General features: G+C 33.0%; 104 protein-coding genes (1 of these 104 only partly in view). 84 read left to right on the top strand and 20 right to left on the bottom strand.

Features of this window, described 5'->3' with window-relative positions; all coding sequences use genetic code 11:
- Nucleotides 1-109: 109 nt before the first annotated feature.
- The 6 genes from rimP to JVU85_RS02970 all read left to right on the top strand — a co-directional run bounded on the left by rimP (nucleotide 110) and on the right by JVU85_RS02970 (nucleotide 5,603).
- Nucleotides 110-577, top strand: a complete 468-nt coding sequence (rimP, locus tag JVU85_RS02995; RefSeq protein WP_204172075.1) for a ribosome maturation factor RimP — start codon at nucleotides 110-112, stop codon at nucleotides 575-577.
- Between the two features lie 19 nt (nucleotides 578-596).
- Nucleotides 597-1,775 (top strand): transcription termination factor NusA, encoded by a 1,179-nt coding sequence (nusA, locus tag JVU85_RS02990; protein ID WP_021458852.1) that lies wholly within the window; start codon nucleotides 597-599, stop codon nucleotides 1,773-1,775.
- Nucleotides 1,776-1,791: 16 nt separating this feature from the next.
- On the top strand, nucleotides 1,792-2,076 hold the full coding sequence (rnpM, locus tag JVU85_RS02985; protein WP_002510991.1) for an RNase P modulator RnpM: 285 nt from the start codon (nucleotides 1,792-1,794) through the stop codon (nucleotides 2,074-2,076).
- Entirely contained in the window at nucleotides 2,073-2,390 is a 318-nt protein-coding gene (locus tag JVU85_RS02980) for a L7Ae/L30e/S12e/Gadd45 family ribosomal protein (protein ID WP_002510992.1), read from the top strand. Before rnpM ends, JVU85_RS02980 begins: the two co-directional genes overlap by 4 nt.
- A 4-nt stretch (nucleotides 2,391-2,394) precedes the next feature.
- Nucleotides 2,395-4,485, top strand: coding sequence for a translation initiation factor IF-2 (gene infB / locus JVU85_RS02975; protein ID WP_002510993.1), 2,091 nt, complete (start codon nucleotides 2,395-2,397; stop codon nucleotides 4,483-4,485).
- Between the two features lie 140 nt (nucleotides 4,486-4,625).
- Nucleotides 4,626-5,603, top strand: coding sequence for a hypothetical protein (locus tag JVU85_RS02970; RefSeq protein WP_107380327.1), 978 nt, complete (start codon nucleotides 4,626-4,628; stop codon nucleotides 5,601-5,603).
- Between the two features lie 45 nt (nucleotides 5,604-5,648).
- Here JVU85_RS02970 and JVU85_RS02965 read toward each other — a convergent pair whose 3' ends face one another.
- Nucleotides 5,649-6,518 (bottom strand): hypothetical protein, encoded by an 870-nt coding sequence (locus JVU85_RS02965; RefSeq protein WP_204172074.1) that lies wholly within the window; start codon nucleotides 6,516-6,518, stop codon nucleotides 5,649-5,651.
- A gap of 414 nt (nucleotides 6,519-6,932) precedes the next feature.
- Here JVU85_RS02965 and rbfA point away from each other — a divergent pair, with 414 nt between their 5' ends.
- The 17 genes from rbfA to rny all read left to right on the top strand — a co-directional run bounded on the left by rbfA (nucleotide 6,933) and on the right by rny (nucleotide 26,969).
- Nucleotides 6,933-7,301, top strand: a complete 369-nt coding sequence (gene rbfA, locus JVU85_RS02960; protein WP_172604821.1) for a 30S ribosome-binding factor RbfA — start codon at nucleotides 6,933-6,935, stop codon at nucleotides 7,299-7,301.
- Nucleotides 7,302-7,395: 94 nt separating this feature from the next.
- Complete coding sequence (gene truB, locus JVU85_RS02955) at nucleotides 7,396-8,313, top strand: tRNA pseudouridine(55) synthase TruB (RefSeq protein ID WP_021458848.1); 918 nt, start codon at nucleotides 7,396-7,398, stop codon at nucleotides 8,311-8,313.
- 13 nt (nucleotides 8,314-8,326) lie between these two features.
- On the top strand, nucleotides 8,327-9,298 hold the full coding sequence (locus JVU85_RS02950) for a bifunctional riboflavin kinase/FAD synthetase (RefSeq protein WP_002510998.1): 972 nt from the start codon (nucleotides 8,327-8,329) through the stop codon (nucleotides 9,296-9,298).
- 106 nt (nucleotides 9,299-9,404) lie between these two features.
- Nucleotides 9,405-9,674: a 30S ribosomal protein S15 gene (gene rpsO / locus JVU85_RS02945; protein ID WP_002510999.1), complete on the top strand. Its 270-nt coding sequence runs from the start codon at nucleotides 9,405-9,407 to the stop codon at nucleotides 9,672-9,674.
- A 184-nt stretch (nucleotides 9,675-9,858) separates the two neighbouring features.
- Nucleotides 9,859-11,958, top strand: coding sequence for a polyribonucleotide nucleotidyltransferase (gene pnp, locus JVU85_RS02940; protein ID WP_002511000.1), 2,100 nt, complete (start codon nucleotides 9,859-9,861; stop codon nucleotides 11,956-11,958).
- A 225-nt stretch (nucleotides 11,959-12,183) separates the two neighbouring features.
- A complete protein-coding gene (rnjB, locus tag JVU85_RS02935) occupies nucleotides 12,184-13,857 on the top strand; it encodes a ribonuclease J2 (protein ID WP_002511001.1) in 1,674 nt (557 codons plus the stop codon).
- Nucleotides 13,858-14,086: 229 nt separating this feature from the next.
- Complete coding sequence (locus tag JVU85_RS02930) at nucleotides 14,087-16,498, top strand: DNA translocase FtsK (RefSeq protein ID WP_204172073.1); 2,412 nt, start codon at nucleotides 14,087-14,089, stop codon at nucleotides 16,496-16,498.
- A gap of 2 nt (nucleotides 16,499-16,500) precedes the next feature.
- Nucleotides 16,501-17,214 carry a GntR family transcriptional regulator gene (locus tag JVU85_RS02925; RefSeq protein WP_002511003.1) on the top strand — a complete coding sequence of 238 codons (714 nt, stop codon included), beginning with the start codon at nucleotides 16,501-16,503 and terminating at the stop codon, nucleotides 17,212-17,214.
- Between the two features lie 26 nt (nucleotides 17,215-17,240).
- Nucleotides 17,241-18,506: an EF-P 5-aminopentanol modification-associated protein YfmF gene (gene yfmF / locus JVU85_RS02920; protein WP_151508021.1), complete on the top strand. Its 1,266-nt coding sequence runs from the start codon at nucleotides 17,241-17,243 to the stop codon at nucleotides 18,504-18,506.
- Complete coding sequence (yfmH, locus tag JVU85_RS02915; RefSeq protein ID WP_021458845.1) at nucleotides 18,506-19,792, top strand: EF-P 5-aminopentanol modification-associated protein YfmH; 1,287 nt, start codon at nucleotides 18,506-18,508, stop codon at nucleotides 19,790-19,792. The genes yfmF and yfmH overlap by 1 nt, the downstream gene beginning before the upstream one ends.
- A gap of 3 nt (nucleotides 19,793-19,795) precedes the next feature.
- A complete protein-coding gene (gene ymfI / locus JVU85_RS02910; RefSeq protein ID WP_002511006.1) occupies nucleotides 19,796-20,500 on the top strand; it encodes an elongation factor P 5-aminopentanone reductase in 705 nt (234 codons plus the stop codon).
- Nucleotides 20,501-20,637: 137 nt separating this feature from the next.
- Nucleotides 20,638-21,468 carry a DUF3388 domain-containing protein gene (locus JVU85_RS02905; protein ID WP_002511007.1) on the top strand — a complete coding sequence of 277 codons (831 nt, stop codon included), beginning with the start codon at nucleotides 20,638-20,640 and terminating at the stop codon, nucleotides 21,466-21,468.
- Between the two features lie 33 nt (nucleotides 21,469-21,501).
- Nucleotides 21,502-21,894 (top strand): helix-turn-helix domain-containing protein, encoded by a 393-nt coding sequence (locus JVU85_RS02900; protein ID WP_002511008.1) that lies wholly within the window; start codon nucleotides 21,502-21,504, stop codon nucleotides 21,892-21,894.
- Between the two features lie 44 nt (nucleotides 21,895-21,938).
- Complete coding sequence (gene pgsA, locus JVU85_RS02895; protein ID WP_002511009.1) at nucleotides 21,939-22,517, top strand: CDP-diacylglycerol--glycerol-3-phosphate 3-phosphatidyltransferase; 579 nt, start codon at nucleotides 21,939-21,941, stop codon at nucleotides 22,515-22,517.
- Nucleotides 22,518-22,656: 139 nt separating this feature from the next.
- Nucleotides 22,657-23,805 carry a CinA family nicotinamide mononucleotide deamidase-related protein gene (locus JVU85_RS02890; RefSeq protein ID WP_002511010.1) on the top strand — a complete coding sequence of 383 codons (1,149 nt, stop codon included), beginning with the start codon at nucleotides 22,657-22,659 and terminating at the stop codon, nucleotides 23,803-23,805.
- 153 nt (nucleotides 23,806-23,958) lie between these two features.
- A complete protein-coding gene (gene recA / locus JVU85_RS02885; protein ID WP_002511011.1) occupies nucleotides 23,959-25,011 on the top strand; it encodes a recombinase RecA in 1,053 nt (350 codons plus the stop codon).
- Nucleotides 25,012-25,409: 398 nt separating this feature from the next.
- Entirely contained in the window at nucleotides 25,410-26,969 is a 1,560-nt protein-coding gene (gene rny, locus JVU85_RS02880; protein WP_002511012.1) for a ribonuclease Y, read from the top strand.
- 77 nt (nucleotides 26,970-27,046) lie between these two features.
- Here rny and JVU85_RS02875 read toward each other — a convergent pair whose 3' ends face one another.
- Complete coding sequence (locus tag JVU85_RS02875; protein ID WP_002511013.1) at nucleotides 27,047-27,262, bottom strand: hypothetical protein; 216 nt, start codon at nucleotides 27,260-27,262, stop codon at nucleotides 27,047-27,049.
- 161 nt (nucleotides 27,263-27,423) lie between these two features.
- Between JVU85_RS02875 and JVU85_RS02870 the strand changes: the two genes are divergently transcribed.
- The 18 genes from JVU85_RS02870 to hfq all read left to right on the top strand — a co-directional run bounded on the left by JVU85_RS02870 (nucleotide 27,424) and on the right by hfq (nucleotide 48,687).
- Entirely contained in the window at nucleotides 27,424-28,215 is a 792-nt protein-coding gene (locus tag JVU85_RS02870; protein ID WP_002511014.1) for a TIGR00282 family metallophosphoesterase, read from the top strand.
- Between the two features lie 112 nt (nucleotides 28,216-28,327).
- On the top strand, nucleotides 28,328-30,088 hold the full coding sequence (locus JVU85_RS02865; RefSeq protein WP_021458844.1) for a 2-oxoacid:acceptor oxidoreductase subunit alpha: 1,761 nt from the start codon (nucleotides 28,328-28,330) through the stop codon (nucleotides 30,086-30,088).
- On the top strand, nucleotides 30,089-30,955 hold the full coding sequence (locus tag JVU85_RS02860; protein ID WP_204172072.1) for a thiamine pyrophosphate-dependent enzyme: 867 nt from the start codon (nucleotides 30,089-30,091) through the stop codon (nucleotides 30,953-30,955).
- 228 nt (nucleotides 30,956-31,183) lie between these two features.
- On the top strand, nucleotides 31,184-31,804 hold the full coding sequence (locus JVU85_RS02855) for a poly-gamma-glutamate hydrolase family protein (RefSeq protein ID WP_002511016.1): 621 nt from the start codon (nucleotides 31,184-31,186) through the stop codon (nucleotides 31,802-31,804).
- A gap of 54 nt (nucleotides 31,805-31,858) precedes the next feature.
- Nucleotides 31,859-32,482, top strand: a complete 624-nt coding sequence (locus JVU85_RS02850) for a poly-gamma-glutamate hydrolase family protein (RefSeq protein WP_021458843.1) — start codon at nucleotides 31,859-31,861, stop codon at nucleotides 32,480-32,482.
- A 150-nt stretch (nucleotides 32,483-32,632) separates the two neighbouring features.
- Nucleotides 32,633-32,929, top strand: coding sequence for a thiamine-binding protein (locus tag JVU85_RS02845; RefSeq protein ID WP_002511018.1), 297 nt, complete (start codon nucleotides 32,633-32,635; stop codon nucleotides 32,927-32,929).
- Between the two features lie 349 nt (nucleotides 32,930-33,278).
- Nucleotides 33,279-34,832, top strand: coding sequence for a tRNA (N6-isopentenyl adenosine(37)-C2)-methylthiotransferase MiaB (gene miaB, locus JVU85_RS02840; RefSeq protein ID WP_021458842.1), 1,554 nt, complete (start codon nucleotides 33,279-33,281; stop codon nucleotides 34,830-34,832).
- Nucleotides 34,832-35,200, top strand: coding sequence for a YlbF family regulator (locus JVU85_RS02835; protein ID WP_021458841.1), 369 nt, complete (start codon nucleotides 34,832-34,834; stop codon nucleotides 35,198-35,200). Before miaB ends, JVU85_RS02835 begins: the two co-directional genes overlap by 1 nt.
- Before the next feature lie 30 nt (nucleotides 35,201-35,230).
- Entirely contained in the window at nucleotides 35,231-35,719 is a 489-nt protein-coding gene (gene thiW / locus JVU85_RS02830) for an energy coupling factor transporter S component ThiW (protein ID WP_002511022.1), read from the top strand.
- Between the two features lie 281 nt (nucleotides 35,720-36,000).
- Nucleotides 36,001-38,610: a DNA mismatch repair protein MutS gene (mutS, locus tag JVU85_RS02825; RefSeq protein ID WP_021458840.1), complete on the top strand. Its 2,610-nt coding sequence runs from the start codon at nucleotides 36,001-36,003 to the stop codon at nucleotides 38,608-38,610.
- Nucleotides 38,611-38,620: 10 nt separating this feature from the next.
- The gene (gene mutL, locus JVU85_RS02820) at nucleotides 38,621-40,570 is read left to right on the top strand and encodes a DNA mismatch repair endonuclease MutL (RefSeq protein ID WP_021458839.1); all 1,950 of its coding nucleotides are present in this window, start codon (nucleotides 38,621-38,623) and stop codon (nucleotides 40,568-40,570) included.
- Between the two features lie 12 nt (nucleotides 40,571-40,582).
- The gene (locus JVU85_RS02815) at nucleotides 40,583-41,116 is read left to right on the top strand and encodes a glycerol-3-phosphate responsive antiterminator (RefSeq protein ID WP_002511025.1); all 534 of its coding nucleotides are present in this window, start codon (nucleotides 40,583-40,585) and stop codon (nucleotides 41,114-41,116) included.
- A gap of 913 nt (nucleotides 41,117-42,029) precedes the next feature.
- Nucleotides 42,030-42,848 (top strand): MIP/aquaporin family protein, encoded by an 819-nt coding sequence (locus JVU85_RS02810; RefSeq protein ID WP_002511026.1) that lies wholly within the window; start codon nucleotides 42,030-42,032, stop codon nucleotides 42,846-42,848.
- Between the two features lie 133 nt (nucleotides 42,849-42,981).
- Nucleotides 42,982-44,484 (top strand): glycerol kinase GlpK, encoded by a 1,503-nt coding sequence (gene glpK, locus JVU85_RS02805; protein ID WP_021458838.1) that lies wholly within the window; start codon nucleotides 42,982-42,984, stop codon nucleotides 44,482-44,484.
- A 143-nt stretch (nucleotides 44,485-44,627) separates the two neighbouring features.
- Nucleotides 44,628-46,301: a glycerol-3-phosphate dehydrogenase/oxidase gene (locus JVU85_RS02800; RefSeq protein ID WP_151508022.1), complete on the top strand. Its 1,674-nt coding sequence runs from the start codon at nucleotides 44,628-44,630 to the stop codon at nucleotides 46,299-46,301.
- 280 nt (nucleotides 46,302-46,581) lie between these two features.
- Nucleotides 46,582-47,556, top strand: coding sequence for an alpha/beta hydrolase (locus JVU85_RS02795; protein WP_193325140.1), 975 nt, complete (start codon nucleotides 46,582-46,584; stop codon nucleotides 47,554-47,556).
- Nucleotides 47,529-48,476: a tRNA (adenosine(37)-N6)-dimethylallyltransferase MiaA gene (gene miaA, locus JVU85_RS02790; RefSeq protein ID WP_002511029.1), complete on the top strand. Its 948-nt coding sequence runs from the start codon at nucleotides 47,529-47,531 to the stop codon at nucleotides 48,474-48,476. The genes JVU85_RS02795 and miaA overlap by 28 nt, the downstream gene beginning before the upstream one ends.
- Nucleotide 48,477: 1 nt before the next feature.
- A complete protein-coding gene (gene hfq / locus JVU85_RS02785; RefSeq protein ID WP_002511030.1) occupies nucleotides 48,478-48,687 on the top strand; it encodes an RNA chaperone Hfq in 210 nt (69 codons plus the stop codon).
- Between the two features lie 98 nt (nucleotides 48,688-48,785).
- Here the strand turns inward: hfq and JVU85_RS02780 are convergent, their stop codons facing one another.
- Nucleotides 48,786-49,262 carry a glutathione peroxidase gene (locus JVU85_RS02780; protein WP_031266487.1) on the bottom strand — a complete coding sequence of 159 codons (477 nt, stop codon included), beginning with the start codon at nucleotides 49,260-49,262 and terminating at the stop codon, nucleotides 48,786-48,788.
- Nucleotides 49,263-49,368: 106 nt separating this feature from the next.
- On the opposite strand from JVU85_RS02780, the gene hflX reads away from it, so the two are divergent.
- The 5 genes from hflX to JVU85_RS02755 all read left to right on the top strand — a co-directional run bounded on the left by hflX (nucleotide 49,369) and on the right by JVU85_RS02755 (nucleotide 54,573).
- Nucleotides 49,369-50,604 (top strand): GTPase HflX, encoded by a 1,236-nt coding sequence (gene hflX / locus JVU85_RS02775; protein WP_002511032.1) that lies wholly within the window; start codon nucleotides 49,369-49,371, stop codon nucleotides 50,602-50,604.
- An 18-nt stretch (nucleotides 50,605-50,622) separates the two neighbouring features.
- Nucleotides 50,623-51,861 carry a methionine gamma-lyase family protein gene (locus JVU85_RS02770; protein WP_002511033.1) on the top strand — a complete coding sequence of 413 codons (1,239 nt, stop codon included), beginning with the start codon at nucleotides 50,623-50,625 and terminating at the stop codon, nucleotides 51,859-51,861.
- Between the two features lie 237 nt (nucleotides 51,862-52,098).
- Entirely contained in the window at nucleotides 52,099-52,467 is a 369-nt protein-coding gene (locus JVU85_RS02765) for a MerR family transcriptional regulator (protein WP_002511034.1), read from the top strand.
- A gap of 19 nt (nucleotides 52,468-52,486) precedes the next feature.
- Nucleotides 52,487-53,827 carry a type I glutamate--ammonia ligase gene (gene glnA, locus JVU85_RS02760; RefSeq protein ID WP_002511035.1) on the top strand — a complete coding sequence of 447 codons (1,341 nt, stop codon included), beginning with the start codon at nucleotides 52,487-52,489 and terminating at the stop codon, nucleotides 53,825-53,827.
- A gap of 428 nt (nucleotides 53,828-54,255) precedes the next feature.
- A complete protein-coding gene (locus JVU85_RS02755; protein ID WP_107373442.1) occupies nucleotides 54,256-54,573 on the top strand; it encodes a hypothetical protein in 318 nt (105 codons plus the stop codon).
- Between the two features lie 211 nt (nucleotides 54,574-54,784).
- On the opposite strand, the gene JVU85_RS02750 is transcribed toward JVU85_RS02755, so the two are convergent.
- Nucleotides 54,785-55,210: a hypothetical protein gene (locus JVU85_RS02750; RefSeq protein WP_151508026.1), complete on the bottom strand. Its 426-nt coding sequence runs from the start codon at nucleotides 55,208-55,210 to the stop codon at nucleotides 54,785-54,787.
- Between the two features lie 235 nt (nucleotides 55,211-55,445).
- Between JVU85_RS02750 and JVU85_RS14085 the strand changes: the two genes are divergently transcribed.
- From JVU85_RS14085 to JVU85_RS02740, 3 genes are all read left to right on the top strand, one after another.
- Entirely contained in the window at nucleotides 55,446-55,706 is a 261-nt protein-coding gene (locus tag JVU85_RS14085; protein WP_325167952.1) for a GNAT family N-acetyltransferase, read from the top strand.
- A complete protein-coding gene (locus JVU85_RS14080) occupies nucleotides 55,699-56,007 on the top strand; it encodes a GNAT family N-acetyltransferase (RefSeq protein WP_325167953.1) in 309 nt (102 codons plus the stop codon). Before JVU85_RS14085 ends, JVU85_RS14080 begins: the two co-directional genes overlap by 8 nt.
- A gap of 627 nt (nucleotides 56,008-56,634) precedes the next feature.
- Nucleotides 56,635-56,832 carry a hypothetical protein gene (locus JVU85_RS02740; protein WP_103387935.1) on the top strand — a complete coding sequence of 66 codons (198 nt, stop codon included), beginning with the start codon at nucleotides 56,635-56,637 and terminating at the stop codon, nucleotides 56,830-56,832.
- 111 nt (nucleotides 56,833-56,943) lie between these two features.
- Here JVU85_RS02740 and JVU85_RS02735 read toward each other — a convergent pair whose 3' ends face one another.
- Together JVU85_RS02735 and JVU85_RS02730 are read right to left on the bottom strand one after the other, a co-directional pair.
- A complete protein-coding gene (locus JVU85_RS02735) occupies nucleotides 56,944-57,105 on the bottom strand; it encodes a hypothetical protein (RefSeq protein ID WP_021458834.1) in 162 nt (53 codons plus the stop codon).
- A gap of 169 nt (nucleotides 57,106-57,274) precedes the next feature.
- Entirely contained in the window at nucleotides 57,275-57,460 is a 186-nt protein-coding gene (locus JVU85_RS02730) for a hypothetical protein (RefSeq protein WP_103387934.1), read from the bottom strand.
- Between the two features lie 191 nt (nucleotides 57,461-57,651).
- Here JVU85_RS02730 and nucI point away from each other — a divergent pair, with 191 nt between their 5' ends.
- A complete protein-coding gene (gene nucI / locus JVU85_RS02725; RefSeq protein WP_204172071.1) occupies nucleotides 57,652-58,182 on the top strand; it encodes a thermonuclease NucI in 531 nt (176 codons plus the stop codon).
- Nucleotides 58,183-58,300: 118 nt separating this feature from the next.
- Here nucI and glcP read toward each other — a convergent pair whose 3' ends face one another.
- Together glcP and JVU85_RS02715 are read right to left on the bottom strand one after the other, a co-directional pair.
- Nucleotides 58,301-59,644, bottom strand: coding sequence for a glucose transporter GlcP (gene glcP / locus JVU85_RS02720; RefSeq protein ID WP_021458833.1), 1,344 nt, complete (start codon nucleotides 59,642-59,644; stop codon nucleotides 58,301-58,303).
- 270 nt (nucleotides 59,645-59,914) lie between these two features.
- Nucleotides 59,915-60,781, bottom strand: a complete 867-nt coding sequence (locus JVU85_RS02715) for an NERD domain-containing protein (RefSeq protein ID WP_002511046.1) — start codon at nucleotides 60,779-60,781, stop codon at nucleotides 59,915-59,917.
- 271 nt (nucleotides 60,782-61,052) lie between these two features.
- Between JVU85_RS02715 and JVU85_RS02710 the strand changes: the two genes are divergently transcribed.
- Nucleotides 61,053-61,505, top strand: a complete 453-nt coding sequence (locus JVU85_RS02710) for a sugar phosphate isomerase family (protein WP_167867908.1) — start codon at nucleotides 61,053-61,055, stop codon at nucleotides 61,503-61,505.
- A gap of 106 nt (nucleotides 61,506-61,611) precedes the next feature.
- Nucleotides 61,612-62,205, top strand: a complete 594-nt coding sequence (locus JVU85_RS02705; RefSeq protein WP_107373447.1) for a hypothetical protein — start codon at nucleotides 61,612-61,614, stop codon at nucleotides 62,203-62,205.
- Nucleotides 62,206-62,268: 63 nt separating this feature from the next.
- On the opposite strand, the gene JVU85_RS02700 is transcribed toward JVU85_RS02705, so the two are convergent.
- Nucleotides 62,269-63,636, bottom strand: coding sequence for an aspartate kinase (locus tag JVU85_RS02700; RefSeq protein WP_167867907.1), 1,368 nt, complete (start codon nucleotides 63,634-63,636; stop codon nucleotides 62,269-62,271).
- Between the two features lie 188 nt (nucleotides 63,637-63,824).
- On the opposite strand from JVU85_RS02700, the gene JVU85_RS02695 reads away from it, so the two are divergent.
- Genes JVU85_RS02695 through JVU85_RS02680 form a run of 4 tightly spaced genes read left to right on the top strand, consistent with a single transcriptional unit; the run spans nucleotide 63,825 to nucleotide 67,950 of the window.
- Nucleotides 63,825-65,114, top strand: a complete 1,290-nt coding sequence (locus tag JVU85_RS02695; protein WP_002511050.1) for a homoserine dehydrogenase — start codon at nucleotides 63,825-63,827, stop codon at nucleotides 65,112-65,114.
- Complete coding sequence (gene thrC, locus JVU85_RS02690) at nucleotides 65,114-66,175, top strand: threonine synthase (RefSeq protein ID WP_002511051.1); 1,062 nt, start codon at nucleotides 65,114-65,116, stop codon at nucleotides 66,173-66,175. Before JVU85_RS02695 ends, thrC begins: the two co-directional genes overlap by 1 nt.
- A 1-nt stretch (nucleotide 66,176) precedes the next feature.
- Nucleotides 66,177-67,094 (top strand): homoserine kinase, encoded by a 918-nt coding sequence (gene thrB, locus JVU85_RS02685; protein WP_002511052.1) that lies wholly within the window; start codon nucleotides 66,177-66,179, stop codon nucleotides 67,092-67,094.
- A 52-nt stretch (nucleotides 67,095-67,146) separates the two neighbouring features.
- Nucleotides 67,147-67,950, top strand: a complete 804-nt coding sequence (locus JVU85_RS02680; protein ID WP_021458830.1) for a Cof-type HAD-IIB family hydrolase — start codon at nucleotides 67,147-67,149, stop codon at nucleotides 67,948-67,950.
- Nucleotides 67,951-68,240: 290 nt separating this feature from the next.
- On the opposite strand, the gene JVU85_RS02675 is transcribed toward JVU85_RS02680, so the two are convergent.
- Together JVU85_RS02675 and JVU85_RS02670 are read right to left on the bottom strand one after the other, a co-directional pair.
- Entirely contained in the window at nucleotides 68,241-68,555 is a 315-nt protein-coding gene (locus tag JVU85_RS02675; RefSeq protein WP_002511054.1) for a hypothetical protein, read from the bottom strand.
- 163 nt (nucleotides 68,556-68,718) lie between these two features.
- Nucleotides 68,719-70,161: an amino acid permease gene (locus JVU85_RS02670; protein WP_002511055.1), complete on the bottom strand. Its 1,443-nt coding sequence runs from the start codon at nucleotides 70,159-70,161 to the stop codon at nucleotides 68,719-68,721.
- A 222-nt stretch (nucleotides 70,162-70,383) separates the two neighbouring features.
- On the opposite strand from JVU85_RS02670, the gene JVU85_RS02665 reads away from it, so the two are divergent.
- On the top strand, nucleotides 70,384-71,871 hold the full coding sequence (locus JVU85_RS02665; RefSeq protein WP_021458829.1) for a catalase: 1,488 nt from the start codon (nucleotides 70,384-70,386) through the stop codon (nucleotides 71,869-71,871).
- Nucleotides 71,872-72,048: 177 nt separating this feature from the next.
- Here JVU85_RS02665 and rpmG read toward each other — a convergent pair whose 3' ends face one another.
- Nucleotides 72,049-72,198 carry a 50S ribosomal protein L33 gene (rpmG, locus tag JVU85_RS02660; protein WP_002511057.1) on the bottom strand — a complete coding sequence of 50 codons (150 nt, stop codon included), beginning with the start codon at nucleotides 72,196-72,198 and terminating at the stop codon, nucleotides 72,049-72,051.
- A gap of 321 nt (nucleotides 72,199-72,519) precedes the next feature.
- Between rpmG and rpsN the strand changes: the two genes are divergently transcribed.
- From rpsN to JVU85_RS02645, 3 genes are all read left to right on the top strand, one after another.
- On the top strand, nucleotides 72,520-72,789 hold the full coding sequence (rpsN, locus tag JVU85_RS02655; RefSeq protein ID WP_002511058.1) for a 30S ribosomal protein S14: 270 nt from the start codon (nucleotides 72,520-72,522) through the stop codon (nucleotides 72,787-72,789).
- A gap of 184 nt (nucleotides 72,790-72,973) precedes the next feature.
- Complete coding sequence (gene guaC, locus JVU85_RS02650; RefSeq protein WP_002511059.1) at nucleotides 72,974-73,951, top strand: GMP reductase; 978 nt, start codon at nucleotides 72,974-72,976, stop codon at nucleotides 73,949-73,951.
- Between the two features lie 9 nt (nucleotides 73,952-73,960).
- Nucleotides 73,961-74,983, top strand: coding sequence for a CAP domain-containing protein (locus JVU85_RS02645; RefSeq protein WP_002511060.1), 1,023 nt, complete (start codon nucleotides 73,961-73,963; stop codon nucleotides 74,981-74,983).
- 234 nt (nucleotides 74,984-75,217) lie between these two features.
- On the opposite strand, the gene lexA is transcribed toward JVU85_RS02645, so the two are convergent.
- Entirely contained in the window at nucleotides 75,218-75,841 is a 624-nt protein-coding gene (gene lexA, locus JVU85_RS02640) for a transcriptional repressor LexA (protein ID WP_002511061.1), read from the bottom strand.
- A gap of 141 nt (nucleotides 75,842-75,982) precedes the next feature.
- On the opposite strand from lexA, the gene sosA reads away from it, so the two are divergent.
- The 8 genes from sosA (at nucleotide 75,983) to sbcC (ending at nucleotide 84,738) form a co-directional block, all read left to right on the top strand.
- Nucleotides 75,983-76,216, top strand: a complete 234-nt coding sequence (gene sosA / locus JVU85_RS02635) for a DNA damage-induced cell division inhibitor SosA (RefSeq protein WP_002511062.1) — start codon at nucleotides 75,983-75,985, stop codon at nucleotides 76,214-76,216.
- An 85-nt stretch (nucleotides 76,217-76,301) separates the two neighbouring features.
- Nucleotides 76,302-76,547, top strand: a complete 246-nt coding sequence (locus JVU85_RS02630) for a DUF896 domain-containing protein (protein ID WP_021458826.1) — start codon at nucleotides 76,302-76,304, stop codon at nucleotides 76,545-76,547.
- A gap of 80 nt (nucleotides 76,548-76,627) precedes the next feature.
- A complete protein-coding gene (gene tkt / locus JVU85_RS02625; RefSeq protein ID WP_021458825.1) occupies nucleotides 76,628-78,616 on the top strand; it encodes a transketolase in 1,989 nt (662 codons plus the stop codon).
- Nucleotides 78,617-78,952: 336 nt separating this feature from the next.
- Nucleotides 78,953-79,192 carry a YneF family protein gene (locus JVU85_RS02620; protein WP_002511064.1) on the top strand — a complete coding sequence of 80 codons (240 nt, stop codon included), beginning with the start codon at nucleotides 78,953-78,955 and terminating at the stop codon, nucleotides 79,190-79,192.
- Between the two features lie 232 nt (nucleotides 79,193-79,424).
- Entirely contained in the window at nucleotides 79,425-79,598 is a 174-nt protein-coding gene (locus JVU85_RS02615; RefSeq protein ID WP_002511073.1) for a hypothetical protein, read from the top strand.
- Nucleotides 79,599-79,806: 208 nt separating this feature from the next.
- Nucleotides 79,807-80,271 (top strand): CcdC family protein, encoded by a 465-nt coding sequence (locus JVU85_RS02610; protein ID WP_002511074.1) that lies wholly within the window; start codon nucleotides 79,807-79,809, stop codon nucleotides 80,269-80,271.
- Between the two features lie 306 nt (nucleotides 80,272-80,577).
- Nucleotides 80,578-81,705 (top strand): exonuclease subunit SbcD, encoded by a 1,128-nt coding sequence (gene sbcD / locus JVU85_RS02605; RefSeq protein WP_002511075.1) that lies wholly within the window; start codon nucleotides 80,578-80,580, stop codon nucleotides 81,703-81,705.
- A 3-nt stretch (nucleotides 81,706-81,708) separates the two neighbouring features.
- A complete protein-coding gene (gene sbcC / locus JVU85_RS02600; RefSeq protein ID WP_002511076.1) occupies nucleotides 81,709-84,738 on the top strand; it encodes an exonuclease subunit SbcC in 3,030 nt (1,009 codons plus the stop codon).
- A 275-nt stretch (nucleotides 84,739-85,013) separates the two neighbouring features.
- Here the strand turns inward: sbcC and mscL are convergent, their stop codons facing one another.
- Nucleotides 85,014-85,364, bottom strand: coding sequence for a large conductance mechanosensitive channel protein MscL (gene mscL, locus JVU85_RS02595; protein WP_002511077.1), 351 nt, complete (start codon nucleotides 85,362-85,364; stop codon nucleotides 85,014-85,016).
- 238 nt (nucleotides 85,365-85,602) lie between these two features.
- On the opposite strand from mscL, the gene JVU85_RS02590 reads away from it, so the two are divergent.
- The 3 genes from JVU85_RS02590 to menI all read left to right on the top strand — a co-directional run bounded on the left by JVU85_RS02590 (nucleotide 85,603) and on the right by menI (nucleotide 90,738).
- A complete protein-coding gene (locus JVU85_RS02590) occupies nucleotides 85,603-87,237 on the top strand; it encodes a BCCT family transporter (protein WP_021458824.1) in 1,635 nt (544 codons plus the stop codon).
- Between the two features lie 245 nt (nucleotides 87,238-87,482).
- Nucleotides 87,483-90,185 carry an aconitate hydratase AcnA gene (acnA, locus tag JVU85_RS02585; protein ID WP_002511080.1) on the top strand — a complete coding sequence of 901 codons (2,703 nt, stop codon included), beginning with the start codon at nucleotides 87,483-87,485 and terminating at the stop codon, nucleotides 90,183-90,185.
- A gap of 100 nt (nucleotides 90,186-90,285) precedes the next feature.
- Nucleotides 90,286-90,738, top strand: a complete 453-nt coding sequence (gene menI / locus JVU85_RS02580; protein ID WP_021458823.1) for a 1,4-dihydroxy-2-naphthoyl-CoA hydrolase MenI — start codon at nucleotides 90,286-90,288, stop codon at nucleotides 90,736-90,738.
- Between the two features lie 135 nt (nucleotides 90,739-90,873).
- On the opposite strand, the gene JVU85_RS02575 is transcribed toward menI, so the two are convergent.
- Complete coding sequence (locus JVU85_RS02575) at nucleotides 90,874-91,170, bottom strand: HesB/YadR/YfhF family protein (protein ID WP_002511082.1); 297 nt, start codon at nucleotides 91,168-91,170, stop codon at nucleotides 90,874-90,876.
- Nucleotides 91,171-91,508: 338 nt separating this feature from the next.
- Nucleotides 91,509-92,117 carry a glycerol-3-phosphate 1-O-acyltransferase PlsY gene (gene plsY / locus JVU85_RS02570; RefSeq protein ID WP_002511083.1) on the bottom strand — a complete coding sequence of 203 codons (609 nt, stop codon included), beginning with the start codon at nucleotides 92,115-92,117 and terminating at the stop codon, nucleotides 91,509-91,511.
- A gap of 202 nt (nucleotides 92,118-92,319) precedes the next feature.
- On the opposite strand from plsY, the gene parE reads away from it, so the two are divergent.
- The 7 genes from parE (at nucleotide 92,320) to mprF (ending at nucleotide 105,460) form a co-directional block, all read left to right on the top strand.
- Entirely contained in the window at nucleotides 92,320-94,314 is a 1,995-nt protein-coding gene (gene parE / locus JVU85_RS02565; RefSeq protein ID WP_031266484.1) for a DNA topoisomerase IV subunit B, read from the top strand.
- The gene (parC, locus tag JVU85_RS02560; RefSeq protein ID WP_204171476.1) at nucleotides 94,311-96,713 is read left to right on the top strand and encodes a DNA topoisomerase IV subunit A; all 2,403 of its coding nucleotides are present in this window, start codon (nucleotides 94,311-94,313) and stop codon (nucleotides 96,711-96,713) included. Before parE ends, parC begins: the two co-directional genes overlap by 4 nt.
- A gap of 183 nt (nucleotides 96,714-96,896) precedes the next feature.
- Nucleotides 96,897-98,357 carry a glutamine transporter AlsT gene (alsT, locus tag JVU85_RS02555; RefSeq protein ID WP_002511086.1) on the top strand — a complete coding sequence of 487 codons (1,461 nt, stop codon included), beginning with the start codon at nucleotides 96,897-96,899 and terminating at the stop codon, nucleotides 98,355-98,357.
- Between the two features lie 216 nt (nucleotides 98,358-98,573).
- Nucleotides 98,574-99,419, top strand: a complete 846-nt coding sequence (glcT, locus tag JVU85_RS02550; RefSeq protein ID WP_002511087.1) for a glucose PTS transporter transcription antiterminator GlcT — start codon at nucleotides 98,574-98,576, stop codon at nucleotides 99,417-99,419.
- Between the two features lie 245 nt (nucleotides 99,420-99,664).
- The gene (locus tag JVU85_RS02545) at nucleotides 99,665-100,771 is read left to right on the top strand and encodes an acyltransferase family protein (RefSeq protein ID WP_031266483.1); all 1,107 of its coding nucleotides are present in this window, start codon (nucleotides 99,665-99,667) and stop codon (nucleotides 100,769-100,771) included.
- A gap of 257 nt (nucleotides 100,772-101,028) precedes the next feature.
- Nucleotides 101,029-102,261: an AI-2E family transporter gene (locus tag JVU85_RS02540; RefSeq protein ID WP_103387917.1), complete on the top strand. Its 1,233-nt coding sequence runs from the start codon at nucleotides 101,029-101,031 to the stop codon at nucleotides 102,259-102,261.
- Between the two features lie 679 nt (nucleotides 102,262-102,940).
- A complete protein-coding gene (gene mprF, locus JVU85_RS02535; RefSeq protein WP_204172070.1) occupies nucleotides 102,941-105,460 on the top strand; it encodes a bifunctional lysylphosphatidylglycerol flippase/synthetase MprF in 2,520 nt (839 codons plus the stop codon).
- A gap of 380 nt (nucleotides 105,461-105,840) precedes the next feature.
- On the opposite strand, the gene msrA is transcribed toward mprF, so the two are convergent.
- Nucleotides 105,841-106,344, bottom strand: a complete 504-nt coding sequence (msrA, locus tag JVU85_RS02530) for a peptide-methionine (S)-S-oxide reductase MsrA (RefSeq protein WP_002511091.1) — start codon at nucleotides 106,342-106,344, stop codon at nucleotides 105,841-105,843.
- A gap of 140 nt (nucleotides 106,345-106,484) precedes the next feature.
- On the opposite strand from msrA, the gene JVU85_RS02525 reads away from it, so the two are divergent.
- Nucleotides 106,485-107,468: an LCP family protein gene (locus JVU85_RS02525; protein ID WP_002511092.1), complete on the top strand. Its 984-nt coding sequence runs from the start codon at nucleotides 106,485-106,487 to the stop codon at nucleotides 107,466-107,468.
- A 427-nt stretch (nucleotides 107,469-107,895) separates the two neighbouring features.
- On the opposite strand, the gene JVU85_RS02520 is transcribed toward JVU85_RS02525, so the two are convergent.
- Nucleotides 107,896-108,081, bottom strand: coding sequence for a 2-hydroxymuconate tautomerase (locus JVU85_RS02520; RefSeq protein ID WP_002511093.1), 186 nt, complete (start codon nucleotides 108,079-108,081; stop codon nucleotides 107,896-107,898).
- A 200-nt stretch (nucleotides 108,082-108,281) separates the two neighbouring features.
- Complete coding sequence (locus tag JVU85_RS02515) at nucleotides 108,282-108,740, bottom strand: GNAT family N-acetyltransferase (RefSeq protein WP_204172069.1); 459 nt, start codon at nucleotides 108,738-108,740, stop codon at nucleotides 108,282-108,284.
- Nucleotides 108,741-108,933: 193 nt separating this feature from the next.
- Between JVU85_RS02515 and JVU85_RS02510 the strand changes: the two genes are divergently transcribed.
- Nucleotides 108,934-110,196 carry a Y-family DNA polymerase gene (locus JVU85_RS02510; protein ID WP_002511095.1) on the top strand — a complete coding sequence of 421 codons (1,263 nt, stop codon included), beginning with the start codon at nucleotides 108,934-108,936 and terminating at the stop codon, nucleotides 110,194-110,196.
- 161 nt (nucleotides 110,197-110,357) lie between these two features.
- On the opposite strand, the gene JVU85_RS02505 is transcribed toward JVU85_RS02510, so the two are convergent.
- A complete protein-coding gene (locus JVU85_RS02505) occupies nucleotides 110,358-111,449 on the bottom strand; it encodes a prephenate dehydrogenase (protein ID WP_002511096.1) in 1,092 nt (363 codons plus the stop codon).
- Between the two features lie 801 nt (nucleotides 111,450-112,250).
- Between JVU85_RS02505 and JVU85_RS02500 the strand changes: the two genes are divergently transcribed.
- The 4 genes in view from JVU85_RS02500 to trpC are tightly spaced (each overlapping or abutting the next) and all read left to right on the top strand, a layout consistent with a single transcriptional unit that may run on beyond the window.
- Nucleotides 112,251-113,657: an anthranilate synthase component I gene (locus tag JVU85_RS02500; protein ID WP_204172068.1), complete on the top strand. Its 1,407-nt coding sequence runs from the start codon at nucleotides 112,251-112,253 to the stop codon at nucleotides 113,655-113,657.
- A complete protein-coding gene (locus JVU85_RS02495; RefSeq protein ID WP_204172067.1) occupies nucleotides 113,654-114,268 on the top strand; it encodes an anthranilate synthase component II in 615 nt (204 codons plus the stop codon). The genes JVU85_RS02500 and JVU85_RS02495 overlap by 4 nt, the downstream gene beginning before the upstream one ends.
- Entirely contained in the window at nucleotides 114,219-115,232 is a 1,014-nt protein-coding gene (trpD, locus tag JVU85_RS02490) for an anthranilate phosphoribosyltransferase (protein WP_002511099.1), read from the top strand. Before JVU85_RS02495 ends, trpD begins: the two co-directional genes overlap by 50 nt.
- Nucleotides 115,216-115,343 carry the 5' portion of an indole-3-glycerol phosphate synthase TrpC gene (trpC, locus tag JVU85_RS02485; protein ID WP_002511100.1) on the top strand. It continues 655 nt past the right edge of the window, so the window shows 128 of its 783 coding nt (coding positions 1-128); it begins with the start codon at nucleotides 115,216-115,218; the stop codon falls past the right edge of the window. Before trpD ends, trpC begins: the two co-directional genes overlap by 17 nt.

The raw sequence follows: 115,343 nt of genomic DNA, 5'->3' as shown, positions 1-115,343 counted from the left end.
TGCCCATCATGAACATATGGTATAATATATTTGTTAAAAGATTAGACTCAGGCAGGAAGAGTGGGCTTATTACCCGCTCTTTTCTATTTGCCAAAAAAAGGAGGTCAGCATGAGTAAAATAATTCAACAAGTTGAAGCATTGATTCAACCTGTATTAACTGACTTAAATTATGAATTAGTGGACGTTGAGTTTACAAAAGAAGGTAAAGATCATTTTTTAAGAGTGTCAATCGATAAAGAAGGCGGCGTAGACTTAAATGATTGTACGTTAGCATCTGAAAAAATAAGTGAAGTTATGGATGAAAATGATCCAATTGAACAAATGTATTATTTAGATGTTGCTTCACCAGGAGCCGAAAGACCAATTAAAAATGAACAAGATTTCCAAAACGCTGTGAATAAACCTATTTTTGTCTCATTGTATGAACCAATCGAAAGTGAAAAAGAATGGTTAGGTACATTACAAGCTGTCAACGAGGAACATATAGTTATGGAAGTTAAAGATAAAGCAAAAACTAAAAATATTGAAATTCCAAGAAACAAAATTGCTAAAGCACGTCATTCTGTAATGCTTTAAGTGATTAGGAGGGGACAAAGTGTCAAGTAACGAGTTATTGTTAGCTACTGAATATTTAGAAAAAGAGAAAAAGATTCCAAGAGAAGTGCTGATTGATGCAATTGAAGCAGCTTTAATTACTGCTTATAAAAAGAACTATGATAGTGCGCGAAATGTTCGTGTTGAATTAAATATGGACGAAGGCGTATTTAAAGTTATAGCGCGCAAAGAAGTTGTTGAGGAAGTATTCGATGATCGTGACGAAATCGATTTAAGCACAGCACTTGTTAAAAACCCAGCGTATGAATTAGGTGATATATATGAAGAAGATGTGACACCTAATGACTTTGGACGTGTGGGCGCACAAGCTGCAAAACAAGCAGTTATGCAACGTTTAAGAGATGCAGAGCGCGAAATTTTATATGATGAATTTATCGATAAAGAAGAAGACATTGTTACTGGTCTAATCGATAGAGTAGATCATCGTTATGTGTATGTTAATTTAGGACGCACTGAAGCAGTACTTTCAGAAGCTGAAAGAAATCCTAATGAAAAATACATTCCTAATGAGAGAATTAAAGTCTTCGTTAACAAAGTAGAACAAACAACAAAAGGACCTCAAATATATGTGTCTAGAAGTCATCCAGGCTTACTAAAACGTTTATTTGAACAAGAAGTACCAGAAATATTTGATGGCACAGTAGTTGTTAAATCAGTCGCACGTGAAGCGGGTGACCGTTCAAAAATTAGTGTGCACTCAGATAATCCAGACATTGATGCTGTAGGTGCTTGTGTAGGTTCTAAAGGTGCACGTGTAGAAGCAGTAGTTGAAGAGCTTGGTGGCGAAAAAATTGATATAGTGCAGTGGAATGAAGATCCAAAAGTTTTCGTTCAAAATGCGTTAAGTCCATCACAAGTGCTTGAAGTTATTGTAGATACTGAAAACCAATCAACAATAGTTGTAGTACCAGATTATCAACTATCATTAGCAATTGGTAAGCGTGGACAAAATGCACGTTTAGCAGCTAAATTAACTGGTTGGAAAATTGATATCAAATCTGAAAGTGACGCACGTGAAGCAGGTGTATATCCTCATGTTGCAACAGATGAAGATGAGGCAATTGCTGAAGAGGATACATTGTCATTATCTGAAGAAGCAGATGTAGCAATTGAACAAGATATAGACGCAACACCAGACGACGAAGAACAAGAAAAATAATTGGGGTGATTACTTTATGAAAAAGAAAAAAATTCCAATGCGTAAATGTATACTATCCAATGAAATGCACCCGAAAACTGACATGATTAGAGTGGTAATTAATAAAGATAATGAAATCTTCGCTGATGCTACAGGTAAAAAACCGGGACGCGGTGCATATGTTTCTAAAAATGTCCAACAAGTTGAAGAAGCACAGCAAAAAGGTGTATTAGAAAAATACTTTAAAGCTGATGCTGACACTTTAGCACCAGTATACCAAGAAATTATTCGATTGATTTATCGTGAAGAGATTCCAAAATGAATAAAGAAAATATCGTGAATTTTTTAGGATTAGCTATGCGTGCAGGCAAAGTAAAAACAGGTGAAGCTGTAGTTCTTAATGAAATAAAAAAGAACAAAGTTAAGCTTGTTATTATTGCTTCAGATGCTTCTGACAATACTACAAAAGTAGTGCAAAATAAATGTGAAAGTTACCATATATCATTTCGAATATTTGGAACTAGAACGGAATTAGGACAAGCTATAGGAAAATCTGACCGTGTGCACATCGGTATTACTGATCAGGGTTTTGCTAAAAAGCTATTGTCTATGATAGAAGAATATCGTAAGGAGTGACTATATGAGTAAACAAAGAATTTACGAATATGCTAAAGAATTAAATTTAAAAAGTAAAGATGTAATTGATGAATTAAAAAAAATGAATGTGGAAGTATCAAACCACATGCAAGCATTAGAAGACGATCAAATTGCCCAATTAAACAAGAAGTTTAAACCGAGCACTCAATCGAATAATAAAGCTAATGCGTCAAAAGCTGACAAACCAGCTCAAAATAATCAAAAACAACAGCAAAAAAATAACCAAAAACCTAATAAAAACAAAAAGCAACAGAACAAAAAGAATAATGGTAAACAAAATAAAAAACAACAACGTGACAGTCAACCAGAAGTAAAAGAAATTCCAGCTAAAATAACTTATCAAGATGGTATTACTGTTGGTGAATTAGCAGAAAAAATAAATGTAGATTCTTCTGAAATAGTTAAAAAATTATTCTTACTTGGCATTATGGCCAACATTAATCAATCATTAGATGAAGAAACACTTGAATTAATTGTTGATGATTATGGTGTTGAAATTGAAAAAGAGATAGTTATTAATGAAGAAGATTTATCAATTTATTTTGATGATGAAGAAGACGATGAAGATGCAATTGAAAGACCGGCTGTTGTTACAATTATGGGTCATGTTGACCATGGTAAAACGACTTTATTAGATTCAATTCGTCACACGAAAGTAACTGCTGGTGAAGCTGGTGGCATAACTCAGCATATTGGTGCTTATCAAATCGAAAATGATGGCAAGAAAATCACATTTTTAGATACACCAGGTCACGCAGCCTTTACGACGATGCGTGCACGTGGTGCTCAAGTTACAGATATTACTATTTTAGTAGTTGCTGCTGATGATGGTGTAATGCCACAAACAATTGAAGCTATTAATCACGCCAAAGAAGCAAATGTTCCAACAATTGTCGCAGTAAATAAAGTTGATAAGCCGACTGCTAATCCTGATCGTGTGATGCAGGAATTAACAGAATACGGTTTAGTACCTGAAGACTGGGGCGGCGATACGATTTTCGTACCACTTTCAGCATTAAGTGGTGATGGTATCGATAGTTTATTAGAAATGATAGTTTTAGTGTCAGAAGTACAAGAATTAAAAGCTAATCCTGATAAACGTGCAGTAGGAACTGTTATTGAAGCTGAGTTAGATAAATCACGTGGACCTTCTGCTTCTCTACTAGTACAAAATGGTACATTAAATGTTGGAGATTCAATTGTTGTTGGAAATACGTATGGTAGAATTCGTGCAATGGTCAATGATTTAGGTCAACGAATTAAATCAGCTGGACCATCAACACCAGTAGAAATTACAGGTATTAATGATGTGCCACAAGCAGGAGATCGTTTTGTTATTTTCTCAGATGAAAAACAAGCACGTCGTATTGGTGAAGCACGTCATGAAGAAAATATTTTACAACAACGTCAAGAAAGTAAAAATGTATCACTAGATAATTTATTCGAACAAATGAAACAAGGTGAGATGAAAGACCTGAATGTTATCATCAAAGGCGATGTTCAAGGTTCCGTAGAAGCACTTGCAGCATCATTGATGAAAATCGATGTTGAAGGTGTAAATGTACGTATTATTCACACTGCAGTAGGTGCGATTAATGAATCAGACGTAACATTAGCAAATGCTTCAAACGGTATCATTATCGGTTTTAATGTTCGTCCAGATACAGGTGCGAAACGTTCAGCAGAAGCTGAAAACGTAGATATGCGTTTACACCGAGTTATATACACAGTTATCGAAGAAATAGAATCTGCCATGAAAGGTATGCTTGATCCAGAATTCGAAGAACAAGTAATCGGACAAGCAGAAGTTCGTCAAACATTCAAAGTATCAAAAGTAGGTACAATTGCTGGTAGTTATGTTACCGATGGCAAAATCACTCGAAATGCAGGCGTTCGTGTCATCAGAGACGGTGTCGTACAATTTGAAGGTGAATTAGACACACTTAAACGTTATAAAGATGATGTTAAAGAAGTGGCACAAGGATACGAATGTGGTATCACAATTGAAAAATATAATGACCTTAAAGAAGGCGACATTATAGAAGCCTATGAGATGGTAGAAATAAAAAGATAACTTAGATAATGAAAAAATACACTTCTGGTTGTTTAAGAAGTGTATTTTTTCGTTAAAAAGGAATAGTTAATGATCGATTGACAATAAGTGTCTAGGCAATCGTTTAAACTTGTAAGTGAAAATGTGATGGAGGAATTTATATGACAACTAAGCAGTTAAATAATTTAAATCACTTTTGGAAACAATATCTTGCAAATTATAACAATGAGTACAGTGAGAAGACTTTGAATTTAATTGCTGACAATAATGACATTACTGCATTTTTACATCCTGAAGACCTAGAGTATTTTAAATCGCAATTTGGCAATGATTTTACAACTATTCCTAGATTTGAAAAAATGATAAATTTTGCAAATAATAAAATTTTCGTTGATAAGCAGCGACACAATATATTACTAAAAGACAAGCCGATTAATCCAATGATTCCTCAACCTTATTTTGGTAATCCAAAGAAAGCTGACATTATTATTTTAAATAAACAACCTGAAAATGACTTTCGCACAGACAATCCGTTAGTTGACGGTGAACGTAAAATCCGCTTGAGAAATCGTATTTTGCAAGATTTGCGCGGAGATGAGCTGGGATTTGATGAGAAAAAATTTCTACCTTATGAAGACCAACACATATGGTTTATGAAATACTTTTATAGTGAATCCTCTATTTTAAAACAATTTAATATAGATCCAAACAGACTTATGTTATTTAACTATTTTCCGTATCAAACCAGTTACCAAGCCGGTGTGCCTAAAGAATTCTTAACACTAAGTGGACATACCTTACCTTCACAACGTAAAATTGGTGAATTATTTGCGAATATGGTAAGAGATGGGCGTAAGAGAATATTTATTGTACGTGAAGAAGAATTTTGGACTTCTAACTTTATAAAAGTATTTACACCTGAAGAATGTCAAATGTTAATAGATAATATGTTTGTTTTTGCTTCAAAACAAAACAAGTATTTAACATTAGGTAATATTTTAAGTTATAGAGAGCAGTTGGAAAAATTAAAACAAAAAAGGACATTGTCAAAAAGTGATTTTTATAAGTGGAAACAACATTTAAAAGAAGATCGCTTAATGGGTAAATCAGATATTTATCAAGCATTAAATAATTTTTAGACTAAAGGGGCGTCTGTACTGACGTCCCTTTATTTAACGTCTGATTTATGATGAATAGTGTGCTAAAGCAGCTGTTAAATGGTTGATATACTCCTCTTTATAATTTTGAGGGCTAATAATTTTAATCTTTTGAGGAAACCGTTTAGCTACAGATAGACATTCTATTTGCGACATAATAACTTCAGCAGTTTTAAAATTTTCGGTGGAATCGTAGTCAAGGATAACATATTCATTTTGTAAACAATGCCATAAGCTATTGTCACATTGAATTGTCACTATATTAGTAAGTTGCATAATGGAAATATCGTAAGATGTAGTAGTTGAAGTTAATTTGACAATATCACTAAAACGTATAGAACTTATTGTGGAATTATAAATGTATGTCAGCCAATAATTGTCGTCGATATAATGTATGTATAACGGACTGACATAAATTGTAGTATTTTGGGATGTATGAATGTTTATATTAAATTTATTATTGATACATTGGGTTGCTTCAATTAATGTTTCTGAAAATATCTTGTTCGTACTCACCTGAAAATTATTAAGTAAATTATGTATATACCATTTATGATGCTGATTGGATAAAGAATATTGTTTTAAAAATCGATAACTTTCTTCTTGTATAAAGGGTAATGTTTCTTTCATTTGGTATAATAAGGCAATTATCATTTGCTTTCTAATTTTGATAGGTATCGTTTGTAAACTATGCATTGCTGTTGTGGTGTCATATGCTACTTTAGCTTTTTGATCAACCCAAGTGTCATCTTCGAAAATAAAATTATTTATATCACTAAAATCTCTTTGGATTGAACGTTCATTTACGTTTAATTTATGTGCTAACTCACTTTTGTTCAACTTCATTCCATGTAATAAACGAGTATATATGTATAAAACTCTTTCTGTTTTCTCCAACCAATTATTCCTCCCAATAATATTTTGAGCTTTTAAATTATACCACACTTAATTTATTTGGAATATAGTTTTTGTATTTAAAGTTATTTTACATTTTTATAAATAACATAACTTTATTGATATGAAATTGTGATAAGTTAAAATTGTGATATAACAGTTAAGCAATAAAATTAAACAGTTAGGCAGTTAAATCGTTTTGAAAATCTTAATTTTATGTAACTTTATTACATGATTTAACAGTTAGGAATAAAAATAGTGCTTAACTGTATATATATATAGTACGATATAAATTTTTAGGTGATAGATTTTTACTATGCAAAAGTAAGATTTTATTAAACGAGTTAAATAATGGAGAAATAAGGTTTGACGTTAAAGATTGAACTATCTTATAATTTGAAGTAAGTAGACTATCTCATGAGTATATGCGAGGTGATATTAATGAATATGAGAGCAGAACGTGTCGGAGAACAAATGAAACAAGAAATCATGGACATCGTTAACAATAAAGTGAAAGATCCACGTATCGGATTCTTAACAATTACAGATGTGGAAGTAACGAATGACTTATCCATAGCAAAAGTGTACTTAACTGTATTAGGAAACGATAAACAAGTAGATGATACTTTTAAAGGTCTTGAAAAAGCAAAAGGCTTTATAAAATCTGAGTTAGGTTCAAGAATGAGATTACGTATAATACCTGAATTAAACTTTGAATATGATGAATCTATAGATTACGGTAATAAAATTGAACGTATGATACAAGATTTGCATAAAAAAGATTAATGGTGGGCTGGGACATAAATCAGTAGTGATTTGTAGTTCCAGCTTTTTCAATATTTAAAGCTAGTTGAAATAGAAAGTAAAGGACGTAGTGTATATGTATAATGGTGTATTGCCAGTATTTAAAGCTCGTGGCTTAACTAGTCATGATGTGGTTTTTAAATTGCGGAAAATTTTAGGCACGAAAAAAATTGGACACACTGGAACGCTTGACCCAGAAGTTTCAGGTGTCTTACCAATTTGCATTGGACCTGCAACTAAAGTCAGTGATTATATTATGGATATGGGCAAGACTTATCGTGCTACTGTATCAATTGGACGAAGTACCACGACTGAAGATCAAACAGGGGATATTTTAACTGAACAGCAAGTGGATACAACAATGATTACTACAGCAAAAATTGACGCAGTTCTCAAAGCCTTTGAAGGCACAATTACGCAAATTCCGCCGATGTATTCTTCAGTTAAAGTGAACGGCAAAAAACTATACGAATATGCACGTAACAATGAAGAAGTTGAGCGACCACAAAGACAAGTGGAGATATATGATATAATGAGATTGAGTGATTTAACATTTGACCAAGCACAATGTCATTTTGATATTCGAGTGTCATGTGGCAAAGGTACTTACATACGAACTTTAGCCACAGACATAGGTAAAGCATTAGATTTACCAGCGCATATGTCATTGTTAACGAGAATCAATAGTGGTGGTTTTGATATTGACGAGAGTATGACTTTGGAAACAATAGCGGAATTGCATGAGCAAGAAGCGTTACAAGATAAACTCTTTCCTATAGAATATGGTTTAAAAGGGTTGCAGGCCATTAATGTATCGTCTGAGAAACTAAAATCACAAATTCTGAATGGTCAAAAATTTGCGAAACAAACTTTTGAAGAAGTAATTGATGATACTGTTGTGATGATAGATAGTGCTACAAAAAAAGCACTTGCAATCTATGTACCGCACCCTACCAAATCAGATGAAATAAAACCTAAGAAAGTTTTTAACTAAAGGAGATATACACATGAAAGTGATAGAAGTGACTCATCCAATTCAAGCAGACCAATATATCACAGAGCCAGTAGCAATGGCATTTGGCTTTTTTGATGGTATGCATAAAGGACATGCTAAAGTATTCGAAACGTTGCAACAAAAAGCAGAAGCAAACAATTTGAAAAAAGCTGTCATGACTTTTGATCCCCATCCTTCAGTTGTGTTAAATCCTGAAAAGAAACGTACTGATTATTTAACACCAATAGATGATAAGATTGAAATAATGGATGAATACGGCATTGATTATTGTATTGTTATCAATTTTTCATCAAAATTTGCTGATGTGCTTGCTGAAACATTTGTTGAGGAATACGTTTTAAAAAACAATGTAAAACAAATTATTGCAGGCTTCGATTTTACTTTTGGTAAATTTGGTAAGGGCAATATGATGACTTTAGACCAATTAGAGCAATGTGAAACAACTATTGTCAGTAAACAAGAAATAGAATCAGAAAAAATTTCGACAACAGAAATTCGCAAAGCTTTAAAAGAAGGAAACTTACAAAAGGCAAATAATGAATTGGGCTATCACTATCGCATTAAAGGAACAGTTGTACAAGGCGAAAAAAGAGGTAGAACTATAGGCTTCCCAACAGCCAATATTCAGCCTAGTGGTGATTATGTGTTACCTAAAAAAGGGGTTTACGCTGTTAGTATGAATATTGGGGCTAGTGATAAATATTATCGTGGAGTTGCAAATGTTGGTGTGAAACCAACATTTCATGACCCATCAAAAGCACAAATAGTTATAGAAGTGAATTTGTTTGATTTTAAAGAGGATATCTATGGTGAACGAGTGACTGTTTACTGGCATCATTTTTTACGTCCAGAAGTGAAATTTGATGGTATCGATCCACTAGTAGAACAAATGCACAAAGATAAAGATCAAGCAAAATATTTATTAGCTGTTGATTTTGGTGATGATATATCATATAATATTTAAGTCGAATGTAATTATTTACATTGCAATCCTTTCTCTTGGCAAGTCGAAACTCCGACGCTTTGCTCGGATTGAGGTGTATAGTTTAAATTAAAAGGAGGAAATTGATATGGCAATTTCACAAGAACGTAAAAATGAATTAATTAAAGAATATCGTACACACGAAGCGGACACTGGTTCTCCAGAAGTTCAAATCGCTGTATTAACTGCTGAAATTAACGCTTTAAATACACACTTACGTACGCATAACAAAGACCACCATTCACGTCGTGGTTTATTGAAAATGGTAGGTCGTCGTAGACACTTATTAAACTATTTACGTGGTAAAGATATCCAACGTTACCGTGAATTAATTAAATCATTAGGTATCCGTCGTTAATCTTTTGACGTATGCAAAAGGGAAAGAACCAAAAGGTCCTTTCCCTTTTTTATAATCTTTTATAGTTTATTATCCATGTAAGTATAAATTTACATAATGAAATATAAAAAAACATTAGACTAATATAAAAATAATTAAATAAATGATATGATAGAAGTAATAGATATAGGAGAGGAGATTCATAATGTCTCAAGAGAAAAAAGTTTTTAAAACTGAATGGGCGAATCGATCATTAACAATAGAGACAGGACAACTAGCGAAACAAGCTAATGGCGCTGCACTTGTCCGTTATGGTGATACAGTTGTACTATCAACTGCTGTTGCTTCCAAAGAACCGCGCGATGGAGATTTTTTCCCATTAATGGTAAATTATGAAGAAAAAATGTATGCAGCAGGTAAAATTCCTGGTGGCTTTAAAAAACGTGAAGGTCGCCCGAGTGATGAAGCTACATTAACAGCAAGATTAATAGATAGACCTATCCGTCCACTATTTCCTAAAGGTTATAAATATGATGTTCAAATTATGAACACTGTACTTAGTGCTGATCCAGATTGTTCTCCAGAAATGGCGGCAATGATTGGTTCATCAGTAGCGTTAAGTGTTTCTGACATCCCATTCCAAGGACCTATTGCAGGTGTTAACGTAGGCTTTATAGATGGAGAATACATTATTAATCCAACAGTTGAACAAAAAGCAGTTTCACGTTTAGATTTAGAAGTTGCTGGTCATAAAGATGCAGTGAACATGGTTGAAGCTGGTGCAAGTGAAATCACTGAAGAAGAAATGCTAGAAGCTATCTTCTTTGGACATGAAGAAATTCAACGTCTAGTTGCTTTCCAACAAGAAATTGTTGACTACATTCAGCCAGTGAAAAAAGAATTTATTCCAGCAGAACAAGATGATTCACTCATAGCCAAAGTAACTCAATTAACTGAAGAACAAGGTCTAAAACAAGCAGTGTTAACATTTGATAAACAACAACGTGATGATAAATTAGACGAGCTAAAAGCGGCAGTGATCGACCAATTTATAGATGAAGAAGACCCAGAAAATGAGACATTAATTAAAGAAGTACAAGGCATTTTAAATGATTTAGTAAAAGCTGAAGTAAGACGATTAATTGCTGAAGAAAAAATCAGACCGGATGGCCGTAAAACAGACGAAATTCGTCCATTAGATTCTGAAGTAGGCTTGTTACCTAGAGCACACGGTTCAGGGCTATTCACACGCGGACAAACGCAAGCACTTTCTGTACTAACATTAGGTTCATTAAGTGAATATCAAATTATTGACGGATTAGGTGAGGAAGCAGAGAAACGCTTTATGCATCATTATAATTTCCCTAACTATTCAGTCGGAGAAACTGGACCAGTACGTTCACCGGGAAGAAGAGAAATCGGACACGGTGCATTAGGCGAAAGAGCATTGAGTCATATTATTCCAGACCCTAAAGATTTCCCTTATACGGTAAGAATTGTAAGTGAAGTACTAGAATCGAACGGTTCTTCTTCACAAGCATCAATTTGTGGCTCTACACTTGCTTTAATGGATGCAGGTGTGCCAATTAAAGCACCGGTTGCTGGTATAGCTATGGGATTAGTAACTCGTGACGATAGTTATACAATTTTAACTGATATTCAAGGTATGGAAGATGCTTTAGGCGATATGGACTTTAAAGTAGCAGGTACATCTGAAGGTATCACTGCAATACAAATGGATATTAAAATTGATGGTTTAACAAAAGAAATCATTAAAGAAGCATTAGAACAAGCACGCGAAGGTCGTTTAGCAATCTTAGATCACATGTTACAAACAATCGATACACCAAGAAGTGAGTTAAGCGCATATGCTCCGAAAGTTGTCACTATGACAATTAAACCAGCAAAAATTAGAGATGTGATTGGGCCTGGTGGTAAAAAAATCAATGAAATTATTGATGAAACAGGTGTTAAATTAGATATTGAACAAGATGGTACAATTTTCATAGGTGCAGTCGATCAAAATGCTATTGATAAAGCAAAATCAATTATTGAAGATATTACACGCGAAGCTGAGGTTGGACAAATTTATGACGCAAAAGTTAAACGTATAGAAAAATATGGTGCTTTTGTAGAATTGTTTGCCGGAAAAGACGCTTTAGTTCACATTTCACAAATTGCACAAGAACGCATTAATAAAGTCGAAGATGTATTAGCATTAGGTGACATTTTGAAAGTTAAAGTTACTGAAATAGATAAACAAGGTAGAGTAAATGCTTCTCATAAAGTATTAGAAACTAAATAATCTATATAAACAAGAAACTAGTATACGTTGTGTTGATTATACACATTTTGAAAGTTGTCAAAAAACATAACGTTAATACTAGTTTCTTTCTTTATGTCACAAAAAGTAGAAGTAAGGATACTTTTAACATGGAAATTACTTTAATAGTGTACACAGAGCCTAATATAACTTATAATATAAAATGAGATTATATATGGTCGGGGATTAAAATTAGGAGGTACCATTTTGAGTTTAATTAAGAAAAATAATAACAATATTCGCATAATCCCCCTTGGTGGAGTTGGAGAAATTGCGAAAAATATGTATATCGTTGAAGTAGACGATGAAATGTTTATGCTAGATGCTGGATTAATGTTTCCAGAAGACGAAATGTTAGGTGTAGATATTGTTATTCCTGATATTCAGTATGTCATTGAAAACAAAGAAAAGTTAAAAGGTATATTTTTAACACATGGTCACGAACATGCCATTGGTGCAGTAACATATGTACTTGAGCAAGTTGATGCACCCGTTTATGGTTCAAAATTGACTATTGCATTAATAAAAGAAAATATGAAGGCACGTAATATTAATAAAAAAGTAAGATACTATACTGTTAATAATGATTCGATTATGCGTTTCAAAGGGGTAAATATCACTTTCTTTAACACTGCACATAGTATTCCAGATAGTTTAGGTATATGTATTCATACATCTTATGGTGCAATCGTGTATACAGGAGAGTTTAAATTTGATCAAAGTTTACAAGGTCATTATGCACCAGACTTAAAACGTATGACTGAAATTGGAGACGAAGGTGTCTTTGCCTTAATCAGTGATTCGACGGAAGCTGAAAAACCTGGATACAATACTCCAGAAAATGTTATTGAGTCTCATATGTATGACGCGTTTACAAAAGTAAAAGGTCGTTTGATTGTCTCTTGTTATGCTTCTAACTTCATTAGAATTCAACAAGTGCTTACAGTTGCAAGCAAACTAAACAGAAAAGTGTCATTCTTAGGTCGTTCATTAGAAAGTTCATTTAACACAGCAAGAAAAATGGGCTATTTTGATATTCCCAAAGATTTGTTAATCCCGATCAATGAAGTGGAAAACTATCCTAAGAATGAAGTTATTATTATTGCAACTGGTATGCAAGGTGAACCAGTTGAAGCGTTAAGCCAAATGGCTCAAAAGAAACATAAAATTATGAACATTGAACCTGGAGATTCTGTCTTTTTAGCAATTACAGCATCTGCAAATATGGAAGTAATCATCGGCAACACTTTAAATGAGCTAGTGCGAGCTGGTGCTGAAATTTTACCGAATAATAAAAAGATTCATGCATCAAGCCATGGCTGTATGGAAGAATTAAAGATGATGATAAATATCATGAAACCGGAATATTTCATTCCTGTAAACGGTGAGTTCAAAATGCAAATTGCACATGCTAAATTAGCTAATGAAGCCGGCGTGCAACCTGAAAAAATCTTTTTAGTGGAAAAAGGTGATGTCGTTAATTATGATGGCGAAGCTATGATTCTTAACGAAAAAGTGAATTCAGGAAATGTACTTATTGATGGTATTGGTGTAGGAGATGTTGGTAACATCGTCTTACGAGATAGACATTTATTAGCCGAAGATGGAATATTTATCGCTGTTGTTACGCTAGATCCTAAAAACAGACGTATTGCTGCGGGTCCTGAAATTCAATCACGTGGATTCGTCTACGTGCGAGAAAGTGAAGCACTCCTTAAAGAAGCTGAAGAAAAAGTACGTGAAATAGTAGAGCAAGGACTATTAGAAAAACGTATTGAATGGTCAGAAATCAAGCAAAATATGCGTGATCAAATTAGCAAGCTATTGTTTGAAAGTACGAAAAGACGCCCGATGATTATTCCAGTTATTTCGGAAATTTAATATAAACCTATGAGTAAAAGAGGTTGAGGCTAATGCTTTATAAGCATGTAAAAATAGTGGTTGGGATTGCATAAAAATGTCAATCTACAAAGCTGTTTATACCTGTAGGAGGTAGTCTCTGCCTCTTCTTATTATTCATAACGCTAATTGTGAGACAGAGCATGGTAGATGTTTTTAGCATTGTGCTATGTTTAGATTAGTTTCAACTTTTTAAAAGAGGTGTAAAGTTTTGGCACAAACCAAAAAACGAGCGACGACAAGAAAAAAGGGAGCGACGACGCGTAAAAAGTCTACAAAACAACAAAAGAAACAAAAAGATAATGCGTTAAAATATGTCTTTGCGATAATCATCACTATTTTAACAATATTAGGAGCCTTTCAGTTAGGCATTGTTGGACGAATGATTGATAGCTTTTTCAATTATCTTGTAGGTACGAGTAGATACTTAACGTATATATTAATATTAATAGCTACAGTTTATATTACTTTGTATCGCGGTCTTCCTAAAACACGTAGAACAACTGGAGCAGTGATGCTACAGTTTACTTTGATTCTATTAATGCAAGTGATATATCACTTTACTCATAATAGCCAATCGAAAAGAGAACCAGTCTTATCTTTTGTCTATAAATCTTATGAAAACTCACATTTTCCAAATTTTGGTGGTGGCTTGATTGGCTTTTATTTATTGGAATTATTTATACCATTAATTTCTATTGTAGGTGTAATTATCGTTACACTGTTACTTATAATTTCAAGCGGTATCCTTTTATTAAAGCAAAAGCATCGTGATGTTTCGAAATTATTTTTAGAATCTTTGAAAGTTAAAAGTGAATCAGCATCCGACAATCTAAAAGCAAAAAGACAGCAACAAAAAGTTAAAAAAGAAGCAAAAGCGCGTGTGAAAGCTGAAAAACAAGCACAGCAAGCTGCGAAAAATGAAGAGTTGAAAGATGTATCAAACTTACCTGAAGTTAATGAAGTATCTCAAAAAGCTCAACCGGCAATTCCGATTTATGGACATAGTGATAATGAAGATGAGCACACAGCAACAGCTAAACAACCTAAAGGGCATGGCGATACTCTAACAAATGATGTGTCAGCTACAGAGGAACGTCAGAAGCACAAACAACAAAAACAACTTGCGCCTACTGAAGAAGAAGTAGAGGACAATACCGATAGTGAGTTGTCTGGTTCGATTTCAGAAGCAGGTGAAGTAGAAAACGAAGCTTATAAAGTGCCGCCACTTTCGTTGCTAAATCAACCGGCAAAACAAAAAACGACATCTAAAGCTGAAGTGCAGAAAAAAGGGCAATTGTTAGAAACTACATTAAAAAACTTTGGTGTAGATGCTCGTGTCACACAAATCAAAATTGGACCAGCCGTAACTCAATATGAAATACAACCAGCGCAAGGTGTGAAAGTAAGTAAAATTGTAAACTTGCATAACGATATTGCGCTAGCATTAGCAGCCAAAGATATTCGTATTGAAGCGCCGATTCCAGGTCGTTCGGCAGTCGGCATCGAAGTACCTAATGATAAAATTTCGTTAGTATCCTTAAAAGAAGTATTAGATGAAAAATTTCCAGCTAGCAATAAATTGGAAGTAGGATTGGGCAGAGATATTTCAGGCGACCCTATTACCGTAGAATTAAATAAAATGCCGCATTTATTAGTTGCTGGTTCAACTGGTAGTGGGAAATCAGTATGTATTAATGGTATCATTACCAGTATATTGTTGAATGCTAAACCACACGAAGTAAAACTTATGTTAATAGATCCAAAAATGGTAGAATTAAATGTATATAATGGAATTCCGCATTTATTAATACCAGTTGTAACGAATCCACATAAAGCGTCACAAGCGTTAGAAAAAGTAGTTGCAGAAATGGAAAGACGTTATGATTTATTCCAGCATTCTTCTACACGAAATATAGAAGGCTATAATGAATATATTAAACGTCAAAACCAAGAACTAGATGAAAAACAAGCTGAGTTACCTTACATTGTAGTTATTGTAGATGAGTTAGCTGATTTAATGATGGTTGCAGGAAAAGATGTTGAAAATGCAATACAACGTATTACTCAAATGGCACGTGCTGCTGGTATACATTTAATTATTGCGACACAAAGACCTTCAGTTGATGTCATTACAGGGATTATTAAAAATAATATTCCTTCAAGAATTGCATTTGCTGTTAGTTCACAAACTGACTCTAGAACAATAATAGATAGTGGCGGTGCTGATAAATTATTAGGTAAAGGTGATATGTTATATGTAGCAAATGGTGGTTCGGTAAGGACAAGGGTACAAGGTGCATTTTTAAGCGACCAAGAAGTGCAAGAAGTTGTTAATTATGTTGTGGAGCAACAAAAAGCAAATTATGTTAAGGAAATGGAGCCCGATGCACCCGTAGAAAAATCAGAAATGAAAAGTGAAGACCCACTTTATGATGAGGCATATCTATTTGTTATAGAACAACAAAAAGCAAGCACATCACTACTCCAACGACAATTTAGAATTGGTTATAACAGGGCATCAAGATTGATGGATGATTTAGAGAACAACCAAGTTATTGGACCACAAAAAGGCAGTAAGCCAAGACAAATACTTGTTGATTTAGATAACGATGAGGTGTAAATATGGAATTAACATCAGTTTATAGAGTGAAAGAATGGATAATTAACCAAATTAAAGAAGGTAAATTAGCACATGGAGAAAAACTACCTAGTAATTTAGCAATTGCTAGAGATTTAAAAGTAAAAACAGATGATGTCTATGATGGTGTAGATGAACTAATTACTGAACAAGTCTTAACTAATAATTTAGAAGAAGGTGTGAGCGTTAAATCGCTACACCCTTTCTTCTATCCATTAGGTGAATTAGTAAGTATTAGTGAAATGATTACGAATCAAGGCTATCAAGCAGGTACTGAATTTATCAGCTTAGACGAAAAGCCAGCCACATCATTAGACGCAAAATATTTGACGTTACCTGAAAAAACAATGGTTACTATTATTGAACGTATTCGCACAGCAAACCAGTTTCCTGTGGTGTATTGTTTAGATAAAGTACCCACATCAGAATTGACGTGTTATCAATATCAAACAAATAATCAATCCATTATTAATGCCATCGAGCAAAATTCTAAACGCAAAATTAGTTATGCTGAAACAGAAATAGAAGCAATTAGTTATGAACCACATATTTCAGATATTTTAAATGCGTCACCACATGAAGGACTCATGTTATTAAAGCTTATTCATTATGATAATGAACATAATCCTGTATTTTATTCATTTAATTATTTTAAAAGTAGTTTAGTAAAGTTTAAAACGGTAAGAAATAGACTATAAGCAAAAAGAAAGCGGGGAATGACAATTTGAATAACAAGTCAACGAGCAATCTTCATATTAATGTATTACCAACTTCGAAATTTAAAACCACTACGATTACATTAAAATTTATGGCCCCTTTAAACCAAGATACGGTTACTGAACGCGCTATTTTAAGTAAATTATTAATGCGTGCAACTAAAAAATGGCCGTCAGATAAAGCCTTGAATCGTCGTTTATCAGAATTATATGGCGCTTATGTTAATAGTTTTGTGTCTAAATTTAAAGATAAACATGTTATTACGATTTCATTAGAATTAGTTAATGAAAAATACCTCAAAGATACTACTCCACTGTTTGAACAAGGCATAAAATTATTAACAGAAATTATCTGGAACCCCTTAATAACTAATCAACAATTTGATGAAGGATTTTTAGCACAAGAAAAATCTTTGCTGACAAAAAAATTAGCTGCTATAGAAGATAATAAGTCACAACTCGCTTTTCTAAATTTATTGAAAAACATGTTTGGCGATCAACCATACAGTCAATTAGCGAGTGGACAAGTAGAAAACATAGCTCACATATCAAGTGCAAGTTTATATGATACATATCAATCTATGATTACTAATGATTTCTGTGCAATTTATGTTGTTGGTAATGTAGATGAACGACAAGTTAAGAATTACATACAGCAATATTTCCAAATTCAACCATCTCACTTTGATACATTTGCAACAGTAGAACCAGTCGCTACAGAACACAAGCCGAATGTTATTATCGAATATGATGAAATCGATCAAGCCAAGTTAAATATGGGCTTCGAATTTCCGGTAACTTATGGTAGTGAGGCATATTTTGCATTAGTAGTCTTTAATATGATGTTCGGTGGTGACCCATCATCCGTATTATTTAATGAAGTAAGGGAACGACAAAGTTTAGCGTACTCTATTCATTCGCAACTCGATACAAAAAATGGCTATTTATTCGTTTTAAGTGGAGTTTCAGCTGATAAATATCAAGTTGCACAAGAGACCATCATTAAAGAATTTGAAAAGTTCAAATTTGGAGAATTTAGTGATGAAAAACTTGAGTTAGCGAAAAAAGTTTTTATTTCACAGCGCCATGAAGGTGAAGATCGACCAAAAAGTATTATTGAACGGATGAATAACAATCTGTTATTAACAACGGATATGACAGATCAATCGTATGTAGATGCTATTATGCAAGTGACACGAGAACAAATCATTGAGTTAGTGAATGCAGCGACGTTAAATACTATTTATATTTTAACAAAAGGAGGGGAAGCGTAATGCGCGAAAAATATTACCAACAAATCGATGAACGCGTTTTTGAAAGTACCCTTAATAATGGTTTGAAATTATTTGTCATACCAAAACAAGGATTTCAAAAGACCTTTGTTACATACACTACACAATTTGGTTCTTTAGATAATAAATTTAAACCGCACAATCAAGATGAATTTGTTACAGTGCCGGATGGTGTGGCACATTTTTTAGAACATAAATTATTTGAAAATGAAGAAGAAGACTTATTTACAGCGTTTGCTGAGGATAATGCTCAAGTTAATGCTTTTACAAGTTTTGATCGTACAAGTTATTTATTTAGTGCGACAGATAATATTGAGCGAAATATTAAACGTTTATTAACTATGGTAGAAACACCTTATTTCACTAAGGAGACTGTAGATAAAGAAAAAGGTATTATCGCTGAAGAAATAAAAATGTATCAAGAACAACCTGGATATAAATTAATGTTTAACACTTTACGTGCTATGTATGATTCACATCCGATAAAAGTTGACATTGCAGGTAGTGTTGAGAGTATTTACGATATTACTAAAGATGATTTATATTTATGTTATGAGACATTTTACCATCCATCAAACATGGTGCTATTTGTTGTAGGTGACGTTGAGCCTAATGCTATTGAACAAATCGTTACAGAACATGAAGATAAACGAGATAAAGAAGCGCAACCAGTTATTCAACGTGATCCTTTAGTTGAAAAAGCTTCTGTTAACGAAAAAGTCGTAACAGAAACTATGAAATTACAGTCACCTAGACTCATGTTAGGATTTAAAAATGATCCGTTAACTAATCTTCAACCAGAGCAATTTGTACGTAAAGATTTGGAAATGACTTTATTTTTTGAATTAGTATTTGGCGAAGAAACTGATTTTTATCAATCACTACTTACAGATGAATTAATAGATGATACTTTCGGCTATCAATTTGTACTTGAACCAACATATAGTTTTTCTATCATAACGAGCGCCACGCAACAACCTGATAAATTAAAAGATTTATTATTAACAGAATTGGAACAAAAAAAAGGTCAACTCGTGGATGAAGAAGCTTTTGAATTGTTGAAAAAACAATTTATTGGAGAATTTATTACAGGTCTAAATTCACCAGAGTACATCGCTAACCAGTATACTAAATTATATTTTGAGGGTGTCAGTCTCTTTGATTTATTGGATATTGTTGAAAATATAACATTAGAGAGTGTCAACAGTACTGTACAAACATGCTTGAATATAGAACAGATGGTTGATAGTCGTTTGGAGATGAAGTAAACTATGAAAGCTGTAGTAATTGGTGGCTCAGGTACGATTGGTAAAGCCATTGTGCAACGTTTATTAGATGATGGATATGAGGTAATTGTGCAGTATCATCGTGCAGAGGTATCGACCTTAATAACGCAATTCAAAGGTTATCCAGTACAATTTGTGCAATGTGATTTAACCGCAAGTCCACAATATGAAGAACTTTTCCAATCTATACAAAATATAGATTGTTTGATTTACGCTAGCGGTACAGCTCTTTATGGTCAACTTCAAGATACTAGTGATGAAGAGATTGATCGTTGCTATCGCATTCACGTCAGAGAATGTATCCGTGTTATTAGATATTTTGTAGATCAATTAAGAATGAGTGAACAAGGCAGAATTATTGTTATTTCATCTATCTGGGGAGAAACAGGAGCCAGTCTCGAAACAGTATATTCATCAATGAAAAGTGCACAGTTAGGATTTGTGAAAGCACTAAGTCAAGAATTAGCGATGACGTCAGTTACTGTTAATGCTATATCACCAGGCATTGTTAGTGGTAATATGTCTACAGTTTGGTCAGACGAAGAATTATCTGCTATTGTGAATGAACTACCACAACAGAGATTAATTGATCCACATGAAATTGCACATACTTGTGCCTACTTATGTCATCCAATGGCTAAAAGTGTGACAGGTACAGTTCAAAAAGTAAACGGAGCCTGGTACTTATAAGTACTTAATATTGATTTACAAATTATTATGTTTCAATGTTATAATGTTCATATAATTATACTTTTTAATAGATGCGTGTGCTATTACAGTTTTATTTACGGTTGTTGTAATGCATGAAAACTAAGGGGTGTTTAGTTATGGCAGTGCCAGTAAAAAAAGAATGGTATTTAGAATATGAAATTACAATGAATAGAGCAGGTTTATTAGGCGACGTTTCCAGTTTATTAGGTATGATGGGTATTAGCATTGTAACTATAAATGGTGTTGAACAAGCGCGTAGAGGTTTGCTTATTAAATCTGATAACTTAGAAAAAGTTAGTAGATTTGAGAACATTGTGACAGAAATAGACGATATCTCAATTACAAAATTACGACAACCTGAACTAAGAGATCGTTTAGCAGTTCGTCATGGCAGATACATAGAACAAGATGCAGACGATAAAAAAACGTTCCGCTTTGAACGTGAAGATTTAGGTTTATTAGTTGATTTTATGGCAGAGCTATTTAAGGAAGAAGGTCATAAACTAATCGGTATTCGCGGAATGCCACGTGTAGGGAAAACAGAATCTATTGTAGCCGGTAGTGTTTGTGCGCATAAACGTTGGTTATTTATTAGTTCCACGCTAATTAAACAAACGGTTAGAAGTTCACTCATCAAAGGTGAATATGATTCGGATCATGTTTATATTATTGATGGTGCCGTTACTGCGCGTGAATCAAGTGAAAAACATCAAGATTTAGTTAAAGAAGTTATGAGCTTACCAGCTATCAAAGTAGTAGAGCACCCAGATTTGTTTGTGGAGGCCAGTGAATATAATATGAGTGATTTTGACTATATTATTGAGTTAAGAGAAGATAAAGACCAAGAAATTCATTATGAAGAAATGAAAAAGAAAACCGTAAAAAGTAAAAATAATTTAGATTTTAATGAAAACGGATTTGGTGATGGTTTTGGTTTCTTTCAATAATACGTACTTTTACTGTCGAGGAGGACTACAACCATGAGCTCTATAGGACAAACTTTAAAAGGTCGACGTGAACGACTTGGTATGACGCTGTATGAATTAGAGTCAAAAACCCAAATTAAACAAGCAACGTTAAAGTTAATCGAAAATAATGATTTTGATGCATTATATAATTCTGCTTATGCTGAAGGTTTTATTGAAAAATATGCTAAAGCTGTGAATATTGATTCAACACAGCTAATAGCCGCGCATAAAGAAGAGATACCACAGCAAGATAACAATATTGATGTTACCATTAATGCATTTGCGCAAGAAGACAAGCCTACTTATAGAAGTAAAAATAAAGAACCGCTACAGTTAATTGTCGTTATTAGTGCTATCGTTATAATTACTGCATTAATATGGATTTCAGCGGTCATTGTGTTGTAAGAAGTATTGATTGTTAGATTTAAATAGAGAAATGAGGATTATACATGAATATACCGAATTGGATAACCGTTTTTAGAGTTATACTAATTCCGATTTTTTTAATTTTCGCATTAGCGGATTTTGGTTTCGGTTCAGTGTCTATAATAGGCGGATATAATATTAGAATAGAATTACTAATTGCTGGAATAATATTTATTGTTGCATCGTTGAGTGACTTTGTGGATGGTTATTTAGCTCGCAAGTGGCAATTAGTAACGAATATGGGGAAATTTTTAGACCCATTAGCAGACAAATTATTGGTGTCTGCAGCATTAGTTGCATTAGTACAAATTGATTTAACAAATTCAATAGTAGCTATAATTATCATTGCTCGTGAATTCGCAGTAACTGGATTACGTTTATTACAAATTGAACAAGGTTTTGTTAGCGCAGCAGGGCAACTAGGTAAAATAAAGACAGCTGTCACAATGGTAGCGTTAGTATGGATCTTATTAGGTGACCCATTAGCTAATTGGATTGGTTTTCCTTTAGGTCAAGTATTACTGTACATTGGAGTATTCTTTACTATATTATCAGGTATCGAATATTTTTATAAAGGACGAGACGTCTTTAAAGCAAAATAATAAGTTAAAGTTTGGAACTCAAGTAAGAAACTTGTATCCAAACTTTTTTTTAGATTTTTAGGAAACATTTGTTTTATAATAAAGTGTATTACATTCAAGTATTTGATAGTGTCATTTTCGACAAGGGGGAAGAACAGCAGTGCAAATTTCAATTATCGCAGTCGGATCAGAATTATTATTAGGACAAATCGCTAATACCAATGGTCAATATCTATCTAAATTGTTTAATGATATTGGTCATAGTGTAGTTGAGCATACGGTGGTTGGTGATAATGTAGAGCGTTTAACGCGTGTAGTAAAACATGCTTTAGACAATTATGATGCTGTCGTTTTGACTGGCGGTTTAGGTCCAACTAAAGATGATTTAACAAAACATACTGTAGCGCAGTTACTTAACCGTGAACTTGTAACTGATCAAAACGCAATGAACTATATTGAACAATTTTTTGCACAACATCAACAAGTAATGACCCCAAATAATAAACAACAAGCGCTAGTTATTGAAGGTTCAAAAGTGTTAGCTAATAAAGTAGGTATGGCGCCTGGAATGTTAGTAGATTACAATGATAAAAAAGTAGTGCTATTACCAGGTCCACCTAAAGAAATGCAACCTATGGCTAAGAATGAATTATTGCCGTATTTTCTAGATGGAGAAAAAAGTATTTATTCTGAATCGTTAAGGTTTGCGGGAATAGGTGAGTCAAGAGTGGAAACGGAGCTTATGGACTTAATAGATAATCAAAGCAATCCAACAATTGCCCCATTAGCTGGTTCGCATGAAGTCAATATCAGATTAACTGCCAATGCACATTCAAAAGCTGAATGTGTTGCCTTAATAGCACCTATCAAACAAGAAATATTAAACCGACTAGGTGATTATTACTATGGCTCTAATGAAATTACATTAGCAGAAGCATTTATGCAACAAATTACTCACTCATTTGCACTTTATGATGGCGTGACTGAAGGGCTTCTATATAGCCAAATGAGTGATTATAATTGTGATCAATTGTTGCAAGGGGTACTTATTCATGCACCACAATTTATCGACAGTACCAAGTCAATAACAGAGCAATTAACAGTTGCGACAACAATCGTTCAAAAACTATATAATACCCAAATAGGTGTAGCAGTATTGCGTCATCAAAATAAAGTTTATATAGGTATATTGAAAAATCAACAATTGCATATCGAGTCATTTAATGTAGCAACACAACAAGTTACACTAAAATCGCGTACACCGAACCAAGTATTAATACGGTTGTTAACTTATATTAAAAAACTTTAAAATAGCGTTATTAAGCACGCATGTTCGATATTTTTGAACATAACGAACATAATACGAACAAATATTCGCAAAATACTTGAAAAAACGATAAATAGATTGTATAGTGTGATTAAGATAATTAATTGAGATGAAACTCATTTAGGAGGTCCAACATTGGATAACGAACGTCAAAAAGCTTTAGATACAGTTATAAAAAATATGGAAAAATCATTTGGTAAAGGTTCAGTGATGAAATTAGGCGACAATAAAGCTCGCAGAGTATCAAGTGTTTCGAGTGGTTCTGTAACATTGGATAATGCCTTAGGAGTAGGTGGTTATCCTAAAGGAAGAATTATTGAAATCTATGGACCAGAAAGTTCAGGTAAAACGACTGTTGCATTACATGCTATAGCTGAAGTACAAAGAAATGGTGGAATTGCAGCATTTATCGATGCCGAACACGCACTTGACCCTGTTTATGCTGAAGCTTTAGGTGTCGATATTGATAATTTATATTTATCACAACCTGACCACGGAGAACAAGGTCTTGAAATCGCAGAGGCTTTTGTTAGAAGTGGTGCGGTAGATATCGTAGTAGTAGACTCAGTTGCAGCATTAACGCCAAAAGCTGAAATTGAAGGTGAAATGGGAGATACTCATGTAGGCTTACAAGCAAGATTAATGTCTCAAGCGTTACGTAAACTATCAGGGGCAATTTCTAAATCTAACACTACTGCAGTATTTATTAACCAAATCCGTGAAAAAGTAGGCGTTATGTTCGGTAATCCTGAAACAACACCTGGTGGACGTGCATTGAAATTCTACAGTTCAGTGCGTTTAGAAGTACGTCGTGCAGAGCAATTAAAACAAGGTCAAGACATTGTAGGTAATAGAACAAAAATTAAAGTTGTTAAAAATAAAGTGGCACCTCCTTTCAGAGTAGCAGAAGTTGATATTATGTACGGGAAAGGTATTTCTAAAGAAGGTGAACTTATCGATTTAGGTGTTGAAAATGATATCGTCGATAAGTCAGGCGCATGGTATTCATATAATGGAGAGCGTATGGGTCAAGGTAAGGAAAATGTAAAAACTTATCTAAAAGAAAACCCTGAAATTAAAAAGGATATTGATCAAAAATTACGTGAAAAATTAGGTATTTTTGATGGTGATATCGAAGAAACCGAAGAATCCGAAGAAGCAACACCGAATTTATTCGATGAAGAATAGTTGAAATTAAAATAAATAATTTTTTAAAGTAAGCTGTATAACTCAAAATATTGTTGTTATACAGCTTTTTTGGTAATCAATTAGAACTGCACACTTGAGCACTAGATAAAATTAAACAGAATATGATTTTTTATCCTAATTATTAATTAACAATGGAAAATTTAGACTGTTATCATTTGTAAAGTTTGTTATAATCTAAATATACATATTATTATGTATAAATTATTTTAATATAGTATTAAAATCTCTGTTAATTGAAATTATATAATTGTAGTTCGATATCTTGACACTTCTTAGTTTTAAAACGTACAATTGGACTGTATGATTGTTATATAATTCATTAAAATCATATTTATTTTGATATAAAGAGCAAATCCTAGAAAAAGGGGGGTGTTTATGTGAATTTATTAGACCTCCTACTCATTTTGCTAGGTATTATTCTGGGAGTTGTTGTAGGGTATTTTAGTGCCCGTAAATTGCTACATCAAAAGCAATTACAAGCAAGACAAACTGCCGAAGATATCATCGATCAGGCGAATAAAGAAGCTGAAAACCTAAAAAAGGAAAAACTGCTTGAAGCCAAAGAAGAAAATCAGTTGTTAAAAGAACAAAGTGAAAATGAACTTCGTGAACGACGAGGAGAACTTCAAAGGCAAGAAAGTCGCCTACTTCAAAAAGAAGAAAATTTAGAGCGTAAATCTGATTTGCTTGATAAAAAAGATGAAATTTTAGAGCAAAAAGAATCTAAACTTGAAGAAAGACAACAACAAGTAGATGCAAAAGAGAGTAGTGTTCAATCATTAATAAATAAACATGAACAAGAATTAGAACGCATCTCTGGTCTCACTCAAGAAGAAGCAGCTAATGAGCAACTTAAACGAGTTGAAGACGAATTGTCACAAGATATTGCAATACTTGTTAAGGAAAAAGAGAAAGAAGCCAAAGAAAAAGTCGATAAAAATGCAAAAGAGTTATTAGCAACAACGGTACAACGACTAGCTGCAGAACATACTTCAGAATCTACAGTATCGGTTGTTAATTTACCTAACGATGAAATGAAAGGACGGATCATTGGTAGAGAGGGTAGAAATATTAGAACACTCGAGACACTTACTGGTATTGATTTAATTATCGATGACACACCAGAAGCAGTTATACTATCAGGATTTGATCCAATCAGACGTGAAATTGCTAGAACAGCATTAGTCAATCTCGTTTCTGATGGTAGAATACACCCAGGACGCATTGAAGATATGGTGGATAAAGCTCGGAAAGAAGTAGATGATATTATACGTGATGCAGGTGAACAAGCGACATTTGAAATAAATGTACACAATATGCATCCAGATTTAGTTAAAATCTTAGGTCGTTTACAATACCGCACGAGTTATGGACAAAATGTGTTAAAACATTCAATTGAAGTGGCACATTTAAGTGGCATGCTTGCTGCTGAATTAGGAGAAGATATAACTTTAGCCAAAAGAGCTGGCTTGTTGCATGATGTTGGTAAAGCCATCGATCATGAAGTAGAAGGTAGCCACGTAGAAATTGGTGTTGAATTGGCTAAAAAATATAATGAAACTGAAACAGTGGTTAATGCTATTCATTCACACCATGGAGATGTTGAACCAACATCTATTATTTCTATTCTAGTAGCTGCTGCTGATGCATTATCTGCTGCAAGACCTGGTGCTCGTAAAGAAACTTTAGAAAACTATATTAGAAGATTAGAGCGCTTAGAGACGTTATCGGAAAGCTATGATGGCGTAGATAAAGCATTCGCAATTCAAGCTGGTAGAGAGATTCGAGTTATTGTTTCACCAGATGCTATAGACGACTTAAAATCACATCGCTTAGCAAGAGATATAAAGAGCCAAATTGAAGATGAACTTCAATATCCTGGTCATATAAAAGTGACAGTTGTTCGTGAGACTAGAGCAATTGAGTATGCAAAATAAAAACGGTTGCCTTTAAGGCGACCGTTTTTTATTAATATCAATATGCTTTCTAAATTGTACTAAAAAGTATATTGATACTAACTTAATTCCAGATCAGTAACTTTAACTTCTTGGATTACTTCTGCCGTATCGTAACAATTTGTAGAAAGATTAGCGTACCTTTCAGCTAAACGATATGCATTGATATATAATTCAAGACTGTCTTTTGCAATGTCTTCTGCATCCTCACTTTTCGATGGATTGGCTGAAACTACTAAATTTGCAAACTTTTCTGGATCAATGTTAATTGACATGTATAACTTACAACTCCTATATATTTGTTTTCAATACTCTACTTATATAAATACCACTTAGCCAAATTTTAAAACTAAATTTAACTATATCATTTTAATTATAATCCTTTTCAATATGTTTAATATACATTAAACTAACAATATGAGAGGATGAACTTGTAATGAGAATATTATTTATTGGAGATATAGTTGGCAAAATTGGACGTGAAGCCATAACAACATATTTACCAAAACTGAAACAAACATATAGACCGACTGTAACTATCGTAAATGGTGAAAATGCCGCACACGGTAAAGGTCTGACTGAAAAGATTTATAAACAATTGCTTCGTGAAGGTGTAGACTTTGTAACAATGGGAAACCATACTTATGGTCAACGTCAAATTTATGACTTTATAGAAGAAGCGAATAGAATGGTCCGACCAGCTAACTTTCCTGATGAAGCACCAGGTGTAGGTATGCGTTTTATTCAAATTAATGATATTAAATTAGCTATTATAAATTTACAAGGTCGTGCCTTTATGCAGGACATTGATGATCCATTTAAAAAAGCTGATGCCTTAATAAAAGAAGCTCAAGCAGTTACCGATTATATTTTTGTAGATTTTCATGCTGAAACAACATCAGAAAAAAATGCTATGGGTTGGTATTTAGATGGTCGAGTTAGTGCGGTAGTAGGTACACATACACACATACAAACTGCAGACGAAAGAATTTTACCTCAAGGTACGGGTTATATTACCGATGTCGGTATGACAGGGTATTATGATGGAATATTAGGTATAAATAGAGATGAAGTTATTACTCGTTTTATTACAAGTTTGCCACAACGTCACGTCTTGCCAGATGATGGTAGAAGCGTGTTATCAGGTGTAGTAATAGATATAGATAAAAATGGACGTACAAAGCACATAGAGCGTGTGTTAATCAACGACGATCATCCCTTTAACTAACTATCGTCCATTAGTATGAATTTAAATAACTACCATTCTATACATAGTAATAGAGTGGTTTCTTTTGGTATTATTAAATATGAACTATTTTTCCACTAGGAGGCAAGATGATATGAGATCACAAATATCATGGAAAGTGGGCGGTCAGCAAGGCGAAGGAATTGAATCAACAGGAGAAATTTTTGCCACTGCTATGAATCGTAAAGGATATTATCTCTACGGCTATCGTCATTTTTCAAGTCGTATTAAAGGCGGTCACACAAATAATAAAATTCGAGTATCAACAACACCAGTACATGCTATTAGCGATGATTTAGATTTACTCATTGCATTTGACCAAGAAACAATTGAAGTCAATCATCATGAAATGAGAGAAGATAGCATTATTATAGCTGACAGTAAAGCTAAACCAGAAAAACCAGAAGATTGTCGAGCGCAACTCATAGATTTACCATTTACTGCAACAGCGAAAGAACTTGGTACTGCATTAATGAAAAATATGGTAGCAATTGGTGCTACATGTTCAATTATGAATATTGATACTACTGTCATAGAAACTTTAATTACAAACATGTTTAGCAAAAAAGGCGATAAAGTAGTTGAAATGAATATTCAAGCATTGCAAGAAGGCTATCGCCTGATGCAAGAACAACAAAGTACATTAATTGGTGATTTTGAATTAACAGATACTGCGGAGCAACCGCATTTATATATGATTGGTAATGATGCGATTGGTTTAGGCGCTTTATCTGCAGGATCAAGATTTATGGCTGCTTATCCAATTACACCAGCATCAGAAATTATGGAGTATATGATTGCCAATTTACCAAAAGTTGGTGGAACTGTAGTACAAACAGAAGATGAAATTGCTGCAGCTAACATGGCAATTGGCTCCAATTATGCTGGAGTGCGTGCATTTACAGCAAGTGCCGGACCGGGATTATCATTGATGATGGAAGCTATTGGATTGTCAGGTATGACCGAAACACCATTTGTGGTTATTAATACACAACGTGGTGGTCCATCTACAGGATTGCCGACAAAGCAAGAACAATCAGACTTAATGCAAATGATTTATGGTACTCATGGAGATATACCAAAGATTGTTGTTGCGCCTACTGACGCTGAAGATGCTTTCTATTTAACTATTGAAGCATTTAACTTAGCTGAGGAATATCAATGTCCTGTTATTGTTTTAAGTGATTTACAATTATCATTAGGAAAACAAACAGTAAAACATTTAGATTATAATAAAATTGAAATTAAACGTGGCGCTTTATTACAGTCTGATATTGAACGCGATGAAGATGATAAACTCTACTTTAAACGCTATGCTTTAACAGAAAGTGGTATTTCACCTAGACCGATTCCTGGTTTGAAAGGTGGTATACATCATGTCACTGGAGTTGAGCATAACGAAGAAGGTAAAACGAGTGAAGCAGCTAATAACAGACAACAACAAATGGAAAAACGTATGCGTAAAACACAACATTTACTCATTAATAATCCAGTTGATATAGATGAACAACATGATGAAGCAGATATTTTATATATTGGATTTATATCAACTAAAGGGTCAATTGCTGAAGGTAAAGAACGTTTAGAACAGCAAGGTATAAAAGTAAATCATTTACAAATCAGACAATTACATCCTTTCCCAAATGAACTTGTGCAGCAAGCAGTAAATAAAGCATCAAAAGTAATAATTGCTGAGCACAACTATCAAGGACAGTTAGCAAATATTATTAAAATGAATGTGAATATAGGTAATAAATTGGTAAACCAGACTAAATATGACGGTACACCATTTTTACCTCATGAAATAGAAGAAAAAGGTTTAGCAGTGGCTAAAGAAATAAAGGAGCTGGTTTAAGTGGCAACATTTAAAGATTTTAGAAACAATGTGAAGCCCAATTGGTGTCCAGGATGTGGAGATTTCTCAGTGCAAGCTGCGATTCAAAAAGCAGCAGCAAATGTTGGTTTAGAACCTGAGGAAGTTGCAGTTATTACTGGTATTGGTTGTTCTGGACGTTTATCAGGCTATATCAATGCATACGGTGTACATGGCGTGCATGGTCGTTCATTACCATTAGCACAAGGCGTGAAAATGGCAAATAAAGATTTGACTGTAATTGCATCTGGCGGCGATGGTGATGGTTATGCTATCGGTATGGGTCATACAATACATGCATTACGTCGAAATATGAATATGACATATATAGTTATGGACAACCAGATTTATGGTTTGACTAAAGGACAAACATCGCCATCATCCGCTCCTGGTTTTATTACTAAATCTACACCTAAAGGTAATATTGAACAAAATGTAGCTCCTTTAGAGCTAGCTATCTCTTCTGGAGCGACGTTTCTAGCACAAGGATTTTCTAGTGATATTAAAGGTTTAACGAAGATGATAGAAGATGCAATTAACCACGATGGATTTTCTTTTGTCAATGTGTTTTCTCCATGTGTGACATATAATAAAGTTAATACGTATGACTGGTTTAAAGAAAATTTAACGAGCATAGAAGATATCGAAGATTATGATGCTACAGATAAGCAAAATGCAATGCGTAATATTTTAGCTTACGAATCTTTAGTTAAAGGAATCGTATATCAAGATAGTGAAACACCTTCTTATGAATCGCAAATTGACGAGCTAGGTGAGACGTCACTAGCTAAAAAAGATATTCACATTGATGAAACACAATTCAATGAATTAATTGAGCAATTTGTCTAAGAATAATAATTGATGAATTTTACTATTTAAAAATGCCCAAGTAAATTTGTGTATAATATCGCTACTAAAGATAAATGAATAGTGATGACATGAATTAAAATATTACTAATATAGGAACGACCTATGAAATCAACGCGATTAAATTGATTTTGTAGTTGCGTTCCTTCTTTTTAATGTGAAATAAATTTCGTATAATCAAATAAACATTACATATAAGGAGCACAAGTTATGGTAGATAAATATACATCAATGACTGAACTATTTCAGCAAACAAGTGCTCAAGAAGATTGGGAAATTGAGACTATAAATAGAGACAGTCACGTACTTGTAGCTGCTATACACGGTGGTGCAATTGAAAGAGGAACGAGCGAAATTGCACAATTGATTGCACAACTAGGTGGTTATGATTATTATAGTTTTAATGCTATACGCCCTAATAAAAACCATGAACTACACGTGACTGCGAATCATTTTGATGATCCACTATTACTATCTATGGTGAGAGAAAAGGAGCATGCTTTATCCATTCATGGGTGTATGGGTGACAAACCAGAAATATATATTGGCGGTAAAGATAGCACTTATATTGAGCGAATTAAATCTAAATTAACGGCTCAGGGTGTGGTTGTTAAAGATGCGCCATCGCCAATAGCGGGAAAGCATGCTGATAACTTTGTTAATCAAAGTAAACGCCAGCAAGGTATCCAATTGGAATTAACTGTTGCATTTAGAAAAGCATTGTTTAAGAATCGTCAGTTTAAAGAGCAAGATAGAGTGAATAAAGATAACTGGGCACCGTTTATGTATCAAATCGCACAGGCACTAGTTGAAGTTTATCAATATGAATAAAGCAATATATCGATTGTGTTAATTCGGTCTATTATTGCTAAGGGGGTATCTTTAATGGATACATTTCGCACAATGACTGAATTAGAAAATGCAACTACTAAAAATAAGGATTGGGACATCATAACACGTGATGTGAAATCAGCGGTGTTAATTGCAGCTATTCACGGTGGCGGTATCGAACCGGGAACTACAGAAGTATGTGATTTAATTGCAGAAAAAGGACATTATAGCTTTTATACTTTTAAAGGATTACGACGACAAAAAAATGTCGAATTACATGTCACCTCTCGCCATTACGATCAATCCACTATGCAAGTTATGGTATCGAAAGTGTATCAAGCAGTAGCAATTCATGGTTGTATAGGTGATGAATCAATTGTGTATATTGGTGGTAAAGACAAATCACTTATGACTTCAATTGAGCAGTTGTTAACTAAAGCTAACTTTAAAGTAGCTAAAGCGCCTGACCATCTATCGGGTAAACATGATGATAATATTATTAATTACACACAGCAAAATGCTGGAGTGCAATTAGAATTAACTACAGCATTAAGACAAAGTTTTTTTAAAGATTATAAGTTTAATAGAAAACATCGTGAAAGTAGAGATAATTGGAATCACCATATGTATGCATTTGCAGATGCTATCATCAAAGCTATTGAAACAAGTAATAAATAATATTAGTGTAAAATGAAATATTTATGTCAATATAGAACTGTAAGTAAGCATAGTACGGCTTGCTAAAATAAAGGAGTTTTGCGCTATTACTCAATCTGCTTATTTGGTACACTGGAGAAGAATATTACTGTTTTGAGAGGGGTTAATGATATGGATGATACGTTAATGAGTGTTCAAATTATACCAAAAACGCCAAATGGAGAAGATGTTATCCCATATGTTGATGAAGCAATAAAAGTCATAGACGATTCAGGACTTGATTATAGAGTTGGACCACTTGATACGACAGTGCAAGGGGATATGAATGAATGCTTAATATTATTGCAAAAACTGAATGATCGTATGGTAGAATTAGAAGTTCCTAGTATTATAAGTCAAGTGAAATTTTATCATGCACCAGAGGGCATTACGATTGAGACGTTAACAGGAAAATATGATGAAGTTTAAACAGCAAGTAAAGATAAGCATTTTACTTTAGTGAGTAATAGACAAATACGCGCAGTGTACTATTAATGTATAAATGAGTAGCTGATAATTCATTTTGCATAAGTGGACGACATTTAATATAATAAAAGAATGATTAAGGGCATGTATAAAGTGTATTGAGTTTTAACGTTAATGAAGTGCGCTAATTGTAACAAATGTGGGCGTAGACTACTTTTAGGCACAAGTCAATATGTGAAATTATAATTAACTATATTATAAACGATTTAGGTGTTATAACGGTGTTATAGCACCTAGTAATATTTCACTAAACAAACTCATAAACACTTTGGCTACAGAAAGGGTTTTTTAAGTGAATGAAGAGCAAAGAAAGCAATCATCTATAAACATTTTAGATGAGCGCGATAAGAAAGCAGAGAAAGAAACGAAAGATTATAGTAAATATTTTGAACATGTTTATCAGCCACCAAGTTTAAAAGAAGCTAAAAAACGTGGTAAGCAATCAGTACAATATAACGACGATTTTAAAATTGAAGAAAAATATAGAAATATGGGGTTAGGACGTACCTTTTTAATCAAAACATATGGTTGTCAGATGAATGCACACGATACAGAAGTTATGGCTGGAATTTTAAGTGCCTTAGGTTATCAAGCAACAGATGATATCAATACAGCTGATGTTATATTAATAAATACTTGTGCGATACGTGAAAATGCGGAAAATAAAGTATTTAGTGAAATAGGTAACCTTAAACATTTAAAACGAGAACGCCCAGATGCCTTAATAGGTGTATGTGGCTGTATGTCTCAAGAGGAATCTGTAGTAAATAAAATTTTAAAATCTTATCAAAATGTTGATATGATTTTTGGCACACATAATATTCATCGTTTACCTGCCATTTTAGAAGAGGCATATTTATCAAAAGCTATGGTTGTTGAAGTGTGGTCAAAAGAAGGCGATGTAGTAGAAAACTTGCCTAAAGTACGTGCAGGTAATATTAAAGCTTGGGTTAATATTATGTATGGATGTGATAAATTCTGTACTTACTGTATTGTACCTTTTACTCGTGGTAAAGAACGCAGTAGACGACCAGAAGATATAATTGAAGAAGTGAGAGGCTTAGCTAGAGAAGGCTATCAAGAAATCACATTATTAGGTCAAAATGTTAACTCTTATGGCAAAGATATCGAAGGAATTGACTATGGTCTTGGAGATTTATTAGAAGATATTTCTAAAATTGATATACCTCGTGTCCGATTTACGACTAGTCACCCATGGGATTTTACAGATCGCATGATTGATATTATTGCTAAAGGTGGAAATATTGTTCCACATATTCATTTACCAGTACAATCTGGTAATGATGCAGTATTGAAAATAATGGGACGTAAATATACACGCGAAAGCTATCTAGAATTAGTGAATAAAATTAAAACAGCGATTCCAGATATCGCTTTAACAACAGATATTATTGTAGGTTATCCGAATGAAACTGAAGCACAATTCGAAGAAACATTGTCGTTATATGATGAAGTTGAATTTGAACATGCTTATACGTATATATACTCTCAAAGAGATGGTACTCCGGCGGCTAAAATGAAAGATAATGTACCACAAGATGTGAAAAAAGCACGTTTACAAGCATTGAATAAAAAAGTGTCATATTACTCAGAACGTGCTATGAGTAAATACGAAGGTGAAATAGTTCAAGTATTATGCGAAGGTACAAGTAAAAGAGATGATACTGTTTTATCAGGTTATACTGATAAAAACAAATTAGTTAACTTTAAAGCACCCAAATCAATGATTGGTAAAATTGTAGATGTAAAAATTGACGAAGCGAAACAATACTCATTGAATGGTACGTTTGTACAACAAACTCAAAAAACAGTGGTGATGCCATAGTGTATAATAAAGAGCAAATATTAACCGAAACGGATTTCATTGTCCAACAAATTCAAGATTTAGACACAGTTAAAGACTATCAACAGGTGGAACGCCAAATTCATCAAAATGATCAAATCGAATCAAAAATGCAAGAATTAAAGAAAAACCAAAAGCAATCAGTGAATTTGCATAACTATGGTAAAATGAATGCATTAAAACAATCTGAAGATAAAATTAGTGACATTGAATCAATTATTAATACTATGCCGATAGTTGAAGAATTTCGTTCATTGCAATATGATGCTAATGATTTATTGCAAATGATGATTAGCACGATGGAAGATGAGTTGAACCAATTAAATGATTCAACTAACAACCAAAAGTAATAAGTAACATCATGGAAAGGGTGAACACAGTTGAATACAAAAAAATTAACTATTACAGCAATGTTGATTGCCATCAATGTTGTGCTAAGTAGTGTAATAATTATCCCGTTAGGGCCAGTGAAAGCTGCACCAATACAACATTTAATTAATGTATTATGTGCTGTTTTCGTTGGACCATGGTTTGGCCTAGCTCAGGCAGTTATTTCATCTACTTTACGTATGATTTTTGGTACAGGCAGTGTGTTTGCTTTTCCAGGTAGTATGATTGGTGTCTTATTAGCTAGTGTATTTTACATTTACCGTAAACATATCTTTATGTCAGCTATTGGTGAAGTAATAGGTACAGGAATTATCGGTAGTTTAATATGTATCCCACTTGCTTGGATTGTAGGTTTACAACATTTTGCTATTAAACCCTTAATGATTGCTTTTATTGTATCAAGTATGATTGGTGCCATAATTAGTTATATCATTTTAATGATGTTGAAGAAAAAAGGAATTTTACAACGATTTTTATAGAACATGAAACTAAACGGAGTTCATATACATATATTGGAATCACACTTTAAATTTAATGTATTGAAAGTGTAATCAATGTATGTCGTGTGACCTTCGTTTTTTTCATATTTTAGTAATTTAACTTAGGTGAACACGGTTTTGTTAAAATGGGCTTGCTTGTTTATTTATGTTAAAATTTAAGAGTTAAATATTAAAAGGTGTGGCTACAATTCCACTTAACATATAAAATACGTGATAAATGTAAACATAGAAGACTGAATAAAGGATTGTGAAAAAATAACATGGCTAATGAAACTCCAATGATGCAACAATATTTGAAAATTAAAGCGCAATATCAAGATTGTCTATTATTTTTTAGACTAGGTGATTTTTATGAAATGTTTTTTGAAGATGCAAAAGAAGCATCTCGTGTATTGGAAATTACATTAACTAAACGTGACGCCAAAAAAGAAAATCCGATACCTATGTGTGGTGTGCCTTATCATTCTGCCGATAGTTATATTGAAACATTAATTAATAATGGCTATAAAGTGGCGATTTGTGAACAAATGGAAGATGCTAAATTGACCAAAGGTATGGTAAAAAGAGAAGTTGTCAGAGTAGTGACTCCAGGTACAGTAATGGAGCACGGTGGTGTGGATGACACTCAAAATAATTATATACTAAGTTTTATTGAAGATGAAACGAATTTTGCACTTAGTTATTGTGATGTTTCAACAGGTGAACTAAAAGTTACACATTTTACAGATGAAGCGACATTAATCAATGAAATTACGACAGTTAATCCTAATGAAATAGTAGTTCATAAGCCAATAAGTGATAGTTTAAAAAGACAAATTAGCTTAACTACGGAAACAATTACAGTCGTAGATACAATTACTGATATGATGTATAACGTAAATCAATTGCAACATCACACTATGTATTATGCAACGCAGTTGTTACTAGACTACATCCATCATACACAAAAAAGAGACTTATCTCATATTGAGACAGTAGTAACTTATGAAGCTATTAACTTTATGAAAATGGATTTTTACGCGAAGCGAAATTTAGAATTAACTGAAAGTATTAGATTAAAATCTAAAAAAGGTACGTTACTCTGGCTTATGGATGAAACGAAAACACCTATGGGTGCGAGACGATTAAAGCAATGGATAGATAGACCGTTAATAAATCATCAACAAATAGAACAACGTTTAAACACTGTTGAACAGTTCTTAAGTCATTTTATCGAACGAGATACACTGCGTGGCTATTTAAACCAAGTGTACGATATCGAACGTTTAGTTGGACGTGTAAGCTATGGCAATGTCAATGCGAGAGATTTGATTCAATTGAAGCATTCGATTATGGAAATTCCGAATATAAAAACGTTATTGAACTCTTTTGATAATCAAATGAGTGAACAATTTCTCAAATTAGAACCATTAGATGATTTGTTACAGTTGTTAGAACAAAGTCTAGTAGATGAACCACCTATTTCAGTTAAAGATGGTGGGTTATTTAAACAAGGATTCAACTCACAATTAGATGAATATTTAGAAGCCTCTCAAAATGGTAAAACATGGTTAGCAGAGCTTCAAGCTAAAGAACGACAACGCACAGGAATTAAGTCACTGAAAATTAGTTATAATAAAGTGTTTGGCTATTACATTGAGATTACACGTGCTAATTTACAAGGCTTTGATCCTGAACAGTATGGATACAATAGAAAACAAACGCTTTCCAATGCAGAACGCTTTATCACTGATGAATTAAAAGAAAAAGAAGATATTATTTTAGGTGCGGAAGATAAAGCTGTTGACTTGGAATATGAATTATTTACGCAGATTCGTGAACATGTAAAATCTTACACTGCGCAACTGCAACAACAAGCTAAAATTATTTCAGAACTAGATTGTTTACAAAGCTTTGCAGAAATTGCACAAAAATACAATTATGTCCGTCCTACTTTTAGTGAAGATAAAACTTTGCAACTTAATGATTCTAGACATCCTGTCGTGGAACGTGTAATGGATTATAATGATTATGTACCTAATGATTGTACATTAGATCGAGATACATTTATTTATTTAATTACAGGCCCTAACATGTCAGGTAAATCTACGTATATGCGTCAAGTAGCAATAATTAGTATCATGGCTCAAATGGGAGCTTATGTGCCGTGTAGTAGTGCTGTGTTACCGATATTTGATCAAATTTTTACACGTATTGGTGCCGCAGATGATTTAGTATCCGGTAAGAGTACATTTATGGTGGAGATGTTAGAAGCACAAAAAGCGTTAGCAAATGCAACAGCAGATAGCTTAATTATTTTTGATGAAATAGGTCGAGGTACTTCCACATATGATGGTCTTGCATTAGCGCAATCTATGATAGAGTATGTGGCGCATACTTCTCATGCTAAAACATTATTTTCAACGCATTATCATGAATTAACTACATTAGATCAAACATTAAAATGTTTAAAAAATGTGCATGTAGCTGCAAATGAATATAATGGTGAATTAATCTTCTTGCACAAAGTAAAAGATGGTGCAGTTGATGATAGTTACGGCATACAAGTAGCACAATTAGCCCATTTACCTGAAGCGGTTATAGAACGTGCTCAAGTTATATTAAATGCTTTTGAACAACATGATACAGTAACAGGACCAACTATCGCTTACGATAATGCAGCAGCAACGACAACTGATGAAAATAATGTTACTGATGATAGTCATAACTCAGATCGAGATGATCAGTTTGAACAAGCTACTTTTGATTTATTTGATGTACCACAAACAGAAAGTGAAGTAGAAATAGCCATTAAACAGTTGAATTTATCTAATATGACACCTATTGATGCATTGGTTAAGTTGAATGAATTACAAAATCAATTGAAATAGAGGTGGAAACATGGGAAAAATAAAAGAGTTACAAACCTCTTTAGCAAATAAAATTGCTGCGGGTGAGGTAGTAGAACGACCAGGTTCAGTAGTGAAAGAATTGTTAGAAAATGCGATAGATGCGCAAGCAACAGAAATAAATATTGCAGTTGAACAATCTGGCGTATCTTCTATCAGAGTGGTTGATAACGGAACGGGAATTAGTGAAGATGATTTAGCTTTAGTCTTTCATAGACACGCTACGAGTAAACTAGATGACGATGATGATTTATTTCATATTAGAACATTAGGTTTTCGTGGGGAAGCATTAGCTAGTATTTCATCCGTTGCAAAAGTGACTTTGAAAAGTTGTACAGATAATCTTGAAGGTCATGAAGTTTATGTTGAAAATGGTGCGATTTTACAACAAAAACCTGCAAAAGCAAAACAAGGTACAGATATATTGGTGGAAAGCTTATTTTATAATACGCCAGCTAGACTAAAGTACATTAAAAGTCTATATACAGAATTAGGTAAAATAACAGATATCGTTAATAGAATGGCTATGAGTCATCCTAATATTCGATTTACTTTGACTGCTGATGGCAAAGAAATTATTAAGACAAATGGCTCTGGTCGTACGAACGAAGTAATGGCTGAAATCTACGGTATGAAAGTAGCAAAAGATTTGGTACATATACAAGGAGATACTAGTGACTATCATTTAGAAGGGTTTGTCGCTAAACCAGAACATTCTCGTAGTAATAAGCATTATATTTCAATATTTATTAACGGACGTTATATACGCAATTTTGTGTTAAATAAAGCAATTTTAGAAGGCTATCATACATTATTAACTATTGGTCGTTATCCTATTTGTTATTTAAATATTGAAATGGACCCAATATTAGTAGATGTTAATGTTCATCCGACAAAATTAGAAGTTAGATTATCAAAAGAAGAACAACTGTATAAATTAATTGTCGAAAAAATAAGAGAAGCATTTCACGATAAAATCCTTATCCCACATAATGATTTGGATAAAGTAAATAAAAAAAATAAAGTGCTTGACCAATTTGAACAGCAAAAAATTGACTTTGAACAACGTCAACAGTACAACGATCATCAAGCATCTACTGAGGCAACGTCAAACTATCCGTCATCTAATGAACCATCGAGCCAAGTAAAAGATCAATCAGAATCGGGTTACACTAATCAGTCTTCCTCAACATCGATTCCAGATACAGCGCAACAAGAGGAGACTGACGCAGATTATAAGGCAAAACAACGCGAGGTACTATCTAACTTAACAGATGAGGATGATGTACCAATTGTTAACGTTGACAATGAAGTTACAGCATCTGATATTAAAGACCAACGTTCACAAACACCATCACGTCGAGTACCCTATATGGAAATTGTAGGTCAAGTGCACGGTACGTATATTATCGCTCAAAATGAAGATGGTATGTATATGATCGATCAACATGCTGCTCAAGAAAGAATTAAGTATGAATACTTTAGAGAAAAAATAGGTCATGTATCAAATGAAGTTCAAAATTTATTAATTCCTTTAACTTTTCATTTTTCTAAGGATGAATTAATGATTATAGAGCAATATAAAGAGGAATTAGCTAAAGTTGGTGTTCAACTTGAACCATTCGGTGGACATGATTATATTGTTGATAGTTATCCAGTGTGGTTTCCAAAATTAGAAGCAGAAGAAATCATTAAAGATATGATAGAATATGTGTTGGAACATAAAAAAGTAAATATTAATAAAATTAGAGAAGAAGCAGCCATTATGATGAGTTGCAAAAAATCTATTAAAGCCAATCATTTTTTAAAAAATAATGAGATGGCAGAATTAGTCGACCAATTACGTGATGCAGAAGATCCTTTTACGTGTCCACATGGACGTCCCATTATCATTAACTTTTCGAATTATGAATTAGAACGATTATTTAAACGTATTATGTAGGAGGAGAGACAAATGAAGCCACATATACTACCTGCAATCCGCACAATGAAAGATTTAGAAAAACTTATTGAGACAGATTACAATGAATGTGTGTTGTTAGACACACATGTAGGACACGTAAAAAGTATTATGGATTTGTTAAATAAACATCAAATGAAAACATTTATTCATATTGATTTAATAAAAGGTATGAGTCATGATGAATTCGCATGTGAATATATTATTCAAAACTACCAACCTGCTGGAATTATCTCCACAAAAACAAAAGTAATAAAAAAAGCCAAGGCATTAAATACAACAACAGTGCTAAGAGTATTTATTATTGATAGCCATGCTTTAACGCGTAGCATAGAATTAATTAAACGTGTCGAACCAGATTTTGTTGAAGTATTGCCAGGAATAGCTAGCAAAGCAATTCGAGCTATAGATGAAGAAACTGACACAAAAGTAATTGCTGGGGGATTAATTAAAGAAGTATCTGAAGTAGAACAAGCAGTAAGTAATGGTGCGAAATATATTACAACAAGTGATCGCGATTTATGGTGATAGAAAAATTGACTACCGTTTAAATTTTAAAACAGTAGTTTCAGACTGTCGATAAAGTTTCCAACTTTGTTGGCAGTTTTTTTATGCACGCTTTCCGCGGGCCCTGCCTTAGCCTGTAGTCTTCAGCTAGCGCTATTCCCGCAGGAGTCGGCATAAATCACTGCCGATACTATTTATTTAATTCATAGTCCATTTGGTATCACAAAAATAATAACTAAAGTGGATTACCATGCAGGTATCAGTTATATTTTTTAGATAAAACATCACATTTAGGAACTGTTCAGTAACAAACGATACACGGTGTTGTCACAATACAGATTTCTGTCACACTCCGCAGCCTGTCGACAAAGTCACAGACTTTGTGGGCAGTTTTTTTATGCACGCTTTCCGCGGGCCCTGCCTCAGCTTGTAGTCTTCGGCGAGTGCTATTCCCGCAGGAGTCGGCATAAATTACTGCCAATCTATAAAAATGACTTTAGCAGAATTAATACTTAAGATCTGTTTACTGACAAAAAACAAGATGTTATAGATAAAGTTTCCATAGATATCACGCTTATGTGTGCTGACATAAATCTTCAAAACGTAATGTGGTTAGTAAAAGGTTGTGTAATGATCTGAAAGGCTATTATTTGAAAAACTTTTTAAATAAAAATAAAAAAATCTTCAGTGACTATAGCTTGTATAATCACCAAAACTGGACTTCTTAAGATACGTATTTTATTTAGAATGATTTAATTGTGACAAATTTTTTAACGATAATATTGACAACGCTTACAAACAAAGTGTAAAATGAGGGCAAGTTAATATTAGAACAGAGATGGGAGATTTCTACGATTTATTAAACCGGTGGTTCGAAGCGTTCAACTGGCTATAATTTGTAGGAGTCTCTTTATCTTTATTAGGAGGAATCTCTATGAGTGTATATTTTGCAGAGTTTTTGGGGACTTTGATTCTTGTTCTTTTTGGTGGTGGCGTCTGTGCTAACGTCAACTTAAAAAGAACTGGTGGTTCTGGAGCAGATTGGATTGTTATTGCTGCTGGATGGGGATTAGCAGTTACATTTGGTGTTTACGCGGTTGGCAATATTTCTGGAGCACATATTAATCCTGCGGTTACAATAGCTATGGCTATGGATGGTGCAGTGACTTGGGGAGTAGTACCTGGTTATATCATCTGTCAAATTCTAGGTGGTATTGTCGGTGGTGCAATTGTATGGTTAATGTATTTACCACATTGGAAAGCAACTGAAGATCAAGGCGCAAAATTAGGTGTGTTTTCAACGGCACCAGCAATTAAAAACTATTTCGCTAACTTTTTAAGTGAAATTATTGGTACTACAGCATTGACGTTAGGTTTGTTATTTATTGGTATGAATAAAATAGCTGATGGTTTAAATCCACTTATCGTAGGTGGCTTAATCATTGCTATAGGGCTAAGTTTAGGTGGACCAACAGGTTATGCAATTAACCCTGCTCGTGATTTAGGTCCTAGAATTGCACATGCAATTTTACCTATTTTTGGTAAAGGTACTTCGAATTGGGGTTACGCAATTGTTCCCGTATTAGGACCGATTGCAGGAGGAATGTTAGGTGCAGTAATTTATAGATTGTTCTACAAAGGCGCATTTGATATCATGTCTATTGTTACAATTGTAGTGGTCATCATTACACTTGTTATTGGCGTATTATTAAATAAAGCCGATAAAACTGGAGAAGTTGAAGCAGTTAAATAACAAATAAACATAGTCATTGAACAATAGTTTATTTATAGTTTTGCAGGGTACAGGATTATAATTGAAAACTAAGCATACTTGAGATGTTAATTGTTCTAAGTATAATCAACCGAGAGAAAGGGAGTTAATTAATATGGAAAAATATATTTTGTCAATAGACCAAGGAACAACAAGTTCACGTGCAATATTATTCAACAAAGATGGAGAAATTGATGGTGTTGCTCAAAGAGAATTTAAACAATTCTTTCCTAAATCAGGTTGGGTAGAGCATGATGCGAATGAAATTTGGACATCTGTATTAGCAGTTATTGCAGAAGTATTAAATGAAAAAAATGTTAGTGCTGAACAAATTGCAGGCATCGGAATTACTAACCAACGTGAAACTACAGTAGTATGGGATAAAAAATCTGGTCGTCCAGTTTACCATGCTATCGTTTGGCAATCTCGTCAAACTCAAGGAATTTGTCAAGAGTTGAAAGAACAAGGACTTGAAGAAAAATTCCGTGAAAAAACAGGACTATTGTTAGACCCATATTTTGCTGGAACAAAAGTAAAATGGATTTTAGATAACGTCGATGGTGCGAGAGAACAAGCAGACAATGGAGATTTATTATTTGGTACTATTGATTCATGGCTAGTTTGGAAGTTATCTGGTGGACAAGCACATATTACAGATTACTCAAATGCAAGTAGAACTTTAGTATACAATATTCATGAATTACAATGGGATAAAGAATTATTAGATATACTTAATATACCTGAAAGCATGTTGCCTGAAGTTAAAGAATCAAGTGAAGTTTATGGTAATACTATTGATTATCATTTCTTTGGTCAAGAAGTACCAATTGCAGGTATTGCAGGTGACCAACAAGCAGCGTTATTCGGGCAAGCATGCTTCAACCGTGGTGATGTTAAAAACACATATGGCACTGGTGGATTTATGTTAATGAACACTGGTGAAGAAGCAGTAAAATCTAAAAGTGGTTTGTTGACTACAATTGCATATGGACTTGATGGTAAAGTACATTATGCACTTGAAGGATCAATTTTCGTTTCAGGATCTGCAATACAATGGTTAAGAGATGGTTTACGTATGATAAATTCAGCGCCACAATCTGAAAACTATGCTGAACGTGTAGAATCTACAGAAGGTGTTTATGTCGTACCTGCTTTTGTAGGACTAGGCACACCATACTGGGATGCTGAAGCAAGAGGAGCAATCTTTGGTTTAACACGTGGTACTGAAAAAGAACACTTTATTAGAGCTACATTGGAATCATTATGTTATCAAACACGTGATGTATTAGAAGCTATGGAAAAAGATTCTGATATTAAAGTAAATAACTTACGTGTTGATGGTGGCGCAGTTAAAAATAACTTCATTATGCAATTCCAATCAGATTTGTTACACGTTGAAGTAGAGAGACCAGAAATAAATGAAACAACAGCATTAGGTGCAGCATACTTAGCCGGTTTAGCGGTTGGTTTCTGGGAAAGTAAAGATGAAATTGCTAATCGTTGGAAATTAGAAAAATCATTTAATCCAGAAATGGAAGAAGCTGAAAGTACTAAATTGTACAAAGGTTGGAAAAAAGCTGTTGAAGCAACACAGGTTTTTAAGTTAGATGAAGAGTAAAAAATATTGGACTTAAAATAATTAACTATGCTACAATTAGGGTAAGTTAATAATACAAGTGAGAAGTAGAGACTCTGTTCGTACAAAATTATATGTATAGGATAGGTCTCTACTTTTTTAATTTTATAGGAGGCGCTCGGATTATGACTTTATCAACACTTAAAAGAGAGCAAATTAAAAAGGATTTAAAAGATAACTCATTTGACGTTGTTATCATCGGTGGTGGAATAACTGGTGCTGGTATAGCGTTAGATGCTAGTGAAAGAGGTATGAAAGTCGCATTAGTTGAAATGCAAGACTTTGCTCAAGGTACAAGTTCTCGTTCTACTAAATTAGTACATGGTGGATTACGTTATTTAAAACAACTACAAGTAGGTGTAGTAGCGGAAACAGGTCGTGAACGTGCCATTGTATACGAAAACGGTCCACATGTAACTACGCCTGAAAGAATGTTATTGCCAATGCATAAAGGCGGAAGTATGGGTAAATTCACTACTTCTATTGGACTAACTATGTATGATAGATTAGCTGGTGTTAAACGTTCAGAACGCAAGAAAATGTTGAACAAAAAAGAAACATTGGCTAAAGAACCATTAGTTAAACAAGCTGGATTAAAAGGTGGCGGTTCATATGTTGAGTATCGTACGGATGATGCACGTTTAACAATCGAAGTAATGAAACGTGCTGAAGAAAAAGGTGCGACAATTATTAACCACAGTAAATCAATGCATTTCACATATGATAATAATGAAAAAGTGAATGGTATTAATGTAGAAGACCAAATCTCTGGTGAAACTTATACAATTGGTGCTAAAAAAGTTATCAATGCAAGTGGTCCATGGGTAGATGAAGTACGTAGTGGTGACTATGCACGTAATAATAAACAATTACGTTTAACAAAAGGTGTCCACATTGTTATCGATCAATCTAAATTCCCATTAGGTCAAGCAGTATACTTTGATACTGAAAAAGATGGTCGTATGATTTTTGCAATTCCACGTGAAGGCAAAGCGTATGTTGGTACAACAGATACGTTTTATGACAACGACAAAACATCACCTTTAGCAACACAAGAAGATAGAGATTATTTAATAGATGCAATTAATTATATGTTCCCTGATGTTCAAGTTGAAGATAGCGATATTGAATCATCATGGGCAGGTGTTAGACCACTTATTTTAGAAGAAGGTAAAGATCCTTCAGAAATTTCTCGTAAAGACGAAGTATGGGAAGGTAAATCAGGCTTATTAACTATCGCAGGTGGTAAATTAACTGGTTACCGTCATATGGCATTAGAAATTGTTGATTTATTAGCAAAACGTCTAAAAGAAGAATATAAATTAAAATTCAAACCATGTGAAACTAAACATTTACCAATTTCAGGCGGTGATGTTGGTGGTAGTCAAAACTTCGACAATTATATTGATGAAAAAGTGAAAGACGCTAAAGCTTATCAAATTGATGAACCATTAGCACGTCATATTGTATCTAAATATGGTTCAAATGCAGAAGAACTATTCAAAATTGCACAAACAGCTCAATATCAAGATACAGGTTTACCTTTAGATATATATACTGAACTTATTTATTCAATTCAAAATGAAATGGTATATCGTCCAACAGATTTCTTTATTCGTCGTACTGGAAAATTATACTTCAAAATTGATGACGTCTTAAATTACAAAGAACAAGTTATCGATGTTATGTCTGAATTACTTGGTTATAGTGATGTACAAAAAGAACTTTATAAACAAGAATTAGAAACTGCAATAAATGAAGCGCAAACAGGCAATAATCAACCAGCAGTTAAAGAATAATTAAACAATGCATAAATGTTAATTAGCTATAAGCTAATTGATTAATAACAAATAAATAGCCATATATGAGGCGAGTAGATGAAATCAACTATTGATTTCACTCTCGTCTTTTTTATATTGATAAATCATAATTGTGTTTCATAACAGACTATAAATAATGATTAAATGATTAGGGTATAGATATTTAATAACAAGTTAAAGATGTTATACTTATATATGAATACAAGCTGAACACATATTATATCAACAAACTATAAGTCACAAATGGAGGGCTAAAACCATGGGTCAAAAAGAATTAAATATCACAGTTGCAGATGGCACAATGATACCAGTAAAACTTGATAAAGCTAAGAAAACTACTATTGGTGTCATACATATATTTCACGGTATGGCTGAACATATGGATAGATATGATACGTTGGTAATGTCGTTAAACCAACAAGGTTACGATGTCATACGTCATAATCATAGGGGACACGGACCAACATGTAATCAAGAAGATAGAGGTCATATAGATAGCTTTGAACAAGTAGCAGATGATGCGTTTGAAATAGCGCAAACATTATGTACAAACCATGAAGGATTACCTTATATTGTTATAGGTCATTCTATGGGTTCTATTATTGCACGTTTATTTGTTACCAAATACCCTGATGCTGCAAATGGTTTGATTCTAAGTGGTACAGGTTATTTTTCAAAAATTGCAGGTTACTCAATTGCAACATTGTTGAAGATAATCACGTTGATATTTGGTAAAAGCAAGAGATTGAAGTGGGTAAATAATCTAATGTATAAAACACTGAATAAAAAAATCAATAATCCTAAAACGACTAGTGATTGGATATCTTCAGATGAACAATATGTCAAAAATTTTATTGACGACGAATATACGGGCTTTCTCGTATCTAACCAATTGATCTATGAAACAGTCAGATACATTAATAAATTAAATAGACAAAAATATATACGTAAAATGCATAGGGCAATGCCGATTTTGATGATTTCCGGTAAAGATGACCCATTAGGTAACTATGGTAAAGGTATTCATCGTCTTGGTAAGATCTTCAAACAAGGTCATATAAACCATGTGACCATTCAAATATATAAAAATAAAAGACATGAAATATTATTTGAGCGTGAGCATGAAATAATTTGGCAACATATGTATGATTGGATTCAAAAACAGATTTTAACAGCAAAAGATATAGGAAAAGTGAGTGATTTGAAGTGCAACAAGATAAACCATTTATCATAGTTATAGTGGGACCAACGGGTGTAGGTAAAACAGAACTTAGTATAAAGTTAGCGAAAGAAATTAATGGGGAAGTTATTAGTGGTGATTCCATGCAAGTTTATAAAGGTATGGATATCGGCACTGCAAAAATATCAGTTCCAGAAATGGAAGGTATAACACATCATATGCTTGATATACTAATGCCTGATGAGACTTTTTCTGCATATGATTTTAAAACACGCGCACAACAATTGATATCTGAAATTACTGCTCGTGGAAACGTACCTATTATTGTAGGCGGTACAGGTCTTTATATACAATCGTTAATTTATGATTATGCTTTTCAAGATGAGACGATAACAGAAACAAAAGCAAATGAAGTTGAGCAGCGATTGACGGAGTTGGAAGCACTAAATAATCATGATTTACATGAGTATTTAAAAAGTTTTGATCCAGCATCAGCTGAAGCAATACATCCCAATAATAGAAAAAGAGTAGTGCGTGCAATTCAATATTATTTAAAAACCGAAAAACTTTTAAGTGAACGTAAGAAAGTTCAACAATTTACAGAAAATTATGATACATTATTATTAGGGATGGAAATGACGCGTGAAACATTATATGAAAGAATAAATAAAAGAGTTGATATAATGTTGCGTGATGGATTATTAGAAGAAGTTCAACAACTTGTAGACAAAGGTTATGAAGAATGTCAAAGTATGCAAGCAATTGGTTATAAAGAAATAATCCCAGTTGTTAAAGGTTCTGTATCACTTGAGGAAGGTACGGAGAAATTAAAACAGCATTCCCGCAATTATGCCAAGCGTCAAATGACATGGTTTAAGAACAAAATGAATGTGCATTGGTTAGATAAAGAGAAACAATCACTTTTTTCAATCTTTGATGAAATTTCTGTCTTAATACAGAAAAGGAGAAGGTAATATGCATGCAAAGGAAAACAACCAAGATCAATTACTAAATCAATTTAAAACTGAAAAGACAGATATTATTGTTTTTCTAGTTAATGGTTTTCAAATGAAAGGTCAAATTGAAAACTTTGATGAAAGTAGTGTGACTTTATTTTCCCAAAACAAGCAGCATCTCATTTATAAACATGCCATCAGCACGTTTACAATCGATGATGGGGAATAATATAAAACATTAAAATTATAAAAGGTTGCAATATAACTAAGACACTTTTTACGACTAAAGTCGAGACGAAGGGGTTCAGTTATATTGCAACCTTATTTTTATAGTAATGTTTCGATATCTTGCTTAAATTGATTTGGTTTTTTCTGTGGAGAAAAACGATTGATTACATTTCCTTCACGATCAACTAAAAATTTAGTAAAGTTCCATTTGATTTTTTCGTTAAAAAAGCCATTTTGTGCTTCCGTTAAAAATTTATACAATGGATGTTGATTTTCCCCTTTGACATCAATTTTTTCATGAATAGGGAAAGTTACTCCGTAATTAATCTTGCAGTTTTGTGTAGCTTCTTCACCAGTTCCAGGTTCTTGCCCGCCGAATTGATTACAAGGGAAACCAAGTATTACGAAGCCTTGATCCTTATATTCTTCATATAGTGCTTGTAAATCTTCGAATTGTGGAGTGAAGCCACATTCACTTGCTGTATTAACAATTAACATAACTTGGCCTTTATATTTATCCAAAGTGTAACTGCTACCATCAGGCATTTGTACGTTTATATCATAAATGTTCATTATGCTTTCACCTCTTTATATTACTAACTTAACATACTTTACTACTGTAGTCTTTAGATATACACTATGGTAAAATAGCTTAGAAAACTTTAAAGAGAGGTGGCATGTTATGAGCCAAGCTAAAAGCTATACGACGAAGAAACAATTAGAAACGGCGGTATTAGTTGGCGTACATGCTGATGATGAACTACATTTTGATTTCACTTCTACAATGGAAGAATTAGAGTCTTTATCAACGACTTGTAAATTAGATGTGAAAAGTCAATTTACTCAAAACCGTAATCACTTTGATAATAAATATTATGTTGGAAAAGGTAAATTGGAAGAAATAAAAAATTATGTTGAGCATTTTGAAATAGATGTAGTAGTCACAAATGATGAATTAACTACGGCTCAATCTAAATCTTTAAATGGCCAACTGAACGTTAAAGTAATTGATAGAACTCAATTGATTTTAGAAATCTTTGCGTTACGTGCTCGCAGTAAAGAAGGTAAATTACAAGTTGAATTTGCGCAACTTGATTATTTACTACCAAGACTACAAGGACATGGTCGTAGTTTATCTAGATTAGGTGGAGGCATTGGTACACGTGGTCCAGGTGAAACAAAATTAGAAATGGATCGCCGTCACATTCGTACACGTATGAATGAGATCAAACATCAACTATCCACTGTAGTAGAGCATCGAGAGCGTTATCGTCAGCAAAGGGGAAAAAACAATGTATTCCAAGTCGCTTTAATTGGTTATACAAATGCAGGAAAATCATCGTGGTTTAATGCGCTAGTAAATGAAGAGACTTATGAACAAGATTTATTATTTGCTACGTTAGATCCTAAAACACGCCAGTTACAAATTAATAACGGATTTAATTTGATTATTTCTGATACTGTAGGCTTTATACAAAAACTGCCTACGACTTTAATTGCTGCCTTTAAATCAACGTTAGAAGAAGCGAAAGATGCTGATTTATTACTACATGTTGTAGACAGTAGTCATCCTGAATATAAAACGCAATATGATACCGTTAATCGTATCATTGGAGATTTAGACATGGGTCAAATTCCGCAAGCGATTCTTTTTAATAAGAAAGATTTGCATAGTGGTGAAATACCAACGTCTAGTCATCCTAATGTCTTTGTATCTAGCAAGCAACAAGACGATATTGAAAAGGTAAAATCATTGTTACAACAGCAAATTAAAAAAATATTGTCGTATTACGAAGAAACAGTAAATAGTGCAGATGCAGATCATTTATATTATTTGAAACAGCATACATTGGTTACTGAATTAACATTTGATGAAACTGAAGAAGTATATAAAGTTCAAGGTTATAGAAAAGAATAGAGAAAGAAGTTATGAAAAATGGAATATATTACGCAACTGATAGAAGAAGTCGAAAGTACATTAACGCCTTATTTTAAATCAATTGATGACACTGCTTATATTAATCAAGCAAAGGTGTTAGATGCTTTTCATGCAGTGAAAGTTTCTGAAAGTGATTTACAAGGAACTACTGGATATGGATATGATGATTTTGGTCGTGACCATTTAGAAGAGATTTATGCACAAGTGTTTCAAGCAGAGGAAGCACTCGTTCGACCGCAAATAATTTCCGGTACACATGCCATCACTCTTGCATTGCAGAGTACTTTAAAGCATGGTGATGAATTGATGTATATTACAGGTGCACCATACGATACATTGCTCGAAGTTATTGGAGTGAATGGTAATGGTATCGAAAGTTTAAAGGAACATGGAGTAACCTATAATGAAGTACCATTAACAGATGGTTCAATAGATATTGAGAAAGTACTGACAGCCGTAACACCTGCAACAAAAGTAATAGCTATACAACGCTCGCGAGGTTATGACCAACGACCATCGATAAATTTAGCGCAAATCGAACAGGCTATTTCTGAAATTAAAAAGCATTATCCTGAAATTATTGTATTTGTCGATAATTGTTATGGTGAATTTGTAGAAGAGAGAGAACCTATTGAATGTGGTGCTGATATCATTGCAGGCTCGTTAATTAAAAATCCCGGTGGAGGTCTAGCTAAAATTGGCGGATATATTGCGGGTCGCTCTGATTTAATTCAACGATGCGGTTATCGTTTAACAGCGCCTGGTATCGGTAAAGAAGCTGGAGCATCATTGAATAGTTTACATGAAATGTATCAAGGATTCTTTTTAGCACCTCACGTAGTCAGTCAAAGTTTAAAAGGTGCGTTATTTACAAGTTTATTATTGGCAAAAGTTAATATGCAGACTTCGCCAGCATTCGATGAACATCGTACTGATTTAATACAGACAGTATCCTTTAAAGATAAAGCGCAAATGATTCGTTTTTGCCAAAGCATCCAACATGCCTCACCTATTAATGCTCATTTCAGTCCAGAGCCGGCTTATATGCCTGGTTACGAAGATGATGTGATTATGGCTGCTGGTACGTTTGTACAGGGATCTTCTATTGAGCTATCAGCAGATGGTCCAATACGTCCACCATATGAAGCATATATACAAGGTGGCTTGACTTATGAACATGTTAAATTAGCAGTAACACGAGCAGTAGAACAATTACAACAAGACAACTTATTGTGATATTAAGTAATAATTTAGTTTGTTTAGTTTTTTTCTTCGTTAAGAAGGAAAAATTAAACAAACTTTTTTTATAAAATTAGCTATATTTTTGAATAATCTGAAAATTTTAGTGCGTTTATAGCTCTCAAGGCTTGGTATCATAGGATTTAAATTTTATGTCAGAAAACCTAACATATTTTTGAAATACGAGTTAGTCTATGCTAAATTATTAATAAGTTCAAAAATAGAGGTGAGGGAATGAAGTCAAATGATGCATTGAGACGTAATATGGCTGTCTTCTCTATGAGTGTAGTAAGTAAGTTAAGTGAGTTGTCTCCAAGACAAATTCGCTATTACGAAACACATGAACTTATAAAACCGACTAGAACTGATGGAAATAAAAGATTATTTTCATTAAATGATCTGGAACAATTATTAGAAATTAAAAACTTAATTGAAAAAGGTTTCAACATCAAAGGAATTAAACAAATTTTTAATGATGACCAAAATCATTTATCACAGGATGAACAAGAAATTCGAAAACAAATGATTGTAGATACTACCCAGAAACCACAACGAGAAACGATTCCGATTAATCGTGGAGATTTATCACGCTTTATCAAATAAAACACTGGAGGATTTTACGATGCCAAAACGTACATTTACAAAGGAAGACATTCATAAGTTTGCAAAAGAAGAAAATGTTAGATACTTAAGATTACAATTCACAGATATTCTTGGAACAATTAAAAATGTTGAAGTACCTGTAAGTCAATTAGAAAAAGTTTTAGATAACCAAATGATGTTTGATGGTTCATCAATTGAAGGATTCGTTCGTATTGAGGAATCAGATATGTACTTACATCCTGATTTAGATACTTGGGTAATTTTCCCATGGACAGCAGGACAAGGAAAAGTTGCACGTTTAATTTGTGATATTTATAAAACAGATGGTACACCATTCGAAGGGGATCCACGTGCAAACTTGAAACGCGTATTAAACGAAATGAAAGATTTAGGCTTTACTGATTTGAATTTAGGGCCAGAACCAGAATTCTTCTTATTTAAATTAGATGAAAAAGGCGAACCAACATTAGAATTAAATGACAATGGTGGATATTTCGATTTAGCACCTACAGATTTAGGTGAAAACTGTCGTCGTGACATCGTATTAGAACTTGAAGATATGGGCTTTGATATCGAAGCAAGTCACCATGAAGTAGCGCCTGGACAACATGAAATTGATTTCAAATACGCTGATGCAGTTACTGCATGTGACAATATCCAAACATTTAAATTAGTTGTTAAAACAATTGCACGTCAACATAATTTACATGCTACATTTATGCCAAAACCTTTATTTGGTGTTAACGGTAGTGGAATGCACTTTAACGTATCATTATTTAAAGGTAAAGAAAATGCATTCTTCGATCCTGAAAGTGACATGCAATTGACTAAAGATGCATATCATTTTATTGCAGGTAACTTGAAAAATGCTCGTGGTTTTACAGCAGTATGTAACCCATTAGTGAATTCATACAAACGATTAGTTCCTGGTTATGAAGCACCATGTTACATCGCTTGGAGTGGTAAAAACCGTTCACCATTAATCCGTGTACCATCTTCACGTGGATTGTCTACACGTGTTGAGATTCGTTCAGTAGACCCTGCTGCAAATCCATATATGGCATTAGCTGCTATACTTGAAGCAGGTTTAGATGGCATTAAAAATAAATTAGAAGTTCCTGAACCAGTTAATCAAAATATTTATGAAATGAACCGTGAAGAACGTGAAGCGGTTGGTATCCAAGATCTACCATCAACTTTATATACAGCAATTAAAGCAATGCGTGAAAACCCAACAATTAAAAAAGCAATGGGTAATCATATCTATAATCAATTTATTAACTCAAAATCCATTGAATGGGATTATTACAGATCTCAAGTATCAGAATGGGAAAGAGAACAATACATGAAACAATACTAGGTGCTAATCAAGAGGGGAAACACTTGATACAAAAGCAACCCGAGTCATTCTTTAAGAATGATTTCGGGTTGTTTTTTTGCCCCAATTATTTTTTAAGAGTCATTTGGGTGCAAATTGGGTGCAAACTTTTTAAAAAATCTCTTTTTCTTGTATGAATTTTTGAAAATCAACTTTAGCTGTTATTGTTCAAATAGATATTAAATATATGAACAGTAGCACAAATTTTACTAAATGAAAGTTTATTATTATCAATTTAGCTTGCTTATTTACTGTGCATATTAAAGCAAATATATTAAGTGTATGGAAGTTTCAAATTTAATCCACTTATTAAGTTTCCTATAATAAATCTATTTTTATATATTGGAGTTAAAGTAAGTAAAATAAATTTGAGATGAGCATTCAATTAACACAAGAAAGCGAAGATCTATATGCAGAATAACTTAATAAATAGCATTATAAAGTCATATATGGATGAATGTAATATAAAATTTGAACATAAGGTTAATTTTCAAATAGAAGAAGGAAACATAATATATGAAGTTTTGAATAGAAATATCTCAGGTTTTTCTAAAAAAACAGTTATAACTTTAGAAATAATAATGAATCTTTTTGGTACTGTAGGAGTTAAGTTTAGACAGCAGACAAATTATGTTTTAAATTCGGATAATATCGATAATATTTTATTGATAATCTCTACTGTAGAATTTAATAAGTTAGAGCAACATTTCAAAGAACTATTTGAGTAAATAAAAGGCTATGCACCTCAAAATAAGCTGCTGGTGCATAGCCACATCGAAATAATTTAGAATGATGTTCCTACAGAAGGTAATACACGATATGATCTTCCATTAAGTGCTTTGGCAGTGCCTGATAATTTTGCATAGCCACCTTTATTTCTTTTCATATATACGACACCACTAGTGGATGAACCAATAGCGCCCGTTCCTATTGCGTTAACTACTCTTTTTTTACCAGAATAATATTTACTTTACCAGAAAATAAATATGGAAATGCCGTTCGTGGTCGCACCATCCAATATAAACTACGTCCATTATTACCAGCGTTTATTTTAGCAACGCCAGCAGGACCATTTACAGTAGTACGTGATTGATAAAAATTATCGGATCCTTGTGTAACTGTATTATCGGATTTAGAAATTAAATTTGCTATTTCTTCATTATTATTAAACGAAATAACTAACACTTCATTATCTTCATATGTAATATCCCCTATTTTTTTAGCTTCTTCCATAGTGACATTTTGGATGTCTGTTTTATTAAGTAATGAAACATTTTCATTTGAAGCATATGCTTTTGCATTCAAAATTATAGTTAGCCCTAGTAATAAAGTAAGCAAAAAATATAATTTATAAGTTTTATTCATGTTAAGTAGTACCTCCTAAATATTAAGGTTATTTGTTTACTTAGTATATCAATTAAGAGAGAATAATATATGTCAGTGGTGTAATATGTCATCAAAAAGGTGATAATAGTAAAATTTAGTTTTTGAAAAATATAGCCTTAAGTTTTTTAAGTATGGAATTTATTCTGAAGTTCAATATCAAAAAGTAATTGTAATATAGTAATAGTGAGCTGCAATTAAAAATGGAGGGGATTTATTGGATTTTAAAAATTATAATTTTAGTACTGATCGTTTGAATATAAGACCATTAGATTTTTCGGATTATGATTCTTGGCTTTTAGGTTTTACTGAAAGAAAAACATCAAAATATAGACATGATAAGGGCAAAATAGATTTATCCAATAGAAATAGAAAGTGGTTTAATAATTTGGTGAGAAAGCATAAAAAATTATTTGAAAATGATGAGATTTATATTTTTTCTATTTTCGATAAAGAGGAAACATTTGGGAATGATTGACATAGTTACTATTGAACGTGAGAATTTTCAATGGGGTGAATGTGGCTTTTATATACATAATCAGTTTTGGAACAATGGTTATGCTTATGAATCGATGTTAAAAGTTTTGGAAATTGCTAATAAAGAATTAGAGTTTCATAGGCTTGAAGCGCATGTTAATTTAGATAATAAACCGTCTTTTAAATTATTAGAAAAACTAGGATTTAAATTTGAATGTACCAGAAAAGGTTTTATATATGAGTTTGGGGAATGGACTGATAATTATATATATTATATAAATTTGCATGACGAAGACCTTTGATTTTTGAAATATTTCTACCTTGTATGATGCACAAATTTACTTTAAGAATTACTATATTTACTATAGTTGTATATACTGTTTACCTATTATAATAAATTCATTATGATGCAGTTATGGATATTTAATATCCATAGTTCCCTTTAGTTATATAGGTAAATTGTGAATTAAATAATTTTGCATAATCTCCCTTTCTCTGCAAGGGGGATTTTTATATATTAGGTTAGTTAATATATTTTGATTTAAATAAAGAAGTTTTATTGCTGTTATATTGAAAAAAGGTAGTAGTGTTAGAGTTTAAAAATAGTTAAGTAAGCGTTGTGATTAGGAATAAAAAAACAGCACTAATTAGCGCTGTTTAATTAAATATGGCGTGCACAAATGGTGTTATATATAATAATAATAAAGTAAAACTAATTGCTAAATAGAACATAAATGCACGCGTTTGTTTCATCTTGAAGAAAATAATCACCTCATTTAACTCAGTGATAAGATAATTGTAATGTATAAGTACAAAGGTAGTCAATTTTAAGAGCAAAAATACTGCTTCTTTTTATTTTGCATCACTTCTTATAAAAGGGTAAAATAACAATTGTATACAATTGTTATAAAAATAGGGGTGTGTTTGTTATGCAACAAGTTAAATTAAAAACAGTAACAGCTAAAACTATTGAGCAACTAGAAGAAAAAATTAATCAAGTTTTACAAGAGCAAGCTGAATTTCAGTTACTCAATACGACAATTAGAGAGTTTGAATCACACAAATATCCTACAACAGAGGACGAATTTACTGCAATGTTAACACTGGTCACAACGGTTAACTCATAGAAGCTCAAACTTTGTAGAACAACATGAAATTACTATAAGTTTAGTATAAAAAAATTATGTAAACTAAAGTACTATAAAAACTCGCACCCAAAATTGAATAGGTGCGAGTTTTTATATTTTATGAGCATTATATTCTTCAACAATCGTTAAAATTTTAATCACCTTATCTGAGGGTGTATCAATAGGTAATCGATGTTGCAATAAAGTGCCATCTGTTGTTTTAATCGTATAAAGTATATGTTGATCTTCTTTGAGGCATTTTATTATTTGCATATATTCTCTGTCCCTTCAGTTTCATAAATAACACAATTAATATTTGAATATGATAATCTGCAAATATTAACATATTATGTTATACCCTGTATATTCACTTTAAATCTTAAGCGTGCAAAATATAAATAATAAATCATAAAGATAAAACATTACTTACAAATTAAAGTTACTAATTTTTCTTATTAAATATTGATCGGATAACAAAAATAATGAAACCAATAAATATACCCATGAATATGGCTAACATAGCTGATACTAATAAAGGTAATTGCAACTGATATTGTAAAACAAGACCTATTATAATAGCAACGACGATAGCTATAAGCGTTATCATATTTTCTTTAAATATACTCAACTGTATCAACTCCATTCAAAAAAAATTATAACATTTAAAATAGTATTTAACATGTATTCATAAAGATTGTCACAAAAATGATGTATATGTAATTAGACATTACTTATTTTATATATATTGAAGTAAATATTGACGCCTGCATGGTTATTTTATATGATAAATCGGGACAATAAAAAAAGTAGGTGCCAACTATGAAATCAACCAAAAAAGTTTCAAGTATAATTATAGGTATAGTTGTATTAGGAGTATTGATATTTCAATTTATTAATCACACAGGACCGTTTAGCAATAACGAAACGTCTTCAAAAAATGGACCTGAAGATGCGGAACAAGTACATATAGAACGAGTTGTAGACGGTGATACCTTCGTTGCTAAGGATAAGGATAATCAAACTGTAAAAATACGGTTAATAGGTGTTGATACACCTGAAACAGTTAAACCCAATACACCTGTTCAACCTTATGGAAAAGAAGCTTCAGATTACTCAAAAGAAAAATTGACGAATCAGGATGTCTACTTAGAATACGATAAGGAAAAAGAAGATAGATATGGTAGAGTGCTGGCATATGTATGGTTAGATAAACAAACTATGTTTAATGAGCAATTAGTAAAAGAAGGTTTAGCAAGAGAAAAATATTTTGCACCTAATGGTAAATATAGAAACTTATTTGAAGAAGCTGAATCAGCAGCAAAAGCTGAACATAAAAATATATGGAGTTAAAAAGAGTGGGACAAGAACCAAGTTGATTACTTTGGTTTTTGTCCCACTTTTTTATTACTGTAAAAATTTTGAACTTCTTATTTTTAGTAGCTAATTTATAGTTTATAGCCAGCTTATTTTATTTAGATTTTGCACCTGTACGTAGACGTAAATCATATTCGATTTCTTCTAAACTACGACCTCTTGTTTCAGGTAAATATTTAATAACAAATGCTAGGGCAAATACTCCAATCATGGCAAAGATTAAGAAAACCCATTCTGTACTTAAAGCATTATTTAATATAGGGAACAGCTGCGCTACAATTAGTGTTCCTATATTTAAAACTAGTGTCGCAACACCTGTGGCAGCACCTCTAGCACGTGTAGGGAACATTTCAGGTAACATAACCCATAAAATTGGTCCCCATGTAATACCGAAAAATACAATAAATAGTGATAAGCAAATAATGATAATCCACGATGAAGATGTAATCCCTATAGTCCAAATTAATACGGCCATTATAATTAAAGATGTGACCATACCGATATTTCCTGTGACTAATAGTTTTTTACGATCAACTTTATCAACTATAAATACTGCTATAATCGTAACTAATACATTAATAGTACCAATACCCACAGTTCCTAAAATTGATGTGGCTTCTCCGAGACCTGCTTTACTAAAAATAGTCGGTGCATAGAAGATAATGGCATTAATGCCGACAATTTGTTGGAATAACGCGAATATACAGCCAATAATTAAAGTTGGGCGCAGCCATGGCGACTTAATTACTGCCCAAGTAGACTCGGAAATAGCTGAAATTTCACGCATTTCCTTAATTTCAGAATTAATTTCTTCGTTATTATCAAAAGTTATTTTCATTACATCTCTTGCAGCTTGTTCACTTCGATGTTCGAGTAACCATCTAGGACTTTCTGGCATAAAGACGATACCAATTAGTAATATTATTGAAGGCACGACTGCTAAACCTAACATCCAACGCCAACCTTCAATATCAGCGAATGCATAATTAACTATGTAAGCACTTAATATTCCGATTGTAATCATTAATTGGTTTAACGTACCTAATGAACCCCTTAATTCAGTTGGAGCCATTTCTGATAAATAAACTGGCACTGTGGCCATAGATCCGCCGACTGCTAGACCGATAATTAACCGACCAATTACTAAAATAGTAATATTTGGAGCAATAAATAACGTGATTGAACCAATAATGTATATAATAGCAATAAAAAGCACTAAGCGACGACGACCTAACTTATCTGCTAAGGGACCACTCGCACCGGAGCCAATAATGGCACCTATTAACATTGATGATACGACTAACCCCTCTGTAAAACTGTTTAGTGGAATATCATTATCTATAAATAATAATGCACCTGAGATGACACCGTTATCATAACCGTATAATAAACCACCTAATGCACCTAAAATAAAGATCAAATACTTCGTAATTTTCATTTTTAATCAACCCCTTTCAAATTAAAAATAATTATAGTTCAAAAATGAAAAATTTACAAAGTATAATGCCACATAAATTTATAATTATCATATAAATTTATAATTATCATATAAATTAACGATTATTAATATTTCTGCTATGTGTATCCAACAGTTAATAGTTTTGAATAAAATTCAACCATTAAAAAGGTAGTATGTACTAAAATTGAGTACATACTACCTTTTTGATTGTTTATATGTTTTTAGGTGATTTGTTTATAGGCTGTATAATTAATTAAATATTGCTACCAGTTTATCGAATTGCTCTTGTGATAATGCTTCTGTAGATTGTTCTACCGTTTTTGTAATGACCTCGCGTAAATTAGATTTAGACGATACAGTTTCAGCATATTGTTCGCGTTTAGTAGGACCGTCAATTAAATTAACAGAGCCATCTGCAAAGTAAACTAAGCCGATATTGCTTATAGAGTGATTCGATTTTTCTTTGATTTTATTTTCTAACAGTTGTGTGTTAGATGCAGCTTCTTTATATGGATCATGACTGTAAAAGTCATAGACAACTGAATTATTTTTAATGCGTTCTATAAAAGTATAGCTCGTAGGATGAGTAGATTGGAATTGACTATGGAACTGTTGTGCAATGTATCTACCTACAGCTTGGTCAATAGTATTTACATCATCACCATCAGTTGTCGTAATATTAGCATCCGCATTAAAGTGATAAAATGTTTTTTGTTTCCAATTTTTAACATCAATATTGAATAATCCTTTTTCAGTAATTACTATATAATCAAAAGGACGTGCATAGTCGAATAGGGGATGCCTAACTGCTAAACTACTCGTATTAATAATTTCGAAAAAGTTAATTTTTTCAGTATCGATTAAAGTATTCATAATGTCAGTTAATTCTTGTTTTGCTTTGCGAATACCGTGATGATGTTTGTCATTGTTAGCATCTATATTAAGCATTTCGTTTTTTAAATACGTATTTTCTGACGTTAACGAACTAATTTTCGTTACGAGCTGTGTCTTGGCATACGTCTCAGTATCTAGTTTGTTTTGCATAAAATGATGGTTTAAAAATAGTATGACAATTAATAATATAATTATTATTAAAAGTGTAATAGTGAGGAACATAATAATCATCCTAATCTAATTGAAATTTGTAATTAAAAGTATTAACTTGTGAAATGTGGATTGTTTCAAACCACAATTATGATTAATTTTAAATTTAATTATATAGATTATATAATAACACTCGTATCTATAATAACAATACTAGTAGCATACTAAATCGTGAAAAATTTTCTATATTGCACTAAATTTACACAGATTTACTTATAAAAAGTATTTTAGGGTACAAAAAAATAGCGATTTTATATTTAAAATTCAAACTCGGAGGAACGTCATGCATAGTTCAAAAGCAATATTAAAGATACTACAAGAAGAAATACAAAATGATGATGTGATTGCATTTGATCATCATCCTATTGCATATAATGTCATAGACACATTAGTCAGAAATAATATAAAAATTTCTATAATTACTTTCTCTACTGATATTATTCAATATGTCAGTAAGTATACTAATTTTAACATTATTATACCTTCTGCCACTGTTTGTTCTACATTTCATGTACTTGTAGGAGAAAGTGTACAGGATACTTTTAAAAAATATAACATTAAACAATATTTTATATCAGCACCATACTATGTAGAAAATCAATTGTTTCAGACGTTTCATGCTGTTGCTCCAATTCAACAAACATTAATTAAAAATGCACAACGCATATATGTTATGAATCAACCCGATCTAAGCTTACCTATAAATATAAATTATTATTGTTTAGGAACTTTTTAAAATTGCTTTATTCCATGCAAAATTTAATAAAATAATGATTTGAAAAATGTGCCAACAAACTATATAATGTAGGTAATGGAAACGCTTACTTTTGGAGGTGAACTTTTTGTGTGACCAAAAATTTAAAAACGTAATCCCTTTAATGAATGAGTTAATAGATAAAGCGAAAAATATATTTAAATTTAATGGTGAAATCGCTAAACAATTATTTTTATATGATGCATTTGATTTAAATCAGAAAGTTGATATTAGTGTAGAACGTATGTATTTTTCAGAAGTAATTAAACATGTCCCTAAAACGTTTACGATTAAACTGTTTGATGAGCATCAATCTTCTTCTGACTTTTCTGTAATTGATTTTAAAACATTGACGCATGCAAATGTGTACGATGGTGACACGATGGTTTTAACTATTATTGTCTATGATACAGAAGGCGATGATTGGATGTTTAGACTAAATAACGATATTAGGTTACCTGCAAAGCATATATATTTTCACTCAATCAAATGGGACGTAGACTATGTTAAACCTGAAATTGTGTTAATGTATGAATTGTTGGATCCCATTGATTATCATCAATTGCCAAATTATAAAAACGTTATTGAGGCACTAAGTTATTATCAATTTGTAATGCTAAGATTGGTCGTAGGCGATGATCGAATTAATCAAGCATTGATTTCTGAGAGAAAAGCAATATAAAATCCTTTAAATCTATCGAAGCATAATTTTAAAATTATACTGCTAGATTTAAAGGATTATTTTTTATGTCAATAGACACTTACCGTTATAACAATATTCATATGTTGCTTTTACCGCTTTTTCAGCATCATTGACATCGATACCAAACATCATCGATATTTCTGATGCACCTTGGTTCATCATTTTTAAGTTGATATTAGCTTCTGCTAATGCATGTGTAATTCGGCTAGCAGTACCAACAATTCTATGCATACCTTCGCCGACAACCATTAGGACAGCTAAATCATGTTCTACTCCTAGTTCGTCAACATCACAGTGCTTACGAATATCATTTAGTACTTGTTCTTCAATATTTTTAATTTCTTTGGAGCGCATAATGATACTAATACTGTCTATACCTGAAGGCATATGATCAAAGGAAATATCATAGTCTTCTAAAACACCTAATACTTTTCGAGTAAAACCAACTTGTCTATTCATTAAATATTTCTTAATGTTGATTACTGTAAATCCAGTGTCACAACTAATACCACTAACCACATTATTAGTATTTATCTCTCGATCATGTCTAATAAATGTACCCAAATCATCAGGACGATTTGTATTTTTAATCACTACTGGAATCCTATCTTTATGTAAAGGTTGTAACGCCTCATCGTGGAATACACCAAATCCAGCGTATGACAACTCTCGCATTTCACGATAAGTAATTTCATCAATGACTTGTGGTTGTTTAACAATACCAGGATGTGCACGATAAATCCCCGATACATCTGTGAAGTTCTCATAAATATTTGCTCGGACACCTCTAGCGACAATAGCTCCTGTTATATCGGAACCACCTCTTGGGAATGTCACTACAAAATTTTGGCGTGATACACCAAAGAAACCAGGGATAATTAACTTCTCTTTATAATCTCTTAATTGATATAAATTCTCGTAAGCTTGATCTAAAATTTGAGCATTTTGTGGTAAATCACTTACTACGATACCAGCTTCACCAGGAGAAATATAACGTGTTGGAATACCTTGACTATTATTGTATGCAGCAATTAACTGAGCATTAAAGTCTTCGCCACAAGATAATAACGCATCAAGTAGACGAGATGGTTTTGACTTTAAGTTAACTATATATTGAGTCAATGTGTGATCAAATGTAGTTAACATTGCATCATCCATTTCTAACGCATATACAATATCTGCATAACGTTGAATAATTTCTTCTTGCTTAGGACGATAATCTAAACCTTCTATTACTTTTTCATATAAACGAATAAGCAAATCAGTTGTTTTTGTGTCGTCACTAGTTCTTTTTCCTGGTGCTGATACAATTACAATTTTGCGCTCTGGATCAGCATTTACAATATTTAATACTTTTTTTATTTGTTCTGCATTAGATACAGAACTGCCACCGAATTTAGTTACTTTCATAATTTTACAACCTTTCTAAAAAATCAGAAAATTTTGTTTAGTTTTACCTATAACAATGATAGGATATAAATATGTTTCAACAACTTGAGCTTTACAAATTTTGGGAATGAACTTATACTATACCATATTCTAGTATTTTTCAACTGTACAATTGTATTTTTAAGAAGAACAATCGGAGGAATGAACTTATGAAGGAATTAAATGTAGCATTACTTGGTCTAGGTACTGTAGGATCAGGTGTAGTAAAGATTATTGAAGAAAATAGACAACAAATTATTGATACGATTAATAAAGATATTAATATTAAACATATATTAGTGAAAGATAAATCACGTAAAAGACCAATTAATGTTTCTAAATATCATTTAACTGAAGATGTAAACGATATTTTAGAAGATGATTCAGTAGATATTGTAGTAGAAGTTATGGGAGGTATTGAACCAACAGTAGATTGGTTGAAAGGTGCCTTGAGTCAGAAGAAACATGTCATTACTGCAAATAAAGATCTTCTAGCTGTGCATTTAAGAGTATTAGAAGATTTAGCAGAACAAAATGGTGTCGCATTGAAATATGAAGCAAGTGTTGCAGGTGGCATTCCGATAGTAAATGCAATTAATAATGGATTAAATGCAAATAACATTAGTAAATTTATGGGGATTCTCAACGGTACATCTAACTTCATCCTAAGTAAGATGACTCGCGAAGAAACATCTTTTGACGACGCTTTAGCTGAAGCACAGCGTCTAGGATTTGCTGAAGCGGACCCAACTGATGATGTCGAAGGTATCGATGCAGCTCGAAAAGTGGTTATCACTTCTTATTTATCATTTAATCAGGTCATTAATCTAACTGATGTGCAACGCACGGGTATTAGTGATGTTAGTTTAGCAGACATAAAAGTTGCTGATGAACTTGGCTATAAAATTAAATTGATTGGTAAAGGAACATATGAAAATGGGCAAGTGAATGCTTCTGTGGCACCAACATTAATAAGTAAAGCACATCAACTAGCTTCAGTGGAAGATGAATTTAATGCAATTTATGTAATCGGTGATGCAGTCGGTGAAACTATGTTCTATGGTAAAGGTGCTGGTAGTTTAGCTACTGGTAGTGCCGTAGCAAGTGATCTATTAAACGTAGCATTACATTTTGAATATGATTTACACACACTGCCGCCACATTTTGAATTGAAAACAGAAAAAACAAAAGAAATGATCGACGATGAATCTGATACGATTACATTAAAAGAAAAAGAAAACTACTATGTAGTAGTAGACAAGCAAGGTTTAACTGCAAAAGATATTGCAGAAACTATTAAAGGTGCATTACCATTGCACAAAAATTTAGATGTTCAAGAAAGAAATCAAGATACGGTAAGTTTAATTGTTTATGGTGTAGACGATTCACCGCAACAATCAATTGAAGCAGCAGGTTTACAAGTAAATAAAGTATATCCAGTAGAAGGGGTTCATGCATAATGAAAAGATGGCAAGGTTTAGTAGAGGAATTTAAAACATTTTTACCAGTTAATGAAAATACACCTAAAGTAACTTTAAATGAAGGGCAAACACCTTTAATTTATTGTGAAAATTTATCAGAAATGTTAGATATCGAATTATACGTAAAATATGAGGGTGCAAATCCTACTGGTTCATTTAAAGATAGAGGCATGGTTATGGCAATGACTAAAGCAAAAGAAGAAGGCAAAAAAATTGTTATATGTGCATCCACTGGTAATACATCAGCTTCTGCTGCTGCTTATGCAGCAAGAGCAGGTTTAAAAGCAATTGTTGTAATTCCAGAGGGCAAAATTGCTTTAGGTAAATTATCACAGGCAGTTATGTATGGTGCTGAAATTGTCTCAATAGAAGGAAATTTTGATGAAGCTTTAGAAATTGTTAAAGAAGTTGCAGAAAACGGCGAAATTGAGTTGGTTAACTCTGTTAATCCTTATCGTATCGAAGGACAAAAAACAGGTGCTTTTGAAGTAGTTCACCAACTTGACGGTGAGGCACCTGATATTTTAGCTATTCCAGTTGGCAATGCTGGTAATATTACAGCTTATTGGAAAGGTTTTAAAGAATATCATGATCAATTAAATACCCAATTACCACAATTGTTTGGATTCCAAGCAGAAGGAGCTTCACCTATCGTTCAAAATAAAGTAGTGAAAAATCCAGAAACAGTTGCAACTGCAATACGTATTGGTAACCCTGCAAGTTGGTCTAAAGCTACGAATGCTTTGGAGGAATCAAATGGTCAAATCGATAGTGTAACAGATGAGGAAATTTTAGAAGCTTATAAACTGATGACAACTAAAGAAGGCGTATTTAGTGAACCAGCTAGTAATGCTTCCATTGCTGGTTTGATTAAACTTCACCGAGCAAACAAATTACCTAAAGGTAAAAAAGTAGTGGCAGTATTAACAGGCAATGGTTTAAAAGACCCAGATACTGCTATTTCATTATTAGATAACCCTATTAAACCTCTACCAAACGATAGACAAAGCATTCTAGATTATATTAAAGGGGCACTATAGTATGGTGAAAAGTTTAAATATCAAAATACCGGCATCTACAGCTAATTTAGGTGTCGGTTTTGATTCTATTGGTATGGCATTAAATAAATTTTTGTATTTACAAGTAACAATTACGAATGATGAACAATGGCATTTTCATCATATAGGTCCGAATGTAGAAGGATTACCTACTGACGAATCACATTATATTTATCAAATAGCACAACAAGTTGCCTTAAAATATGATGTAGTTTTGCCTGCATTATCCATCGAAATGCGCAGTGATATTCCCTTAGCACGTGGCTTAGGTTCATCAGCGTCAGCGTTAGTTGGTGCTTTATACATAGCAAATTATTTTGGTGATATTGAGCTCTCGCAGTATGAATTATTACAATTAGCTACTGAATTCGAGGGACATCCTGATAACGTAGCACCAACGATTTATGGTGGTCTAGTGTTAGGCTACTATAATGAAGTGGAAAATGTTACTGAAGTTTCTAGTATCGATACACCTAAAGTGGATGTAATTATCACAGTGCCGTCATATGAATTACGTACAGATGATTCAAGAAATGTGCTGCCAGACACATTTTCGTATAAAAAGGCAGTGCAAAATAGTGCAATCAGTAATACTATGATCAGTGCGTTAATTCAACATAATTATGAATTGGCAGGCAAAATGATGGAGCAAGATGGGTTTCATGAGCCTTTCCGACAACATTTAATACCGGAGTTTGCACAAGTTAAAGCAATTGCAAAATCTCATCAAGCATACGCAACTGTAATTAGTGGTGCAGGTCCTACCATATTAACGCTTATAAGCAAGGAAAAAAGTGGGAAATTAGTAAGAGCGTTAAAAAATGAATTTTCACAGTGTCGCTCAGAACTAGTGACAATTAATGAAACTGGTGTAACATCTGAACTCGTATACCATTCATAATTTTTTGTAGTATGATAGGACTATAGGGTTAATTGGAAAGGAGCACTACAACATGAGTAAATATAAGTTAATTGTCATGGACATGGATGATACATTGATGAACCATGAAAATCAAGTAGGAGAAGAAACAAAAGACTATCTTATTAAAATACAAGACGAAGGTTACAAAGTAGTATTAGCATCAGGTAGACCGACTGAAGGTATGCTACCTACAGCACGATTGTTAAATTTAGATGCACATCAAAGTCATGTTATCAGTTATAATGGTGGCAATACTGTGGATGTAGCTACGGAAAATGTAACAGTCAATAAACCAGTATCAAAAGAAAACTTTGATCAAATTGTTGATTACTGCAGAAAAAAATCATTTTTCGTTTTAACATATCATGATGGCCACATTATTTATGAAGGTGAACATGAATACATGAATATTGAAGCTGAATTAACGGGTTTACCTATGAAAAAAGTTGATGATTTAAAAGCCTATATTCAAGATGCTGTGCCGAAAGTTATGGGTGTAGATTATGTCTGTAATATTGTATTAGCTAAAAGTGATCTTGCTGGTTCCTTCAACGATGAAATAGATGTTACTACAAGTAAACCATACTTCCTTGAATTTATGGCTAAAGATGTTTCAAAGGGGAATGCGGTGAGTGCGTTGTGTGATAAACTAGGGATTAGTTTAGAAGAGGTTATTGCTTTTGGTGATAGTTCTAACGATATATCTATGCTTTCAGTAGTTGGTCATGCTGTTGCTATGGGTAATGCCAATGATGAAGTGAAATCCATTGCTGATGAAGTTACCTTATCAAATGCAGACAATGGTATACCTCATACGTTAAAACAAAAATTATAACCAATGATAGAATTAAAGAAATAAATATGGGAAACACGTTTTACAGTTAAGTCTTAAATAAACAAAACTGTGAAACGTGTTTTTATAATTTAATAAATGATTTATTAGAGCATAATAAAGAGAAAGTTATAGATTTTGTTATTACTGACAAACTAAATTTAATAGTAAAAAACTGACTTCATAACTTGTATGAAGTCAGCGTAGATTAATGGTCAACTGTAACATAGGCAACTAGAAAAAATAGAGCTTACTTTATCTCTTAGCAAAATTTATAGTAGTCGTGACTTAAGCTATTTAGCTGTATGTGTCCACTCATTTTTGCCTCGATGACGTTTTACGTGGGCATAAACTTGGTCTGCAGCATAATCTAAATTAGTATAAACTGTAATTGCAAATGCTGATTGATTTTCAGCAAACGGCTCTTCTAAAAACAGTGATTTTAAATGCTCATATAAGTTTTCCATTTGATCGTGTTTAAGGCTACTATATTCTCGTAGAGTTCGCTTAATTAATTGGTCGTGTAGATTTTCTAATGATTGTACAACAATAACAAAGCGTTCTTCTGGTTTGAGTACATCATCGAATAAATTTGTTTGTCCAACCATAATTTTCCACCTCAAGTACTTGATTTTCTTTAATTATACTATATTACGATACAGGTTAAAATAATTGAATACAAAATATTACCAAAGGTACAAATTTGTGAGGGATAGTTAAGGAAACATAATAAAAGGACAAAACGGGGAAACCGTTTTGTCCTTTACTTAGTTATTCATATTTATTATCTAAGTTAATGTCTTCAAGCTTGATAACTTTTGTTTGGAACATAAATTTATGTGTAAGGTAAATAATGAGTAAGATGAATAGTGGTACGATATTTCTTAATAATCCAGCAATATCGCCAGCTATAATAGTACCTACTGAGTTACCAACAAATAAAAATAGTAAAGCTATAATTACCACAATTGGACCAAATGGATAAAATGGAGCTTTATATGGTAAGACTTGTTGCGCATCTTTATTTTGCTTTTTAATAGCCATGCGTAATCGTATTTGTGCTAAAATACTTGAACCCCATACAATGATAACTAAAGAGCCAATGATATTTAATAATGTAAATACGATATTAGATTGAAATTGAGCAAGGACAATAACTGCCAACACAACGATGAAAGTAGTTAATATCGCAGCGATAGGTAATTTTGTACCTTTATTTAAACGTGCCAAAAATTTAGGTGCTAATTTATCATGTCCCATCGAAAATAACATTCGACTTGAAGTATATAATCCAGAATTCGCTGCAGATAATAGTGATGTCAAAATGACAGCATTTATGACTGAAGCTGCAAAAGCGATACCGACACGATCAAAAACAATAGTGAATGGGCTTTGGCTAACAGATTCACTTTCGTTTAGCAGTAATGGATCAGTATATGGGATAATTGCAGCAATAACTGCAATAGACAATACATAGAATAATAAAATTCTCCAAAATACTTGTTTAATTGCTTTTGGCATTGAACGATGAGGATTGTCAGATTCTCCCGCAGTAACAGCTACTACTTCAGTACCCCCAACTGAGAATCCAGCGATTAATAAAACTCCCAAAAAGCCTGACAAGCCACCGACAAAAGGTGCTTCGCCGATAGAGTAGTTTGTAATACCATACGTTTTTCCACCTAAAATACCAACTATCATTAATACGCCAATAACAATAAAGATTAAGATAGTTACTACTTTAATTAACGATAACCAAAATTCAGCTTCTCCAAATGCTTTGACTGAGAAAATATTAAGTAAAAATAATATGACTAAAAAGATCATGCTCCATGTCACAGTGGAAAAGAAATGAAATACATCCCAATAACTTAATACGCTAGCTGCAATAATAATATCCACACTTGCAACAAGCGTCCAAATCACCCAATATAACCAACCCATAGTAAAACCTAATGAACTATCTACAAAACGTGTAGCATATGAGCTAAACGAGCCGGAGACAGGATAAAATGTTGCTAATTCTCCAACTGAAGACATAAGGAAATATAACATGATTCCAATAATTAAATATGCTGCTATGGCCCCACCCGGACCAGCTTGTGATACAACGCTACCTGTGGCAACGAATAGTCCAGTACCGATAGCGCCGCCAATGGCAATCATAGAAATATGACGTGAACTGAGACCTCGATTTAATTTATTTTGTTCCATAATAAGGCTCCTATTTACTTTTAAATTTTGTATACACACTATTTTAATGCTTTTGAGAACCACAAGCAAATATTTTTTATAACTTTAAAGCAATAAAGCGTAAAGAGAATTCAGAAAAATGCGATTTTTAATAGTGGTTTTATTGATTTGAACATAGGGTATACATTAAAATATGTAGTAGATAATAATTATTATTATCTGAACAAATAGGGGGTTATTCGTATGAGCGAACGTAAAAAATTGACAGGTCTTTTTGGTACACCAGTATCTGACAGAGAAAATAGTATGACAGCAGGACCAAGAGGCCCTTTACTTATGCAAGACTGGTATTTTTTAGAACAAATGGCACATTTTGATAGAGAAGTTATACCTGAACGACGTATGCATGCTAAAGGTTCAGGTGCATTTGGCACATTCACAGTAACAAATGACATTACTAAATACACGTGTGCAAGCATATTTTCTGAAGTAGGTAAACAAACTGAAATGTTCGCACGTTTTTCAACGGTTGCAGGTGAACGTGGTGCAGCTGATGCAGAACGTGATATTCGTGGCTTTGCATTGAAATTTTACACAGATGAAGGGAACTGGGATTTAGTAGGTAATAATACGCCAGTATTCTTCTTTAGAGATCCTAAATTATTTGCAAGTTTAAACCACGCAGTAAAACGTGATCCTAGAACAAATATGAGAAGTTCTCAAAATAATTGGGACTTTTGGACATCATTACCAGAAGCACTTCATCAAGTGACAATTTTAATGACTGATCGTGGTATTCCTAAAGGATTTAGAAATATGCATGGCTTTGGTTCTCATACGTATTCAATGTATAATGATAAAGGTGAACGTGTATGGGTGAAATTCCACCATAGAACACAACAAGGTATTGAAAATTTACAACCAGAAGAAGCAGCTCAAACTATTGCTTATGATAGAGAATCTTCACAACGCGATTTATTTGAAGCGATAGAAAATAAAGATTATCCAAAATGGAAAATGTATATTCAAGTAATGACAGAAGAACAAGCTAAAAAGCATAAAGATAATCCATTTGATTTAACAAAAGTTTGGTACAAAGGAGATTATCCATTAATTGAAGTTGGTGAATTTGAATTAAATCGTAATCCGGATAACTATTTCCAAGATGTAGAACAAGCTGCATTTGCACCAACTAATATCGTTCCCGGATTAGATTTTTCACCAGATAAAATGTTACAAGGGCGTTTATTCTCTTATGGAGACGCACAACGTTATAGATTAGGCGCAAACCATTGGCAAATCCCAGTAAATCAACCTAAAGGTGTTGGAGTTGAAAATATTTGCCCATTCAGTAGAGATGGTCAAATGCGCATTTTAGATAATAACCAAGGCGGTAGACCACATTACTATCCAAATAGCGAAGGTGCATTTGAAGATCAACCGCAATATAAAAAACCACCATTAGAAGTAGAAGGTACTGCTTATGAACATAACTTCAGAGAAGACGATGACAACTACTTCGAACAACCAGGAAAATTATTTAGACTACAATCTCCTGAGCAACAAGAGCGTATGTTTGTAAATACAGCTAATGAAATGGAAGGAACAACTCTAGAAGTTCAACACCGTCATATTCGTCATTGCTATAAAGCAGATGAAAATTATGGTAAAGGTGTTGCAGCAGCGTTAGGCATAGATATTGCAGACGTTGATCTTGAAGCGAAAGATTAAGTAGTAAAGTTGTAAATTACATTTAACATTAGAACTTTATAGATTAGATATATTTTATAGCAAGTGTGTAATCAAAAATGACATAATTTGATTACACACTTGTTTTTTTTATAATAAAAAAATCATCACCGAAGTGATGATTGGTAATGCTTGTCGTATTCAAAAGATAAGAATTACTTATTTTGTTTCACGATGTAATGTATATTTATTTAATCTTGGGCAATATTTTTTCATTTCGATACGCTCAGGATTTGTACGTTTGTTTTTAGTACTAATATAATTACGATCGCCACATTCTGTACAAGCTAATGTAATATTTACGCGCAAAGTTAACACCCTTTCTACAATTAGGAATACTTACGATTTAAAATTTTAGCATATGTCACATTGTTGCGCAAGGGAAAAACGTGCTATTAGGTCACAAAGATATTGAAGATAATGATTTAATGATACACCAACAATTAATTGGACGATGTTAGTATCATTTAAGTTAAGACAGACAAAGATCATAAATCTACTATTATAAATAACAAGTAAATGTCTGCTTGGTTTTGGATTGTAATTATAGATAAAAACTTTCACTTGATATTTAAGAATGATGTGATATTATTAAAACGTAATTATTACGATTTGTAGGAGGAAAGTTATATGGCAAAAAAATCTAAAGTAGTAAAAGAACAAAAAAGAGAAGCATTAGTTAATAAATATTATGACTTGCGTAAAGAATTAAAAGCAAAAGGTGACTATGAAGCTTTACGAAAATTACCAAGAGATTCATCACCAACACGTTTAACAAGACGCTGTAAGGTTAGTGGCAGACCTAGAGGTGTGTTGAGAAAATTTGAAATGTCTAGAATTGCATTTCGTGAACATGCACATAAAGGTCAAATTCCTGGTGTGAAAAAATCTAGTTGGTAATTTAAGACGTAAGTCCGTTTACATTCAAAGTAAAACATTGTATATTATCTAATGGTAATACAGTAATATTGTTCGTGAAAAAACGTTTTCATTATCGAAAGCTGAGTGAATGAGATGTTATATACTGTAAAAACTTACCATTAGTTTTATGTTTTATTATAAATGTTAGGAGTTTTATATTATTATGAAAATTTTTGATTATGAAGATGTGCAATTGATACCAAATAAATGTATTGTGAGTAGCCGTTCTGAATGTAATACAGAAATTAAATTTGGACCGCGAACTTTTAAGTTGCCTGTAGTACCAGCAAATATGCAAACAGTTATGAATGAAGAGTTAGCGGAATGGTTTGCGGAGCAAGACTATTTTTATATAATGCATCGTTTTGACGAAGCGGCACGTATTCCATTTGTTAAAAAAATGCAGAATAAAGGTCTATTTGCTTCAATTTCTGTCGGAGTAAAGGCACCAGAATTTGATTTTGTAAAACAGTTAGCAGCTGAAGCGTTAGTGCCTGAATACATTACAATTGATATTGCACATGGTCATAACGATTCGGTCATTAATATGATAAAACATATTAAAACGCATTTACCTGAGACATTTGTCATTGCAGGAAATGTTGGAACACCTGAAGGCGTTCGTGAATTGGAAAATGCTGGTGCAGATGCTACAAAAGTAGGTATTGGACCTGGACGCGTATGTATCACTAAAATTAAAACAGGTTTTGGTACAGGTGGTTGGCAATTAGCTGCTTTAAACCATTGTAGTAAAGCAGCGCGTAAACCGATGATTGCTGATGGTGGTATTAGAACGCATGGTGATATAGCGAAATCTATGCGTTTTGGAGCATCTATGGTTATGATTGGTTCTCTTTTTGCAGCACATGAAGAATCTCCAGGAGAAACAGTAGAACTTGAAGGTAAGTTATACAAAGAATATTTTGGTAGTGCTTCGGAATATCAAAAAGGTGAACATAAAAATGTTGAAGGTAAAAAAATGTTTGTTGAACACAAAGGTTCACTACAAGATACTCTAATTGAAATGCAACAAGATTTACAGAGTTCAATTTCTTATGCAGGCGGTAAAGATTTGAATTCGTTACGAAAAGTAGATTATGTGATTGTGCGTAATTCTATCTTTAACGGTGATAGAGACTAAAATACGTAGGTGATGAAGATTAGAAAAATATTATTATATAGTTTAATTTTTTTATGCATAGTATTGATTGTGCCAATAAAAGAGTCACCCTTTATGTTAGACGTTCAACAAGAGGTCAAAACAAAAATTAATGCTTGGCAAACTAATCAGTCATCATCTACGAAGTCACTCAAAGTGCCAAGTGAACAACAATTTGCTTTAAGTAATATTCAAATGAATATGGATAAAGCAGACGTTGAAAATAAATTTGGAGAAGCTAAGAGTGTAACTTCCAATGAATATGGTACGAGTTGGCATACTTATTATACTGGTGATTATAGTAACTTTGTGATGGTCAGTTATTTAGACGACAAAGTCAATGCACTTTATACGAATCAAAATTCAATTACATCACAGTCAAAAATCAAGTATGGTACACCTAAAGATGTCGTAAGAGACAGATTAGGAGAACCAATTACTGAAAAGAAAAAAGGAAATGTTAGATACCAAATTGAGAATGATGAATATGACACATTTCATGAAAATCAAATCTATACAACGGCATTCTATGATAAACATCAAGATAATGGTTTAACAGCAATACTATTGGTAAGTGATCAGCTTGAACAACGATTGCAAGGACAATATGGTGCACCATCTGAAGCATTAAAAGAAGGTTTTGAACGCCAAAACTTTGAAATTGTAAATGCTGAAAGAAAACAACATCAATTATCTACATTGAATTATGATAGTGATGTTTCAGATACAGCAAGAAAACATAGTAAAGATATGGCGGAGAATGATTATTTTGATCATACCAACTTAGATGATGAATCCCCATTTGATCGTTTGAAAGCTGATGATATTAAATTTAATGCTGCAGGCGAAAATTTAGCTTATGGTCAAATGAATAGTATTTATGCACACGAAGGCTTAATGAATTCATTAGGACATAGAAAAAATATCTTACGTTCTAGTTATAATGAGTTAGGAGTAGGCGTCGCTTTTAATGATGAGCGTCAACCTTATTGGACGGAAAACTATACTAACTAATGTTTGGTGATGAAATGTTAGGGTATCTTATAAAGGTAAGGATGAGATGCTAATGACAATACATGAAAAACATAAATCGGAAGATATATTAGAACGAGTAAAAGAAGTTCTAGACAAAAAAGAAGATAAAGATACAAAATAGAGGCTATGCCGTCACGGCATAGCCTCTTAGTTTGTATGTGTGATTACAAGTTATTATGTTAAATAGTGCTGAATGAGAGTGCTTGGAGACTATTACATTTCACGGAATAATCCGACCACTTTACCAAGTACAGAAACTTGATTTAAATAGATTGGGTTCATTGAGCTATTTTCTGGTTGTAATCTATAGCGCGTTTTTTCTTTATAAAATCGTTTAACAGTTGCTTCATTGTCTTCTGTCATAGCTACAATAATATCTCCGTTTTCTGCAATTGTTTGACTACGCACAATCACTTTGTCGCCATCTAAAATACCAGCTTCGATCATACTGTCTCCAACAACATTTAAAATGAAAATATCGCTGTTATGTGTAGAAGTAAAATGTTCTGGTAAAGGGAAGTATTCTTCTACATTTTCCACTGCAGTAATCGGTATGCCGGCAGTGACTTTACCAATAACTGGTACGTGAATTGTATCTTCGTTATTTATTGGTTCTCCAAGTTGGTCGCTGACAATTTCTATTGCACGTGGTTTTGTAGGATCACGTTTGATATAGCCTTTTTCTTCTAATCTAGATAAATGACCATGAACAGTTGAACTAGAAGCTAAACCGACAGCTTCTCCAATTTCACGAACACTTGGTGGATAACCTTTGGATTGCACGATTTGCTTTATATAATCGAAAATTTCATTTTGTCGTTTTGTTAATTCTCTCATAATAGGCACTCCCTAATTTAATTTAATCCAATTATAGCATGAATTGAAATTTGTTACAAACGTTTGTTCGTTTTGTATTGACTAAGAACACGTGTTCTGTTAAAGTGTTTGTACAAACAAATGTTCTAGGAGAGATACTATATGAATTCTATCTATATGTCACAAATCAAAACATATTTATTAATACTTGTTACTACGATGCTGTTATGTACTATATTTGTACTAACGGCAGATATAAATAATAATAGAGAACAAACGTACGAAATGACTGATCATAAAATAACTACAGAGCACAAAGAACAAAATAATAATCAATTACAACAAGATTTAAATAGCGAACAAGCATCGAACCAAACGATGGCAGTAATTAAATAATTAGAATGATAAAAAAGAGCGAATGCATTTAGTTCCGCTCTTTTTTTTGTTAAAATTTATATGATATAAATCTATGGAGGTTATTATGACTGAATCAAATGGTGTAGATATTAATAGAATTAATGAATTAGCTAGAAAGAAAAAAGCACAAGGGCTAACTGAAAAAGAAGCGAAGGAACAATCTAAATTACGTAAAGCTTATTTAGAATCGTTTAGAAAAGGCTTTAAGCAGCAATTAGAAAGCACAAGGGTCATTGATCCAGAAGGAAACGATGTGACGCCAGATAAAATCAAAAAAGTATTGGATGAAAAAGACCTAGATAAAAGATAATCTAATTTTTTGTTAATTATAAGTTAAATAAGTTATAATAATATATGAATCATGCTATTTAAGAAAGGAAGTCATATTAGATGTTTAATGAAAAAGACCAACTAGCGATTGATACAATAAGAGCCTTAAGTATTGATGCTATTGAAAAAGCAAATTCAGGCCACCCAGGTTTACCAATGGGCGCAGCTCCAATGGCATACACTTTATGGACACGCCATTTGAATTTTAATCCTCAATCAAAAGATTTCTTTAACAGAGACAGATTCGTATTGTCTGCAGGACATGGTTCTGCATTACTTTACAGTTTATTACATGTTTCAGGTAGTTTAGAATTAGAAGAATTAAAACAATTTAGACAATGGGGTTCTAAAACTCCTGGTCATCCAGAGTTCAAACATACGGATGGTGTCGAAGTTACTACAGGTCCACTAGGACAAGGTTTTGCTATGTCAGTAGGTATGGCTTTAGCAGAAAAACATTTAGCAGGTAAATTTAATAAAGAAGATGCTAACGTTGTAGATCATTACACTTACGTTCTTGCATCAGATGGTGACTTAATGGAAGGTATTTCTCATGAAGCAGCATCATTTGCAGGCCATAATCAATTAGACAAATTAATTGTTTTATATGATTCCAATGATATTTCATTGGACGGAGAGTTAAATAAAGCATTCTCTGAAAATGTAAAAGAACGTTTCGAAGCTTATGGTTGGGAACATATCTTTGTTAAAGATGGTAACGATTTAGAAACAATTGACAAAGCAATTGAAGATGCTAAATCTAGTAATAAACCAACAATCATTGAAGTGAAAACAATTATCGGCTATGGTGCGCCTAATAAACAAGATACAAATGGCGTTCATGGTGCACCACTAGGTGAAGACGAAAGAAAATTAGCATTTGAAAATTACGGATTAGATCCAGAAAAACGTTTCTTCGTACCAGAAGAAGTATATGAAATTTTCCAAACTCAAATGTTAAAACGTGCAAACGAAAATGAAGAAGCTTGGAACAACTTAGTAGAAGAATATAGTTCAAAATACCCAGAATTAGCTAAAGAATTTAAATTAGCTATTAGTGGTAAATTACCAACAAATTATAAAGACGTGTTACCTAAATATGAAGCAGGTCATAGTGGTGCTTCTCGTGCTGATTCAGGTGATGTAATTCAAGCAATCAGTCAAAGCGTACCATCATTCTTCGGTGGCTCAGCTGACTTAGCTGGTTCAAACAAGTCAAATGTTAAAGAAGCAGTTGACTTTACTCCGGAAACACCTGAAGGTAAAAATATTTGGTTTGGTGTACGTGAATTCGCAATGGGTGCTGCAGTGAATGGTATGGCTGCTCACGGTGGTTTACATCCATATGGTGCAACATTCTTCGTGTTCAGTGACTACTTAAAACCAGCACTAAGACTATCAGCAATTATGGGCTTAAATTCAACATTTATCTTCACACACGATTCAATTGCTGTAGGTGAAGATGGTCCAACACATGAACCAGTAGAGCAATTAGCAGGTTTAAGAGCGATTCCTAACATGAATGTGATTCGTCCAGCTGATGGAAATGAAACACGTGTCGCTTGGGAAGTTGCATTAGAGTCAGAAAACACACCAACTTCACTTGTATTAACTCGTCAAAACTTAACTGCTTTAGACTTACCAGAAGCAGTTGTTGAAGAAGGCGTACGTAAAGGTGCGTATGTTGTTTATGAATCAGAAAAAGATGCTGAATTCTTATTATTAGCGACTGGTTCAGAAGTAAACTTAGCAGTTGATGCAGCTAAAGATTTAGATGCACAAGGTAAAGGTGTACGAGTAGTTTCTATGCCTAACTGGCACGCATTTGATCAACAATCAGCTGAGTATAAAGAATCAGTAATCCCATCATCAATTACAAAACGTATTGCAATTGAAATGGCATCTTCTCTAGGCTGGCATAAATATGTTGGTACTGAAGGTAAAGTTATCGGTATTGATACATTTGGTGCTAGTGCTCCTGGTGACTTAGTCGTAGAAAAATACGGTTTCACTAAAGAGAATGTGTTAAATCAAATTCAAACATTTTAATAATTTGTAGTTATGTAAAGGCTGGGACATTAAGGTGTCCTAGCCTTTAATTTTATCATTACAAAATGTTGATGGATAAACATGCTTCAAGTCATGTTGTTTTTATCATGATTCAAAAAATTTTAAGTGTACAGTAAATTAACATGTCATTTTCTATTGAAAGTTACATAAATTAAAGCTAAATTAGTGGTTGAACTTATGTTCTTGTAAGTGTATTTACAAAGTGAATTTAATATTGATATAATACATAAGGTTACAGGAGTTTGAAGCTAAACTTCCTTGAAATTAAACATTTAATTTAGTAAAATGCATTAGGATAGGAAAGTGGGTGAAACAATGGCAGTTTGGTTAGCAGTTTTATTAATCGTAATAGCACTAATCATTGGATTAGTAGGTGGTTTCTTCTTAGCAAGAAAATATATGATGGATTATTTCAAAAAGAACCCACCAATTAATGAAGAAATGCTTCGTATGATGATGATGCAAATGGGTCAAAAACCATCGCAAAAGAAAGTAAATCAAATGATGACAATGATGAACAAAAATATGGACTCAAACATGAAGAAGTCTAAATAATAGACCATTAAAGAGCGGATAACTACTGTCGAACGTAGTTATCCGCTCTTAATTTATGTTGGCAAATCTAATGTGTTTTGGTTATGGAACATATAAAATATAAAATCAATATAATGAAATATTTATTGTAGAATGATGGTATTATTATTGTAATATTCGCACAATTCCGACAAACTATTTGCACATAATTTACAATTATTATATAATATCAAACATAGAAGGGGGAAAATTAATGAAAGATGCATATGATATGGAAGACAAAGAAGTCTTGGATAGATTAGCTTGTGCACATATTAATTTTTGCAATAATGACGAATTTTTACAATATAACAAAGCAATCCAAACACAAGACATGACTTATTTGAGACATTTGTTAAACAATTTAAACTCATCAGTTCCAATGTAATTGTCAGGATTGATTTGGGAATAAGCCTTGAAAAAGGCTTATTTTTTTGTCTTAAATGAACAAAGATAGCTGGTAATTGAATTTATGTAATTTTTGTGGCGATTATTGTTTGGCAGCGCTATAATTTAAGACAAAATGATGAATAACTATAGAGGGAATGTTATAATATCGTTTGTGATATTTGTAAAATATAAAAGAAGGTGTCGTCGTGTTATATTTAGTTTTCTCCATTGTCGTTGCTTTTTTAATGGGCATAGGTGTAATAGTTATAAGAATGAAAGCGCAACAATTTCCTGTTAACGAAAAGAAAATCATTTTACCTCCGTTTTTCATGGCAACTGGTGCGTTAATGTATGTGATACCTTACTTTAGATTGTCAGGACTTGAAATTATTGAATGTATTATTTTAGGTTTATTGTTTTCGACCGTTCTAATATGGACGTCACGCTTTGAAACAGATGGCCATCAAATTTATATGAAGCGATCTAAAGCCTTTCCCATTATTTTAATTACTTTATTACTGATTCGAACAATAATTAAAGTATTTGTTAGTAGTCAAATTGATCCAGGTGAAATTGCAGGTATGTTTTTCTTACTTGCCTTTTGTATGATTGTGCCATGGAGATTGGCAATGCTATATAAATTTAAAAAAGTAAAACGTAACCTTGTATAAATAGTTATGAAACTTTAGCGGTAAGCAAGTATTTGTAAGTTAATAAATAGAGTAATATTTTTATTTATAATGAGGCTAGGACAAAATGGATTTGTCCTAGCCTCTTTCTTATTGTCAGATGATAATTGAACTAAAAAATCCGCTTCAATTATGCTTTTCAATTCTGCTTAGCGATGTTGGAGTGAGACGAGGAAATCTTGTTAATAAAACTTAGATTTCTTACCACTCCCTTTTTCTTTTTATAAACGGTATGATAAACTATTAACAAACAATAGAACGTGCGTTCTGCAAAAAAGGATGACTAAAATGAAAATTATACATACTGCTGATTGGCATTTAGGACGAATTTTAAATGGCAAGTCATTATTAGAAGACCAAGCTTATATATTAGATGAATTTGTAGCAGCAATGCAAAAAGAGAAGCCTGATGTAATAGTTATTGCTGGAGACGTATATGATACGAGTTATCCAAGTAAAGCAGCGATTATGTTATTTGAAGAAACAATTAACCAATTAAATTTACATATGCAAATACCTATGATTGTGACAAACGGTAACCATGATGGCAAAGAGCGACTTAATTATGGTGCTAAATGGTTCGAAAAGTCACAAATGTATATTAGAACAGAGTTAGCTACTATGGCTACACCTATCAATATAGGAAATGTAAATTTTTATTGTTTACCATTTGCAACCATAAGTGAAGTACAAGCTTTCTTTGATGATAAAACTATTACGACGCATCAAGCTGCTACACAAAGTTGCATCACTTATATGGCTGAAAATTTAGATACATCACAATTTAATGTATTAATAGGACATATGACGGTTCAAGGTGGCACACGTTCAGACTCTGAAAGACCAATTTCTATTGGCACAGTTGAGTCGGTAGAACAGGATGTTTTTGCACCATTTAATTATGTTATGTTAGGTCATTTACATCATCCGTTTAGTATCGATTCAGAGTTTATCCATTATAGTGGTTCGTTATTACAATATTCATTTTCAGAAGTTAATCAGCCTAAAGGCTATCGAATGTTATTGATTGATGAAATGGAACAACAGCAATTATTTATACCGTTAGAGCCTAAACGGCAATTGGAAGTTGTAGAAGGTGATTACGAAGCAGCAATACAAGAAAATATTCCTCTGAAAAATAAAGAAAATTATATTCATTTTAAGTTGAAAAATATGACGCATGTGACTGATCCGATGATGCATCTCAAACAAATATATCCTAATACATTATCACTCACAAATGTGTCGTTTAACTTTGAAACGGCAAGTGTTGAAAATAATACTGAACTTCGTGAACTCAATGATTCAGAGATTATTAATAACTTTTATCAAAGCATGACTGATTCGACACTATCAGAGCTACAACATAAAAAAATAGTGCAATTACTCAATGACTTGTTGGAAGGAGAAGAATAAAAGATGAGACCAATTTCAATAACTTTAACCAATTTTGGTCCGTTTTTAAATGAATATATAGATTTTAGAAACGTACATGAAAACCAATTATTTTTAATAAGTGGTAAAACAGGTTCGGGTAAGACGATGATTTTCGATGCTATTGTCTATGCTTTGTTTGGAGAAGCCTCTACTAAGGGGCGCAAAGAGTTAGATTTAAGAAGTCATTTTGCAGATGGTAAATCGCCAATGACTGTCGTATTTGAATTTAAATTAGGTGACTCTTATTTTAAGGTGGAACGACAAGGTGCATTTTATAAAGAAGGCAATGTGAGCAAGACAAATGGCCAATTAGATATATTTCAATACATTGAAGATGGTTATGAATTAAGAGAAAGTAAAATTACTGCAGGTAATCAAATGCTCAAAGATTTATTAGGGGTAGATGCAGAGCAATTTAGACAATTGTTTATTTTGCCACAAGGTGAATTTAAAAGATTTCTATTATCAAAGAGCATAGAGAAGCAGGAAATTTTGAGAACTTTATTTGATAGTCAACGTTTTGAAATGATTCAAAAGCAACTTACTGATGATGTTAAAGAGAGTCGTGATCAAATAGAACGAAATTTCGACCAACTTGAGAATTATTGGCATGATATTGAAACATTTAACGATGCTTCTTTACAAGAACATAAAGCAACTCCTGTGAGACAAACGGAACAATTATTGAAAGTTATACCTGAATTTGAGCGCACTGGAAATCAACTATTGGAGCAGTTAACAAAACAACAACAATCGCAGCAACAACAATTAGAATCAATACAACAGCAACTCGAGCATAATAAACAACTGCAAGATAATTTCCACAAACTTCAGCAAAATCAAGCCGAGTTAGCAAAGTTAAATGAACGAGAACCTGGAATTGAAGATTTAAAGCAAACATTAACAAAATTAAATGAAGTCAAACCATTAGCCAATTTAATTGAAAATAAAAAAACACTGGATGAAAAACGGCTAGCAACAGAACAACAATTATATCAAGTTGAAAAAACTATAGGACAGTTGGTACAAGAGCAAACGGAGTTACAACAACACTATGATAGACAACAAAATCACAGTGAAACAATAGAACAACAACGCCAATTTTTATCTAATACTAAAATGTTTTATCAGCACATCGAGAAATATAAAACAGCATATAATCAAATTACAGACATTCAACAAGTATATAATGAACAGAGTCAACAATTGACGGAAGTTAAAGAGCGGATTGAGCAGTTACACAATGAACTAAAAGATGAGCAACCGGACTATGAGGCTATTGAAAAAATTGACCAACAAATCTACGAGTTAACTAATCAAATTAAGGAATATCAACGTAACGAAACGGCAAAACAACAATATATTAAAAATCAAGAAGAAATTGAGCAGCAACAAGCTAAATTGAAAGCTCAAGAGCGACAATTAGCGCAGTTGACGGCAAGTTATAACGACATTGATCAAGTCAATTTACAATTTAGTAATAAACAAGAAGCGATTGCACAAATTCAAACTATTTTAAATATAGGTGATACATGTCCAGTATGTGGTAATGAAGTACATGACCTAGCGCAACACATAGATTTTGAAAATTTAAGCAAACGTCAACAGGAATTAAGTAAGCTAGAACATAGTATGCAACAATGTAAGGAGCAAATTATTCAACATACAACAACATTAGAGCATTTGACAACACAACAAACAGCTAACCCTGTAAATATGGATGAAACGTATGATATTGCTGAATTAGAGCAACAACTTACTCAAATTCAAGATCAACGCACTGCGGCAAAACAACGTAATACTTATATTCAAAATCAACGAACACAATTACAACAATTAGAACAACAAGCACATACTTTAGAGTTAGATTTGAAAAAATCTGAAGCGCAATATCAACAAAACGAAACTTTAATCAATGACTTTGAAAGAGTAACGCAGTGTGCCAATACGACTGATTTTGTTAAAACATTTGATGCGCAAAATGAAGATGTTACAAATTTTGATAATACCGTTGAGCAATTAAATAACGACTTACAGAAGTGTCAAAATCAATTAAATATTGAACGTAATAGTAAAAAATATGTAGAAGCACAATTACAAGATATTAAAGATGAACTGCAAACTACAGACGAGAAAGTACAACAAGAAATGCACCGTATTGGGTTCACTACTATGGCCCAAGTCCAAACAGCAATAGAACAACTCAACAATAAATCGGCAATTGAAACAGAAATCAATACTTTTGAAAAAGAAAAACAAACTATATCAATTGTAGTTTCGCAATTAGAAGAAGCGACACGAAACCAAACAGTTGCCAACATTGATGACTTAGAACAACAAGTGAGTGTACAACAAACAGCATTAACGCAAATAACTACACAATTAAATCAACATGAATATAAAGTTGACTTTAATAAAACGAAATTTACTGCAATAAAAAATTTAATTGCTGAGTTAAATGATTATTTGCATACACAACAAGAAATTTTTCAGTTATCAGAAATACTAGCAGGGAAAAATGAGCACAAATTAACACTAGAAAACTATGTACTAATCCATTATTTAGAACGCATTTTAGGTCAAGCGAATCAACGTCTAGCATTGATGACAAATCAGCGCTACCAATTAAAGCGTCGACAACAAGTGTCTCAAGGTTATAGTGGGTTAGAAATAGATGTTTTTGATGCGTATTCAAATCAAACACGTCATATTTCGTCATTATCAGGTGGAGAGTCCTTTCAAGCCTCGTTAGCATTAGCGCTTGGTTTGAGTGAAATTGTGCAACAAGAAGCGGGTGGAATTGTACTATCTTCTATGTTCGTTGATGAAGGTTTTGGTACATTAGATCAAGAAACATTGGAAACAGCGTTAGATACATTATTAAGCTTGAAGTCGACTGGCCGAATGGTTGGTATTATTTCACATGTGAGTGAGCTAAAACAGCGTATTCCACTCATTTTAGAGGTAACGACAGAAGGTTATCAAAGTGTGACGCAATTTAAGCAACAGTGACATCACATGAAATTAAGCACGGCTTAAAGTTTTAGAACGTAGTTAAACCCTTCGCATTAATTTGCGAAGGGTTTGTTTATTTTCTATATCATAAAAATGACGTGTTTAGTTTTTTACTAAAAGTCTTAAAATATTGCTTTTTTTACCAAATGATTTTTGTAATGTTGTCAGTGATTTATGCCGACTCTGCGGAAAAAGTGCATAAAAAAACTGCCCACATAGCCAGAGACTTTGTTGACAATCTGAAACTTGGAATTATTTGTTCCAGTTTTTTATTAATTTTTTTCTTTTAAGATATCTCTGATTTCAGTCAATAATACTGTATTTTCTTCAATTTCTTCGTCTTCTTGTTTAATAAGGGTATTAGCAATTTTAACAAAGATGAATAATGCAAATGCAATAATGATAAAATCAATTATTGATTGAATGAACATACCGTATTTTATACCCATAAATGACCAGCTTTTCGCAAAATCAACAGTACCAAAAATTAAACCAATTAAAGGCATAATGATATATGTAACTAGGGCAGTAACAATTTTGTTGAAAGCTGCACCCATAACTACTGCAACGGCTAAGTCCAGTACGTTACCTTTTAATGCAAAATCTTTAAATTCTTTTAACATTTTTAAATTCCCTCACTTTGCTATTATATTAAATTTGATTATACTATATAAATAAATTTATGAAAATACTTTTTTAAAGTACATTTGACTTGGGAATTATATTGTATAATAAAAGAAATTAATTAAAGACGATTTGATTAATTTTGCTAGTTTTGCTATCCTAAAACGTGGCTATAATATTAAATAATATTATAAGATTTAGCCTTATAATAAAATTTATGAAGGGGAGTTAATTTTTATGAAATCATCTGAAACGACTAATCGTAATAACAAACGTTCTCCCGTTTTCATTTATAGTGCAATTGTAGTGGCGATAGTTGTACTAATTGGTGCAATTTGGCCAACGCAATTTGGAGACGTTACGAATGAGATTAAACTGTGGATTACTGATAAATTAGGTTGGTACTACCTCATTCTAACAACGATTATTGTATTTTTCTGTGTGTTTTTAATGTTCAGTCCAATTGGTAAACTTAAATTAGGTAAACCCAATGACAAACCTGAATTTAATACAATATCTTGGTTTGCAATGTTATTTAGTGCAGGAATGGGTATTGGTTTAGTATTCTATGGTGCGGCAGAGCCAATGGCACACTTTGCTGCTCCACCAACAGCTGAACCTGAAACTAAAGCTGCATATACTGAAGCATTACGCTCTACATTTTTCCATTGGGGATTCCATGCCTGGGCAATTTACGGAGTAGTTGCACTTGCGTTAGCGTATGCTCAATTTAGAAAAGGTGAGCCAGGCTTAATTTCTAGAACTTTAAGACCAATGTTAGGGAATAAAGTTGAAGGACCTATTGGGACAATTATTGATGTGCTTGCAGTATTCGCTACAGTAGTTGGTGTGGCAGTATCACTTGGTATGGGTGCATTACAAATTAATGGTGGTTTGAACTATTTATTTGATGTTCCAAATAATATTTGGGTACAGGGTATCATTATTACAATCGTAACAATTTTATTTCTTATAAGTGCTTGGTCAGGTTTAAGTAAAGGTATTCAATATTTAAGTAATTTAAACATTAGTTTAGGTTTATTACTAATGATTATTGTGTTAATTATTGGTCCTACAGTACTAATTTTAAACATGATGACAAGCTCAACTGGTAGTTTACTAAATTCATTTTTAGCGAACTCTTTTGATACAGCGGCACAAAATCCTCAAAAACGAGAATGGATGACTAGCTGGACACTTTACTATTGGGGTTGGTGGTTAAGTTGGAGCCCATTCGTTGGTATCTTTATTGCACGTGTATCTAAAGGACGTTCAATTCGTGAGTTTATTGGTGGCGTACTGTTAGTGCCAGCAATCGTAAGTTTCATTTGGTTTAGTGTCTTTGGTGTACTTGGTATTGAAACAGGTAAAAAAGACCCTAAATTATTTGAAATGTCAGCTGAAACACAACTCTTTGGTGTATTTAATGACTTGCCATTTGGTATTGTTTTATCATTAATTGCACTTGTATTAATTGGATCATTCTTTATTACATCTGCAGACTCTGCGACATTTGTATTAGGTATGCAAACGTCATTCGGTTCACTCGAACCTACAAATTTTGTCAAAGTAACTTGGGGAGTAGCACAATCACTTATTGCCTTTGTATTACTATTTGCAGGTGGCGGGAACGGTGCAGAAGCATTAAACGCCATCCAAAGTGCGGCGATAATTAGTGCCTTGCCATTCTCCTTTGTAGTAATAATGATGATGATTTCATTCTACAAAGATGCAAACCAAGAGCGTAAGTTCTTAGGTTTAACACTGACGCCTAATAAACATCGTATGAAAGATTATGTAGAATTACAAAAAGATGAATACGAAGATGACATTATTGAGCGTCGTAAAGATTTCAGAAATACAGAACAGTAATATTTTACTAGAGCCGAGGATCATATTGATTCTCGGTTTTTTATTTAGCATTCAATGATAATGATTCTCAATTGATAATGTTTACTTATTGCACTTTAATGGTATGATAAGGTACGCTTATGTTAACTGATTGGAAAATCAAATCTAATTTTGCCGGGAAACTAGCGTTATGTAGTTGTTTTCAGCAAAAGATAATAATACAATTTAGTTAACGGCACAATTAATAAATATCAGGGGGGATATATATGGCTTCTAATATTAAAGCGCAAGCGAAAAAATCGTTTGACCTAAATGGAAAATCATATACTTATTACGATTTGAACACTTTAGAAGAGCAAGGTTTAACTGAAATTTCTAAGTTACCATATTCAATTCGAGTGTTATTAGAATCAGTTTTACGTCAAGAAGATGGTTTCGTTATTACTGACGATCATATTAAAACATTATCAAAATTCGTGGATGGGGCAGAAGGAGAAGTTCCGTTCAAACCTTCACGTGTTATTTTACAAGACTTTACAGGTGTGCCAGCTGTCGTTGACTTAGCATCACTACGTAAAGCTATGGATGACGTAGGCGGAGATTTAAATAAAATCAATCCAGAGGTGCCTGTAGATTTAGTTATCGACCACTCAGTACAAGTTGATAGCTATGCGAACCCAGACGCTTTAGAACGAAATATGAAATTAGAATTTGAGCGTAACTATGAACGTTACCAATTCCTTAATTGGGCAACTAAAGCATTTGATAACTATAGTGCAGTACCACCAGCAACTGGTATCGTGCACCAAGTTAACTTAGAGTATTTAGCAAATGTTGTTCATGTGCGTGACGTAGATGGAGAAGAAGTAGCATTCCCAGATACATTAGTAGGTACAGATTCACATACTACAATGATTAACGGTATTGGAGTACTAGGCTGGGGTGTTGGTGGTATCGAAGCTGAAGCAGGTATGTTAGGACAACCTTCTTACTTCCCAATTCCAGAAGTAATTGGTGTACGCTTAACTAACGCTTTACCTCAAGGCTCTACAGCTACTGATTTGGCTCTACGTGTAACACAAGAATTACGTAAAAAAGGTGTTGTAGGCAAGTTCGTTGAATTCTTCGGACCAGGGGTACAACATTTACCATTGGCTGACCGTGCAACAATTGCTAATATGGCGCCTGAATATGGTGCAACATGTGGTTTCTTCCCTGTAGATGAAGAATCACTGAAATATATGAGATTAACTGGTCGTTCAGAAGATCATATTGAATTAGTGAAAAAATATTTACAAGAAAACAACATGTTCTTTGATGTTGACAAAGAAGACCCAGAATATACAGACGTTGTAGACTTAGATTTATCTACAGTTGAAGCATCATTATCTGGACCAAAACGTCCTCAAGACTTAATTTTCTTGAGCGATATGAAGGAAGAATTTGAAAAATCTGTAACGGCACCAGCGGGTAACCAAGGTCACGGATTTGATGAAAGTGAATTCGACAAAACTGCAACAATCGAATTTAATGATGGTACATCAACAACTATGAAAACTGGTGATTTAGCTATTGCAGCTATCACATCATGTACAAATACATCTAACCCATATGTAATGCTAGGGGCTGGCTTAGTTGCTAAAAAGGCAATTGAAAAAGGCTTAGAAGTTCCTGAATTTGTTAAAACTTCTTTAGCTCCAGGTTCAAAAGTTGTTACAGGTTATTTAAGAGATTCTGGCCTACAACAATATTTAGATGATCTTGGATTTAATTTAGTTGGTTATGGTTGTACTACATGTATCGGTAACTCAGGTCCTTTACGTGAAGAAATTGAAAAAGCGATTGCTTCAGAAGACTTACTTGTTACTTCAGTATTATCTGGTAACCGTAACTTCGAAGGTCGTATTCATCCATTAGTAAAAGCCAATTACTTAGCATCACCACAATTAGTAGTTGCATACGCATTAGCAGGTACTGTTGATATTGATTTACAAAATGAACCGCTTGGTAAAGGTAAAGACGGCGAAGATGTATTCTTAAAAGATATTTGGCCTTCAATCAAAGAAGTATCAGATACTGTTGATAGTGTTGTTACACCTGAATTATTCAAAGAAGAATATGAGTCAGTTTATAATAATAACGAAATGTGGAATGAGATTGATGTTACGGACCAACCATTATATGACTTTGATCCGGAATCAACTTATATTCAAAACCCTTCATTCTTCCAAGGCCTTTCTAAAGAGCCAGGTAAGATTGAACCATTAAATGATTTACGTGTAATGGGTAAATTTGGTGACTCAGTAACAACAGACCATATTTCACCAGCAGGTGCGATTGGTAAAGATACGCCAGCAGGTAAATATTTATTAGATCATGACGTACCAATTCGTCAATTTAATTCATATGGTTCACGTCGTGGTAACCATGAAGTTATGGTACGCGGAACGTTCGCGAATATTAGAATTAAAAACCAATTAGCTCCAGGTACAGAAGGTGGATTCACAACTTATTGGCCAACAGGCGAACAAATGGCAATTTATGATGCTGCTATGAAATATAAAGAAGATGGCACAGGTTTAGTTGTGTTAGCTGGAAATGATTATGGTATGGGCTCTTCACGTGACTGGGCTGCCAAAGGTACTAACTTATTAGGTGTTAAAACTGTCATTGCGCAAAGTTATGAACGTATCCATCGTTCAAACTTAGTTATGATGGGTGTATTACCATTACAATTTAAAGATGGTGAATCAGCTGATAGTTTAGGTATTGATGGTACTGAAATTATTTCTGTTAACGTTGATGAAAACGTGAAACCACATGATTTAGTTAAAGTACAAGCGAAAAAAGACAATGGCAAAGTAATCGAATTTGAAGCAGTAGCTCGTTTCGATTCTAACGTTGAATTAGACTACTATCGTCATGGTGGTATCTTACAACTTGTATTAAGAAATAAATTAGCAGAATAATTTTAAACATCTAACGGCTATGTGAGCTTTTGAGCTTTCATAGCCGTTTTTCTATGTTAGTATTTAAACAGTAATGTATTAATTGAAATGAGGAAAGAGAATGATTTATACACTCACTGAAATAGAAGCAAGATATCAAGAAACAGATCAAATGGGCGTTATCTATCATGGGAATTATCCAACATGGTTTGAGGTGGCGAGAACGGACTATATAACTAAATTAGGTTTTAGTTACAAAGCTATGGAAGATAGTGGTGTTATTTCACCTGTAACGGAAATTAATGTTAAATATATTAAACCAATTACATATCCTGAAAAAGTAACAATTAAAACTTGGGTAGAGCGCTATTCTCGTTTACGTTCACTTTATTGTTATGAAATATACAATGAGGCAGGAGAATTAGCTACAACAGGCTCTACAACGCTCACATGCATACGAAAAGCAGACGGGAAACCAATAAGATTAGATCGTACCTTCCCAGAGTGGCATGCAGTATATAAAGATGTCGATGAACGTAATAAAGCAGGAGAAAATTTAGAAGTTAAAAAATAATAATGCGCAAATAATGTAGTTTTGGCAAACTTTGCACTATACTTTAAGTGCAATTACGAAGTGAGAACAATCCATATAATATTAAAAACAAAAGCGCCTAAGCCATTTGTAATGGTTTAGGCGCTTTTATATGAATTAATTAGCAATGTAAGTAATTTCATCTTCATTGTCAGTTACATCTATAAATAAATTATCATCTTCAAAATACCATAAATCTTTTTCTGCAATAACAACGTCTAAACCGTTATAATTCGTTTCATAACCGATTTCGACATCGTCTTTTTTGTCAACACTAAACGCTGGACTGAATCCTTGTTTTAATTGGAATTCTCCACCATAACGTACGAAGAATTGTAAGACTTTGTTATCCTCAGGCAAATCAAGTTCTTCCTTAAACCAAGATACCGCATTTTCCGAAAGTTTTAATTGCATATTAAAGTCTCCCTTCTGCGTAAGCACTTGTCTTACTACAGTATTTTTAACATATTGCCAATACTCTAACATTACCCCTTTTGGATAATGATAATTGCAGTATAGCACATTTTTCTTCAAAATTTTTAGATTTAAGAATATTCTCAAAAAATTTACATAAAATTCATACTTATGACTTACAAATTTAAATATAAAAGGAAGTAGTATAAAATTCAAATTTTTGAACTCTATACTACTTCCTCGTGTGTATCAAGGTGCTGTAGTAACATGACCTTGACGTAAATAGCTAATGTTGATTTCGAGATTAGTGTGGTATGAAGCTTAGCAAAATAAAAAAGTTACATCCATTTTATTTTAGGTTCTTCACCTTTAAAAATCCTAACGATATTTGTTCTATGTCTAATAATCAATAATATACCAATACATATGCTGACAACTAATAATATATAGTCTCTAATTAATAGTGCACCAATCACACAGCAAATAGATGCTATAATACTTGATAGTGAAACATATTTAGTTAAATAAAGTATCCCGAAGAAAATGGCTGCTAAAATTATTAATAATAGAGGATTCACACCAAATACTACGCCAGCGCTAGTAGCAACTGCTTTTCCACCTTTAAATCCTAGGTATACCGGGTACACATGTCCTAGTATTGCAAATGCACCTACAATTAAACCATTTGTAAACAAAGTAGTAATTGGGCCATCTGCATGTACAGGTAACCAAAGTGGGAAGAATACTACAATAAATCCTTTGAAAATGTCTAAAAATGTAACGATAAACCCAGCAGGTTTACCTAAAACTCTAAAACTATTAGTTGCACCAGTGTTTCCGCTTCCAAATTGTCTAATATCTTTTTTGAAAAATAATTTCCCTATAACATAGCCACTTGGAAATGCACCAATGAGGTAACTCAGTATCAACATAATTACAATCATCATATACATTTACACATCCTTTAATGACATTAATTTTATTTTACCATATGATACTATAATAAAACGACCATAATTTAAAGTAAGTAAATGATTTGTTAATGAAATGTTACTTTGACGCTTGCAATTTAGCTAAATTTATATAAGAATAACTATTGTATAGTTTTAAAAACGAACGTACGTTTGTAGGAGGGCGAAACGATTGGCAATGAATAAGCAAAATAATTATTCGGATGATTCCATTCAGGTTTTAGAAGGGTTAGAAGCTGTTAGAAAAAGACCTGGTATGTATATTGGTTCAACCGATAAGCGTGGTTTACATCACTTAGTATATGAAGTTGTCGATAATTCCGTCGATGAAGTTTTGAATGGCCATGGTAATGAAATTTTAGTAACAATCAATAAAGATGAAAGTATTACTATAGAAGATAATGGACGTGGTATGCCTACAGGAATTCATGCATCTGGTAAACCTACTGTTGAAGTTATTTTTACTATTTTGCACGCTGGTGGTAAATTTGGCCAAGGTGGCTATAAAACGTCAGGTGGTTTACATGGTGTTGGTGCTTCTGTAGTGAATGCTTTGAGTGCTTGGTTAGAAGTAGAAATTTATCGAGATGGAACAATTTATCAACAAAGTTTTAAAGATGGCGGCAAACCAGCCACTGGATTAGTGAAAAAAGGAAAAACTAAAAAAACAGGTACCAAAGTAACATTTAAACCTGATCCTGAGATTTTTAAAAATGCTTCAGCGTTCAACTTTGATGCGTTAAGTGAACGCTTGCAAGAATCAGCGTTTTTACTTAAACGTTTAAAAATTACATTAGCCGACAAACGACAAGGTAAAGAACGTGAAGAAGTCTACCACTATGAAGACGGTATAAAAGAATTTGTTAGTTATGTAAACGAAGGTAAAGAAGTGTTACATGATGTAACAACTTTCTACGGTCAAGCCAATGATATTGAGGTTGAAGTAGCTTTTCAATACAATGATCAATATTCAGAGAGTATTTTAAGTTTCGTTAATAATGTCCGCACTAAAGACGGTGGAACACACGAAGTTGGTTTCAAAACTGCCATGACTCGCGTGTTTAATGATTATGCACGTCGTATTAACGAATTAAAAACTAAAGACAAAAATTTAGATGGTAATGATATAAGAGAAGGTTTGACTGCGATTATCTCTATTCGTATTCCTGAAGAACTGTTGCAGTTTGAAGGACAGACCAAATCAAAATTAGGTACACCGGAAGCACGTAGTGCAGTTGATTCAGTAGTTGCCGACAAATTACCTTATTACTTAGAAGAAAAAGGTCAACTGTCTAAATCACTTGTGAAAAAAGCTGTGAAAGCACAACAAGCACGTGAAGCAGCTAGAAAAGCACGTGAGGACGCTCGTTCTGGTAAAAAGAATAAACGCAAAGATACACTTTTATCAGGTAAATTGACTCCAGCCCAAAGTAAAAATACAGAGAAAAAAGAATTGTATTTAGTCGAAGGTGATTCTGCTGGTGGTTCGGCAAAATTAGGCAGAGACCGTAAATATCAAGCAATTTTACCGCTTCGAGGTAAAGTTATTAATACTGAAAAAGCCAAGTTAGATGATATTTTCAAAAATGAAGAAATAAATACTATCATTCACACTATTGGTGCGGGTGTCGGTAATGAATTTAAAATAGAAGATAGTAACTATAATCGCGTTATTATTATGACTGATGCCGATACTGATGGGGCTCATATTCAAGTATTACTGCTAACATTTTTCTTTAAATACATGAAACCATTAGTGTTGGCAGGACGTGTATTCATCGCTTTACCACCACTTTACAAGTTGGAAAAAGGTAAAGGAAAAACCAAGAAAGTAGAATATGCTTGGACAGATGAAGAGTTAGAAAAGTTACAACAACAATTTGGTAAAGGCGTTACTTTACAACGCTATAAAGGTCTTGGTGAAATGAATCCTGATCAATTATGGGAAACAACAATGAATCCTGAAACAAGAACTTTAATTAGAGTTCAAGTTGATGATGAATTAAGATCTTCTAAGCGTGTTACGACATTGATGGGTGATAAGGTTGCACCACGAAGAGAATGGATTGAAAGTCATGTTGAATTCGGTTTACAAGAAGATTTAAGTATTTTAGATAATAGTGAAATTCAAATACTAGAACAAGATCATCAGAATGAGGAGGATGTAGATTGAGTGAGGTAATTCAAGACCTATCACTTGAAGATGTAATAGGCGATCGATTTGGTAGATATAGTAAATATATCATTCAAGAACGTGCATTACCCGATGTACGTGATGGTTTAAAACCTGTTCAACGTCGTATTTTGTACGCCATGTATGATAGCGGCAATACGTATGATAAAAATTTCCGTAAAAGTGCTAAAACAGTCGGCGATGTTATTGGACAGTATCATCCACACGGTGATATATCCGTTTACGATGCGATGGTTCGGTTAAGTCAGGATTGGAAATTACGTCATGTGTTAATTGAAATGCACGGTAATAACGGTAGTATTGATAATGACCCTGCAGCAGCTATGCGTTATACAGAAGCTAAACTGAGTCAAATTTCGGAAGAGCTAGTCAGAGACATTAATAAAGATACTGTACCGTTTATGCCTAACTATGACGATACGACAAAAGAGCCTATGGTATTACCAGCGCGTTTACCAAACTTATTAATCAATGGTAGTACAGGAATTTCAGCAGGTTATGCGACAGATATTCCACCTCATAATTTAGCTGAAGTGATTCAAGCTACACTTAAATATATAGACAATCCAGATATTACTGTGAGTCAATTAATGCGTTATGTTAAAGGACCAGATTTTCCAACTGGTGCTATTATTCAAGGTGTAGATGGCATTAAAAAAGCATATGAAACTGGGAAAGGTAAAATTGTAGTCCGTTCAACTGTTGACGTGGAAACTTTAAGAAATGGACGTAAAGAATTAGTTGTTACTGAAATCCCTTATGAAGTTAATAAAAGTTCATTAGTCAAAAAAATTGATGAACTGCGTGCTGATAAAAAAGTAGATGGCATTTTGGAAGTACGAGATGAAACGGACCGTACTGGATTACGTATTGCTATAGAGTTGAAAAAAGATGTTAATCATGAAGCTGTAGCGAATTATTTATATAAAAATACAGATTTACAAGTATCATATAGTTTTAATATGGTCGCTATCAGCGATGGACGTCCAAAATTAATGGGTATTCGTGAAATTATCGACAGTTATTTAAATCATCAAGTAGATGTTGTAACTAAACGAACACAATATGACTTGAATCAAGCAGAAAGTAGAATGCATATTGTTGAAGGTCTAATGAAGGCGCTGTCGATTTTAGACGAAGTGATTCAACTCATTCGTAATTCCAAAAATAAAAAGGATGCTAAAGAAAACTTAATCGAGAAGTATGAATTTACAGAAGCACAAGCCGAAGCAATCGTAATGTTACAACTTTATCGCTTAACGAATACAGATATCGTACAATTACAAAACGAACATGATGAACTAAAAGCAATTATCGACAAATTACGTCATATTTTAGATAATCATGATGCCTTGTTGGCTGTTATTAAAGAAGAATTGACTGAAATTCGCAAGAAATTTAAAACAGAACGACGCTCTGTAATTGAAGCGGAAATTTCAGAAATTAAAATCGATAAAGAAGTTATGGTACCGAGCGAAAATGTAATACTAAGTGTCACTCGCCACGGTTACATTAAACGTACTTCGCTGCGTAGTTTCAATGCTAGTGGTGTGGAAGAAATCGGTGTTAAAGATGGAGATAGTTTATTAAAATATATCGACACTAACACATTAGATACTGCCTTAGTGTTTACGAATAAAGGGCGCTATTTGTTTATTCCAGTTCACAAATTAGCTGATATCAAGTGGAAAGATTTAGGTCAGCATGTATCACAAATTGTGCCGTTGGAAGATGATGAATTTGTGATAGATGCGTATTGTGAAAATGACTTTAAACCAGATGCATATTATATTATCGCTACTCGAAATGGAATGATTAAGAAAAGTAATGTATCCATGTTTAAAACAACAAGATATAATAAACCTTTAGTTGCTATGAAAGTAAAAGAAAATGATGCAGTTATTGATATTATGCGCATTTCTGATGAACAAACACTAACAGTACTAACGCATAAAGGCATGTCACTGACATATCCATCTGAAGAATTATCGGATACTGGCTTACGAGCAGCAGGAGTGAAGTCAATTAATCTTAAAGCTGAAGATTATGTGGTACTAACGCAAATTGTCGCGCCTGAGAATACAATTTTAATGGCGACACATCGTGGTGCATTGAAACGAATCGATTATCGTGTCTTACAACTTGCTAAACGCGCACAACGCGGCATAACATTATTGAAAGAATTAAAAGGTAATCCACATCGTATTGTTGCAGCATGTGTTATTCAACCTGATGATACTTCATATACTATATTTTCAACTAATCAACAAGAAAGTGGTTTAATTAAAGATATTCACTTAACTGAACAATATACTAATGGTTCATTTGTAGTTGATGTTGATGAATTCGGTGAGATCAATAATTTGGTTGTTGAATAGTCTATAAAAAAAGAATAGTAACCTCTTTCATTTAATGATAAAATATTTTATGTAATAAAGAGGTCTATAACATAAAATAAATCAAGAGATTTATTATGGGTTGATAGTCGCACAAATTACGCTCATATATAAATCTCTTGCTCTTTATTTACATAAAAATTAAATTCATAAAGGGGGATTAATGTGAATAATTTTGACAGTTTAATTCCAGAATGGTTTAAAGTAATGGTTCAAACTGGGCATGATTTGATCTGGTCTCAGTATTTAATTGGTTTATTAATAACAGCAGGTTTATATTTCACTATTAGTTCAAAATTCGTGCAATTGAGATGGATTCCAGAGATGTTTCGCGCAATTGGTGAAAAACCTGAAACATTAGATAGTGGTAAAAAAGGTATTTCTCCGTTTCAAGCGTTTGCGATTAGTGCCGGCTCTCGTGTTGGTACAGGTAATATTGCTGGTGTTGCAACGGCAATCGTTTTAGGTGGTCCAGGTGCTGTGTTTTGGATGTGGGTTATAGCTTTTATTGGTGCAGCAAGTGCTTTTATTGAAGCAACATTAGCTCAAATCTACAAAGTACCCGATAAAGATGGTGGTTTCCGTGGTGGACCGGCTTATTACATAACTAAAGGTTTAAATCAACGTTGGTTAGGTGTAGTGTTTGCCGTATTAATTACAATTACTTTTGCTTTTGTTTTTAACACTGTGCAATCAAACACTATAGCTGAATCTTTAAATACACAGTACAATGTGAGTCCAGTGATTACTGGTATTGTCTTAGCTTTCTTTACTGCAGTCATTATTTTTGGTGGTGTACGTAGTATTGCTAATATTTCATCTATTATTGTACCTGTGATGGCAATAATTTATATTGGTTTAGTATTAGTTATCTTACTTATGAATTACGATCAAATTATACCTATAATTTCAACTATAATTAAAAGTGCATTTGGCTTCGAACAAGTAACAGGAGGCGCAGTAGGTGCAGCTATTTTACAAGGTGTAAAACGTGGTCTGTTCTCTAACGAAGCTGGTATGGGTTCTGCACCCAATGCAGCGGCTACTGCTGCGGCACCACACCCAGTAAAACAAGGACTAATACAGTCTTTAGGTGTGTTTTTTGATACTATGCTAGTTTGTACAGCGACAGCTATAATGATTTTACTATATAGCGGCTTAGAATTTGGTGAAAACCAACCCGTTGGTGTTGCAGTAACACAATCAGCACTAAATGAGCATCTAGGAAGTGCCGGTGGTATTTTCTTAACTGTAGCGATTACGTTATTTGCTTATTCTTCTGTTATTGGTAACTATTACTATGGTCAATCAAACATAGAATTTTTATCTAAAAACAAAGTATTACTCTTTATTTTTAGATGTTTAGTTGTTGTTCTAGTATTTGTAGGAGCAGTAGTAAAAACAGAAACAGTGTGGAGCACTGCTGATTTATTTATGGGCTTAATGGCAATCGTTAACTTAATAGCCATTATTGGTCTTTCTAATATCGCTTTTGCTGTTATGCGTGATTATCAACGTCAACGTAAAGAAGGCAAAAAACCAGTATTTAAACCAGAAGAATTGGAAATTAATCTTTTTGGTATTGAAAGCTGGGGCGCAAATAAAAAAGAAAAATCATTATATTAATAAATCAATGTTTACAGATTGGTTATTATTGTTGAGAAACACTTTAGTGATTTAATCTTGTAGGGCGAGCATATGAAATCAAACAGTTATATGTTGATTTTTAGCTCGTCCTATTTTTTGTTATTTTACGTTAATTCTTAAGTAATTTAATCTTTTACTGTTCATTTTAAATGATTCAATATATAATTTTAATGATATAAAAGAAAGGTGATTCGTATGAGCCAGTATCACATTACCAAAATCTTAAACAATAATGTCATTATCTGTACGATTGATCGACAAGAAGTTATTTTACTTGGAAAAGGTATAGGTTTTAATAAAAAACCTGGTATGAAAGTGCAACGTGGTGATTCAATAGAAAAGGTTTATAAGTTGGATCAACAACATCAATTAGATCATTATAAACTTTTAGTTGCTCAAACAGATGAGAGTATTATTCATGCTATCATTGAAGCAGTGGATTTAATTACGAGTGAGGAAACTGTTATTGATGATAAGAAACTTGTTATAAGCTTAACTGATCATATTATTTTTGCATATAAACGATTGCAGCAACAACAAAAAATTACGAACCCTTTTATCGCAGAAACACAGCAACTATACAGTGAGTCATATGACTTGGCACAACGTGTCATAGTGCAATTAAATGCTAAATTAGATGTAGACTTTCCAGAAGATGAAATTGGTTTTATAGCGTTACACATAGCATCAAATACGAATGCAATTTCTATTCATGAAGTTAATGCGATGTACAACATGGTGAGTAAAGCAACTAAAATCATTGAACATGATCTACAACAAACAATTGATAAGCACTCGATAAAGTATCAACGTTTCATTAGGCATGTGCAATTTTTAATTAGACGTATTCAACAAGATGAGCGTGCAGCTGCTTCTCAAGTATTTGAAGATATGGTTAAAGCGCATTATGCACTTTGTTACAATGTCGCATTAAAAATTATGAGATTAATCCAACGAGAGTTAAATGTTACAATTCATGAATCGGAAATTGTCTATCTTGCAATTCATATCCACCACTTCACAATATCTGACCAGCCTTAAATAATCTGAAGCTTTATACATATAACTTTAATATAGCACTACAAGAGACAATCATTAAAAAATAGTTTAATGATTGTCTTTTTTACATTAAATTAACAAAGTTAATATTAAAATTACTATAAGAAAATAATTTTAATATTAACTTATGTATAATTGTTTTTGTATATAAATACTATTTACTTTTGCAAATATTATAGTTATTATAGAGTTGTTTGATTAGTTGAGGGGAGCGTTTGGCATACAATATGAAATATTATGATGAAATTCCTGTCATAAGAGCAGTAGCAGCTATGCTAGTAGTAGCCATTCACACTGTGAATAGTATAGCTTATTCAGCAAGTACAGGTGGCTTTACTTCTGAACCGTTAGGGTATATAAATCAATTAGCACGACTAGGCACGCCAGTTTTTGCTGTGATTAGTGGGTTTTTACTGACTATTTCGGTAGTGAATCGAGGTTTTAGTATGTCACACTTTGCTAAATCACGTTTTACTAAAATACTTATCCCTTATATTATATGGAGTATATTTTACTTATTATACAGAGCATTTTATTTACATAATTTAGAACCTGATGGTGAATTAGTGAATTATTTTGTTTATGGTAAAGCTAATTTCCATTTATATTTTATTTTAACGGTTATTCAGTTTTATGTATTATTCCCGTTCATTCATAGATTTAAAAAGGGTTGGCCGTTGATAGTTGCATTTTTAATACTTACGGTTATCAATGTGCTTTGGATTAAAGTACAGCCTGTGTCACTCGGTATAGAAAGTTTAGACCGTTTTGTTAATGATAAAATGTTTATTCTTAATTGGATATCATTTTTCATGTTTGGCATTGTTTATGCTAAATTTTATGATGAAATTAAAGCGTTGATATTTAAATATCAAAAAGTATTATGGGTAATAATTTTCATTTTATTTGTTGATCTATTTGTCAGTATAGATTTAGAAAACTTACATGGTTCGGCACATATTTCTAACTTAATTTATATTCCGTTCTTTATTGTCTTTTTAAATTATCTATATGTCTGGATTAAGCAAGATAAGATATTGCTGAAAACATTTACGCTAATTGGTAACTATTCAATGGGTATTTACTTGGTACATTATGTTGGTATTCAATTTATGAAACGATTACCAGTTATTAATGAGATTGCACCACAAAGTAAATTTGTATTCATCTTTATTGGTGCTGTTGCGTTATCAGTTGGTATGGTGTGGGTTATTGGTAAATTACCATATGGTAATTATATTGTACCTATTCCGAAGAAAAAGGTTACACAACCAACACAAGAGGTACCGAAGAAAAGTCGTATCGATCCACAATTTTCAAATATGAATTCTTAAAGTAAACTACCGTGTATTGAGTTTGACTTAATACACGGTATTTATGTATATATTATATATGCATGAAATTACTATAAAACGGGTAGAATGCTATGTTATAACGTAATTTATATAACTGGAGTACGATATGAAGTTTTTAAATTGACATCGTGTGTTAGTATGGAGAATAATTAACAACACAGTTGGTTATAATAAATCATGTTTTCATATACAATGAGATGTATAAATAAGTTTGTTTATAAGGTACGGTGAAGATTATGTCGAGCGAAGAAAATGTTAAGCGGCAAGAAAAGAGTAAAAAGAAATTAAATTTAAATTTTCCTGAAACGCGATTTATGCGCTTTTTAGGTGGTAAAGATTTAATTTTTGGTTTATTTATGTTGATTTTGATTGGTATAGTAATTTTTATATTTGATCAAGTTTCTTACATATTCAAACCGTTTATTATTGTTTTTAACACTATAGTAGCACCTATTATAGTGTCATTAATTCTTTATTATTTATTTAACCCAATAGTTAACTTAATGGAACGTTATAATATTTCAAGACTTTGGGGAGTAATTATTTTATTTTTAGTAATTATTGGTGTTATATCGTTAGCTATTAATTTATTAATACCAGTGATTAGTAGTCAAATTAAAACATTCGGTACGAATTTCCCGCATTACATTACTAAAGTTAATCAATTTATAGATAATATTACAAAATACACTGTAGCTTCGAATTTTTATAGTCAAATTCAAGACTATTTAAACTCGCTAGCTAAAAAAATTCCATCTATGATTTCAGATTACTTTAATGGTTTTGGTTCGAAAGTGAAAAACATCGCGGAAACAGTTGTTAATGTTGGGGTAGTCATCGTAACAACACCATTTGTTTTATTCTTCATGTTAAAGGACGGCCATCGTTTTAAAGATTTTTCAACAAAAATTGTGCCACCTAAATTCAGAAAAGACTACCATGATTTATTAGATAAAATGAGTGTTCAAGTAGGTTCATACATTCAAGGACAAATTATTGTGTCTCTCTGTATTGGTGTCTTATTGTTTATTGGTTATTCTATTATCGGTTTAGATTATGGCTTGATTTTAGCTTGTATCGCTGCTGTAACGAGTGTAGTGCCATATATTGGACCTACGATAGCTATATCACCGGCTATTATTATTGCGTTAATTACGTCACCAATTATGCTGTTGAAATTAATCGTAGTTTGGACGGCAGTACAATTTATTGAAGGGCATTTTATATCACCGAATATTATGGGTAAAACTTTACAAATTCATCCACTGACAATTATTTTTATATTGTTAAGTGCTGGAAACTTATTAGGAGTTGTAGGTGTGATATTAGGTATTCCTGCTTATGCAATTCTTAAAGTATTAGTTTCTCATTTATATTTCTTATATAAACGTAGATACAATAAATACTATGGTGATGATGCTGGAGAGTATGAATTTAAAAATGATGAACAAGAATATATTAGAGATTGATTTAGTTTTCGACTGTCGACAAAGTTTCTGTCTTTGTTGGCAGTTTTTTTGTGCACGCTTTCCGCGGGCACTGCCTCAGCCTGTAGTCTTTGGAGAGTGCCATTTCCGCAGGAGTCGGCCCAAATAACTGCCAATCTTAAAAGATTTAAATTAAATAATGGTGTGTTTATTATGTTGAATAAATCAAAGGATAAAGAGATAATTTGAAATGATTGCTATTTCTAAATAAAGCTCCTAATCATCATCTATTACATAAAGTCGATACAATATTGATTTTAGATTTAGTTTTCGACTGTCGACAAAGTTTCTGTCTTTGTTGGCAGTTTTTTTGTGCACGCTTTCCGCGGGCACTGCCTCAGCCTGTAGTCTTCGGAGAGTGCCATTTCCGCAGGAGTCGGCCCAAATAACTGCCAATCTTAAAAGATTTAAATTAAATAATGGTGGTGTTTATTATGTTGAATAAATCAAAGGATAAAAGAGATCAATAGAAATGCTTACTATCTCTGAATTTTTATTATCGGCAGACAGCATCATTTCATAGGCTGTATATTTAGTTGATCAACTTTGTCGTGAGAAATATTAACATTTAAAGCTATTTAATTTTATTTTTATTCCATAGTCAACGGTTTTATGCTATATTTTTATAAAATATAAAAATTTTAGAAGTCGATGTGGTGTTATGACAAGAAAATTTAAAAAGAAAATATTACTAACAGTAAAAGTAACCTTTGCAGTAGCGCTATTGGGGATTGTAGTGTTTAATTTAGCGAGAGAGTTAGCACATGTGAATGTCAAACAGACTTTAATTATGTTTGGCCAACTTAATCGTTGGTGGCTTATTACGCTTTTTGTTAGTGGTGGTGCTTCACTTATCATTCTTTCACTTTATGATGTCGTGTTAGCAAAGGCGATGCATATGCGCATAACGTTATGGAAAGCTATGCGCTTAGGCTATATTATTAACGCTGTAAATGCAGTAGCAGGATTTGGCGGCTTTATAGGTGCAACCGTTCGTTACATGGCATATAAAAATGAAACTACAAATAAAAAAGTATTGGTAAAGGCAATTTCAGTCGTCTTAATATCGATGTTAACGGGATTAAGTTTATTATCAATATTAGTTGTTGCACATGTTTTTGATGTATCACATTTGTTTAGTGCTGATCCATGGGTGAGATGGCTATTATATATTGTTGCATTGTTTTTACCATTATTTGTTATTGGCAGTATTATACGTCCAGTCAATGAGCAGAATAAATATTTAGGTGTTTATTGTACTATTGTTTCTGGTTTTGAATGGTTTGCAGCAGCATTAGTTTTGTATTTTGCACTTTTTATAGTTGGTGTACAATTATCATTCCCAGTATTTATGGGTGTATTTATAGTGGCTGCACTATCAGGTTTAATAAGTTTTATTCCTGGAGGCTTTGGGGCTTTTGATTTGATTTTGCTATTAGGTTTACAAGCATTGAATGTACCTGAAGAAAAAATTGTCCTTGCTCTGTTATTGTACCGATTCGCTTATTATTTTTTCCCAGTACTAATTGCCTTAATCCTTTCTATCTTTGAATTTAAAGATGCTGCCAAACGCTATTTCGGTGAGTCTAAAGTGTTTATACCTGTTATAGATATGACGTCACTTTTTAAGTCGTATCAAAAAGATATCATTGCCAAAATACCAGTATTTTCTATGTCTATTTTATTATTTTTTACGAGTGTATTGTTTTTCTTGAATAATTTAACGATAATTATTGATGGCTTATATAATGCTAATCATTATTTAGATTATATTATTGTCTCTGTGCATACCTGTGCCTGTTTATTATTAATGCTCAATGTTGTAGGTGTTTACAAACTATCTAAACGCGCGATTATGGTTTCTGCAGTAGCGTTATTACTTATCATGTTTGTTACACTGTTTACATATTTTTCACTAATATTAATAGGCTGGCTCACAATTATGCTCATATTATTGCTCGTCTTTTATAGACGTGCCAGAGTGTTGAAGCGACCATTTAGATTAGCGTCATTTTGCTGGATGCTTGTCGTTAGTAGTTTTGTACTATATTTAAATCATGTGTACATTTACGAGTCACTTTATACATTAGATGTGTATCAGATTCAAGTTGATACGTCTATTTTACGTTATTATTTCTGGTTTACAGTGTTGTTTGTAGTACTTATCGTTGGGACGATTGTGTGGTATTTTGAACGGAAAGTACAACTACATCATAGTGGAGAAGATATCAAAATATGTGAGAATATTATTCAAGAATATGGTGGTAGTTATTTGAGTCATCTGATTTACACAGATGATAAGCAATGCTTTATTGATGGAAGTCAACGTGCCTTTTTAATGTATCGTTTGAAAAAGGGTGCTTATATTGTTTTAGGAGATCCGGTAGGAGATGAAAATTATTTTAACGCTTTATTAGTTGAATTTTATAGTCATGCGCATGATATCGGTTATGATATTATCTTTTATCAGGTTACAGATAAACATTTAGCATTGTATCATAACTTTGGTAATCAATTTTTTAAATTAGGTGAAGAGGCAGTCATTGATTTAGACACATTTACTGTTGCCGGTAAAAAACGACGAGGATTACGTGCTACACTTAATAAATTATCAGAACAGGGGATGTCGTTTGAGGTTGTAAAGCCACCGTATACACAGTCGTTAATGGTTGCTCTACAGCAAATAAGTGATGATTGGTTAGCTGGTCGAAAAGAAATGCAATTTTCTGTAGGTGCTTTTTATGAATATTATTTAGCACAAGCACCTATTGCAGTTATTAAAAATGAACAACAACAAATTATTGCCTTTTGCAACTTTATGCCCACTTATTATCGAGACACTATATCTGTAGACTTGATTAGGTGGGATCCGCAAGAGGAAATGCCATTAATGGATGCATTATACTTACACATGTTGTTGTGGGCGAAAGAAGCAGGTTACAAACGTTTTAACATGGGAATGGCTACGCTATCTAATGTGGGGCAACTACCTTTTTCATACACAGGAGAGCGATTAGCAGGGCGTGTGTTTGAACACTTCAATAGAATTTATCATTTTCAAGGTTTAAGGCGTTACAAAGAAAAGTTTAAACCACAGTGGGAATCTAGATTTTTAGTCTATCGCAAGAAAAGTTCTTTATGGTTAAGTCTATTAAAAGTATTAAATGTGATTAGACGTTAATGCAAATAATAAAAGCCACCGTTATGGACACGGTGGCTTTTATGCTAAGGAGTTTAAATGTTTAATCAATTTTATAGTTAATAAATTTAGAGAAGTAAGTAATATGATTAACTATAATAAACTAACGCGTAATATTGTGTAGATATTACTTTTGAATCTAACTATACTCGATATCTCGAATACCCCTTTGTTCAACCAAGGCATATGTTTACTATAACAGTTTTAGTAAGCGTTTTCAATGGCGTACAAGACAGATAAAAGTAACATTTTATCATTAAAGGGTCAAAAAACTTATAAAATGAAAAGAATAATAAGCACGTAAAATAAAAAAACGTTACATAGTAGCATGATTGCTATACTATGTAACGTCGGATGATTTGTTATTGCTGATAACGTTGGCGCTCTTGCTGTTCCGCAGCATAGCGTTCAGGATTTTTTTTGTAAAAATCTTGATGGTATTCTTCAGCTTGATAAAAAGTTGAAGCGGGTAAAATTTTAGTAGCAATTGCTTTATCGTGTTCAAATGTATCTTTTAGTTGTTCGATATAATTTTCAGCAACTTGTTTTTGATCGTCATTGGTATAAAAAATTGCAGTTTTATATTGTGCACCTCTATCTTGAAATTGGCCACCTTCATCTGTTGGGTCAATGACAGAGAAAAAGATTTCTAATAATTTATTATAGGAAAATAAGGCCACATCATATTCTATTTCAATTGTTTCGTAGTGACCTGTAGTACCAGTTTTTACTTGTTCATACGTTGGATTATCAACATGACCTCCCATGTAACCTGAAGTTACTTTTTCGATACCTTCAAAAGTGTCAAACGGCTTAACCATGCACCAAAAGCAACCTCCAGCGAAATACGCCTTGTTAATATTCATGCTTAACATCCTTTCTGAATAGCCCTTTAGTCCGATTTATTTAGAAATTACTTGATTTTTACATTAAATTTATATAACTTTAATATGTATTAATTATAGTACATAGATTTGTAATTTTGAAGATATAAGGTTGATATTATATGAGCGAAGATAAGCAAAAGAGAGAATTTAATGAAGGTGATACGCCGCACAAGACTCCACCAAGGCGATCACGAAAGAAAAAAAGAGTAAGAAAACTACCTTTTATAATTTTATTTATCATTATTATTTTAGGTATAGTAATTGGTTATGCTATTCATGGGTATAATTCTGGTATTGATTACGCTAAAGAACATGGTAAAACCATAAAAAAAGAAAAATTTAATGGTGCCGCTAAAAATGATGGAAAAATTACGGTTATGGTTCTTGGCGCTGATAAAGAAGCTGATGGTATGTCCCGTACAGACTCTATTATGATTGCACAGTATGATTACGTGCATAAAAAAATGAAAATGATGTCTGTAATGAGAGACATATATGCAGATATACCTGGACATGGTCAGCATAAAATTAATTCTGCCTATACGATGGGTGGACCTGAATTACTACGTAAGACACTGAAAAAGAATTTAGGTATTGATCCAGAATACTATGCGATTTTAGATTTTACTGGCTTTGAAAAAATGATAGATGAGCTAGAGCCCGATGGTGTCCCAATTGATGTTGAAAAAGATATGTCTAAAAATATAGGTGTATCATTGAAAAAAGGTAATCATCGTTTAGATGGTAAAGAATTACTTGGTTATGCAAGATTCAGACATGACGCAGAAGGTGATTTTGGTCGTGTGCGTCGCCAACAACAAGTAATGCAATCATTGAAAAAAGAACTCGTGAGCCTTGATACTTTACCGAAATTACCAAAAGTAGCAGGTATTTTACGTGGTTATTTAAACACTAATATGCCGGATTCTGCATTGATTCAATCAGGATTAAACTTTGGTATTAGAGGCGATAAAAACGTGGATTCTATAACATTACCAGTAGAGGGATCGTACCAAGATATTCAATCACCAATGGATGGTAGTGCTTTAGAAATTGACAAAGCAACAAATAAAAAAGAAGTGGAAAAATTCCTCAATGAATAAAAAGGCACTTATTTGCTGCCTTCAAACTGTCAACAAAGTCTCTGATTTTGTTGGCAGTTTTTTTATGCACGCTTTCCGCAGGCACTGCCTTAGCCTGTGGTCTTCGGCGAGTGCTGTTCCTGCTGGAGTCGGCATAAGCCACTGCTAGTACTATGGAAAAGTCTTTAGGAGAAGTAATACCTAAAGTTATATACTGACGATACGACATGAGGTTATCGACAAAGTCTCTGATTTTGTTGGCAGTTTTTTGTGCACGTTTTACGTGGACACTACTTTAGGTTATTTATCTTCGGTTAGTACGAGTCGGTTCAAATCACTTCCAATATTATAATAAATATAAATAAACAAACCTTAGGAGAACAACTGTCACCTAAGGTTTGTCTGTATTTTTATTATGTAAATAGCATTAACTGTGTACATATTTTTATTACTGATCTACTTTTCTGACTCCTGCCACACCGTAATGTTCTGGTTTCATTTCTTCTACGATGACATGTATAGCCTCTCTATTTGCACCAGTTGACTTTTCTACAGCGTTTGTAACCTCAGAAACTAAATCTTTAAGTTGTTCGTCAGAGCGTCCTTCTAATAATTTTACGTTAATAATTGGCATATGACTTCCTCCTCATAGTAAGTTGTAGTTTATTATAGCATGAATATTCAAACTATTTCAGTGAAGACTATAGATATAGCATTTATATACTAATGTTGTAGCTTTAGAACACTTAACCATTACGTGGAAAATTGAAAGGTCAAATAATGAATAATATTTATTACTAAGCTTGTTATATATGCGAAAGATAAAAATTGTTGCTATGTATGTAAGTATAATTTTAAGCGTGAACTGATGGCTGTAAAGTTTTGGTTTTCGTAAAAATGTAAAGTACGAGGCCAACGTGTTATGTTCGGTGTTCCCACTTCTATATGTTGCCAGTTCACTGTTTTACCATATGTCACTGCTTGATGAATTAGTTGTGATCCGACGCCACGATTTCTATAACTAGGCTCTACATAAAGTTCTTGAATAATACCTAAATCACCATTGGCATAAAGTGCTGTTGATTGATAGAGGGATAGAAAGCCTATTGCTACTGATTCATCATAAATTAAAAAACCTGTCCACTGTGGATTGTGTTGAATGAGCTGTTGACTGGTAACTAAGTAATTGCTTGAGGACACTGTAGTGCCACGTAATTCAGATAATAGTTTCGCAGTAAAAACTGCTACTTGCCGATAATCACTTTTTGTAACTTCTATAATATTATACGTCATAAATTTAGTCCTTTCACTGTAGTAATCATTGTTGTAAGTAGTTTTCTTGTAGCGCTTAGTTTTATTAAAACATAAGTATTTTGAAATTATAATGCTTTGTAAAAATAAATTTAGCCTTTGAAATAATTTAGAAAATGGTATACACTATAACCGAACACTTGTTCTGTTTTTGTGGGAGGTTATGACTATGGAAATGTATGATTATAATTTATTAGAAGAACGAGATGTATTGTGTATTGACCAAAAGAGTTTTTTTGCGAGTGTTTCTTGTCTCCAGAAAGGATTAAACCCATTAACGACTAAGTTAGCAGTAGTGGCAGATACTAAACGCCAAGGGTCTGTTGTCTTAGCTGCCACACCAGCACTTAAAGCATTAGGTATTAAAACAGGATCAAGGTTATTTGAAATACCGCATAGAACAGACATTTTTATTATTAATCCAAGTATGCGTAAATATTTAGAAGTATCGATAGCTATTTCTAAAATTGCGTTACGTTATGTACCACCGGAGGATTTACATCAATACAGTATTGATGAATTCTTTATAGATGTGACCGATAGTTATCATAGATTTAGTACAACATTGCATTCCTTTTGTGAAAGGTTAAGAAGTGAAATTAAGGACGAGACAGGCATTGACTGTACCATTGGTATTGGCTCTAATATGCTATTAAGTAAGGTAGCGATGGATATTGAAGCAAAGCACAATACTAATAGAATTGCGGAATGGCGTTATCATGATATTCCAGAAAAACTTTGGCCTATTAAACCATTAAGTGAGTTTTGGGGTATTAATCGGAAAACTGAAGCGAAATTGCAAAAGAGAGGAATTTTTTCGGTAGGGGATTTAGCTAAGTACCCTTATCAGTTTTTAAAAAGAGATTTTGGTATTATCGGTATTGATTTACATTTACATGCTAACGGCATTGATCAAAGTAAAGTAAGAGAAAAATATAAGGTAACCAATCCGTCAATTTGTAAAAGTCAGATTTTGATGCGTGATTATCGTTATGAAGAAGCTAAAGTAGTGATGCAAGAGTTAGTAGAAGATGTGGCGAGTAGAGCGCGAGCGAGAAATCAACTTGCACGGACAATACATTTTAGTTTCGGTTATAGTGATGAAGGAGGCGTGAGCAAACAATATACGTTAGATGATCCAACTAATTTAGAAAGTGATATGCTGAAAGTAATAGATAACTTTGCTGATCAGTTATGTGATCGTTCAGCACTATATCGTACATTAAGTGTGTCTTTAACACAATTTATAAATGAAGAAGATAGGCAACTCAACTTATTTATCGATGAATATGAACGAAAAAGAAATGAAAACTTAGCTAAAACAATTGATGCATTACATCAAAAGTATGGTAAAGGTATCGTATCTAAGGCAGCATCCTATACTGAAGCGGGCACAAAACATGGACGTTTAGGGTTAATGGCTGGACATAAAATGTAACTGCGCTAGAAGTGACGTGACTTCATAGTTACAGTTGTAATTACTTGAGAAGGGTGATTAGTACTGGAAAAGCTTGATTTAAAGCGCAATTTCAGTTCAGGCAGCTGCTCTAATAATATAAAATTAGGCTGGGACGAAGCTATTATGTCCCAGCCGTTTTATTATGGTATATAAGTATCGAAGTCGCTTAGCGCCTCTGCACCTCTTTTGCGATCTTCTGGGTTTTTAAAACTAATGCGTAATGCTCCGTAAATATCTTCACGGACTTCTAGAATTCTTATGTTGCTTATAGAAATATTATGTAAACTCAGGGTATTTGTTACTTGGCTAATCATCCCCGGTTTATCTGGAATATCGACATAAAGATCATGCTCTATAGACAATGCGCCTTGTGACTTAACTGGTAGTTGATCACGATAAATTTTAGCATCATTGAAAAAGTCGAATAAGGCATCAGGTTTTTGGTGTTCAATGAGTTCAATGATGTGACCCATTTGTGTATGCCACTCTCGCATGATGCGTAGAATAGTATTTTTGTTTTCTAATGTGATATCTCGCCACATGAAAGGATTACTGCTAGCAATACGCGTAATGTCTCTAAACCCTCCAGCAGCCAAATCTTTAACAAGGTCAGATTCAGCCACATGATTGGAATTTAAATGTACCAAAGCTGAGGCGATAATATGTGGTACGTGGCTAACTAAACCAGTAACGAAATCATGTTCTTCAGCAGTAGTAGAAATAAATTTAGCGTCGGTTGTTGCCAATAAATTTTGTATCGTGTTATAAGCTTGCTGATTTTGTGCTTCATCATGTACTAAAATGTAAAAAGCATTTTCAAATAAATGTTTTTTCGCATTTAATACACCAGATTTATGGCTACCTGCCATTGGGTGACCACCAATTAAATGGATATGATGTTCTAATAAAAATGTTTCAAATTGCTGAATAGTCGACTTGGTGCTACCAGTATCTGTAACAATGACACCATCTTTAGGTTGGAGTGAAGGTAAATCACGTAAATATTTAATTGTTTGTTGTACCGGTGTAGCATAAATTATAATATCAGCTTGTTTAATGCTTTGTTCGTAATTAGTTGATTGATAATCAATAATACCGATGGATAAAGCTTTGTCTAATTGTGATTGATCTGCATCATATGCAGTAATTTCAATATCATTATGGTAATAACGCAAATTGCTAGCTAAACTCCCACCAATCAGACCTAAACCAACGAATAATATTTGTTTCATAGTAGTGGACACCTCGATCGAAATTTTCAGAATAATAACAGTGTATAGTAGCAGAATAAGATATGCAATATGTAGCAAGCTATATCTAACATCAAACTGGCTTTAAAAAAGGACATATGAGCATAAATTAGTGGTTTATAAATCGATGGGTCTTGATAGTCTGAAAAATAATAAATGATACTATTGTCATATACGAATTAAATAAGCAATTAAAGTAATATAACGATTAGCAACGAATACAGGATAAGAGGAGAAGATGACTAAGTAAAATTTTTTCATTAACTATAATTATTCGAATTAAAAGTAAAAAGATGTTTGACAAATAGAAATGAAAGTTGTAACATGCTAAGTAATTACTTGTTGAAAGCAAGTATAAAATTTAAAAGATATAAGTAACACATGAGATTTGTAGTAAGCAGAAAGCTAATGGGTGATGTAAATTAGCACAACTGATGTGGTGAAATGGGCTTTTAAATACAATACTATAGCAGTAAAGTGAACATAAATATGTTAACTAAGGTGGCACCACGGTAACGCGTCCTTACAGATTTGCGTTATTGTGGTGCTTTTTATATGTAAAATAGCAAACAAAATGAAGTAGTACATGGCTAGGTAGTAACAGAAAGTTAGTGGTTGATGGAAACTAACACCACCATGTAACGAAATTGGGTTTTGTTGAAGGTCAATTAAATAAAAATGAAGTGAGCTGTAGTTTGAATACGGCTAAATTAGGTGGTACCGCGCGTCAGCGTCCTTATAGCAATATAAGGATGCTGATTTTTTTGTTAGGAGGGAAAGTAAATGAAAGTTAAATATAAAAAAATAAATGCTGAAGTAACACCAGAAGCATTTGCCAGATTAAGAAATAACAAAATAATTTTAGAAAGTGCAGACCAATCACAACTTAAAGGTCGTTACTCTATCGTTATCTTTGATACGTATGGGGAACTTATACTAGATGATAAACAGTTACAAATTACGACTCCAGAAGGAACAAAGACAGAAACAACTGAACCATATGAGCAGATGAAATCATATATTGATCACTATAAAGCACTTATTGAAGAAGAAGAATTATCAGCATTACCATTTATTTCTGGTTTTGTCGGCTCATGTAGTTTTGACCTAGTACGACACGAATTTCCAGTATTACAAAATATAGCCCTAGATGATCATCAACAACATGATACTAAATTTTATATGGTCGAAGATGCGTATATTTTTGACCATTACAATGAGTATTTGTATATAGTTGCAACTGATTTATTTTCACAGCGAAGTGAACAAGCATTAGAAGACAACATTAACCGACGTTTAGAAGAGTTAACTAAGGTAGAAATTTTTTCTGAACCATTACCATATGAACAACAAGAAAAAGTAATTACTTCAAATGTAACGAAACAACAATTTATGGATACTGTGTCTTACATGAAGTCATTAATACAGCAAGGTGATATGTTTCAAGTTGTACCATCTATTATTTATAGTTATCCTCATTACTTTAAAGAAAATGTAAAAACATTTGCATATCAATTATATCAAAACTTAAAACGACAAAATCCAAGTCCTTATATGTATTACATCGATATGGATAAACCTATTATTGTAGGGAGTTCGCCAGAAAGTTTTGTTAAAGTGCAAGCACAACAAGTTGTAACTAATCCAATAGCTGGCACAATTAAACGAGGTAAAACTGAAGAAGAAGATTATCATAACGAACAGCAATTAAAAACAGACGAAAAAGAATTAAGTGAGCATCGTATGTTGGTTGATCTAGGACGTAATGATATTCATAGAGTGAGTATAGCGGGTTCTTCCAAAATTAAAAAATTAATGCTAATTGAACGCTATGAACATGTAATGCATATCGTCAGTGAAGTCACTGGAACTTTAAAAGATAATTATTCACCGATGACAGTTGTGGCAAGCTTATTACCTACTGGAACTGTTTCAGGAGCACCTAAACTAAGAGCTATTCAGCGCATATATGAACAACGACCTAAAAAACGAGGCGTCTACAGTGGGGGCATTGGTTATATTAATTGTAATCACGATTTAGATTTTGCTTTAGCCATCCGCACGATGATGGTAGATGACACGCATATTAATGTCGAAGCAGGGTGTGGGGTCGTATATGATTCTATTCCTGAAAAAGAATTTGCTGAAACACAATTGAAAGCGAAAAGTTTATTGGAGGTGTCACCATGATATTAATTGTCGATAATTATGATTCATTTACGTATAATCTCGTTGATATTATTGCAAAAACACAAGATGTAGTAGTAAAGTACCCGGATGATCCCGAAATTTTACAACTAGATGTTGATGGCGTAGTGATTTCGCCAGGGCCAGGACATCCTTTAGATACTCAATACTTAATGAATATCATCGATCATTACCAAACTAAACCAATCTTAGGTGTCTGTTTAGGTTCTCAAGCATTAACTTGTTACTACGGTGGCAAAGTAATACAAGGAGAAACTGTTAAACATGGTAAAGTCGATACAATGCGTATCGTTAAAGCAACACAGTTGTACAAAGAAGTATCAGAAAATTCAGAAATAATGAGGTATCATTCATTAGTCAGTGACCCTAATCAGTTTCCATCAGTATTAAATATCACGGGCGAAACGACAGATTGTATTCAGTCATTTAAACATGAAACTAGACCACATTACGGAATTCAATTCCATCCAGAATCATTTGCATCAGAATTTGGAGAACAAATTATTAATAATTTTATCAATATTACTAAGGAGGGCACACAAAATGACATTACTCAAACAATTACAGCAACAACAACCACTCAATCAAAATGAAATGACTGAATTTATCGACTTATTAATCGCTACAGATTATGACTTAGAGGATAAAGTAGCATTATTGCAAAATTTTACTGCTAAACCATTAACACAACAAGAGTTAACATTTATTTCACGTAGCTTAATTCAATCCATGTACACAGAACAACCTGTATACCCTGGAAGTATGTGTGTCTGTGGCACAGGAGGAGATAAGTCAAATAGCTTTAATATTTCAACAACAGTTTCGTTTGTCGTAGCTAGTGCAGGTGTACCTGTCATTAAACATGGTAATAAAAGTGTGACTTCTGCTTCTGGTAGTACAGATTTACTACAAGCTATGCAAGTTGCTACTAGCAGCATAGAGGAAACGCCACAATATTTAAAAGATACAGGGTTAGTGTTTTTAAGTGCTACCGAAACATATCCAATAATGAAACACATTCAACCGGTAAGAAAAATGTTAGATGTACCAACTATTTTCAATATAACAGGTCCACTCATTAACCCCTTTAAACTTGACTACCAAGTGATGGGTGTATATGAACCCGAACAACTAGATAAAATTGCACATACTTTAGCCGACTTAGGACGAAAACGTGCGATTGTACTGCATGGTGCAAATGGTATGGATGAAGCAACATTATCCGGAGATAATTTATTATATGAAATTAGAGATGGAAAAATTTACAATTACACTATCAACGCAGAAGATGTGGGTTTAACACCTGCAAAGAATACAGAGCTTGTAGGTGGAACAGCACAAGACAATTTAGAAATAACACTAAATATATTAACGAATAAAGATCAATCGGCGAAAAAAGATGTCGTGTTATTAAACGCAGGCATTGCACTATATGTAGCAGAAAAGGTTTCTTCAATAAAAGAAGGTGTTGAAACAGCACGCAACTTAATTGCTACAGGTGCGGCGTTAGAACAATATAAACAAACAGGAGGTTACTTATATGACTATTCTAGATGAAATTGTAGAGTATAAAAAAGAATTATTAGCTGAAGGGTATTATCAAAAGAAATTAGAAACACTACCAGTGGTAGATATTTCCCATAAACAGCCATTTAAAGAGAGCTTAAC

Source organism: Staphylococcus sp. GDY8P72P (assembly GCF_016890655.1).
Lineage (GTDB): Bacteria > Bacillota > Bacilli > Staphylococcales > Staphylococcaceae > Staphylococcus > Staphylococcus arlettae.
This window is presented reverse-complemented; position numbering and strand designations above follow the sequence as displayed.

Coding starts and splice junctions, on each gene's coding strand:
- rimP (WP_204172075.1), top strand. CDS start 110: ATGAGTAAAATAATTCAACAAGTTGAAGCATTGATTCAACCTGTATTA.
- rnpM (WP_002510991.1), top strand. CDS start 1,792: ATGAAAAAGAAAAAAATTCCAATGCGTAAATGTATACTATCCAATGAA.
- JVU85_RS02980 (WP_002510992.1), top strand. CDS start 2,073: ATGAATAAAGAAAATATCGTGAATTTTTTAGGATTAGCTATGCGTGCA.
- infB (WP_002510993.1), top strand. CDS start 2,395: ATGAGTAAACAAAGAATTTACGAATATGCTAAAGAATTAAATTTAAAA.
- JVU85_RS02970 (WP_107380327.1), top strand. CDS start 4,626: ATGACAACTAAGCAGTTAAATAATTTAAATCACTTTTGGAAACAATAT.
- rbfA (WP_172604821.1), top strand. CDS start 6,933: ATGAGTATATGCGAGGTGATATTAATGAATATGAGAGCAGAACGTGTC.
- truB (WP_021458848.1), top strand. CDS start 7,396: ATGTATAATGGTGTATTGCCAGTATTTAAAGCTCGTGGCTTAACTAGT.
- JVU85_RS02950 (WP_002510998.1), top strand. CDS start 8,327: ATGAAAGTGATAGAAGTGACTCATCCAATTCAAGCAGACCAATATATC.
- rpsO (WP_002510999.1), top strand. CDS start 9,405: ATGGCAATTTCACAAGAACGTAAAAATGAATTAATTAAAGAATATCGT.
- pnp (WP_002511000.1), top strand. CDS start 9,859: ATGTCTCAAGAGAAAAAAGTTTTTAAAACTGAATGGGCGAATCGATCA.
- JVU85_RS02925 (WP_002511003.1), top strand. CDS start 16,501: ATGGAATTAACATCAGTTTATAGAGTGAAAGAATGGATAATTAACCAA.
- yfmH (WP_021458845.1), top strand. CDS start 18,506: ATGCGCGAAAAATATTACCAACAAATCGATGAACGCGTTTTTGAAAGT.
- ymfI (WP_002511006.1), top strand. CDS start 19,796: ATGAAAGCTGTAGTAATTGGTGGCTCAGGTACGATTGGTAAAGCCATT.
- JVU85_RS02905 (WP_002511007.1), top strand. CDS start 20,638: ATGGCAGTGCCAGTAAAAAAAGAATGGTATTTAGAATATGAAATTACA.
- JVU85_RS02900 (WP_002511008.1), top strand. CDS start 21,502: ATGAGCTCTATAGGACAAACTTTAAAAGGTCGACGTGAACGACTTGGT.
- pgsA (WP_002511009.1), top strand. CDS start 21,939: ATGAATATACCGAATTGGATAACCGTTTTTAGAGTTATACTAATTCCG.
- JVU85_RS02875 (WP_002511013.1), bottom strand. CDS start 27,262: ATGTCAATTAACATTGATCCAGAAAAGTTTGCAAATTTAGTAGTTTCA.
- JVU85_RS02870 (WP_002511014.1), top strand. CDS start 27,424: ATGAGAATATTATTTATTGGAGATATAGTTGGCAAAATTGGACGTGAA.
- JVU85_RS02865 (WP_021458844.1), top strand. CDS start 28,328: ATGAGATCACAAATATCATGGAAAGTGGGCGGTCAGCAAGGCGAAGGA.
- JVU85_RS02855 (WP_002511016.1), top strand. CDS start 31,184: ATGGTAGATAAATATACATCAATGACTGAACTATTTCAGCAAACAAGT.
- JVU85_RS02850 (WP_021458843.1), top strand. CDS start 31,859: ATGGATACATTTCGCACAATGACTGAATTAGAAAATGCAACTACTAAA.
- JVU85_RS02845 (WP_002511018.1), top strand. CDS start 32,633: ATGGATGATACGTTAATGAGTGTTCAAATTATACCAAAAACGCCAAAT.
- mutS (WP_021458840.1), top strand. CDS start 36,001: ATGGCTAATGAAACTCCAATGATGCAACAATATTTGAAAATTAAAGCG.
- mutL (WP_021458839.1), top strand. CDS start 38,621: ATGGGAAAAATAAAAGAGTTACAAACCTCTTTAGCAAATAAAATTGCT.
- JVU85_RS02815 (WP_002511025.1), top strand. CDS start 40,583: ATGAAGCCACATATACTACCTGCAATCCGCACAATGAAAGATTTAGAA.
- JVU85_RS02810 (WP_002511026.1), top strand. CDS start 42,030: ATGAGTGTATATTTTGCAGAGTTTTTGGGGACTTTGATTCTTGTTCTT.
- glpK (WP_021458838.1), top strand. CDS start 42,982: ATGGAAAAATATATTTTGTCAATAGACCAAGGAACAACAAGTTCACGT.
- JVU85_RS02800 (WP_151508022.1), top strand. CDS start 44,628: ATGACTTTATCAACACTTAAAAGAGAGCAAATTAAAAAGGATTTAAAA.
- JVU85_RS02795 (WP_193325140.1), top strand. CDS start 46,582: ATGGGTCAAAAAGAATTAAATATCACAGTTGCAGATGGCACAATGATA.
- hfq (WP_002511030.1), top strand. CDS start 48,478: ATGCATGCAAAGGAAAACAACCAAGATCAATTACTAAATCAATTTAAA.
- hflX (WP_002511032.1), top strand. CDS start 49,369: ATGAGCCAAGCTAAAAGCTATACGACGAAGAAACAATTAGAAACGGCG.
- JVU85_RS02770 (WP_002511033.1), top strand. CDS start 50,623: ATGGAATATATTACGCAACTGATAGAAGAAGTCGAAAGTACATTAACG.
- JVU85_RS02765 (WP_002511034.1), top strand. CDS start 52,099: ATGAAGTCAAATGATGCATTGAGACGTAATATGGCTGTCTTCTCTATG.
- glnA (WP_002511035.1), top strand. CDS start 52,487: ATGCCAAAACGTACATTTACAAAGGAAGACATTCATAAGTTTGCAAAA.
- JVU85_RS02755 (WP_107373442.1), top strand. CDS start 54,256: ATGCAGAATAACTTAATAAATAGCATTATAAAGTCATATATGGATGAA.
- JVU85_RS02750 (WP_151508026.1), bottom strand. CDS start 55,210: ATGAATAAAACTTATAAATTATATTTTTTGCTTACTTTATTACTAGGG.
- JVU85_RS14080 (WP_325167953.1), top strand. CDS start 55,699: ATGATTGACATAGTTACTATTGAACGTGAGAATTTTCAATGGGGTGAA.
- JVU85_RS02740 (WP_103387935.1), top strand. CDS start 56,635: ATGCAACAAGTTAAATTAAAAACAGTAACAGCTAAAACTATTGAGCAA.
- JVU85_RS02735 (WP_021458834.1), bottom strand. CDS start 57,105: ATGCAAATAATAAAATGCCTCAAAGAAGATCAACATATACTTTATACG.
- nucI (WP_204172071.1), top strand. CDS start 57,652: ATGAAATCAACCAAAAAAGTTTCAAGTATAATTATAGGTATAGTTGTA.
- glcP (WP_021458833.1), bottom strand. CDS start 59,644: ATGAAAATTACGAAGTATTTGATCTTTATTTTAGGTGCATTAGGTGGT.
- JVU85_RS02715 (WP_002511046.1), bottom strand. CDS start 60,781: ATGTTCCTCACTATTACACTTTTAATAATAATTATATTATTAATTGTC.
- JVU85_RS02710 (WP_167867908.1), top strand. CDS start 61,053: ATGCATAGTTCAAAAGCAATATTAAAGATACTACAAGAAGAAATACAA.
- JVU85_RS02700 (WP_167867907.1), bottom strand. CDS start 63,636: ATGAAAGTAACTAAATTCGGTGGCAGTTCTGTATCTAATGCAGAACAA.
- JVU85_RS02695 (WP_002511050.1), top strand. CDS start 63,825: ATGAAGGAATTAAATGTAGCATTACTTGGTCTAGGTACTGTAGGATCA.
- thrC (WP_002511051.1), top strand. CDS start 65,114: ATGAAAAGATGGCAAGGTTTAGTAGAGGAATTTAAAACATTTTTACCA.
- thrB (WP_002511052.1), top strand. CDS start 66,177: ATGGTGAAAAGTTTAAATATCAAAATACCGGCATCTACAGCTAATTTA.
- JVU85_RS02680 (WP_021458830.1), top strand. CDS start 67,147: ATGAGTAAATATAAGTTAATTGTCATGGACATGGATGATACATTGATG.
- JVU85_RS02675 (WP_002511054.1), bottom strand. CDS start 68,555: ATGGTTGGACAAACAAATTTATTCGATGATGTACTCAAACCAGAAGAA.
- JVU85_RS02670 (WP_002511055.1), bottom strand. CDS start 70,161: ATGGAACAAAATAAATTAAATCGAGGTCTCAGTTCACGTCATATTTCT.
- JVU85_RS02665 (WP_021458829.1), top strand. CDS start 70,384: ATGAGCGAACGTAAAAAATTGACAGGTCTTTTTGGTACACCAGTATCT.
- rpsN (WP_002511058.1), top strand. CDS start 72,520: ATGGCAAAAAAATCTAAAGTAGTAAAAGAACAAAAAAGAGAAGCATTA.
- guaC (WP_002511059.1), top strand. CDS start 72,974: ATGAAAATTTTTGATTATGAAGATGTGCAATTGATACCAAATAAATGT.
- lexA (WP_002511061.1), bottom strand. CDS start 75,841: ATGAGAGAATTAACAAAACGACAAAATGAAATTTTCGATTATATAAAG.
- sosA (WP_002511062.1), top strand. CDS start 75,983: ATGAATTCTATCTATATGTCACAAATCAAAACATATTTATTAATACTT.
- JVU85_RS02630 (WP_021458826.1), top strand. CDS start 76,302: ATGACTGAATCAAATGGTGTAGATATTAATAGAATTAATGAATTAGCT.
- tkt (WP_021458825.1), top strand. CDS start 76,628: ATGTTTAATGAAAAAGACCAACTAGCGATTGATACAATAAGAGCCTTA.
- JVU85_RS02620 (WP_002511064.1), top strand. CDS start 78,953: ATGGCAGTTTGGTTAGCAGTTTTATTAATCGTAATAGCACTAATCATT.
- JVU85_RS02615 (WP_002511073.1), top strand. CDS start 79,425: ATGAAAGATGCATATGATATGGAAGACAAAGAAGTCTTGGATAGATTA.
- sbcD (WP_002511075.1), top strand. CDS start 80,578: ATGAAAATTATACATACTGCTGATTGGCATTTAGGACGAATTTTAAAT.
- sbcC (WP_002511076.1), top strand. CDS start 81,709: ATGAGACCAATTTCAATAACTTTAACCAATTTTGGTCCGTTTTTAAAT.
- mscL (WP_002511077.1), bottom strand. CDS start 85,364: ATGTTAAAAGAATTTAAAGATTTTGCATTAAAAGGTAACGTACTGGAC.
- JVU85_RS02590 (WP_021458824.1), top strand. CDS start 85,603: ATGAAATCATCTGAAACGACTAATCGTAATAACAAACGTTCTCCCGTT.
- acnA (WP_002511080.1), top strand. CDS start 87,483: ATGGCTTCTAATATTAAAGCGCAAGCGAAAAAATCGTTTGACCTAAAT.
- menI (WP_021458823.1), top strand. CDS start 90,286: ATGATTTATACACTCACTGAAATAGAAGCAAGATATCAAGAAACAGAT.
- JVU85_RS02575 (WP_002511082.1), bottom strand. CDS start 91,170: ATGCAATTAAAACTTTCGGAAAATGCGGTATCTTGGTTTAAGGAAGAA.
- plsY (WP_002511083.1), bottom strand. CDS start 92,117: ATGATGATTGTAATTATGTTGATACTGAGTTACCTCATTGGTGCATTT.
- parE (WP_031266484.1), top strand. CDS start 92,320: ATGAATAAGCAAAATAATTATTCGGATGATTCCATTCAGGTTTTAGAA.
- glcT (WP_002511087.1), top strand. CDS start 98,574: ATGAGCCAGTATCACATTACCAAAATCTTAAACAATAATGTCATTATC.
- JVU85_RS02545 (WP_031266483.1), top strand. CDS start 99,665: ATGAAATATTATGATGAAATTCCTGTCATAAGAGCAGTAGCAGCTATG.
- JVU85_RS02540 (WP_103387917.1), top strand. CDS start 101,029: ATGTCGAGCGAAGAAAATGTTAAGCGGCAAGAAAAGAGTAAAAAGAAA.
- mprF (WP_204172070.1), top strand. CDS start 102,941: ATGACAAGAAAATTTAAAAAGAAAATATTACTAACAGTAAAAGTAACC.
- msrA (WP_002511091.1), bottom strand. CDS start 106,344: ATGAATATTAACAAGGCGTATTTCGCTGGAGGTTGCTTTTGGTGCATG.
- JVU85_RS02525 (WP_002511092.1), top strand. CDS start 106,485: ATGAGCGAAGATAAGCAAAAGAGAGAATTTAATGAAGGTGATACGCCG.
- JVU85_RS02520 (WP_002511093.1), bottom strand. CDS start 108,081: ATGCCAATTATTAACGTAAAATTATTAGAAGGACGCTCTGACGAACAA.
- JVU85_RS02515 (WP_204172069.1), bottom strand. CDS start 108,740: ATGACGTATAATATTATAGAAGTTACAAAAAGTGATTATCGGCAAGTA.
- JVU85_RS02510 (WP_002511095.1), top strand. CDS start 108,934: ATGTATGATTATAATTTATTAGAAGAACGAGATGTATTGTGTATTGAC.
- JVU85_RS02505 (WP_002511096.1), bottom strand. CDS start 111,449: ATGAAACAAATATTATTCGTTGGTTTAGGTCTGATTGGTGGGAGTTTA.
- JVU85_RS02500 (WP_204172068.1), top strand. CDS start 112,251: ATGAAAGTTAAATATAAAAAAATAAATGCTGAAGTAACACCAGAAGCA.
- JVU85_RS02495 (WP_204172067.1), top strand. CDS start 113,654: ATGATATTAATTGTCGATAATTATGATTCATTTACGTATAATCTCGTT.
- trpD (WP_002511099.1), top strand. CDS start 114,219: ATGACATTACTCAAACAATTACAGCAACAACAACCACTCAATCAAAAT.